At 74.4% G+C, this 114,750-nt stretch carries 92 protein-coding genes, 1 pseudogene and 2 riboswitches (1 of these 95 running past the window's edge); of the genes and pseudogenes, 55 read left to right on the forward strand and 38 right to left on the reverse strand.

Annotated elements, in window-relative coordinates; all coding sequences use genetic code 11:
• The 3 genes from D7231_RS26345 to D7231_RS26355 form a co-directional block, all read left to right on the forward strand.
• Nucleotides 1-785, forward strand: partial view of a phosphodiester glycosidase family protein gene (locus tag D7231_RS26345; RefSeq protein WP_120758037.1) — the 3' portion only. It extends 433 nt beyond the left edge of the window; the window shows 785 of its 1,218 coding nt (coding positions 434-1,218); its start codon lies beyond the left edge, outside the window; it ends in the stop codon at nt 783-785.
• 151 nt (nt 786-936) lie between these two features.
• The gene (locus D7231_RS26350) at nt 937-2,349 is read left to right on the forward strand and encodes a family 2B encapsulin nanocompartment shell protein (RefSeq protein ID WP_120758038.1); all 1,413 of its coding nucleotides are present in this window, start codon (nt 937-939) and stop codon (nt 2,347-2,349) included.
• 91 nt (nt 2,350-2,440) lie between these two features.
• Nucleotides 2,441-3,847: a family 2B encapsulin nanocompartment shell protein gene (locus D7231_RS26355; protein ID WP_120758039.1), complete on the forward strand. Its 1,407-nt coding sequence runs from the start codon at nt 2,441-2,443 to the stop codon at nt 3,845-3,847.
• A 79-nt stretch (nt 3,848-3,926) separates the two neighbouring features.
• On the opposite strand, the gene D7231_RS26360 is transcribed toward D7231_RS26355, so the two are convergent.
• Nucleotides 3,927-4,121, reverse strand: a complete 195-nt coding sequence (locus D7231_RS26360; RefSeq protein ID WP_120758040.1) for a hypothetical protein — start codon at nt 4,119-4,121, stop codon at nt 3,927-3,929.
• Between the two features lie 175 nt (nt 4,122-4,296).
• Here D7231_RS26360 and lysX point away from each other — a divergent pair, with 175 nt between their 5' ends.
• On the forward strand, nt 4,297-7,656 hold the full coding sequence (gene lysX / locus D7231_RS26365; RefSeq protein WP_120758041.1) for a bifunctional lysylphosphatidylglycerol synthetase/lysine--tRNA ligase LysX: 3,360 nt from the start codon (nt 4,297-4,299) through the stop codon (nt 7,654-7,656).
• 146 nt (nt 7,657-7,802) lie between these two features.
• Nucleotides 7,803-8,726 carry a DMT family transporter gene (locus D7231_RS26370; RefSeq protein WP_120758042.1) on the forward strand — a complete coding sequence of 308 codons (924 nt, stop codon included), beginning with the start codon at nt 7,803-7,805 and terminating at the stop codon, nt 8,724-8,726.
• A gap of 31 nt (nt 8,727-8,757) precedes the next feature.
• On the opposite strand, the gene D7231_RS26375 is transcribed toward D7231_RS26370, so the two are convergent.
• From D7231_RS26375 to D7231_RS26395, 5 genes are all read right to left on the reverse strand, one after another.
• Entirely contained in the window at nt 8,758-9,435 is a 678-nt protein-coding gene (locus D7231_RS26375; protein ID WP_120758043.1) for an ABC transporter ATP-binding protein, read from the reverse strand.
• Entirely contained in the window at nt 9,428-10,345 is a 918-nt protein-coding gene (locus tag D7231_RS26380) for an oligopeptide/dipeptide ABC transporter ATP-binding protein (protein ID WP_120758132.1), read from the reverse strand. Before D7231_RS26380 ends, D7231_RS26375 begins: the two co-directional genes overlap by 8 nt.
• A gap of 95 nt (nt 10,346-10,440) precedes the next feature.
• Complete coding sequence (locus D7231_RS26385; protein WP_120758044.1) at nt 10,441-11,310, reverse strand: ABC transporter permease; 870 nt, start codon at nt 11,308-11,310, stop codon at nt 10,441-10,443.
• A complete protein-coding gene (locus D7231_RS26390; protein ID WP_194959566.1) occupies nt 11,303-12,259 on the reverse strand; it encodes an ABC transporter permease in 957 nt (318 codons plus the stop codon). The genes D7231_RS26385 and D7231_RS26390 overlap by 8 nt, the downstream gene beginning before the upstream one ends.
• Before the next feature lie 41 nt (nt 12,260-12,300).
• On the reverse strand, nt 12,301-13,887 hold the full coding sequence (locus tag D7231_RS26395; protein ID WP_120758046.1) for an ABC transporter substrate-binding protein: 1,587 nt from the start codon (nt 13,885-13,887) through the stop codon (nt 12,301-12,303).
• Between the two features lie 140 nt (nt 13,888-14,027).
• On the opposite strand from D7231_RS26395, the gene D7231_RS26400 reads away from it, so the two are divergent.
• Nucleotides 14,028-14,279 (forward strand): hypothetical protein, encoded by a 252-nt coding sequence (locus D7231_RS26400; protein WP_120758047.1) that lies wholly within the window; start codon nt 14,028-14,030, stop codon nt 14,277-14,279.
• On the opposite strand, the gene D7231_RS26405 is transcribed toward D7231_RS26400, so the two are convergent.
• Nucleotides 14,264-15,352 (reverse strand): LacI family DNA-binding transcriptional regulator, encoded by a 1,089-nt coding sequence (locus D7231_RS26405; RefSeq protein WP_120758048.1) that lies wholly within the window; start codon nt 15,350-15,352, stop codon nt 14,264-14,266. The two genes, D7231_RS26400 and D7231_RS26405, sit on opposite strands and share 16 nt — an antisense overlap.
• Before the next feature lie 156 nt (nt 15,353-15,508).
• Between D7231_RS26405 and D7231_RS26410 the strand changes: the two genes are divergently transcribed.
• The 6 genes from D7231_RS26410 to D7231_RS26435 all read left to right on the forward strand — a co-directional run bounded on the left by D7231_RS26410 (nt 15,509) and on the right by D7231_RS26435 (nt 25,024).
• Nucleotides 15,509-16,807 (forward strand): ABC transporter substrate-binding protein, encoded by a 1,299-nt coding sequence (locus D7231_RS26410; RefSeq protein ID WP_120758049.1) that lies wholly within the window; start codon nt 15,509-15,511, stop codon nt 16,805-16,807.
• A complete protein-coding gene (locus D7231_RS26415; protein WP_120758050.1) occupies nt 16,804-17,694 on the forward strand; it encodes a carbohydrate ABC transporter permease in 891 nt (296 codons plus the stop codon). The genes D7231_RS26410 and D7231_RS26415 overlap by 4 nt, the downstream gene beginning before the upstream one ends.
• Complete coding sequence (locus D7231_RS26420; protein ID WP_120758051.1) at nt 17,691-18,521, forward strand: carbohydrate ABC transporter permease; 831 nt, start codon at nt 17,691-17,693, stop codon at nt 18,519-18,521. Before D7231_RS26415 ends, D7231_RS26420 begins: the two co-directional genes overlap by 4 nt.
• Nucleotides 18,522-18,569: 48 nt before the next feature.
• Complete coding sequence (locus D7231_RS26425; protein WP_241999929.1) at nt 18,570-19,871, forward strand: glycoside hydrolase 5 family protein; 1,302 nt, start codon at nt 18,570-18,572, stop codon at nt 19,869-19,871.
• Complete coding sequence (locus tag D7231_RS26430; RefSeq protein WP_241999930.1) at nt 19,868-21,928, forward strand: endo-beta-N-acetylglucosaminidase; 2,061 nt, start codon at nt 19,868-19,870, stop codon at nt 21,926-21,928. The genes D7231_RS26425 and D7231_RS26430 overlap by 4 nt, the downstream gene beginning before the upstream one ends.
• Before the next feature lie 69 nt (nt 21,929-21,997).
• Nucleotides 21,998-25,024, forward strand: coding sequence for an alpha-mannosidase (locus tag D7231_RS26435; protein ID WP_120758053.1), 3,027 nt, complete (start codon nt 21,998-22,000; stop codon nt 25,022-25,024).
• A 121-nt stretch (nt 25,025-25,145) separates the two neighbouring features.
• Here the strand turns inward: D7231_RS26435 and D7231_RS26440 are convergent, their stop codons facing one another.
• A complete protein-coding gene (locus D7231_RS26440) occupies nt 25,146-26,228 on the reverse strand; it encodes a YncE family protein (protein ID WP_120758054.1) in 1,083 nt (360 codons plus the stop codon).
• Nucleotides 26,229-26,354: 126 nt separating this feature from the next.
• Between D7231_RS26440 and D7231_RS26445 the strand changes: the two genes are divergently transcribed.
• From D7231_RS26445 to D7231_RS26460, 4 genes are read left to right on the forward strand one after another with little or no spacing between them, the layout of a single operon-like run.
• A complete protein-coding gene (locus tag D7231_RS26445; RefSeq protein ID WP_120758055.1) occupies nt 26,355-27,269 on the forward strand; it encodes a LysR family transcriptional regulator in 915 nt (304 codons plus the stop codon).
• A 53-nt stretch (nt 27,270-27,322) separates the two neighbouring features.
• Nucleotides 27,323-27,898 (forward strand): DUF1697 domain-containing protein, encoded by a 576-nt coding sequence (locus tag D7231_RS26450; RefSeq protein WP_120758056.1) that lies wholly within the window; start codon nt 27,323-27,325, stop codon nt 27,896-27,898.
• 60 nt (nt 27,899-27,958) lie between these two features.
• Entirely contained in the window at nt 27,959-30,685 is a 2,727-nt protein-coding gene (locus D7231_RS26455; RefSeq protein WP_120758057.1) for an alpha/beta fold hydrolase, read from the forward strand.
• Nucleotides 30,682-31,557, forward strand: a complete 876-nt coding sequence (locus D7231_RS26460) for an ABC transporter permease (protein ID WP_241999931.1) — start codon at nt 30,682-30,684, stop codon at nt 31,555-31,557. The genes D7231_RS26455 and D7231_RS26460 overlap by 4 nt, the downstream gene beginning before the upstream one ends.
• A gap of 44 nt (nt 31,558-31,601) precedes the next feature.
• Here the strand turns inward: D7231_RS26460 and D7231_RS26465 are convergent, their stop codons facing one another.
• Both D7231_RS26465 and D7231_RS26470 read right to left on the reverse strand, forming a co-directional pair.
• Complete coding sequence (locus D7231_RS26465) at nt 31,602-32,489, reverse strand: SDR family oxidoreductase (RefSeq protein ID WP_120758058.1); 888 nt, start codon at nt 32,487-32,489, stop codon at nt 31,602-31,604.
• A complete protein-coding gene (locus tag D7231_RS26470) occupies nt 32,486-33,367 on the reverse strand; it encodes an SDR family oxidoreductase (RefSeq protein WP_120758059.1) in 882 nt (293 codons plus the stop codon). The genes D7231_RS26465 and D7231_RS26470 overlap by 4 nt, the downstream gene beginning before the upstream one ends.
• A gap of 91 nt (nt 33,368-33,458) precedes the next feature.
• On the opposite strand from D7231_RS26470, the gene D7231_RS26475 reads away from it, so the two are divergent.
• Genes D7231_RS26475 through D7231_RS26490 form a run of 4 tightly spaced genes read left to right on the forward strand, consistent with a single transcriptional unit; the run spans nt 33,459 to nt 36,962 of the window.
• A complete protein-coding gene (locus D7231_RS26475; protein WP_120758060.1) occupies nt 33,459-34,262 on the forward strand; it encodes an enoyl-CoA hydratase family protein in 804 nt (267 codons plus the stop codon).
• A 35-nt stretch (nt 34,263-34,297) separates the two neighbouring features.
• Nucleotides 34,298-35,146, forward strand: coding sequence for a CoA transferase subunit A (locus D7231_RS26480; RefSeq protein ID WP_120758134.1), 849 nt, complete (start codon nt 34,298-34,300; stop codon nt 35,144-35,146).
• A complete protein-coding gene (locus tag D7231_RS26485) occupies nt 35,143-35,904 on the forward strand; it encodes a CoA-transferase subunit beta (RefSeq protein WP_120758061.1) in 762 nt (253 codons plus the stop codon). The genes D7231_RS26480 and D7231_RS26485 overlap by 4 nt, the downstream gene beginning before the upstream one ends.
• Nucleotides 35,901-36,962 (forward strand): NAD(P)H-dependent flavin oxidoreductase, encoded by a 1,062-nt coding sequence (locus D7231_RS26490; protein ID WP_120758062.1) that lies wholly within the window; start codon nt 35,901-35,903, stop codon nt 36,960-36,962. The genes D7231_RS26485 and D7231_RS26490 overlap by 4 nt, the downstream gene beginning before the upstream one ends.
• A 46-nt stretch (nt 36,963-37,008) precedes the next feature.
• Here the strand turns inward: D7231_RS26490 and D7231_RS26495 are convergent, their stop codons facing one another.
• Genes D7231_RS26495 through D7231_RS26505 form a run of 3 tightly spaced genes read right to left on the reverse strand, consistent with a single transcriptional unit; the run spans nt 37,009 to nt 39,639 of the window.
• A complete protein-coding gene (locus tag D7231_RS26495; RefSeq protein WP_120758063.1) occupies nt 37,009-38,166 on the reverse strand; it encodes an acetyl-CoA C-acetyltransferase in 1,158 nt (385 codons plus the stop codon).
• Between the two features lie 28 nt (nt 38,167-38,194).
• The gene (locus D7231_RS26500; protein WP_120758135.1) at nt 38,195-38,809 is read right to left on the reverse strand and encodes a TetR/AcrR family transcriptional regulator; all 615 of its coding nucleotides are present in this window, start codon (nt 38,807-38,809) and stop codon (nt 38,195-38,197) included.
• Between the two features lie 14 nt (nt 38,810-38,823).
• Nucleotides 38,824-39,639 carry an SDR family oxidoreductase gene (locus D7231_RS26505; protein ID WP_120758064.1) on the reverse strand — a complete coding sequence of 272 codons (816 nt, stop codon included), beginning with the start codon at nt 39,637-39,639 and terminating at the stop codon, nt 38,824-38,826.
• Nucleotides 39,640-39,684: 45 nt separating this feature from the next.
• On the opposite strand from D7231_RS26505, the gene D7231_RS26510 reads away from it, so the two are divergent.
• The 6 genes from D7231_RS26510 (at nt 39,685) to D7231_RS26535 (ending at nt 47,511) form a co-directional block, all read left to right on the forward strand.
• The gene (locus tag D7231_RS26510; protein WP_120758065.1) at nt 39,685-40,608 is read left to right on the forward strand and encodes an enoyl-CoA hydratase; all 924 of its coding nucleotides are present in this window, start codon (nt 39,685-39,687) and stop codon (nt 40,606-40,608) included.
• A complete protein-coding gene (locus D7231_RS26515) occupies nt 40,608-41,840 on the forward strand; it encodes an acyl-CoA dehydrogenase family protein (RefSeq protein WP_120758066.1) in 1,233 nt (410 codons plus the stop codon). Before D7231_RS26510 ends, D7231_RS26515 begins: the two co-directional genes overlap by 1 nt.
• 82 nt (nt 41,841-41,922) lie before the next feature.
• On the forward strand, nt 41,923-42,948 hold the full coding sequence (locus D7231_RS26520; RefSeq protein WP_120758067.1) for an acyl-CoA dehydrogenase family protein: 1,026 nt from the start codon (nt 41,923-41,925) through the stop codon (nt 42,946-42,948).
• Nucleotides 42,949-42,970: 22 nt separating this feature from the next.
• Nucleotides 42,971-44,512 carry an FUSC family protein gene (locus D7231_RS26525; protein WP_120758068.1) on the forward strand — a complete coding sequence of 514 codons (1,542 nt, stop codon included), beginning with the start codon at nt 42,971-42,973 and terminating at the stop codon, nt 44,510-44,512.
• Nucleotides 44,513-44,583: 71 nt separating this feature from the next.
• The gene (locus tag D7231_RS26530; protein ID WP_120758069.1) at nt 44,584-45,090 is read left to right on the forward strand and encodes a MarR family winged helix-turn-helix transcriptional regulator; all 507 of its coding nucleotides are present in this window, start codon (nt 44,584-44,586) and stop codon (nt 45,088-45,090) included.
• Between the two features lie 156 nt (nt 45,091-45,246).
• The gene (locus D7231_RS26535; protein ID WP_199739464.1) at nt 45,247-47,511 is read left to right on the forward strand and encodes a heavy metal translocating P-type ATPase; all 2,265 of its coding nucleotides are present in this window, start codon (nt 45,247-45,249) and stop codon (nt 47,509-47,511) included.
• Between the two features lie 106 nt (nt 47,512-47,617).
• Here D7231_RS26535 and D7231_RS26540 read toward each other — a convergent pair whose 3' ends face one another.
• From D7231_RS26540 to D7231_RS26555, 4 genes are all read right to left on the reverse strand, one after another.
• Nucleotides 47,618-48,172, reverse strand: a complete 555-nt coding sequence (locus tag D7231_RS26540) for a hypothetical protein (protein WP_120758070.1) — start codon at nt 48,170-48,172, stop codon at nt 47,618-47,620.
• A complete protein-coding gene (locus D7231_RS26545; protein WP_194959563.1) occupies nt 48,169-49,635 on the reverse strand; it encodes a sensor histidine kinase in 1,467 nt (488 codons plus the stop codon). Before D7231_RS26545 ends, D7231_RS26540 begins: the two co-directional genes overlap by 4 nt.
• 29 nt (nt 49,636-49,664) lie before the next feature.
• Complete coding sequence (locus D7231_RS26550; protein WP_120758072.1) at nt 49,665-50,363, reverse strand: response regulator transcription factor; 699 nt, start codon at nt 50,361-50,363, stop codon at nt 49,665-49,667.
• Between the two features lie 87 nt (nt 50,364-50,450).
• Nucleotides 50,451-51,200, reverse strand: a complete 750-nt coding sequence (locus tag D7231_RS26555) for a PaaX family transcriptional regulator C-terminal domain-containing protein (RefSeq protein WP_120758073.1) — start codon at nt 51,198-51,200, stop codon at nt 50,451-50,453.
• A 126-nt stretch (nt 51,201-51,326) separates the two neighbouring features.
• Here D7231_RS26555 and D7231_RS26560 point away from each other — a divergent pair, with 126 nt between their 5' ends.
• The 4 genes from D7231_RS26560 to D7231_RS26575 all read left to right on the forward strand — a co-directional run bounded on the left by D7231_RS26560 (nt 51,327) and on the right by D7231_RS26575 (nt 55,625).
• Complete coding sequence (locus tag D7231_RS26560) at nt 51,327-52,973, forward strand: acyl-CoA dehydrogenase family protein (protein WP_120758074.1); 1,647 nt, start codon at nt 51,327-51,329, stop codon at nt 52,971-52,973.
• Nucleotides 52,970-53,848: a crotonase/enoyl-CoA hydratase family protein gene (locus tag D7231_RS26565; protein WP_120758075.1), complete on the forward strand. Its 879-nt coding sequence runs from the start codon at nt 52,970-52,972 to the stop codon at nt 53,846-53,848. The genes D7231_RS26560 and D7231_RS26565 overlap by 4 nt, the downstream gene beginning before the upstream one ends.
• Nucleotides 53,849-54,217: 369 nt before the next feature.
• The gene (locus D7231_RS26570) at nt 54,218-54,775 is read left to right on the forward strand and encodes a hypothetical protein (RefSeq protein WP_120758076.1); all 558 of its coding nucleotides are present in this window, start codon (nt 54,218-54,220) and stop codon (nt 54,773-54,775) included.
• Between the two features lie 94 nt (nt 54,776-54,869).
• Nucleotides 54,870-55,625, forward strand: a complete 756-nt coding sequence (locus D7231_RS26575) for a bestrophin-like domain (RefSeq protein WP_120758077.1) — start codon at nt 54,870-54,872, stop codon at nt 55,623-55,625.
• Here the strand turns inward: D7231_RS26575 and D7231_RS26580 are convergent.
• Nucleotides 55,603-56,901, reverse strand: a complete 1,299-nt coding sequence (locus D7231_RS26580; RefSeq protein ID WP_241999932.1) for a cytochrome P450 — start codon at nt 56,899-56,901, stop codon at nt 55,603-55,605. The genes D7231_RS26575 and D7231_RS26580 overlap by 23 nt on opposite strands.
• A 96-nt stretch (nt 56,902-56,997) precedes the next feature.
• Here D7231_RS26580 and egtA point away from each other — a divergent pair, with 96 nt between their 5' ends.
• The 6 genes from egtA (at nt 56,998) to D7231_RS26610 (ending at nt 62,229) form a co-directional block, all read left to right on the forward strand.
• Nucleotides 56,998-58,296: an ergothioneine biosynthesis glutamate--cysteine ligase EgtA gene (egtA, locus tag D7231_RS26585; RefSeq protein WP_241999933.1), complete on the forward strand. Its 1,299-nt coding sequence runs from the start codon at nt 56,998-57,000 to the stop codon at nt 58,294-58,296.
• On the forward strand, nt 58,293-59,618 hold the full coding sequence (gene egtB / locus D7231_RS26590) for an ergothioneine biosynthesis protein EgtB (RefSeq protein ID WP_120758079.1): 1,326 nt from the start codon (nt 58,293-58,295) through the stop codon (nt 59,616-59,618). Before egtA ends, egtB begins: the two co-directional genes overlap by 4 nt.
• The gene (gene egtC, locus D7231_RS26595; protein ID WP_120758080.1) at nt 59,618-60,373 is read left to right on the forward strand and encodes an ergothioneine biosynthesis protein EgtC; all 756 of its coding nucleotides are present in this window, start codon (nt 59,618-59,620) and stop codon (nt 60,371-60,373) included. The genes egtB and egtC overlap by 1 nt, the downstream gene beginning before the upstream one ends.
• Nucleotides 60,370-61,362 carry an L-histidine N(alpha)-methyltransferase gene (gene egtD / locus D7231_RS26600; protein WP_120758081.1) on the forward strand — a complete coding sequence of 331 codons (993 nt, stop codon included), beginning with the start codon at nt 60,370-60,372 and terminating at the stop codon, nt 61,360-61,362. Before egtC ends, egtD begins: the two co-directional genes overlap by 4 nt.
• Before the next feature lie 9 nt (nt 61,363-61,371).
• Nucleotides 61,372-61,857: a universal stress protein gene (locus D7231_RS26605; protein ID WP_241999934.1), complete on the forward strand. Its 486-nt coding sequence runs from the start codon at nt 61,372-61,374 to the stop codon at nt 61,855-61,857.
• 156 nt (nt 61,858-62,013) lie between these two features.
• The gene (locus D7231_RS26610) at nt 62,014-62,229 is read left to right on the forward strand and encodes a dodecin (RefSeq protein WP_120758082.1); all 216 of its coding nucleotides are present in this window, start codon (nt 62,014-62,016) and stop codon (nt 62,227-62,229) included.
• A gap of 20 nt (nt 62,230-62,249) precedes the next feature.
• On the opposite strand, the gene D7231_RS26615 is transcribed toward D7231_RS26610, so the two are convergent.
• Complete coding sequence (locus D7231_RS26615) at nt 62,250-63,572, reverse strand: NAD(P)/FAD-dependent oxidoreductase (protein ID WP_241999935.1); 1,323 nt, start codon at nt 63,570-63,572, stop codon at nt 62,250-62,252.
• 268 nt (nt 63,573-63,840) lie between these two features.
• Here D7231_RS26615 and D7231_RS26620 point away from each other — a divergent pair, with 268 nt between their 5' ends.
• Nucleotides 63,841-64,542 (forward strand): PAS domain-containing protein, encoded by a 702-nt coding sequence (locus D7231_RS26620; protein WP_194959574.1) that lies wholly within the window; start codon nt 63,841-63,843, stop codon nt 64,540-64,542.
• On the opposite strand, the gene D7231_RS26625 is transcribed toward D7231_RS26620, so the two are convergent.
• Entirely contained in the window at nt 64,473-65,201 is a 729-nt protein-coding gene (locus D7231_RS26625) for a (2Fe-2S)-binding protein (protein ID WP_120758084.1), read from the reverse strand. The genes D7231_RS26620 and D7231_RS26625 overlap by 70 nt on opposite strands.
• Nucleotides 65,202-65,278: 77 nt before the next feature.
• On the opposite strand from D7231_RS26625, the gene D7231_RS26630 reads away from it, so the two are divergent.
• The 3 genes from D7231_RS26630 to D7231_RS26640 all read left to right on the forward strand — a co-directional run bounded on the left by D7231_RS26630 (nt 65,279) and on the right by D7231_RS26640 (nt 69,888).
• The gene (locus tag D7231_RS26630) at nt 65,279-67,675 is read left to right on the forward strand and encodes an excinuclease ABC subunit UvrA (protein ID WP_120758085.1); all 2,397 of its coding nucleotides are present in this window, start codon (nt 65,279-65,281) and stop codon (nt 67,673-67,675) included.
• Between the two features lie 129 nt (nt 67,676-67,804).
• Nucleotides 67,805-68,965 (forward strand): FAD-dependent monooxygenase, encoded by a 1,161-nt coding sequence (locus D7231_RS26635; RefSeq protein ID WP_120758086.1) that lies wholly within the window; start codon nt 67,805-67,807, stop codon nt 68,963-68,965.
• Between the two features lie 59 nt (nt 68,966-69,024).
• Complete coding sequence (locus tag D7231_RS26640; RefSeq protein ID WP_120758087.1) at nt 69,025-69,888, forward strand: Fpg/Nei family DNA glycosylase; 864 nt, start codon at nt 69,025-69,027, stop codon at nt 69,886-69,888.
• 30 nt (nt 69,889-69,918) lie between these two features.
• On the opposite strand, the gene D7231_RS26645 is transcribed toward D7231_RS26640, so the two are convergent.
• Together D7231_RS26645 and D7231_RS26650 are read right to left on the reverse strand one after the other, a co-directional pair.
• Nucleotides 69,919-71,361: an amino acid permease gene (locus D7231_RS26645; RefSeq protein ID WP_120758088.1), complete on the reverse strand. Its 1,443-nt coding sequence runs from the start codon at nt 71,359-71,361 to the stop codon at nt 69,919-69,921.
• A gap of 99 nt (nt 71,362-71,460) precedes the next feature.
• Nucleotides 71,461-73,788, reverse strand: coding sequence for a GH92 family glycosyl hydrolase (locus D7231_RS26650; protein ID WP_120758089.1), 2,328 nt, complete (start codon nt 73,786-73,788; stop codon nt 71,461-71,463).
• A gap of 313 nt (nt 73,789-74,101) precedes the next feature.
• Between D7231_RS26650 and D7231_RS26655 the strand changes: the two genes are divergently transcribed.
• A complete protein-coding gene (locus tag D7231_RS26655; RefSeq protein WP_120758090.1) occupies nt 74,102-75,313 on the forward strand; it encodes an MFS transporter in 1,212 nt (403 codons plus the stop codon).
• A gap of 43 nt (nt 75,314-75,356) precedes the next feature.
• Here D7231_RS26655 and nicT read toward each other — a convergent pair whose 3' ends face one another.
• Nucleotides 75,357-76,469, reverse strand: coding sequence for a Nickel transporter NicT (gene nicT, locus D7231_RS26660; protein WP_120758091.1), 1,113 nt, complete (start codon nt 76,467-76,469; stop codon nt 75,357-75,359).
• A gap of 29 nt (nt 76,470-76,498) precedes the next feature.
• Nucleotides 76,499-76,720, reverse strand: a riboswitch (cobalamin riboswitch).
• 103 nt (nt 76,721-76,823) lie between these two features.
• Entirely contained in the window at nt 76,824-78,053 is a 1,230-nt protein-coding gene (locus tag D7231_RS26665; protein WP_120758092.1) for an FAD binding domain-containing protein, read from the reverse strand.
• A 173-nt stretch (nt 78,054-78,226) separates the two neighbouring features.
• Here D7231_RS26665 and D7231_RS26670 point away from each other — a divergent pair, with 173 nt between their 5' ends.
• Nucleotides 78,227-79,849 (forward strand): APC family permease, encoded by a 1,623-nt coding sequence (locus tag D7231_RS26670; RefSeq protein WP_120758093.1) that lies wholly within the window; start codon nt 78,227-78,229, stop codon nt 79,847-79,849.
• An 11-nt stretch (nt 79,850-79,860) separates the two neighbouring features.
• Entirely contained in the window at nt 79,861-80,463 is a 603-nt protein-coding gene (locus tag D7231_RS26675; protein ID WP_120758094.1) for a hypothetical protein, read from the forward strand.
• A gap of 133 nt (nt 80,464-80,596) precedes the next feature.
• On the opposite strand, the gene D7231_RS26680 is transcribed toward D7231_RS26675, so the two are convergent.
• The 4 genes from D7231_RS26680 to D7231_RS26695 all read right to left on the reverse strand — a co-directional run bounded on the left by D7231_RS26680 (nt 80,597) and on the right by D7231_RS26695 (nt 84,422).
• Nucleotides 80,597-81,826, reverse strand: a complete 1,230-nt coding sequence (locus tag D7231_RS26680; protein ID WP_120758095.1) for a cytochrome P450 family protein — start codon at nt 81,824-81,826, stop codon at nt 80,597-80,599.
• 235 nt (nt 81,827-82,061) lie between these two features.
• Entirely contained in the window at nt 82,062-83,273 is a 1,212-nt protein-coding gene (locus D7231_RS26685) for an MAB_1171c family putative transporter (protein WP_120758096.1), read from the reverse strand.
• Complete coding sequence (locus tag D7231_RS26690) at nt 83,266-83,943, reverse strand: hypothetical protein (RefSeq protein ID WP_120758097.1); 678 nt, start codon at nt 83,941-83,943, stop codon at nt 83,266-83,268. The genes D7231_RS26685 and D7231_RS26690 overlap by 8 nt, the downstream gene beginning before the upstream one ends.
• Nucleotides 83,940-84,422, reverse strand: a complete 483-nt coding sequence (locus tag D7231_RS26695) for a helix-turn-helix domain-containing protein (protein WP_120758098.1) — start codon at nt 84,420-84,422, stop codon at nt 83,940-83,942. The genes D7231_RS26690 and D7231_RS26695 overlap by 4 nt, the downstream gene beginning before the upstream one ends.
• 432 nt (nt 84,423-84,854) lie before the next feature.
• Here D7231_RS26695 and D7231_RS26700 point away from each other — a divergent pair, with 432 nt between their 5' ends.
• Nucleotides 84,855-85,793, forward strand: coding sequence for a trypsin-like serine peptidase (locus tag D7231_RS26700; protein ID WP_120758099.1), 939 nt, complete (start codon nt 84,855-84,857; stop codon nt 85,791-85,793).
• A 40-nt stretch (nt 85,794-85,833) separates the two neighbouring features.
• On the opposite strand, the gene D7231_RS26705 is transcribed toward D7231_RS26700, so the two are convergent.
• The 3 genes from D7231_RS26705 to cobN form a co-directional block, all read right to left on the reverse strand.
• Nucleotides 85,834-86,607: a hypothetical protein gene (locus tag D7231_RS26705; protein WP_120758100.1), complete on the reverse strand. Its 774-nt coding sequence runs from the start codon at nt 86,605-86,607 to the stop codon at nt 85,834-85,836.
• On the reverse strand, nt 86,607-87,878 hold the full coding sequence (locus D7231_RS26710) for a VWA domain-containing protein (RefSeq protein ID WP_120758101.1): 1,272 nt from the start codon (nt 87,876-87,878) through the stop codon (nt 86,607-86,609). The genes D7231_RS26705 and D7231_RS26710 overlap by 1 nt, the downstream gene beginning before the upstream one ends.
• Nucleotides 87,879-88,002: 124 nt before the next feature.
• A complete protein-coding gene (gene cobN / locus D7231_RS26715) occupies nt 88,003-91,626 on the reverse strand; it encodes a cobaltochelatase subunit CobN (RefSeq protein ID WP_120758102.1) in 3,624 nt (1,207 codons plus the stop codon).
• Between the two features lie 112 nt (nt 91,627-91,738).
• Nucleotides 91,739-91,811: riboswitch (cobalamin riboswitch) on the reverse strand.
• 160 nt (nt 91,812-91,971) lie between these two features.
• Between cobN and D7231_RS26720 the strand changes: the two genes are divergently transcribed.
• From D7231_RS26720 to D7231_RS26730, 3 genes are read left to right on the forward strand one after another with little or no spacing between them, the layout of a single operon-like run.
• Entirely contained in the window at nt 91,972-93,399 is a 1,428-nt protein-coding gene (locus D7231_RS26720; protein ID WP_241999936.1) for a cobalamin biosynthesis protein CobG, read from the forward strand.
• Nucleotides 93,396-94,037 carry a precorrin-8X methylmutase gene (locus tag D7231_RS26725; protein WP_120758104.1) on the forward strand — a complete coding sequence of 214 codons (642 nt, stop codon included), beginning with the start codon at nt 93,396-93,398 and terminating at the stop codon, nt 94,035-94,037. Before D7231_RS26720 ends, D7231_RS26725 begins: the two co-directional genes overlap by 4 nt.
• Nucleotides 94,034-95,560, forward strand: a complete 1,527-nt coding sequence (locus tag D7231_RS26730) for a precorrin-2 C(20)-methyltransferase (protein ID WP_120758105.1) — start codon at nt 94,034-94,036, stop codon at nt 95,558-95,560. The genes D7231_RS26725 and D7231_RS26730 overlap by 4 nt, the downstream gene beginning before the upstream one ends.
• 37 nt (nt 95,561-95,597) lie before the next feature.
• On the opposite strand, the gene D7231_RS26735 is transcribed toward D7231_RS26730, so the two are convergent.
• The gene (locus D7231_RS26735; protein WP_120758106.1) at nt 95,598-96,356 is read right to left on the reverse strand and encodes a cobalt-precorrin-6A reductase; all 759 of its coding nucleotides are present in this window, start codon (nt 96,354-96,356) and stop codon (nt 95,598-95,600) included.
• Between the two features lie 80 nt (nt 96,357-96,436).
• Here D7231_RS26735 and D7231_RS26740 point away from each other — a divergent pair, with 80 nt between their 5' ends.
• Nucleotides 96,437-97,597, forward strand: a complete 1,161-nt coding sequence (locus D7231_RS26740) for a cobalt-precorrin-5B (C(1))-methyltransferase (RefSeq protein WP_120758107.1) — start codon at nt 96,437-96,439, stop codon at nt 97,595-97,597.
• On the opposite strand, the gene D7231_RS26745 is transcribed toward D7231_RS26740, so the two are convergent.
• The 3 genes from D7231_RS26745 to cbiE form a co-directional block, all read right to left on the reverse strand.
• A complete protein-coding gene (locus D7231_RS26745; protein WP_120758140.1) occupies nt 97,594-98,820 on the reverse strand; it encodes a serine hydrolase domain-containing protein in 1,227 nt (408 codons plus the stop codon). The genes D7231_RS26740 and D7231_RS26745 overlap by 4 nt on opposite strands.
• A gap of 41 nt (nt 98,821-98,861) precedes the next feature.
• On the reverse strand, nt 98,862-99,623 hold the full coding sequence (cobM, locus tag D7231_RS26750) for a precorrin-4 C(11)-methyltransferase (protein WP_120758108.1): 762 nt from the start codon (nt 99,621-99,623) through the stop codon (nt 98,862-98,864).
• Nucleotides 99,624-99,759: 136 nt separating this feature from the next.
• The gene (gene cbiE / locus D7231_RS26755) at nt 99,760-101,052 is read right to left on the reverse strand and encodes a precorrin-6y C5,15-methyltransferase (decarboxylating) subunit CbiE (protein ID WP_120758109.1); all 1,293 of its coding nucleotides are present in this window, start codon (nt 101,050-101,052) and stop codon (nt 99,760-99,762) included.
• A gap of 131 nt (nt 101,053-101,183) precedes the next feature.
• Between cbiE and tsaD the strand changes: the two genes are divergently transcribed.
• A complete protein-coding gene (gene tsaD / locus D7231_RS26760) occupies nt 101,184-102,248 on the forward strand; it encodes a tRNA (adenosine(37)-N6)-threonylcarbamoyltransferase complex transferase subunit TsaD (RefSeq protein ID WP_120758141.1) in 1,065 nt (354 codons plus the stop codon).
• A 251-nt stretch (nt 102,249-102,499) separates the two neighbouring features.
• Here the strand turns inward: tsaD and D7231_RS26765 are convergent, their stop codons facing one another.
• Both D7231_RS26765 and D7231_RS26770 read right to left on the reverse strand, forming a co-directional pair.
• On the reverse strand, nt 102,500-103,174 hold the full coding sequence (locus D7231_RS26765; protein ID WP_199739465.1) for a PhzF family phenazine biosynthesis protein: 675 nt from the start codon (nt 103,172-103,174) through the stop codon (nt 102,500-102,502).
• Nucleotides 103,175-103,183: 9 nt separating this feature from the next.
• Nucleotides 103,184-104,683, reverse strand: a complete 1,500-nt coding sequence (locus D7231_RS26770; protein WP_120758110.1) for an SDR family NAD(P)-dependent oxidoreductase — start codon at nt 104,681-104,683, stop codon at nt 103,184-103,186.
• A 255-nt stretch (nt 104,684-104,938) separates the two neighbouring features.
• Between D7231_RS26770 and D7231_RS26775 the strand changes: the two genes are divergently transcribed.
• Nucleotides 104,939-105,181 carry a chaplin gene (locus D7231_RS26775; protein WP_030364967.1) on the forward strand — a complete coding sequence of 81 codons (243 nt, stop codon included), beginning with the start codon at nt 104,939-104,941 and terminating at the stop codon, nt 105,179-105,181.
• 331 nt (nt 105,182-105,512) lie between these two features.
• Here D7231_RS26775 and D7231_RS26780 read toward each other — a convergent pair whose 3' ends face one another.
• A complete protein-coding gene (locus D7231_RS26780; protein ID WP_120758111.1) occupies nt 105,513-106,376 on the reverse strand; it encodes a SigB/SigF/SigG family RNA polymerase sigma factor in 864 nt (287 codons plus the stop codon).
• 358 nt (nt 106,377-106,734) lie between these two features.
• Between D7231_RS26780 and D7231_RS26785 the strand changes: the two genes are divergently transcribed.
• From D7231_RS26785 to D7231_RS26810, 5 genes and pseudogenes are all read left to right on the forward strand, one after another.
• Nucleotides 106,735-109,155: a phosphoketolase family protein gene (locus D7231_RS26785; protein ID WP_120758112.1), complete on the forward strand. Its 2,421-nt coding sequence runs from the start codon at nt 106,735-106,737 to the stop codon at nt 109,153-109,155.
• 150 nt (nt 109,156-109,305) lie between these two features.
• Entirely contained in the window at nt 109,306-110,307 is a 1,002-nt protein-coding gene (locus D7231_RS26790; RefSeq protein WP_120758113.1) for a LacI family DNA-binding transcriptional regulator, read from the forward strand.
• Between the two features lie 20 nt (nt 110,308-110,327).
• Nucleotides 110,328-111,896 (forward strand): sugar ABC transporter ATP-binding protein, encoded by a 1,569-nt coding sequence (locus D7231_RS26795; RefSeq protein WP_120758114.1) that lies wholly within the window; start codon nt 110,328-110,330, stop codon nt 111,894-111,896.
• Nucleotides 111,886-113,777: pseudogene (locus D7231_RS37815) on the forward strand (ABC transporter permease/substrate-binding protein). The gene D7231_RS26795 and the pseudogene D7231_RS37815 overlap by 11 nt, the downstream one beginning before the upstream one ends.
• Nucleotides 113,778-113,808: 31 nt before the next feature.
• Nucleotides 113,809-114,744, forward strand: coding sequence for a ribokinase (locus tag D7231_RS26810; RefSeq protein WP_120758143.1), 936 nt, complete (start codon nt 113,809-113,811; stop codon nt 114,742-114,744).
• Nucleotides 114,745-114,750 lie beyond the last annotated feature (6 nt).

A 114,750-nucleotide genomic window follows, 5' to 3' on the forward strand; every position in this document is an offset into this window, starting at 1 on the left:
TGCCCCCGGGCGCCACCACCCGGGACGTCATCGGCCTGGGCACCGACGCCCGGGGCCGGCTGGACCGGCTCACGCTGACGGGCACCGTGGCCGCCAAGGGCAGGCAACTGCCGCTGCGCGGCTTCAACCAGTACGCCCTCCCGGTCGGCGGGATCGGTGCGTACAACTCCTCCTGGGGTTCGGCGTCACGGCTCCGGGCGGCCTGCGGCACGGACGCCGACAGGGCCGCGCCGTGCACGGACGACACCTACGAACTGACGGTCCGGCACGGCAAGGTGGCGTCAGCGGCGCACAAGCCGGGCCATGGCACGATCCCCTCGGGCACGGTGGTGCTCGTCGGACGTGAGGCGGGGGCGCGCGAGCTGCGCCGGCTGAAGGCCGGTGACGCGGTGCGCGTCGAGGAGCGGCTGGAGCCCGCCGAGCGGGGGGCGCTGCGCTTCGCGGTCGGCGGGTTCCCCGTGCTGCGCGACGGCCGGCTGCTGCCCGGGCTGGACTCCTCGACCTCCGCGGTGCGGACCTCCGCCGGTGTGAGCGAGGGCGGCCGGCTGTTCTACCTGCTGGCGCTGGACGGCGGCTCCGGCTACCGCTCGGGGCTCACCGTCGCCGAGCTCGCCGACCTGATGCGGGATCTGGGCGCCGACGACGCTGTGAATCTGGACGGGGGCGGCTCCAGCACGCTGGTCACCCGCGATCCGGACAGCGGGCGGACGACCGTTCGCAATCATCCCTCGGGCGGTGCGGAACGGCCGGTGGCGAACGGCATCGGCGTTTTCGTCCGAACGTAACATCATCGATCAATCCACCCTTTTGAGTGACTGCGCCCGGCGATATCCCACTGCTAGCTTCGAAGGCGGTCAAGGGGAATTCTTCGGCACGCCCGCAGCCCGTCCGTAGGGGGCCGCGGGCGGTCCATAACGGATGGGTGGGCATTCCGATATGACGACGTCAGTGGAGACCGGAACCGACGGCAATAACAGCCCCGGCCGGCTGAGCCTGGGCACCGAGGCCGCACGGAATCTGGCGACCACGACAAAGTCCGTGCCGCAGATGCAGGGAATCACCTCGCGGTGGCTCCTGCGCATGCTGTCATGGGTGCACGTCCCGGGCGGTACGTACCGGGTCAACCGGCGCCTGACGCACACGCTGGGCGACGGCCGGGTCGAGTTCGTCTCGACGGGCGCCGACGTCCGGGTCATCCCGGCGGAGCTGGGCGAGCTCCCTCTGCTGCGCGGCTTCGGCGACCCGGCGGTGCTCGAAGCGCTCGCGGGCCGCTTCACCCAGCGGGAGTTCCGGCCGGGTGACGTCCTCGTGGAGGCCGGGCATCCGGCCGACCAAGTGGTGCTGGTCGCCCACGGCAAGCTCAACAAGATCCACCAGGGCGAGTACGAGGACCCGGCCGTCCTCGGCGTCATCGCCGACGGCGGCTACTTCGGCGACAAGGCCCTGGCCGCGGAGTCGGAGAGCAACTGGGACTTCACCGTCAAGGCCGTCACCGCCTGCACGGTCCTGACCCTGCCGCGCCAGGCGTTCCAGGAGGCCCTGGAGGGTTCGCAGGAGCTGCGCTCCCACGTGGAGGCGTTCCGCGCGGCCGCCGCCCGTCCCCGGAACGAGGACGGCGAGTCCGCCATCGACGTCTCCGCCGGCCACACCGGCGAGCCGGTGCTGCCCGGCGTCTTCGCGGACTACGAGCTCTCCCCGCGCGAGTACGAGCTGAGCGTCGCCCAGACTGTCCTGCGCGTCCACACCCGCGTCGCCGACCTCTACAACGAGCCCATGAACCAGGTCGAGCAGCAGCTGCGGCTGACCATCGAGGCCCTGCGCGAGCGCCAGGAGCACGAGATGATCAACAACCGGCAGTTCGGCCTGCTGCACAACGCGGACCTCAAGCAGCGCGTCCACACCCGCAGCGGCCCGCCCACCCCCGACGACCTCGACGAGCTGCTGGCCACGGTCTGGAAGGACCCCGGCTTCCTGCTGGCCCACCCGCGCACGATCGCGGCGATCGCCCGCGAATTCAACCGGCGCGGCGTGTATCCGGACAATGCCGCCGTGGGCGGCCACTCGGTGCCCGCCTGGCGCGGAATTCCCATCTTCCCGTGCAACAAGATCCCGATCAGCGAAAGCGGCACCAGTTCCGTTCTCCTGATGCGCACCGGAGAGGAATCCCGGGGTGTCGTCGGGCTGCACCGCACGGGAATTCCCGATGAATACCAGCCGAGCCTCTCCGTGCGTTTCATGGGCATCAGCGATCAGGCCATCATCTCCTATCTGGTGAGCGCCTACTACTCCACCGCCGTCCTGGTTCCGGACGCCCTCGGAATTCTGGAGAACGTCGAGATCGGGCACTGATCCCGGCCGTCGCACCACGTCCCGCGCACTGCGGATCCGCGAGCCCGCGGTTCCGCGCCGAGTACCGCACACAGATGGGTGACAACCAGCTATGACCACGTCAGTCGAGTCCGGAGAGGCCGCACAGTCCGGGGAGGCGCAGCTCAGCCTCGGTACGTCCGCGGCCCGCCAGCTCGCCACGACGACCAAGTCCGTACCGCAGATGCAGGGGATCTCGTCCCGCTGGCTGCTGCGCGTGCTGCCATGGGTGCAGGTGTCCGCCGGCACCTACCGGGTGAACAGGCGGCTCACGTACACCGTCGGGGACGGCCGGGTCGAGTTCATCTCGACCGGCTCGGAGGTCCGGGTCATCCCGCCGGAGCTCGGGGAGCTGCCGCTGCTGCGGGACTTCGGCGACAACGACACGCTGGAGGCGCTGGCGAGCGGCTTCGTCCAGCGCGAGTACGCCGCCGGTGACACGCTCGTCGAGGCCGGCGCCCCGGCCGACCACATCTACCTCGTCGCCCACGGCAAGCTCAACAAGACGGGCACCGGCAAGTACGGCGACGAGACCGTGCTCGGCGTGCTGGCCGACGGCGACTACTTCGGCGAGCGGGTGCCGCTGGAGCCCGACGGCACCTGGGAGTTCAGCGTCCGGGCCGTGACCCGCTGCACGGTGCTCGCGCTCCCGCTCCAGGCCTTCCAGGAGCTGGCCGAGCGCTCCGACGCGCTGCGCGAGCACGTCGAAGCGTTCGCCTCGCGCCCCGCCAAGCCGGCGAACAAGCGCGGTGAGGCCGACATCGCCGTGACGTCCGGCCACGTCGGCGAGCCGGCCATCACCGGCACCTTCGTGGACTACGAGCTCTCCCCGCGCGAGTACGAACTGAGCGTCGCCCAGACCGTCCTGCGCGTCCACACCCGCGTCGCCGACCTCTACAACGACCCGATGAGCCAGCTCGAGCAGCAGCTGCGGCTGACGGTCGAGGCGCTGCGCGAGCGCCAGGAGCACGAGATCGTCAACAACCGCGAGTTCGGCCTGCTGCACAACGCCGACATCAGCCAGCGCATCCACACCCGCAGCGGCCCGCCCACCCCCGACGACCTCGACGAGCTGCTCGCGCGCCGCCGCAAGACCCAGTTCATCCTCGCCCACCCGCGGACCATCGCGGCGTTCGGCCGGGAGTGCACCAGCCGTGGCCTCTACCCGCAGTCCATCGACGTCCTGGGCTCCTCCGTGCGCTCGTGGCGCGGGGTGCCGCTGCTGCCCTGCAACAAGATCCCGATCAGCGAGTCCGGGACGAGCTCGATCCTCGCGATGCGGACGGGCGAGGACAACCAGGGTGTCGTGGGCCTGCACCAGACGGGCATCCCGGACGAGTTCCAGCCGAGCCTCAACGTACGGTTCATGGGCATCAACGAACAGGCCCTCTCCTCGTACCTGGTGAGTGCCTACTTCTCGGCGGCGATCCTCGTGCCGGACGCCCTGGGCGTCCTGGAGGACGTCGAGATCGGGCGCTAGGCGCGCGGCACGGCAGCGCCGCCCGGGCCGGGTTCCCCGCAGCGGGGCCCGGCCCGGGCGGCGCCGGGGCCGTGCTTCGTCAGGGCCGTACGCCGCTCACGATGCGTGCCGTGGTGTTCAGGCCGTCGGAGATCGTCGGCGCGATGCTCGTGCTCGCGAGGAGGAAGCCGAGCAGGACGCAGACCAGGGCGTTCGACATGCGCAGCGAGCCGCTCCGCATGAACACGACCACCAGGACGAGCAACAACAGGACCACGGAGAGCGAAATGGCCATGGCGAACCTCCTCGGTGGAGCGGGTGTCCGTCAGTCTGGCCCACCGGGCGCCCCGGCCCGGGGCGCCGCGTGTACTCCATTCAGGTACGAGCGTCGTCTTTTTGGACACGAGCGCCGCCGGCCGGGGCGCCGCGCTCGGCAGGCAAGCCGCCCGCAGGGTGCCTAGGCTGGCGGAATGAGCCGCACAGCCGCCGACAGCAGGCCTTCCGCGGAGCGGCCCGCCCCGGCTCCCCAGGGCCGCGAGGGCGGGGAGCGCGCGTCCGCGTGGCGGCGGCTCCTGCACCGGGTCCCCAACGGTTTCGCGATCTTCTTCGGCGCCCTCGGCCTGTTCTGTGCGATCACGTCGCTGATCGTGCCGCTGCGCCGGGCGGTGGGGCCGCTGACGCGGGCGCTGGACACGCTGACCGTCCCCACGGCCCCGAACCTCGCGTACGCCGTCTTCCTGCTGCTGCTCGCGACGGCGATGGCCGCCCGCAAGCGGGTCACCCTCTGGTTCGTCCTGGCCTATCTGGCGCTGCTGCTGATCGCCGACGCCCTGCTGCTGGCGGTGGGCTACTGGGACACGATCCCCTCGCTGGTGCTGTGCGTGGCGGCGATGACGCTGCTGATCCTGGCCCGCCGGGAGTTCTACGCGGCGTCGCGCCGGGGGGCGTTCCTGCGGGCGCTGCTGGTGCTGGCGGCGGGGCTCACCGTGGCGGTCCTGGTGGGCTGGGGCCTGGTGTCGCTGTTCCCGGGTTCGCTGGAGCGCGGGGCGGGGAACCAGCTGCTGTTCGTCGCCAACAAGGTGTGCGGCGGGCTGGTGAGCGGCCGGCACTTCGAGGGCCATCCCCCGCACTGGCTGTACTTCCTGCTCGGGCTGCTGGGCGCGCTGGCGCTGCTGAACGCCGCCATGGCGCTCTTCCGCTCGCAGCGCCTGGAGGCGGCGCTGCACGACGACGAGGAGCCGCGGATCCGCGCCCTCCTGGCCCGCTACGGCGGCCAGGACTCGCTCGGCTACTTCGCGACGCGCAGGGACAAGGCCGTGATCTTCTCGCCCAGCGGCAAGGCGGCGGTGACGTACCGGGTCGAGGCGGGCGTCTGCCTGGCCTCGGGCGACCCGCTGGGCGATCCGGAGGCGTGGACCCCGGCGATCGACGCGTGGCTGGAGGTCGCGGGCCGCTACGGCTGGCAGCCGGCCGTGATGGGGGCCAGCGAGGCGGGCGCGAAGGCGTACGCCCGCTCGGGGCTGGGCGCGCTCCAACTGGGCGACGAGGCGATCCTCCAGATCGCCTCGTTCGACCTGGACGGGCGCGAGATGCGGGTGACGCGGCAGGCCGTGCACCGGGTCGAGCGCACGGGCGCCACCGTCCGGATCCGGCGGCATTCGGCGCTCACCGACGAGGAGATGGGCGAGGTCATCCACCGGGCGGACGCCTGGCGGGACACCGAGACCGAGCGGGGCTTCTCGATGGCGCTGGGCCGGCTCGGCGACCCGGCCGACGGCGACTGCCTGCTGGTGGAGGCGTTCGACAGCGAGGGGACGATGATCGCCCTGCTGTCGTTCGTGCCGTGGGGCCGGGACGGGGTCTCGCTGGACGTGATGCGGCGCGACCGGGCCGCGCCCAACGGCGTCATGGAGTTCATGGTCGCCCAGCTGTGCGCGCAGGCCGGCCGGTTCGGCGTCAAGCGCATCTCGCTCAACTTCGCCGTGTTCCGCTCCGCGTTCGAGGAGGGGGCACGGATCGGGGCGGGGCCGGTGCTGCGGCTGTGGCGCAAGCTGCTGCTGTTCTTCTCCAAGTGGTGGCAGCTGGAGGCCCTCTACCGCTCGAACGTGAAGTACAACCCGGAGTGGCACCCGCGGTTCCTGTGCTACGCCGACGCGGGCGCGCTGGCGCGGATCGGGCTGGCGGCGGGCATCGCCGAGGGCTTCGTCGCGGTGCCGAGCCTGGGCCAGCTGTGGAGCCGGGGGCGGGCCAGGGGCGTCACCAGCCCGGCGTCCACGGCGGGCCTGCCGCCGCTGTCCGAGCTGGGCCTGGAGGCCGGGGCCGGGGAGGCGGGGCAGGACGGGCTCGCGGGGCTGCCGGAGCAGGTGCGGGTGCGGCGGCGGAAGCTGGAGCTGCTGCGTGCGGCGGGCGTGGACCCGTATCCGGTCGACGCCCGCCGTACGCACACGCTCGCCGCGATCCGGGCCGCCCACGCGGGGCTCCCGCCGTCGTCCCGCACGGGCGAGCGGGCGACCGTGGCCGGCCGCGTGCTGCTGGTCCGCAACCACGGCGGGGTCGCGTTCGCCGTGCTGCGCGACTGGTCGGGCGATCTCCAGCTGACGTTCACCCGCGAGGACTGCGGGCGCGAGGGCCTGCGGCGCTTCGCCACGCACATCGACCTCGGCGACCACATCGAGGCGGAGGGCGAGATCGGCACCACCGACCGCGGCGAGCTCACCGTCTTCGTGAGCGACGCCCGGATGACCGCCAAGTGCCTGCGCCCCCTGCCCGACAAGCGGCACGGCCTGAGCGATCCCGAGGCGCGGGTGCGGATGCGCTACGTGGACCTGGCCGTCTCGCCGGAGGCGCGGCGGACGGTGCGGGCCCGCAGCGCGGCCGTGCAGGCGCTGCGCCAGGGGCTGCTCGACCGCGGGTTCCTGGAGGTCGAGACGCCGATGCTCCAGCAGATCCACGGCGGCGCGAACGCCCGGCCCTTCACCACCCACATCAACGCGTACGACCTCGATCTGTATCTGCGGATCGCGCCGGAGCTGTATCTGAAGCGGCTGTGCGTGGGCGGCATGGAGAAGGTCTTCGAAATGGGCCGCACCTTCCGCAACGAGGGGGTTTCGTACAAGCACAATCCGGAATTCACGATGCTGGAGGCGTACCAGGCGTTCGCGGACTACGACGTGATGCTCGACCTGACGCGCGAGCTGATCCAGGCCGCGGCCGCCGCCGCCCACGGGTCGGTGGTGGCCCTGCGGCCGGACGCGGGCGGGAAGCTCGCCGAGCACGACATTTCGGGACCGTGGCCGGTGAAGACCGTCTACGGCGCGGTCTCGGAGGCCCTCGGCGAGGAGGTCGGCGCGGACACGCCGGTGGGGGTACTGCGGCGGCTCTGCGACGCGGCGGGGGTGCCCCACCGGCCGGAGGACGGGCGCGGGGACATCGTCCTGGAGATGTACGAGCGGCTGGTCGAGGAGCGCACGGAGCTGCCCGTCTTCTACAAGGACTTCCCCACCGACGTCTCGCCGCTGACGCGGCCGCACCGGGCCGATCCGCGGCTCGCGGAGCGCTGGGACCTGGTGGCGTTCGGCACGGAGCTGGGCACGGCGTATTCGGAGCTGATCGATCCGATCGAGCAGCGGCGCCGGCTGACCGCGCAGTCGCTGCTGGCCGCGGGCGGCGACCCGGAGGCGATGGAGCTGGACGAGGACTTCCTGCGGGCCCTGGAGTACGCGATGCCGCCGACGGGCGGGCTGGGGATCGGGGTGGACCGGCTGGTGATGTTCCTGACGGGGCTGTCGATCCGGGAGACGCTGCCGTTCCCCTTGGTGCGGCGGCGGTAACAGCCCGGGATGCGGTAACAACGTGGGCTGGCGGTAACAGCCTGGCGCGCAGGCGGTGACAGCGGGCCACCTCTAAAAGGATCGCTTTGAGAATAGAATAGAATTCATTATTTGCCTTATAGATCCGCCGTTGTTAGCTTGCGAATATGACCTCGGCACAGCGCACCAGCATTCCGTGGATACCGATGGCGGCGACCGCGCTGCTGTGGGGTTCCGCGTTCACCGCCATTCAGGTGGCGCTGCCGGACTATTCCCCGGCCGCCATCGCGCTCCTGCGCATGGCCATCACCGTCGTCCTCCTCCTGCCGTGCCTGTTCCTGGGCCGCATCGGCCGGCTGCGGCGCGCCGACGCGCTGCGCATGGCGGCCTTCGGCCTCACCGGGATGACGGCCTATCAGGTGCTGCTGTGCGCGGGCGAGCAGAGCGTGGACGCGGGCACCGCGGCCATGCTGATCGCCGCCTCCCCGGTCTTCACCACCGTGCTCGGCATGGCCTTCCTCGGCGACCGGCCCGGCAGGCGCGGCCTCGCCGGCCTGGGCGTGGCGCTCGCCGGTGCGCTCACCGTCGCCGTCACCTCGGGCGGCGGGAGCGGCTCGCTCATGGGCGCGCTCCTGGTGCTGGGCGCCGCCGCCACGCAGGCGACGTCGTTCGCGCTGCAAAAGCCGCTGCTGAAGAGGTACTCGGGCGCGGAATGCGTCTTCTACGGCAGCCTGTTCGGCATGCTGCCGCTGCTGCCGCTGGCCCCCGGGGCGGTGGGGCAGATCGCGGCGGCCGACGGGCATCGCACGCTGGCCGTGCTGTGGCTGGGCGTGGGCTGCACCGCGATGGCCTTCTGGACCTGGTCGCGGACGCTGCGGGCCACGACGGCATCGACGGCGTCGCTGGTGCTGTACGCGGTGCCGGTCGCCGCGCTCGGCCTCGACGCGGTGTTCCTCGGGAACCTGCCGTCGCTCGACGCGGCCGTGGGCGGGCTGCTGGTGCTGACGGGGGTTGCGGTGGCCGCGGTGCGGAGGGCGCCGAAGGCGCCGGAGCCGGTGGCTGAGCGCGAGCTCGCCGGCAGCAGGCGCTAGGTTCCCGGGGCTCCGCCCCGGGCCCCGGGCCTCAAACGCCGGACGGGCTCTTCTCAAGCCTGAGTTCGTCCCACTGCACCGTCTCGTCGCACCACCGGTCCAGCAGCACCCTGTCGTGGCCCACCGCCAGCAGCCCCGCGCCGCTCTCGGCCCGGTAGTCCTCCACGACCGCCACGAGAGCGGCCGCCGTCGACGCATCCAGCATCGCCGTCATCTCGTCGCAGATCAGCCAGCGCGGGCGCAGGACGAGGGCCCTGGCCAGGCAGGCGCGCTGCAACTGGCCGTCGCTGACCTCGTGCGGCCGCCGCCCGAGGAGTTCCGCGGAGAGCCCGACGCGCCCGGCCAGTGCGGCCACCGCCCCTGCCGCCTCGTCCCGCCGGCCGGTCGCGCGCAGCGGTTCCGCGATCAGGTCGGTGAGCCGCATGCGCGGGTCCGCGGCGAGCCGGGGCTGCTGGAAGACCACGCCGAAGGCCGTGCGCTGCTCGCGCGTGGCGCGGTGGCGCGCGCCGCGGACGGGGTCGCCGTCGACGACGACCGTGCCGGAGTCCGGCCGGTGCAGCAGGGCGGCCACCCGGGCCAGGGTGGACTTGCCGCAGCCGCTGGGGCCGAGCAGGCCGACGGCGCTGCCGGCTCCGATCGTCAGGGAGACGCCGCGGACGACGGGCCGGCGCGGGTCGTAGCCCGCGGTGATACGGCTCAGCTCAAGCACGCGAGGACTCCTCCGGGTGAGGGCGGGCGACCGGATGGTGGCAGGAGACGCCGTCGGTGGTCGCCGGGAGCGTCCCGCAGAGGTCGCTCGCCCGTGCGCAGCGGGCCGCGAAGGCGCAGCCGGCCGGCAGGTCGCCGAGTTCGGGCGGCATGCCGGGGATCGGGGTGAAGGCGCGTTCGGGGAGGGCGTCGAGCAGGGCGCGGGCGTAGGGGTGGCGGGGGCCCGGCTCGCCGAAGAAGGCGGGGGCGCCGGTGATTTCCACGATGCGGCCCGCGTACATGACGGCGACGCGGTCGGCGACGCGCCGGGCCGCCGCGAGATCGTGGGTGATCATCAGCAGGGCGCGGCCGGCGTCGGCGTGCCGCCGCAGTTCGTCCACCGTGCGGTCGACGAGGTCGCGGTCGAGGCCGGTCGTCGGCTCGTCGGCGAGCAGGAGCGGGGCGTCGCCGACGAGGGCGAGGGCGGTGGCCGCGCGCTGCGCGAGGCCGCCGGAGAGCTGGTGGGAGTGGCGGTCCAGGTGGCTCACGGGGAAGGCCGCCCGCTCCGCCGCGGCTTCGGCCGCCGCCCGCAGCCCGGCCCTGGGGACGCCCGTCAGCTCCCGGACGGTCTCCTCCAGCTGGGAGCGCACGGTGCGGACGGGGGTGAGGTGGGCGGAGGGGCTCTGCGGTACGAGGCCGATGCGGCGGCCTCGTACGGTACGGGCCAGGGTGCGCTCGTCGGCCGCCAGGAGATCGAGGTCGCCCATGAGGGCCCGGCCCGTGGCCGCGGCGTTGCGCGGCAGCAGGCCGAGCAGGGCCGAGGCCAGGACGGACTTTCCGCAGCCGCTCTCACCGATGAGGGCGAGGCATTCGCCGGGGCCCAGCTCGAACGAGGCGTCGGTGACGGCGGCGACCTCGCGGCCGCCGCGCATGCGGAAACGTACGGAGAGATTCCGTACGGACAGGACGGGGTCCACCGCCGGTACGGGATTCGCGGTCGGTACGGGGTTCGCGGCCGGTACGAGGCTCACAGCGTCAGCTCCGATCGGCGCCGCGGGTTGAGCCGTTCGCGCCACGCGCCCGCCAGCCCGGCCACGGCCAGGGTGGGGACGATGATGAACAGCCCGGGGAAGAGCGTCGGCCACCAGTCGCCCGCCAGGAGGGAGCCGCGCGCGCTCTGGACCATGTTGCCGAGGCTCGCCTGGTGCGTGGGCAGGCCCAGGCCCAGGAACGACAGGGCGGACTCGTGCCAGATGGCGTGCGGGACCATCAGCACCGCCGCGAGGCCGGCCTGCGGCAGGACGGCGGGGAGCAGGTGGCGGACGGTCACCCGCCGGCGTGACGCGCCGCCGGACACCGCCGCGTCGATGTACGGGCGCGAGCGCAGGGACAGCACCTCCGCTCGTACGATGCGCGCCGTCGACAGCCAGTGCGTGACGACGACGGAGGCGACGACGGGCCAGACGCCCGGGCGGAACATCGTGACGACGAAGATGCCGAGCAGCAGGTGCGGCACGGACGAGAAGAGGTCGACGAGCCGCATCAGGACGCGGTCCGCCCAGCCGCCGAGCGCGCCCGCCGCCGCGCCGACGGCCGTGCCGATCACGGTGGCGGCGAGGGCCGCGGCGACGCCGACGAAGAGGGAGACGCGGAGCCCGTACACGCTGCGCAGCAGCAGGTCGCGGCCCACTTCGTCGGTGCCGAAGGGGTGCGCCCAGGTGGGCGCCTGGAGCTTTGCGGCCAGGTCGACGGCCTGTTCGTCGAGGGGGACGGCGAACGGCACGGCCAGCGCGGCGAGGACGACGGCCGCCGTGACGGCGGCGGAGACGCCGGTGCGCATCCGGACACCCCGCACCCGGATACCCCTCCTCCGGTTAACCCGCATCCGGTCACCCATCGAAGCCCACCCTCGGGTCCGCCAGGCCGTACAGCAGGTCGGCGAGCAGGTTGCCCGCGAGGACGGCGGCGGTGGCGAGCACGGTCAGGGCGGCGAGCAGCGGGAAGTCGACCTTGGTCGCGGCTTCCACGGTCGCGGAGGCGATGCCCGGCCAGCTGAAGACGGTCTCCACCAGCAGGGCGCCCGTGATGAGTTCGGGGATGCGGGAGCCGGTGAGGGTGAGGACGGGCAGCAGGCCGGAGCGCAGGGCGTGGCCGAGCAGGACGGTGCGTTCGCGCAGGCCGCGGGCGCGGGCGCCGCGCACGGGGTCCTCGGCGAGGGCGTCGCCGACGCCCTGGCGCACGTACAGCACGAACCAGGGCAGCTGGGAGAGGGCGAGCACGGCCGCGGGCAGGACGACGTGGGAGGCGATCTGGCCGGGCGTGGCGGCGTCGCTGCCGGTGTCGGTGAGGCCGCCGGCGGGCAGGGCGTCGAGCTTGAGGGCGAAGAGCCAGATGGCGAGGAGGCCGAGCCAGAACGGCGGGGCGGCTTCCAGCGCGTACGCGAGCGAGGTCACGGCCCGGTCGAACAGACCGCCGCGGCGGCGTGCCGCGAGGACGCCGAGCGCGGTGCCGGCGGTGACGGCCAGGGCGAAGGCGATGCCGCACAGCAGGACGGACCAGCCGACGCGTTCGCCGATGACCTGGGCGACGGGCTGGCGGAGCGAGGCGGAGACGCCGAGGTCGCCGGTGAGGGCCGAGGTCAGCCAGTCCCACCAGCGGGCGGTGAAGGGCCGGTCGGCGCCGAGATTGTCGCGCAGCTGGTCGAGGACGTCCTGGCGGGCGCCCAGTGCGGCGCTGCCCGCGTACGCCTTCGCCGGGTCGAAGGGCGAGGCGGCGGCGAGGGCGAAGACGCCGAAGGTGACGGCCGCCAGGACGGGGACGGCGGCGAGGAGCCGCCGTCCGGCCATGCGTGCCATGGGCCCCCACGGAAGCCCGGCCGTACCGCGGGTCACTGCTCGGGCTGCCAGTCCTCGACGTTCCACCAGGGGCCGGCGCCGAGGCCGTGGTCGTGCGGCTCGACCTGGGTGGAGAGGTTCTTCCACTTGTCGTTGACGACGTAGAGGTGGTCGATGTGAGTGAGGAAGGTGTAGCCGGGGTTGTCGGCGAGGCCCTGCTGGACCTTGTCGTAGGCGGCCTTGCGGGCCGCCTTGTCGCCGCTGCGCCGGCCTTCTTCGAGGGCCTTGTCGACGTCGGGGTTGCTGTAGGCGGCCATGTTGTTGAAGCCGTTGAGGGCGAGGGAGGAGTGCAGGAGGTTGTAGAGGTCGAAGTCGGGGTCGGCGGGGTTGCCGTCGCCGGCGAGGACCGCGTCGTTCTTCATGCGCGGCTCGATGACCTCCCAGGTGCCGCTCTGCACCTTGACCTCGATGCCGGCCTTCTTGGCGTCGGAGGCGAAGGCGAGGGCGTGCTCCTCGCGGAGCTTGTCACCCGCGGGGAACCAGAGGGTGAAGGCGGCGCGCTGTCCGTCCTTCTCCCGGATGCCGTCGCCGCCGGTCCGCCAGCCCGCGTCGTCGAGGAGCTTCTTCGCCTTGTCCGGGTCGTACGGGCGCTCGGTGCCCTTGGCGAACCAGTCGCTGCCGGTGGGGACGGGCCCGTATCCGGCGCGGCCGGCGCCTTCGAGGAGCTTGTCGACCATGGCCTTGCGGTCGACGGCGAGGTCGAGGGCGCGGCGCACGGCGAGGTCGCCGGTGACCTTGTTCGCGGTGGGGAGGGTCACGCCGCGGAAGTCGGTGGTGCGGGCGGTGACGGTCGTCTTGGACTTGTCGTCCTTGAAGCCCTTGGCGAGGTTGGGCGGCAGGATGGCGCCGTCGAGGTCGCCGGAGCGCAGCCGGGTGGCGCGCACGTCGTCGTCCTTGATGATCGCCATCGTGAGCTTCTTGACCTTCGGCTCGCCGCCCCAGTAGCCGGGGTTGGCCTTGAAGGTGAGCTTCTCGCCCTTGCTCCAGCCGGTCAGGACGTACGGGCCCGTGCCGATCGGGGCGGTGTTGAAGGAGCCGGAGTTGACGTCCTGGCCCTTGGCCGCGTGCTCGGGGACGATCGGCAGCACGGTGCGCTCGGCGAAGGGCGCGTAGGGGTACTTGAGCACGAAGACGACGGTGTCGTCCCCGGCGGCGGTGACCTTGTCGATGGCGTCGAGCTCGCCCTTGGCGGCGTTGTTGGTCTTCTCGTCCAGGATGGTGCGGTACGTGAAGACCACGTCCTGGGCGGTGAACGGCTTGCCGTCGCTGAACTTCACGCCTTTGCGGAGCGCGAAGGTGTACGTACGGCCGTCGTCGGCGACCTTCGGCAGCCCGGCGGCGAGGGCCGGCTGGAGCTTCATCGAGGCGTCGCGGCGCAGCAGCCCGTCGAAAATCTTGGAGTTGCCGTCCTTGCCGTAGCCGAGGAGGGGGCTGAGCGTCTCGGGCTCATTGGCCAGGCCGACGACGAGGGAGTCCTTGGCGCCGCCGCCCCCGCCCGGTGTCGAACAGGCCGCCGCACCTGCCGCGAGAACGCCTGCCATGGCCGTGGCGGCCACTCCCCGTACGGACCGGGCCGTCATGCCCCACACCTCTGCTCGTTTACTAGCTTCTACTTGCTTTTGCGAACCACTCGCAATTAAACAATACGCAAAGGAATGACCAGGGGGCGGGGCCGGTCGAGCCCGGGTCAGGCGAGATCTCATGCAAGGACACCAGACCCATGCCACACAGCACGCCGACGCCCCATGCCGATGCCTTCGGGGCGCACATCGGGCTCGTCGTGACCGCTCTTGTCGTGACGGCCGCCGTGGTCTTCGGCGAGCCGCGGTGGTACGTGATCATCGCCGGGGTCTGCGCGGGGTGGTTCGCCGTCGCCCTGGCGGTGGTGTTCCTCCGCGGGGGCCGCGGGTGGGACGCGCTGCGGCGGGCGTACATCGCGACCTTCGGGTGGGGCGACTACGTCTCGCCGTGAGGGGCGCCTGATCCGGCGGGGTCCTCGCCGCGCGGGGGTGGGGCCGTCGACGCTCGGGGGAGCAGGGTCGGGGTCGCGTCCTGGATTCGGTGGGGTGGGGCGCCGTTCAGGAGGGACAGGAGGTGTTCCGCCGCTCGGCGGCCGAAGGCCGGGGTGTCGCGCGTGAGGGACGTCAGCGCGGGGTGGGTGTTGCGGCAGAGGGCCGAGTCGTCCCACGCCACCACGGACACGTCCGCCGGGACCGAGAGGCCGCGTTCCGCGGCCACCGCCAGGCCCGCCACGGCCATCACGTCGTTGTCGTAGACGATCGCCGTGGGCGGGCGGGGGCCGGTCAGGGCGCGGCGGGTGGCCTCGGCGCCCTGGGCGTCGGAGTAGTCGGTGGTCACCGACCGCACGTCGGGCAGTTCCCGGCGGGCGGCCTCGGCGCGGAGGCAGGCCATGCGGCGGCGGGTGTGGGCGAGTTCGGGCAGGCCCGCGATGTGGGTGATGCGCCGGTGGCCCAGGGTGTGCAGGTGGTCGATGATCGAGGTCATCGCGGCGGTGTCGTCGGCCCAGAGGGTGGAGATCGCGGCGTACGGGGGGCCGGGCGGGCCGTCGGGGGCACCGACGACGACGGCGGGCAGGCCGAGCTCGTCCAGCAGGCCGGGGCGCGGGTCCTCGGCGCGCGGGTCGACGACCAGCAGGCCGTCCACGCGGCGCTCGGCCCACCAGCGGCGGTAGACCGCGCACTCGGCGCCGAGGTCCTCGACGACCTGGAACAGCAGCCCGAAGCGGCGGGCGGCGAGGGCTTCCTGGATGCCGGAGACCAGTTGCAGGAAGAACGACTCGACGCCCAGGGTGCGGGCGGGGCGGGCCAGGACGAGCCCCACCGTCGCCGCGCCTTCGCCGGACAGGGCGCGGGCCGCGGTGCTCGGCTGCCAGCCGAGCTGCTCGGCGACGCGGCGCACGCGCTCGCGCGTGGCGTCGGAGACGCCGGGGCGGCCGTTGAGCGCGAACGACACCGCGCTCTCCGAGACGCCGGCGCGGCGCGCGATGTCCTTGATCGTCGGCCGGCGGGGCGGTGTGCGGCGCATCCCATCCCCCCTCCACCGGATCCCGCGGGTGCCGCGGCTCCTGGACGTCAACACACTAAAGCGCATTAGTGGTTGACGGAAGTATTGACTAACTCCCTTTCCCGGGGCACCTTTTGGACCGCACCTCCCGGCCCCGACCGAAGGAGACCGCCGGCCATGCCGATACCCCGCAGAGCCGCCGCCGCAACCGTTCCGCTGCTCGTGTCCGCCCTCACGCTGACCGCCTGCGGCTCGGGCGGCACGGACTCCGGAGGCGGTGACGCGGGCGGGAAGCCGGAGGGTGACATCACCTTCCAGACGTGGAATCTGCGCAGCAACTTCAAGGACTATTTCACCGGTCTGGTCGCGGAATTCGAGAAGGCCAACCCGGGCGTCCGCGTCAAATGGCTGGACCAGCCCGCCGACAACTACGCGGACAAGCTGAGCGCCGACGCCGCCGCGGGCACCCTCCCCGACGTCGTCAACGTCTCTCCGGACCTGTCCTACCCCCTGGCCAAGGCCGGGCTGCTGATGAACCTCGACAAGGAGCCGGCCGCGGCGGAGTTCAAGGGCGAATACACCCCGGAGGCGTGGCAGGGCAATGCGCTGCCGGGCCTGGGCGGCTCGTACTCCTTCCCCTGGTACCTCAACACCGGCCCGCTCTTCTACAACAAGGCCCTGTTCCGGCAGGCCGGCCTCGACCCGGAGAAGCCGCCGAAGAACTACGGCGAGCTGTTCGCGGCGGCCCGGACGATCGCGGAGCGCTCGGGCGGCAGGACCGCGACGCTCGGCGGGACGCCCGCCGTGGAGGACTTCGGCCGCTACGGCGTGCGACTGATGAACGGCGACGCCACCCGGTTCACGTACAACGAGCCGAAAGGCGTGGAACTGCTCACCGAGTACAAGAAGCTCTACGACCTCGGCGGCCTCGACCCGCAGTCCCTGACCAACACCCCGGACAAGACGGGCCAGAAGTTCCTGGAACAGAAAGTCGCCATGAACCCCGGCAGCGCCCACGACCTGGAGAACTTCAAGAAGAACGCCCCCGGCCTCTATCGCGAGCTCGGCATCACCGACGCCCCCAACAACACGGGCAAACCCAATATGTACGTCATGGGCCTCGGCGTCAGCAGCCGCAGCAAGCACAAGGCCGCGGCGGTCGCCTTCGCCCGCTTCGTGACGGACCGGAAGAACCAGGAAGCGTTCGCCCATAAGGTCGCGGTCTTCCCCAGCACCAAAGGCTCCCTCGACGATCCCTACTGGACGAAGGACGACGGCACCGACGAGGGCCGCGTACGGGTGGCCTCGGCGAAGATGCTGAAAGGGGCGGTCAATTACACGCCGGTCGTGCTCAGCGAAGAGATGAAGACCGTCCTCAAGAACGAGGTCGCCAAGGCCCTCCAGGGAAAGAAGACACCCCAGCGGGCCCTGGACGACGCGGTCGCGCAGAGCGACAAGCTGCTCAAGCAGGGCTGACGGGCGTGAAGCACGTACGTACGCACCGGGCCGCGAGCCCCTGGCTCTTCCTGCTCCCCGGCCTCGCCACCGTCACCGCCTTCAGCCTCTACCCCTTCCTCACCACGCTCCACAAGGCCTTCACCGACGCCCTCACCCTCACGCCCGGCGCGTGGGTGGGCCTGCGCAACTTCCGGGACATGGCGCACGACGAGCAGTTCTGGGTCGCGCTGCGCAACAGCGGCCTGTACGTGGTCCTCGTCGTGCCCTTCACCGTGCTGCTGCCGCTGCTGCTCGCGCTCCTGGTGCAGAAGCGGATCCCGGGCGTCACGTTCTTCCGGTCCGCGTTCTACACGCCCGTCGTGGCCTCCAGCGTCGTGGTGGCCCTGATCTGGGGGTGGATGCTCGACGACCGGGGCCTGGTGAACGGCATCCTGCGGGTGCTCGGGGCCGGGCCGTTCGCCTTCCTCGGCGACGAGTGGCTGCTGCTGTTCAGCGCGATGGCCCTGACGGTCTGGAAGGGCCTCGGCTACTACATGGTCATCTACCTGGCGGCGCTGGCACACGTGCCGCGCGAGCTGTACGAGGCGGCGGCCGTCGACGGCGCGGGCGCGCTGCGGCGCTTCACCGCCGTGACCGTGCCCGCCGTGCGCTCGACGATGGCCCTGGTCGGCGCCCTGTCGTCGGTGGCCGCCTTCAAGGTCTTCTCCGAGGTCTTCCTGCTGGCGGGCCCCACCGGCGGCCCGGCCGGGCAGGACACCACGCTCGTCATGCTCGTCCAGCGCACCGGTACGGGCCTCAACGGCCGGGTCGGCTACTCCTCCGCGCTCTCGCTGGTGGTCTTCGCCGTCGCCCTGCTGCTGATGCTGCTGGTGCTGCGCGCCGACCGGACGAGGCGGCCGGAATGAGCCGTACCACCCCTTGGGAGAAGGCCGTACGGTACGCCCTCCTCCTCGCCGTGCTGGCGCTGACGGTCGGCCCGTTCCTCTGGCAGCTGTCGACGTCCCTCAAGAGCACCACCGAGGACGTCTACACCTCCCCGCCCCGCTTCCTGCCGTCCCACCCGACCGCGCACAACTACGCCGCGGTCGCGGACATCATCCCCGTGTGGGACTACGCCCTGAACTCCCTCAAGGTCGCCGCCGCGAGCGTCCTCACCAACCTCGCCGGCGCCTCGGCGGCCGGTTTCGCGCTCGCCCGGCTGCGGTTCCGCGGGCGCAGGGCGGCAGGGCTGGCGTTCGTGGCGGCGGTGCTGGTGCCGCTGGAGTCCATCGTCGTGGCCCAGTTCACGATGATGCGCGACCTGGAGCTCAACAACACGCTCGTGGCCGTCGTCCTGCCCGGCGCGGTCGGCGCGCTCAACGTCCTGCTGATGCGCAACGCCTTCTCGAACCTGCCCTACGAGATCGAGGAGGCGGCCGTCATCGACGGCGCGAACGTGTGGCAGCGGTTCGTGCGGATCGCGCTGCCGTCCGTACGGGGCACCCTCGCCGTCGTCGCGGTCTTCTCCTTCATGGGGGCGTGGGACGACTTCCTGTGGCCGCTGATCGTCCTGTCCGACCCGGACCGCTTCACGCTCACCGTCGGCCTGAACTACCTGCACGGCACCTTCCAGCAGGATCCGCGGCTGGTCGCCGCCGGCACGGTCATCGCCGTCGCTCCGCTGGTCGTGATGTTCGCGTGCCTCCAGCGGTACTTCTTCCGCGGCGTCGGGGAGGGCGCCGTCAAGGGCTGACACCCGCCACCCCCACGACACCCGCAGCAGAAGGGACACCCCCGCCCCATGCGCTTCGGCGTCAACTACACCCCCGCCCGCGGCTGGTTCCACCACTGGCTGGACTTCGACCTGGACGACGTCCGCGCCGACCTGGACTCCATAGCGGCGCTCGGCCTCGACCACATCCGCGTCTTCCCCCTCTGGCCGCTCTTCCAGCCCAACCGCACCATGATCCGGCCGCGCGCCGTCGAGCAGCTCGTGAGCCTGGTGGACGCGGCCGGCGAACGCGGGCTCGACGTCAACGTGGACGGGCTCCAGGGGCACCTGTCCAGCTTCGACTTCGTCCCGTCCTGGACCACCACCTGGCACCGCCGCAGCCTCTTCGCCGACCCGGACGTCGTCGACGCGCAGGCCCGCCTCCTCACCGAGCTCTCCGGCGCGCTCGCCGACCGGCCCAACTTCCTCGGCATGACCGTCGGCAACGAGTTCAACCAGTTCTCCGGACCGCCCCACCCCGACCCCGACCGCATCCGCCCCGCCCAGGCCGGCCGCTGGCTGCGCCGCATGCTCGCGGCCTGCGAGGAGGGCGCGCCCGGCAGGACCCACCTGCACGCCTCGTACGACGCCGCCTTCCACGACGGCGAGCACCCCTTCACACCCGCCCACTCGGCACGGCTCGGGGCCATGACCGCCGTGCACTCCTGGGTCTTCAACGGCACGGCGCAGCGCCACGGCCCCGGCGGCGCGGCCGAACACCTCGCCGCCTACCTCATCGAGCTGTCCAAGGCCTGGGCCGACGACCCGGCCCGCCCCGTATGGCTCCAGGAGACCGGTGCGCCCGCCCCGCACGTCCCGCCCGGCCGCGCCGCGGCGTTCACGGAGGCGACCGTCCGCCACGCGCTGGACTGCCCCGGCCTCTGGGGCATCACCTGGTGGTGCTCCCACGACGTCGACCGCGCCCTCGCGGACTTCCCGGAGCTGGAGTACGGGCTGGGCCTGCTGACCAACGACCGCGAGGTCAAGCCGGCCGGGGAGGTGTTCGCACGCCTCGCCCGGGAGCACCGGGAGCACCGGGAGCACCGGGAGCACCGGGAGCACCAGGCGCACCGGGACGATCACGGCGGCCCCGCGCCGCGGCGGACGGCCCTGGTCCTGGACGCGGGCGATCCCGAGGACGCGCCGGGGCGGGCCGTGTGCGCGCCGGGCGGGGCGTTCTTCGAGGCGTGGATGCGGGTCGCCTCATGCGGGGGGCGGCCGGCGGTCGTGCTGGCCCAGCGGGCCGGGGAGGCAGCGCATTTGGCGGCGCGGGGCATCGCCGAAGTCGTCGAGATCTCCGAGGTCGTCGATGTCGCCGAGGAGCCGTCATGAACGTCACACGCCGACAGGCTTTGGCCACCGGCGCCGCAGGGCTCGCCTCCGTCGCCCTGCCCGCCGGGCGGGTCGCGGCCGCCGCCGGCCCCTCCCCCGCCTCCCTCCAGCCGTACGCCTCCTACTGGTTCCCCGACAGCCTGCCGGCCGGGTCGCCCGCGCCCGGGGTCGTCTGGCGCAGCCTGGCCGCCTGGGATCCCGCGAAGGATCCCGACCTGCCGTTCAACCGGGCGACCGTGCCGCTCGCCGCGCGCTTCGCTCCCCCGCCGCCCAACGCCACCGCCCGCGCCGGCCGGGCCCGCGTCAGCGCGCTCGCCGCGTTCGCCCACACCTCCGGGAACCCTTCGCAGGGCGCGCCGACCGCCGACTTCTACGCGCTGACGCACTGGGCCTACCTCGACGAGCTGGTCTTCTGGGGCGGCTCCTCGGGCGAAGGGCTCGTTCTGGCGCCCAACGCGCCCGTCGTGGACGCGGCCCACCGCAACGGCGTGCCCGTGCTCGGCACGGTGTTCCTGCCGCCCGCGGCGTACGGCGGGCAGTTGCAGTGGACGCGGGACCTGGTGCGGCGCGGCCCGGACGGCGGCTTCCCGCTGGCCGACCAGCTGGTCCGGGTGGCGCGGGCGTACGGCTTCGACGGCTGGTTCGTCAACGCCGAGACCGGCGGCGGCGACGCGCGGCTCGGCGCCGACATGCGCGACTTCATCGCGTACCTCCGGGCGCAGGGCACGGCACGCGGCAAGGCGTGGGAGGCGGGACTGCGCGTCACCTGGTACGACGCCATGGTCGTCTCCGGCGGCATCGCCTGGCAGAACCGGCTGAACGACCAGAACGCGCCGTTCTTCCGCGCCGCGAGCTCGATGTTCCTGAACTTCAACTGGGACCGGGCGGGCCTCGTCTCCTCCGGCGACCTCGCGCGGGGCATGGGGCGCGGCCCGTACGAGCTGTGGGCCGGGATCGACGTCGAGGCGCGCGGCTGGGACACGTCCGTGGACTGGGACGCCGTCGTCCCGGCGGCCGGCCCGCACGTCGCCTCGTACGGCTTCTACCGCCCGGAGTGGACGTGGACGAGCCTGCCCGCCGGGGCCCGCGGCCCGGCCGCCTTCCACGCGCGCGACGACCGCTTCTGGTCCGGTCAGCGGCTGGATCCCGCGGCGCCGGAGGCGGGGCCGTGGCGGCCGCCGGCCGCGTCCGTCGCGGACCGTTCCACGCTCACCGCCCTGCCGTTCGCCACGACCTTCAACACCGGTCACGGCCTCGGCTGGTACGAGAAGGGCCGGCGCACGGGCGAATCCGCGTGGAACCACATGGGGCTCCAGGACCGGCTGCCGGGCCGGCGCTGGGTGATCCGTACGGCGGGTCCGCGGCCGGCCGTCGGCTTCGACTTCGACGACGCGTGGCGGGGCGGCAGCAGCCTCCTGGTCTCCGGCGCCCTCGCCGGGCCGGCGGAGGTCGGGCTGTACGAGGCCCGGCTGCCGTTCTCGGAGGCCACGGTCGTGGAGCTGACCCACCGTACGGACCCCGGTTCCGCGGCGGTGCGCGTCGAGCTGGCGGTCGCCGTGGACGGCGGCGTCGCGTACCTCCCGGCCGGTGTCCTGCGCGCGGGCGGCCGCGGCTGGGCCACCGCGACGGTGCGGGCCGGAGCGAAGCTGCGCGGCCGCACGGGGCGGACGCTCCGGGCGCTCGGCGTCCGGCTCACCGCACCGGACGGCGGTGCGGTGCGCTGGCGGCTGGGCCGCCTGGCGGTGCGCGACGCGGCCCCCGCCGCGCCCGCCCCGCCCGTGGCCCCGGCGGTCACCGCGTCGCGCTCAGGGACCGGCGGCACGGCCGAGCTGCGCCTGGCCTGGGGCGCCCCGGCGAGCGCGGCGGTACGCCAGTACGAGCTGCGCCAGGCGCTGCCCGGCGGGCGCTTCCGCTTCCTCGGCGGCACCTGCGGGCATGCCTACTACGTCCCGGCGCTGCGTCGTACGGACGGCGAGGCGGCCACCCGGATCGAGGTGCGCGCCGTGGACGAGCTGTACACCGCGTCCGCCCCCGCTTCCGTCACCTTCCGCTGGTGATCCGGTAGCGACTGGTGACCCGTAACGAGACGACCTCCAGTAGGGAATCGACCTAAGGAAACCGACCTGATGCACAACGACCGCACCATCACCGAAGCCCGGCTGAAGCGCGTGCTGGACGAGCGCATCCGGCCGGCCGTGTACCCCGAGTCGGTGCCGCTGTCCGTCACCGTCTGGAACGCGCCCGGCGAGCCCGTCCCGGTGGCCGAGGGGATCGCCGCCGGGGGCGTGCCGATCGAGGCGGGCGCGGCCTGGGGGCCGCCGTGGGGCACGAGCTGGTTCACCGTGGCGGGCAGGGTGCCGCGGGAGTGGGCGGGCCGGACGGTCGAGGCCCTGCTGGACCTGGGGTTCGACGAGAACATGCCGGGCTTCCAGTGCGAGGGGCTGGTCTACCGGCCGGACAGCTCGCCGGTGAAGGGCCTCAACCCGCGCAACCAGTGGGTCCGGATCGCCGAGCGGGCAGCCGGCGGCGAGGACGTGCTGCTGCACGTGGAGGCGTCGTCCAACCCGGTGATCCTCGACTACCACCCGTTCGTGCCGACCGAGCTGGGCGACCGGGAGACGGCGGACGGCGCGCCGCGCTACCGGCTGGCGCGCATGGACCTGGCCGTCTTCGACCGGACGGTGTGGGAGCTGGTCCAGGACCTGGAGGTGCTGGAGGGGCTGATGGCCGAGCTGTCCGCGGACGCGCCCCGCCGCTGGGAGATCCTGCGGGCCGTCGAGCGCGCGCTGGACGCGGTCGACCTCCAGGACATCGGCGGTACGGCGGCGGGGGCGCGCGAGCGGCTCGCCGCGGTGCTGTCCGCGCCCGCGCACGCCTCCGCGCACCGGATCAGCGCGGTCGGGCACGCGCACATCGACTCGGCGTGGCTGTGGCCGCTGCGCGAGACGGTGCGCAAGGTCGCCCGCACGACCGCGAACATGACCGCGCTGCTGGAGGACGAGCCGGAGTTCGTCTACGCCATGTCGCAGGCGCAGCAGTTCGCGTGGATCAAGGAGCACCGGCCGGAGGTGTACGCGCGGGTGAAGAAGGCGGTCGCGGACGGCCGCTTCGTGCCGGTGGGCGGCATGTGGGTGGAGTCGGACACGAACATGCCGGGGTCGGAGGCGCTGGCCCGGCAGTTCGTGCACGGCAAGCGCTTCTTCCTGGAGGAGTTCGGGATCGAGACGGAGGAGGTGTGGCTGCCGGACTCCTTCGGCTACTCCGCCGCGCTGCCGCAGCTGGTGCGGCTGGCGGGGGCCAAGTGGTTCCTGACGCAGAAGATCTCGTGGAACCGGACGAACAAGTTCCCGCACCACACGTTCTGGTGGGAGGGCCTGGACGGCACCCGGGTCTTCACGCACTTCCCGCCGATCGACACGTACAACGCGCAGCTCTCGGGCGGGGAGGTCGCGCACGCGGTCCGCAACTTCCGGGAGAAGGGCGGGGCCACCCGCTCGCTGGCGCCGACGGGCTGGGGCGACGGGGGCGGCGGCACGACGCGCGAGATGCTGGCGCGGGCGAAGCGGCTGGCGGATCTGGAGGGCTCGGCGCGGGTGGCCTTCGAGAAGCCGTCGGCGTTCTTCGAGAAGGCGCACGCCGAGTACGGCGAGGCGCCGGTGTGGGTGGGCGAGCTGTACCTGGAGCTGCACCGGGCGACGCTGACCAGCCAGGCCCGCACCAAGCAGGGCAACCGGCGCGCGGAGCACCTGCTGCACGAGGCGGAGCTGTGGGCGGCGACGGCGGCCGTGCGGGCGGGCTTCCCGTACCCGTACGAGGCGCTGGACCGGATCTGGAAGACGGTGCTGCTGCACCAGTTCCACGACATCCTGCCGGGCACGTCGATCGCGTGGGTGCACCGGGAGGCGGCGGTGGCGTACGCGGCGGTGGCCGCGGAGCTGGAGGAGATCGTCGCGGGGGCGCTGGCGGCGCTGGCGGGCGACGGCCCGGGAGGCGGGACGATGGTGTTCAACGCGGCGCCGCACGGGCGCGGGGAGGCGCCGGCCTTCGGCGCGGCGGCCGCCACCGGGCCGGTGCGGTCCGCAGCGCCCGAGCCGCGCGAGGGTGGCGGGTTCGTCCTCGCCAACGGCGCGCTGCGCGTCGAGATCGACGGCAGGGGCCTGGTCGTGTCGGTGTACGACGTGGCCGCGGACCGGGAGACGCTCGCTCCGGGCGCGGCCGCCAACCTGCTCCAGCTGCACCAGGACTTCCCGAACATGTGGGACGCGTGGGACGTGGACCACTTCTACCGGAACACGGTGACCGACCTGACGGACGCCGAGACGGTGGAAGTGGTGGAGACGGCGGACGCAGCGGCGGTGCGGGTGGTGCGCGCCTTCGGGTCGTCGCGCGTCGAGCAGCGGATCTCCCTGCCGGCGGGCGAGCGGCGGCTGGACATCGCCACGGAGGTCGACTGGCACGAGACGGAGAAGTTCCTCAAGGCCGCGTTCCCGCTGGACGTGCACGCGGACCGGACGGCGGCGGAGACCCAGTTCGGCCACCTGTACCGGCCGACGCACACCAACACGAGCTGGGACGCCGCCAAGTTCGAGGCGTGCGCGCACCGGTTCGTCCACCTGGAGGAGCCCGGCTGGGGCGTGGCGGTCGTCAACGACTCGACGTACGGCTACGACGTGACGCGCACGGTCCGCCCGGACGGCACGGGCACGACCACGACGGTGCGGCTGTCCCTGCTGCGGGCCCCCCGCTTCCCCGACCCGCGCACCGATCAGGGAACGCACCGCTTCCGGTACGCGCTGGTGCCGGGCGCGTCCGTCGGCGACGCCGTGCGCGAGGGCTACCGCATCAACCTGCCCGAGCGGCGGGTGCCGGGCGGCACCGCGGTCCGGCCGCTGGTCCGCGTCGGGAACGAGGCGGTCGTCGTCTCCGCGGTGAAGCTCGCGGACGACGGCAGCGGCGATGTGGTCGTGCGGCTGTACGAGTCGCGGGGCGGGCGGGCACGGGCCCGCCTGGAGGCCGGCTTCCCGCTCGCTTCGGCCTCGGTGTGCGACCTCCTGGAGCGGCCGCTGGCCGCGGCGGGGGCGGACGGTGACGCCGTCCCGCTGTCGCTGCGGCCGTTCCAGATCCTCACGCTGCGGCTGGGGCGGCGCGACTAGGCCGGCTCCGTCCGGGCCACCGCTCCGCGCCGGCGGGTGACGTGACGCCGGCGCGGAGCCGGAGGGTGCCCGGACATGCCGGCCGTGCCCCGGGCCGTCACGCCGGTCGTCAGGCCGGGCGTCAGGCTGGGCGCGGGATGTAGGCCAGGCCGTGGGCGCCGGACAGGCCGAACGCGCCGAGGTCCAGCCGGGACAGGCGCTGCATCGTCTCCAGGTCGACGATGTCGACGGTGGAGGAGACGACGCAGGACACGTAGGCGAGCCGGCCGTCGGGCGACGCGTTGATGGTCAGCGGGACGACCCCCGTCCCGACCTCGCCCAGTTCCTCGCGCGAGCCGGCGGAGAACACCCGCAGGCGGCCCGCCGCGTGGTTCCGGATCCCGGACACCAGGTCGAAGTCCCCGCCCAGTTCGCCCGCGAGCAGCTTGCCCGTCGACGTCACGTGCACGGGCATCACCACGTCCTTGGTGGGCAGCGTGTCCACGACGGTCGCCGTCCGGGTGTCGATGACCCGGATTCCGGCGGACGACCCCTCCTCGCCGGTGGCGCCGAAGGGGCGGGCGTAGGGCGCGGCGACGAAGAGGTGCGCGCCGTCGGCGGAGAGGGCGAGCCCCTCGCTGCCCGGCATCTCGATCCTCGCGGTGAGGGTGCGCTGTTCGAGGTCGACGACGGACACGAACGGCGTCTCCTTGTTGGTGGAGTACCCCGTCCGGCCTTCCGGGCCGACGGCGAACCAGTGCGGGACGGGCGCGTCGAGGCCGATCCTGCCGAGGGGGCGGCGGGTGTCCGTGTCGATCACCACGACGCCGCCGGGCCGGTCCGCCGAGGCCTCCACGGTGACGTAGAGGCGGTGGTGCGCCGTGTCCAGCGCGAGGCCGTGCGGCCCGTGTTCGGGGGCGAGGTCGATGACCTCGACGATGCGGCGCGCGTCGGGGTCGATGACGGTCAGCTCGGTGCGGCGGCCGGTGTTCTCGGCGTAGTGGCCCGAGTGGTACGTCGTGACGCACCACAGGAGCCGCTGCGTCGGGTCGTAGACCAACTCGTGCGGCTCGGGGATGACTTCGACGGCGCCGAGGTGCCGGTCGGAGGCGGCGTCGAAGAACGAGACGGTCGCACCGACCTGGCTGACCACGGCCAGGACGTCGCCTTCCCGGCCGGCGCGCGGGGACTGCCGGGTGACCGGTGCGGAGGACGCGGAGGACATCAAGGGCTCCTTGAGCGAGACGATTTCGCGGATGTCTCCACCCTCGGCGCAGGAAAGGCCCGGAACAATGCAAAGATAGGCACCTAATCATTGACTCAAGCGCAAAAATGCAGCTCAGGAGCCTTAATGGATCTCAACTTGCTGCGCGTCCTGGATGCCTTGCTCCAGGAGAACAGCGTGACCCGCGCCGCCGAGCACCTCGGCACGTCGCCCGCGGCGGTCAGCCGCACCCTGGCCCGGCTCCGCCGTGCCGTCGGCGATCCCCTGCTGGTCCGCGCGGGCCAGGGCATGGTCCCGACCCCGCGCGCGCTGGAACTCCGGGAGGAGGTGAGCGCGTTGCTGCGCGACTGCGACAACGTCCTGCGGCCCGGGGCCGGCTTCGACCCCGCGCACCTCCGGCGCACCTTCACCGTGCAGACCAGCGACCTGCTCCTGGCGGGGCTGACCGGCACCCTGACCGAACGGATCCACGCGGAGGCCCCGCACGTGGACGTGGTCTTCCTCTCCGAAGCGCTGGAGGGCGGCCCCGGGCTGCGGCAGGGCTCGGTCGACGTCGAACTGGGCGTCCTCGGGCACCTGGACCCCGAGATCCGCACCCGGCACCTCGCCCGGATGCCCCTGGTCGGCATCGCCCGCAGCGGTCACCCCCTCTTCGAGGGGCGGATCGACGCCCGCCGCTTCGCCGCGGCCGGCCACATCGGCATCTCCCGCCTCGGCAAGCGCCTCGGCCCCATCGACAGCGCGCTCGCGGAGCTCGGGCTGCGGCGCCGGGTCGCGGTCGTCGTCCCCAGCCACACGGGCGCGATGGTCCTCGCCCGCGACACCGACCTCGTCTCCCTCACCCTGGCCGACTGGCTCCCGGGCACGGTCGCGGCACTGGGGCTGCGCACCTTCCCCATCCCCCTCGACCTGGAGCCGCTCGATCTCGGCATGGCCTGGCACCCCCGCAACGCGGCCGACCCGGGGCACCGCTGGTTCCGCGAGCACCTGGCGGCCTCGGTCCTCGACCCGTCCTCCGGCCCGGGGAGCGACGGCCCGTAGGGATGCGCGGAGGGCCCGGAGCCGGGTGATGCGCGCCGGACTACGGTGGCGGTGTGACGACGTATGTGGCGCTGCTGCGCGGTATCAATGTGGGCGGCAAGAAGCGCGTTCCGATGCAGACCTTGCGGGAGCTGCTCTCCGGCATGGGGTGCGGCTCCGTCCGCACGCACCTCAACAGCGGCAACGCCGTGTTCACGCACCCCGGGCCGGATCCGGACGAGCTGGCCCGCGAGCTGGAGCGGGCGATCGAGCGCGAGCTGGGCTTCGCGGTGACGTGCATGGTGCGCGACGCGGGCGACATGCGCCGTGTCGTCGACGCCGACCCGTTCGCCGGCCGGGCGGTCGATCCTGCCCGGTACCTGGTGACGTTCCTGGCCGGGCCCGCCGATCCCGCCACTGTGGCGGACGTCGACGCGGCGGCGTACGCGCCGGAGGAGTTCGTCCTGGCCGGGCGCGAGCTCTACGTGTACTACGCGGCGGGCATCCGCGACGCGAAGCTCGCCAAGGTGCTCACGGAGCGCCGCCTGGGCACGGCGGGCACCGGGCGCAACTGGAACACGGTCACCAAGCTGGCCGCCATGGCGCAGGAGACGCAGCAGTCGGAGGAGCCGGGCGCGGCCGGGGGGTGACCGCGGCGCAACCCCCCGCCCGCGGCTCAGCCGGATGAGGTCTCCGCTTAGCATGCGGGCATGAAGCTGCGTTTTCCCCGCCTGCGCGGGCGACGGCTCGCCGCCACCGCCGCCGCGGCCGTCGTGCTCGCCGGCGGCGGCACCTGGGCCGTGGCCTCCGGTGCGGGCGGCGATCCGCCCGTGCACCGCGAGGACCGCTTCATGCCGATGCCGGAGGCGCCCGGCGGCAGCGGTTCCGTGCGCATCGACACGTCGTTCTTCACGGCGGGCGGCACGGGCCGCAGGCCCGCCGTCCTGCTCGCGCACGGCTTCGGCGGCAGCAAGGACGACCTGCGCGGGCAGGCCGAGGAGCTGGCGCGCTCCGGCTACGCGGTGCTCACGTGGTCCGCGCGCGGCTTCGGGCGCTCCACGGGGCGGATCGGGCTCAACGACCCCGACCACGAGGTCGCGGACGTGAGCCGGCTGCTCGACTGGCTGGCCACGCGCCCCGAGGTGGAGCTGGACGGGGACAAGGACCCCAAGGTGGGCATCGCGGGCGGCTCGTACGGCGGCGCGATCGCGCTGCTCGCGGCCGGTCACGACAAGCGCGTCGACGCGATCGCGCCGCAGGTGACGTACTGGAACCTCGCCGACGCGCTTTTCCCCAGCGGGGTGTTCAAGAAACTCTGGACGGGGATCTTCTTCACGTCCGGCTCGGCCGCTCCGGGGCCCGTCACGGGCGGCAAGGCCGGCGCGGCCCAGGGCGGCGGCGCGCAGGCGTCCCCTTCCGCGGCGCTCGGCTGCGGGCGGTTCGAGAAGCAGCTGTGCGAGATGTACGAGCGGGTGGCGGTGGCCGGCAAGCCGGACGCGCAGGCCCGCGAGCTGCTGGAGCGCCGCAGCCCCTCCGCGGTCGCCGGCCGCATCAAGGTGCCGACGCTGTTCTTCCAGGGCCGGACCGACTCGCTCTTCCCCCTGGACCACGCCGACGCCGCGGCCGGGGCGATCGGCCGCAACGGCGCGCCGGTCGCCGTCGACTGGATCGCCGGGGGCCACGACTCCGGCATCGGCGAGACCGACCGGACCCTGTCGCGCACGCGCGCGTGGTTCGACCGCTACCTCAAGGGCGACGAGAGCGCGGACACGGGGCCCGCCTTCCGGGTCAGCAGGACGGGCGGCATCGACACCACCGACGGCAAGGCACAGTTGCGCGGCGCGAGCGGCGAGCGCTATCCGGGCCTGCGGAACGACCCGCGGACGGTCGCGCTGTCCGGGCGCCGGCAGACCTTCGCCAACCCGCCGGGGGCGGCGCCGCCCGCGATCTCGGCCGTGCCCGGGGTCGGGGCCGCGGCGTCGCAGCTGTCCGGGCTCGGCCTGGGGCTGTCGCTCGACTTCCCCGGCCAGTACGCCCGCTTCGACTCGGCGCGCCTGGACGAGGGCGTGCGGGTGACGGGGTCGCCCGCGGTGAAGGTGAACGTGGCCTCCGACACGGGCGAGGCGGTGCTGTTCGCCAAGGTCTACGACGTCGGCCCCAACGGGCAGCAGGTGCTGCCCGCGCAGCTCGTCGCGCCCGTGCGCGTGACGGACGCGAAGGGCGGCCGGACGGTGGAGCTGCGGCTGCCCGCGATCGACCACACCTTCGAGTCCGGGCACCGGATGCGGCTCGTCCTGGCCGCCACCGACCTGGGCTACGCCTCCCCGGCGGCGCCCGCCACGTACGGCGTCTCCCTGGAGGGCGGGCTGAGCGTGCCGACCGCGCCGGACGTGCGGACGGCCTCGGCCGCGCTGCCGTGGTGGACGTGGGGGCTGCCGCTGGGCGGTGCGGTCGTCGCGGCCGTCCTGCTGCTGACCGGGCGCCGCCGGGTGACCGCCCCGGCGCCGGACCCGGCCCTCGCCGGGGTGCCGCTCCAGATCACCGGGCTGAGCAAGCGGTACGCCAAGTCCGCCGACCGGTACGCCGTGCGGGACCTGTCGTTCCGGGTCGAGCGCGGCCAGGTCCTGGGTCTGCTGGGGCCGAACGGCGCCGGCAAGACCACGACGCTGCGCATGCTCATGGGGCTCATCCGCCCGGACGGCGGCGAGGTCCGCGTGTTCGGGCAGGCGGTGCGGCCGGGCGCGCAGGTGCTGTCGCGGGTGGGGGCGTTCGTGGAGGGCGCCGGCTTCCTGCCGCACCTGTCCGGGCGCGCCAACCTCGACCTGTACTGGCAGGCCACGGGCCGGCCGGCCGAGGACGCGCACCTGGACGAGGCGCTGGACATCGCGGGGCTCGGCCCGGCCCTGGAGCGCGCCGTGCGGACGTACTCGCAGGGCATGCGGCAGCGGCTCGCGATCGCCCAGGCCATGCTGGGCCTGCCGGACCTGCTGATCCTGGACGAGCCGACGAACGGGCTGGACCCGCCGCAGATCCGGGAGATGCGCGAGGTGATGATCCGTTACGCGGCGGCCGGCCGGACCGTCATCGTCTCCAGCCACCTCCTCTCCGAGGTCGAGCAGACCTGCTCCCACCTGGTCGTCATGGACCGCGGCCGCCTGGTGACCGCCGGTCCCGTCGCGGACATCGTCGGCTCGGGCGACACGCTGCTCGTGGGCGTGGAGGGCGAGGTGTCCGAGGTGACGGCGGAGAAGGTGGCCGCGCTGCCGGGGGTGGCCTCGGCGGTACGGGCCGAGGACGGCCTGCTGGTGCGGCTCGACGGCACGAGCGCGCCGCAGCTGCTGGCGGAGCTGGTCCGGCTGGAGGTCCCGGTGGCGCGCGTGGGTCCGCACCGCCGCCTGGAGGACGCGTTCCTGACCCTGATCGGAGGCCCGGCGTGAGCGCTGCGGTGAACGAGGCGCAAGTGGCCGGCGAGTCCGCTCCCGGCTACCGGGCGCGGCACACGCTGCCCCTGCGCGTGGAGGCGATGCGGCAGCTGCGGCGGCGCCGGACGATGGTGGTCGGGGCGGTGCTCGCCGCGCTGCCGTTCGTGCTCATCGCGGCGTTCGCGATCGGCGGGCAGCCGAGCGGGCGCGACGGGCGGGTCACGCTCATCGACACCGCCACGGCGTCCGGAGTGAACTTCACGGCGACGTGCCTGTTCGTCTCGGCGGGCTTCCTGCTGGTGGTGCCGGTCGCGCTGTTCTGCGGCGACACGGTGGCGTCCGAGGCCGGCTGGTCGTCGCTGCGCTACCTGCTGGCGGCGCCGGTGCCGCGGACGCGGCTCCTCGTCAGCAAGCTGACGGTCGCGCTGGCGTTCAGCGCGGCGGCGATGGTGCTGCTGCCGGCGGTGGCGCTGGCCGCGGGCACGGCCGCGTACGGCTGGGGCCCGTTGCAGATCCCCACGGGCGGTTCGCTGCCGGGCACCACCGCCGTGGGCAGGCTCGCGATCGTCGTCGCCTTCGTCTTCGTGGGGCAGCTGGTGACGGCCGGGCTGGCGTTCTGGCTGTCGACGGTCACGGACGCGCCGCTGGGGGCGGTGGGCGGCGCGGTCGGCCTGACGATCGTGGGGAACGTCCTGGACGCGGTGACGGCGCTGGGGCACTGGCGGGACTTCCTGCTGGCGCACTGGCAGTTCGCGTGGGCGGACGCGTTGCAGCCGCGGCTGGAGTGGGGCGGGATGGTGAAGGGGACGGCGGTGTCGGTGGCGTACGCGCTGGTGCTGTTCGCTCTGGCGTTCCGGCACTTCCGGGGGAAGGACGTCGTGTCGTAAGGGCGCGCGTGTCGTAAGGGCGGGCCCCCGGGTCCTCCTGGTGGTCACCCCGCCCCGTACACCTCCCCCGGCTTCCGTGCCCCCGCCAGCAGGCCCCGTACCGCCTCCCCCGCCTCCGCCGGGGTCCAGCGGTCGCCCTTGTCGGCGACCGGGCCCGGGTGCCAGCCCTCCATGACGGTGATGCGGCCGCCCTCCGCGGCGAAGACCTGGCCGGTGACCCCGGCCGCGCCGGCCGAGCCGAGCCAGACGACGAGCGGGGAGACGTTGCCGGGGGCCATGGCGTCGAAGCCGGCGGCGGGCGCGGCCATGGCCTGCGCGAACACCCGCTCGGTCATCCGGGTGCGGGCGGCGGGGGCGACGGCGTTGACCCGGACGCCGTAGCGGCCCAGTTCGGCGGCGGCGACGAGGGTCAGGGCGACGATGCCCGCCTTAGCTGCTGCGTAGTTGGCCTGGCCGACGCTGCCGAGCAGCCCGGCCCCGGACGTGGTGTTGACGACGCTCGCCCGCGGCGTCCGCCCGGCCTTGTGCTCCGCGCGCCAGTGCGCGGCGGCGTGCCGCAGCGGCAGGAAGTGGCCTTTGAGGTGGACGGCGACGACGGCGTCCCAGTCGTCCTCGCCGAGGCTGACGAGCATCCGGTCGCGCAGGATGCCGGCGTTGTTGACGAGCGTGTCGAGCCGCTCGTAGGCGCCGAGGGCCGCCGCGACGAGGGAGGCGGCGCCCTCGTCCGTGGAGACGTCGCCGCTGTGCAGGACGGCTTCGCCGCCACGACGGCGGATCTCCGCCACGACGGCGCGCGCCTCGCCGGACGAGGACCACACGTCGTTCACGACGACCCGCGCACCCTCCGCTGCGAAGGCGAGGGCGTGCGCCCGGCCCAGGCCGCGGCCGGCTCCGGTGACGGCGGCGACGCGCCCGGTGCAGATTCCGCTCATGCCGGCGGCTCCTCGTGGTGGAGGTCGTGGCCGACGTGGTGGTCGGCTTCGTGATCGGCTTCCTGGTCGACTTCGTGGTTGACGGTGGCGGCGGCGAGGAAAGCCGGGCGTTCCCCGCCGCCGTGGACGAGCAGTTCGGCCCCGGTGATGTGGGCGGCGTCGGCGGAGGCGAGGAAGACGGCGGCGGCGCCGATCTCGTCAGGCTCGGCGAGCCGTCCGGCGGGGACGGTGCGGGCGACGGCGGCGAGCCCGGCCGCGTCCCCGTAGTGGCGGCGGGCTGCTTCGGTGCGCACCATGCCGGGGACAAGGGTGTTGACGCGGACGGCCGGCGCCCATTCGACGGCCATGGTGCGCGCGAGGCTGTGCAGCCCGGCCTTGGCCGCTCCGTAGGCGGCGGTGCCGGGCGAGGGCCGGGTGCCGCTCACGCTGCCGACCATCAGGATGCAGCCGCCGCCGGGCTGTCCGCGCATCAGCGGGTACGCGGCGAGCGACGCGGTCAGCGGTGCGACGAGGTTGAGGGCGAGGACGCGGGCGTGCCGGTCCGCACCGGCCGCGGCGAGCAGCCGGAAGGGCGTGCCGCCCGCGTTGTTCACGAGGACGTCGAGCCGCCCGTACTCCGCGGCCACACGGTCGAAGAGGGCGGTGACGGCGGCCGGGTCGCGCAGGTCCGCGGGCAGGTGGCGGGCCGTGCGCCCAGCGGCGGTGACGGGACGGTCCGGTGGCCGGCGGGCGCAGACGACGACGCGGGCTCCGGCGCGCAGGAAGGCCCGCGCGATGCCCGCGCCCACGCCGCGCGTGCCGCCGGTGACGACGACGGTGCGTGCCCCCGTACCTGCCGTACTTCCCGTGCCCCTCGTGTACCCCGTACCGGCCGGCATGGTGCCACCTCCCGCGGCGGGTCGTCCGCTGCTACCGTCGAACCACGGCACTACCTAACAAACGTTTGGTGGAAAGGTAGCGGATCCTCCGATGAGTGTCTCCACCTCACGCCCCGAACCGGCCGTCGCCGTCGTCACCATGGACTTCCCGCCCGTCAACGCCCTGCCGGTGCAGGGCTGGTACGACCTGGCGGCCGCGGTCGGCGCGGCCGGGGCCGATCCCGCGGTCCGCTGTGTCGTGCTGGCCGCCGCGGGGCGCGGCTTCAACGCCGGCGTGGACCTCAAGGAGATCCGGCGCTCCCCCGGCCACGAGGCCCTGCTCGGCGCCAACCACGGCTGTGCGGCCGCCTTTTCGGCGGTCTACGACTGCCCGGTGCCGGTGATCGCCGCCGTGCACGGCTTCTGCCTGGGCGGCGGGGTCGGCCTGGCGGGCAACGCGGACGCCGTCGTCGCCTCGGAGGACGCCGTGTTCGGCCTGCCGGAGCTGGACCGCGGCGCGCTCGGCGCCGCGACGCACCTGGCCCGGCTCGTCCCCCAGCACCTCATGCGCACCCTCTACTTCACCTCCCGCACCGTCACCGCGCACGAGCTGCACCGGCACGGCTCCGTCTGGCGCGTCGTGCCGCGCTCCGCTCTGCGGGCGGCGGCCCTGGAGCTGGCGCGGGAGATCGCCGCGAAGGACGGTGCGCTGCTGCGCCTGGCGAAGGCCGCGATCAACGGCATCGACCCGGTCGACGTGCGCCGCAGCTACCGCTACGAGCAGGGCTTCACCTTCGAGGCGGGCCTGTGCGGCGTGGGCGACCGCCTGCGCGAGGCGTTCGGGCAGCAGGAAGAGCAGCAACACGAAGAGGAACAGCAGGAGAGGGAGCAACAACAGGAAAAGGAGCAGCCGTGACCGGTGAACAGGCCGTGGCGGGCCGCGACAAGACCATGACCGCCGACGAGGCCGTCGCCCGCCTCGCGAGCGGCATGACCATAGGCATCGGCGGCTGGGGCTCCCGGCGCAAGCCCATGGCCCTCGTCCGGGCCCTGCTGCGCTCGGACGTCCGCGACCTCACCGTGGTCTCCTACGGCGGCCCGGACGTCGGCCTGCTGGTGGCCGCCGGCCGGGTCCGCAAGCTGGTCGCGGCCTTCGCGACGCTCGACTCGATCCCGCTCGAACCGCACTTCCGGGCCGCCCGCCAGCGCGGGGAGGTCGAGCTGGTCGAACTCGACGAGGCGATGTTCATGTGGGGCCTGACGGCCGCCGCGCACCGGCTGCCGTTCCTGCCCGTCCGCGCGGGCCTCGGCTCGGACGTCATGACCGTCAACCCGTTCCTGCGCACCGTGACGTCCCCTTACGGGGACGGTGAGGAGCTCGTCGCCGTCCCGGCGCTCGCCCTGGACGCGGCCCTGGTGCACCTCAACCGGGCGGACGTGCGCGGCAACGCCCAGTACCTGGGCCCGGACCCGTACTTCGACGACCTTTTCTGCGAGGCGGCGCGCGAGGCGTACGTCTCCTGCGAACGTATCGTCGACAGCGCCGAGTTCATCAAGGAGGGCGGCCCGCAGACGCTCCTGGTGCAGCGGCACTGCGTCAACGGCGTCGTCGAGGCGCCGGGCGGGGCGCACTTCACCTCCTGCGTCCCGGACTACGACCGGGACGAGGCGTTCCAGGCGGCGTACGCGGCGGCCGCGGCGGACCCGGCGGCCTGGCGGGAGTTCACCTCCCGCTTCCTGTCGGGCGACGAGGACGCCTACCTCGCCGCGGTCGCCGGCTTCACCGGGGGCGCGGCGTGAGCGCCGGGCGGGCGGAGCGCGCCGAGGTGTGCGTCGTGGCGTGCGCGGAGGCGTGGCGCGGGGACGGGGAGGTGCTGGCCGCCCCCATGGGCGTGGTCCCGTCGATCGGGGCGCGGCTCGCCCGGCTCACCTTCGCCCCGGACCTGCTGCTCACGGACGGGGAGGCGCTGCTGGTCGCGGACGTGCCCGCGCTGGGCGCACGGGCCCGGACCGTAGAGGGGTGGCTGCCGTACCGCCGGCATCTGGCGCTGGTCGCGGGCGGGCGGCGGCACGTGATGATGGGGGCGGCCCAGCTCGACCGGCACGGCAACCAGAACATCTCCTGCATCGGCGACTGGCGGCGGCCCTCCCGGCAGCTCCTGGGCGTCCGCGGGGCCCCGGCCAACACCCTCAACAACCCGACCAGTTACTGGATCCCCCGGCACTCACCGCGCGTGCTCGTCGAGAAGGTCGACATGGTCAGCGGCGTGGGCTACGACCGGGCGGCGGCCGCGGGGCCGTCGGCGACGCGCTTCCACCGCATCCCGCGGGTGGTCACCGACCTGGCGGTGCTGGACTTCGAGACGCCGGACCGGACGATGCGGGTCCGCTCGCTGCACCCGGGCGTGACGGCCGCCGAGGTGCGGGCGGCCACGGGCTTCCCCCTGGAGCTCCCCGGCGACGTGCCCCGCACCCGCCTGCCCACGCCCGAGGAGCTGCGGCTGATCCGGGAGGTCATCGACCCGGACGGGCTGCGCGCGCGGGAGGTGCGGGGATGAGGACGGCCCTGACCGAGCTGGCGGGCGTGCGGCATCCGCTCGTGCAGACCGGCATGGGCTGGGTCGCGGGCCCGCGGCTGGTGGCGGCCGTGGCGAACGCGGGCGCGCTCGGCATCCTCGGCTCGGCGACCATGACGCCCGACGCGCTCAGGGCCGCGATCAGGAAGGTGCGGGCCCGTACGGCGGGGCAGCCCTTCGGGGTCAACCTGCGGGCGGACGCGGGCGACGCCCGGGAGCGCGTGGACATCCTGATCGAGGAGGGGGTGCGGGTCGCGTCGTTCGCGCTGGCCCCGTCCCGGGAGCTGATCGCCCGCCTCAAGGGCGCCGGGGTGCTCGTCGTCCCGTCCGTGGGCGCGCGGCGCCACGCCGAGAAGGTCGCGGCGTGGGGCGCGGACGCGGTCGTGGTGCAGGGCGGCGAGGGCGGCGGCCACACGGGCGAGGTCGCGACGACCGTCCTGCTGCCGCAGGTGGTGGACGCGGTGGGCATCCCGGTCGTCGCGGCGGGCGGCTTCCGCGACGGGCGCGGCCTGGTGGCGGCCCTGGCGCTGGGCGCGGCGGGGGTCGCCATGGGCACGCGGTTCCTGCTGACCGCCGACAGCACGGTGCCGGACGCGGTCAAGGCGGCGTACCTCGCGGCGACGGTGCGGGACGTCGTCGTCACGGCGAAGGTCGACGGCCTCCCCCACCGGATGCTGCGCACGCCCTTCGTCGCGGGCCTGGAGCGCTCGGGCCGGGTCGGCGGGCTCGTACGGGCCGTGCGGCACGCGGCGTCGTTCCGGGCGCTGTCGGGGGCGAGCTGGCCGGCGCTGCTGCGGGACGGCCGGGCGATGCGGCACGGCCGGGAGCTGACCTGGAGTCAGGTCCTGCTGGCCGCGAACACGCCGATGCTGCTGAGGGCCGCGATGGTGGAGGGGCGTACGGATCTGGGGGTGATGGCCGCGGGGCAGGTCGCCGGGGTCATCGACGACCTGCCGACGTGCGCCGAGCTGGTGGAGCGCGTGATGGCGGAGGCGGAGGAGGTGCTGGCGGCGCTCGGGGGTTGCGGCGCCGCCGGATAGGCCCGGGCGCGCCGGGCCTACGGTTCAGTGCGGCCGACCGTACGGCTCACAGCCGCTCGATGATGATCACGTTCGCCTGTCCGCCGCCTTCGCACATGGTCTGGAGGCCGTAGCGGCCGCCTGTGCGCTCCAGTTCGTGCAGGAGCGTCGTCAGCAGCTTGGCACCCGTCGCGCCCAGGGGGTGGCCCAGCGCGATGGCGCCGCCGTTGACGTTGACCTTGTCCGGGTCGGCGCCGGTCTCGCGGAGCCAGGCCAGGACGACGGAGGCGAACGCCTCGTTGATCTCGGTGAGGTCGATGTCCGCGATCGTCAGCCCGGCCCTCTTCAGGGCGTGGGCGGTGGCCGGGATGGGCGCGGTCAGCATGCGGATCGGGTCCTCGCCGCGCACGGACAGGTGGTGGATGCGGGCGCGCGGGGTCAGCCGGTGGCGGCGCACGGCGCGCTCGCTCGCGAGCAGCAGGGCGGCCGCGCCGTCGGAGATCTGCGAGGAGAGGGCGGCCGTCAGCCGGCCGCCTTCCACGACCGGCTTGAGCGCGGCCATCTTCTCCAGGGAGGTGTCCCTGCGGGGACCTTCGTCGGCTGTCAGCCCGCCGTACGGGGCGAGTTCGCGGTCGAAGCGGCCCTCGTCGGCGGCGCGCACGGCCCGCAGGTGCGAAAGCAGCGCGTACTCCTCCATGGCCGGGCGGCCGATGTCCCACTGCCGGGCGATGAGCTCGGCGCCGTGGAACTGGCTGACGGGCCGGTCGCCGTAGCGCGCCCGCCAGCCCTCGGAGCCGGTGAACGGGCCCTGGGTGAGGCCGAGCGGGACTGCCGCTTGGTGGACGGCGTAGGCGATGGGGATCTGCGACATGTTCTGGACGCCGCCCGCGACGACGAGGTCCTGGGTGCCGGAGAGGACGGCCTGGGCGGCGAAGTGGACGGCCTGCTGGCCGGAGCCGCACTGCCGGTCGACGGTGACGCCGGGGACCTCCTCGGGCAGCCCGGCGGCCAGCCAGCTCGTCCGGGCGATGTCACCGGCCTGGGGGCCGACCGCGTCCAGGCAGCCGAGGATCACGTCCTCGACGGCGGCCGGGTCCGCGCCCGTGCGCTCCATGAGGGCGCGCAGGACGTGCGCGCCGAGGTCGGCGGGGTGGGCGGCGGAGAGGCCGCCGCCGCGCCGGCCGACGGGGGTGCGGACCGCTCCGACGATGTATGCCTCGGCCATGGCTGATCGCTCCTCGGTGTCCCTGGGGTCATTCGCGTACGGCGATGCCCTCCAGCACCATCGACAAGTACTGACGGGCGATCTCCTCGGGGCTGTGCGCGCCGCCCGGCCGGTACCAGGACGCGGCGACCCACACGGTGTCGCGCACGAAGCGGTAGGCGAGCCGGACGTCGAGGTCGGCGCGGAAGACGCCGGCCGCCGCGCCGCGGCGCAGGGTGCCGAGCCAGGCCCGCTCGAACCGGCGCTGGGAGTCGGCGAGGTAGGCGAAGCGCGGCTGCCGGGCGAGGTGCCGGGACTCGCGCTGGTAGATGGCGACGGCGGGGCGGTGCCGGTCGATCTCCCGGAAGGACTCGGTGACCAGGGCCTCCAGGGTCTCCCGGGGGCCGAAGCCGGCGGCGAGGACGGCGTCGTAGCCGTCCCACAGCTCGTCGAGGAAGGCGGACAGGATCTCGTCCAGCATCGACTCCTTGGAGTCGAAGTGGTAGTAGAGGCTCCCGGCGAGGAGCCCGGCCTCGTCGGCGATGCGCCGCACGGTGGTGGCGTTGTAGCCGTGCGCGGCGAACACCTCGGCGGCGGTCGCGAGGAGTTCGCCGCGCCGCTCGGGCGCGGGCCGCTCGGCGGCGGTCTTCTTGCTGTTCGGCACGCTGCCATTGTCGGTCACGCGCGCTGGCTGCTGACGGAGACCGTCTCGCCGGTCATGTACGAGGAGTAGCCGCTGGCCAGGAAGACGATGACATTGGCGACCTCCCAGGGCTCGGCGGCCCGCCCGAACGCCTCGCGCCGCACCAGCTCCTCCAGCAGCTCCGGGGTGGTGACCTTGGACAAGTGGGGGTGGAGGGCGAGGCTCGGGGCGACGGCGTTGACGCGCACGCCGTAGGCCGCGGCCTCCACCGCCGCGCAGCGCGTGAGCGCCATGACGCCGGCCTTGGCCGCGGCGTAGTGGGCCTGCCCGTGCTGGGCGCGCCAGCCGGCGACGGAGGCGTTGTTGACGACGACGCCGCCGGAGCCGCGGGCGCGCATCCGGCGCAGGGCGGCGCGGGTGCAGCGGAAGGTGCCGCCGAGGGTGGTGCCGACGACGGCGTCCCACTGCTCGTCGGTCATGGCGGTGAGCTCCGCGGTGCCACCGAGGCCCGCGTTGTTGACGACGACGTCGAGGGCGCCGTGCCGCTCCTCGGCCAGCTCGAACAGGGCCGCGACCTGCTCCTCGTCGGTGACGTCGCACGGCAGGCCGGCGACCTGCCGGCCGCCGAACTCCTCACTCAGGGCGGCCACGGCGACGCGCAGCCTGCGGGCGTGCCGGTCGCCGAGCACGACGCGGGCGCCCTCCTCCAGGAACCGGCGGGCGGTCGCGGCGCCGATCCCGGCGCCGGCCGCGGCGGTGATGACGGCCGTGCGGCCGGACAGCAGGTCATGAGCGGGAGGGCGGGGCGGCGGGCCGGGCCGGACAGCGGTGGACTCCTCGACGCTGCTCATGACCGTACGTTAACCTACCAAACACTTGTTAGGGAAGGATGGTTGATGACCACTGACCCTGTGACACCTGCTGACTCTGCGCCGCCCCCTGCGACGCCTGCTGACCCTGTGCCGCCCGCCGAGCCCGTGGTGCGCTACGAGCGCACCGGTCCCGTCGCGACGGTCACCATGAACCGGCCCGAGTTCCGCAACGCCCAGAATTCCGCGATGACTTACGCCCTGGACCGGGCCTTCTACGAGGCGGCGGCCGACGACGCCGTCAAGGTGATCGTCCTGGCGGGCGCGGGCGCGCACTTCTCATCCGGCCACGACATCGGCACGCCCGGGCGCGACGCCCATCTGCCGTTCGACCGCCGGGCGGGCCTGTGGTGGGACCACTGCGGGAAGCCGGGCGCGGAGGGCCGGTTCGCCCGCGAGTCGGAGGTCTACCTGGGCATGTGCCGCCGCTGGCGCGAGCTGCCCAAGCCGGTGATCGCCGCGGTGCAGGGCGCGTGCGTGGCGGGCGGCCTGATGCTGGCCTGGGTCTGCGACCTGATCGTCGCGAGCGAGGACGCCTTCTTCGCCGACCCGGTGGTGCGGATGGGCATCCCCGGCGTGGAGTACTTCGCGCACCCGTGGGTGCTGCCGCCGCGCGTCGCGAAGGAACTCCTCTACACGGGCGACCGGATGAGCGCACGGCGCGCCCACGAGCTCGGCATGGTCAACCGCGTCGTGCCGCGCGAGCAGCTCGCCGGGCACGCCCGCGAACTGGCCGGGCGCGTCGCCGCGATGCCGCGCATGGGCCTCGCCCTCGCCAAGCGCGCCGTCAACCAGGCCGAGGACCTCCAGGGCCTGCACGGCGGCCTCGACGCGGCGTTCGCCCTGCACCACCTCGCGCACGCGCACAACGCCGAGACGGCCGCCGACCCCCTCGGCGGCATGGACATCCGCGCGATGAAGGCGGAGGCGGGGACGGAGGCGGGGGCCTGATGGACCTGGACTTCTCCCCCGAGGAGGAGGCGTTCCGCGCGCAGGCCCGCGCCTGGCTCGCCGCGCACGTGCCGCGCGCGCCGCTGCCCTCGCTGGAGACCCGGGAGGGCTTCGCCGAACACCGCGCATGGGAGCGGACGTTGCACGCGGGCGGCTGGTCGGTCGTCTCGTGGCCGCCCGCGTACGGGGGCCGTGGGCGTTCGTTCCTGGAGTGGCTCGTCTTCGAGGAGGAGTACTGGGCGGCCGGTGCGCCCGCGCGGGTCTCGCAGAACGGCATCGGCCTGCTCGCACCGACGCTGTTCGAGCACGGCACGGAGGAGCAGCGCGCCCGGGTCCTGCCCGCGATGGCGAGCGGGGAGACGGTGTGGGCGCAGGCGTGGTCCGAGCCCGGGGCCGGGTCGGACCTCGCGTCCCTGCGGTCGGTGGCCGTGCCGGCGCCCGGCGGGTGGCTGCTGAGCGGGCAGAAGGCGTGGTCCTCGCGGGCCGCGTTCGCCGACCGGGCCTTCGGGCTGTTCCGCAGCCGGCCGGTGGGCGACGGCCGGCCGCACGAGGGGCTGACGTACGCGATGTTCGGGCTGGACGCGCCGGGGGTGACGGTGCGTCCGGTGGCCAGGCTCGACGGCCGGCCGGCGTTCGCGGAGATCTTCCTGGACGAGGTGTTCGTGCCCGGGCGGGACGTCGTGGGCGCGCCGGGCGACGGCTGGCGCGTCGCCATGAGCACCGCCGGCAGCGAGCGCGGGCTCACGCTGCGCAGCCCCGGCCGCTACGTGGCCGCGGCGCGCCGGCTGGTCGCGCTGTGGCGGGCGGCGGGCGAGCCCGGGGACACGGCGCTGCGCGACCGGGTGGCGGACGCGGTGGTGCGGGCGCGGGCCTACCAGCTCTACGGGTACGGGTGCGCGAGCGCGGCGGGCGGCCCGCGGGGCGCGGAGCCGAGCCTGACGAAGCTGTTCTGGTCGGAACTCGACCTGGCCCTGCACGAGACGGCGCTCGACCTGCTCGGCGCGGGCGGCGAGCTGGCCGGGGCCGCGGCCGACGCCCCGGCGCACGGCGCGTGGGCGGAGGGCTGGGTCTTCGCCCTGGCGGGCCCGGTCTACGCGGGCACGAACGAGATCCAGCGGGACGTCGTGGCGGAACGGCTGCTGGGCCTGCCGAGGGGGCGGCGGGCGCCGGGCGGGGCGGCGGCCTCGCGGGAGCGGGCGGGCGACGGCCGGGAGCGGGAGCGGCCGGCGTGACCGCCCGGCCCGGGACCGGGCAGCGGCAGCCCGGCCGGACGAACGGCCCCCCTTCCCCGATCTCCTCACGGGAGCAGACCGCATGAAGTTCACCCTCGACACCGAGCAGCAGGACTTCGCCCGCGTTCTCGGCCGGATGCTGGGCGCGGCGGACACCCCGGCGGCCGTGCGGGCCTGGGCGCGGGGTGAGCACGGGCCCGGTCTCGCCGTGTGGGAGCGCCTGGCGCGGGCGGGGGTGTTCGGGCTGGCGGTGCCGGAGGCCTTCGGGGGCGCGGGTCCGCTGCCGGCCGAGGTCGCGGTGGCGTTCACCGAGCTGGGCCGGTACGCGGTGCCGGGCCCGGCCGTGGAAACGGTCGCCGTGGCGGCGCTGCTCGCCCGGCTGGCCGGGGCGGGGCGGACCGTGCTCGCGGAGGCGTGGCTGCCGCGGGTGTGCGAGGGCGGGGCCCTGGTGACGGCGGCGCTGCCGGGCGCGCCGGGCGGGAGTCCGTACGCGCTGGACGCGGACGTGTGCGACGCGGTGTTCGTCGTGCCGGCCGGGACGGACGATCTCTTCCTCGCCGCCGGGCACGGCCCCGTGCAGCCCTCGCTGGACCCGGCGCGGCGGCTCGCCGTGCCGCGCTGCGGGGCGGAGCCGGCGGCCTCCGGCCGGGCGGTGCGCGAGGCGGTGCGGCACGCCGCGGACTGGGCGGCGTTCGCGGCGGCCGCGCAGCTGCTCGGCGTGGGAGAGGCGCTGCTGGAACGGACGGTGGCGTACGTGCGGCAGCGCAGGCAGTTCGGGACTCCGGTCGGCGCGTTCCAGGCGGTCAAGCACCGGCTGGCGGACACGCGCGTCGGGCTGGAGTTCGCCGGGCCGCTCGTGCACGGGGCCGCCGTGGCCCTGTCGGCGGGGGTGCCGGGCGGCGCCGCGGCGGAGGTCGCCGCGGCGAAGGCGGCCGCGTCGGACGCGGCCTACGCCGCGGCGCGGGCGGCGCTGCAACTGCACGGCGCGATCGGCTACACCGCGGAGTACGACCTGTCGCTGTGGCTGGGCAAGGCGCGGGCGCTGCGGTCCGCGTGGGGGTCGCCGGCGGAGTGCCGGGCCCGCACCCTCGATATATTTCGCAAGTAAAACACTTGCTAACCTCTTGGGCATGGTGAGACGACCCGCCCTGCCCGGGGCCCTGCACGCCGCCTTCCGGCTCGGCCGCCCGGCGGACATCCGGCACAAGTCGGCCCTCAGCGCCGTCGTGGCCATGGCCGTGCCGGACGCCGCCCTGCTCGCGGCCGGCCGGCTGGACCTCGCGCTGTACACCTCCGCCGGGGCCCTGTGCGCGCTGTACGGCCACGACCGCCCGTACGCCGCCCGCGCCCGGGCCCTCGCCCTCGTGGTGCTCGGCATGACGGCGGGCGTCGGCGCGGCCCTGGGCGCCGCGGCCCTGACGCGCTCCCCCGCCGTGCTCGTGCTGGTCGCGGCGGCCCTCGCGGCCGTGCAGAAGACGGTGTGCGACGCCTTCCGCACGGGCCCGCCCGGCAACGTCGTGCTCACCTTCGTGTCGGCGTCGGCGTGCTTCGTGCCGCAGCGGGCCGCCGACCTGCCGCTCCACCTCGGGCTGACCCTGGCCTGCGGGACCTGGGCGTGGCTGGTCTGCATGGCGCCCGGCCTCGTCCGGCCGCACGGGCCCGACCGGATCGCCGCCGCCCGCGCCCTGGAGGCCGCGGCGCGCGCGGTCCGCGCGGACGCGGCGGCCGCTCCCCGCGCCCGGCACGCCGCCTGGCAGGCCCTGCTGCGGGCGCCGGCGCAGGTGCGCGCCCACGTGCACGGCGCGCTCGCCCGTACGGAGCCGGACACCGCACCGGACGCCGGGCGCTGGGAGGCCTGGGCGCGGGACCTGCGCAAGGGCCGCGCCCTGCCCGGGGACGCCCCCGCCGCGCCCGGCCCGGGCGCCCTGCCCCCGCCGCCTCCCCGGCTGCGCCCGCACCTCCCCGCCGCCGCCCGCGTGCTCACCGGCGCGGCCCTCGCCGGCTGGGCGTCGCTCGCCTGCGGCGTCGGGCACCCCTACTGGGCGGTGGTCACGGCCGCCTCGGTCATTCAGGCCAACTCCGCGCTGTCCTGGCACCGCGCGCTCCAGCGGGTGCTGGGCAACCTCCTCGGCGTCCTGCTCTTCGCCGCGCTCGTGCCGCTCGTCCGCACCGGGGCCGTGGCCATGGTGCTGGTCGCGCTCGCCCTCCAGGCGGGCGCCGAGGCGCTCATCTCCCGCAACTACTGGCTCGGCACGGTCTGCGTCACCCCGATGGCCCTGCTGCTGACCGAATTCGGCGGCAGCCACCCCGCCCGGGAGCTCGTCGGCGACCGCTGGACCGATACGCTCGTCGGCGCGGCGACGGGCCTGCTCGCCTGCGCGCTGGTCGGCAACCGGCGGGCGGCGGACCGGGTCGAAGCCGCCGTGGCCCGGGTGGACGGGGCGCGCGCCGCGGCCCTCGCCGTGCCGGCCGGAGCGGACCGTGCCCGCGAGGCCGCCCGCGACCGGCTCGCGGCCGCCCTCGTCGAACTGCGGGAGGCGGCCGACACCGCGGCCGGCGAGTGGCGGCGGACCCCGCCCGGGGAACGGGTGGCGCACGCCGAGCGCGACGGTCACCGGGCGCTGGCCTCGCTCGTACGGGGGCACGCCCCGGGCGGCGCGGCGGCGTTCTGAGCCTCCTTCCGGGCGGGCACCGGCGGGGCGGCAGAATCTACCCGGAGCACCGACTGGAAAGGATCACCACCGTGACCGAGGACATCGTCGCGCGCGTGCTGCGGCAGTGGCAGCAGGTCCACCCGGGACTCGACACCGCGCCGATGGCCGTGATCGGCAGGCTCAACCGCTGCGCGGCGCTGCTCCAGCAGGCCACGGACGCCCCGCTGGTACGGGAGGGGCTGACGCGTGCGGAGTTCGACATCCTCGGCACCCTGCGGCGCACGGGCCGGGAGCTGACGCCGGGCCAGATCGCGCGGGAGACCTTCGCGTCGGGGGCCGCGGTGACCAAGCGGCTACGCGTGCTCGAAGCGCGCGAGCTGGTCGCGCGCCGGGCGGACGAGCGGGACCGGCGCGTGGCGCACCTGTCCCTGACGGAGGAGGGCCGGGAGCTCATCGACCGCCTGATCCCCCATCAGTTGAGCTACGAGAACGCACTGCTGGAGGGGCTCGGCGGGGAGCGCCGGGACGAGCTGGCGGAGACGCTCGCCGAACTGCTCGTCCTCCTGGAAGGAAGGCTGGGCGGCCTCCAGCCCTGAGCCCTTCCGGCAGCCCCCGCACCTCCTCCGGCCCGTACCCCCCAGGGGTACGGGCCGGATTCGTTCCCGCGCCTTGCGCGAAATACACCCCAGGGGTATACATGAAGTCAAGAGATACCCCCTAGGGGTATGAGGGGAACGCGGCGAGGAGTGCGGATGAGCATCACGAGCAGTACCACCGGGACGGGCACGGCCGAGGTGGAACTCGCGATCGGCGGCATGACCTGCGCCTCCTGCGCCGCCCGCATCGAGAAGAAGCTCAACCGGATGGAGGGCGTCGAGGCCACGGTCAACTACGCCACCGAGAAGGCCAAGGTCGTCTACGGCGGGGACGTCGCCGTGGACGACCTGATCGCCACGGTGGTCGCCACGGGCTACACCGCCGAGCCGCCCGCGCCACCGGCGGCGGCCGCACCGGCCGAGCAGCCGGCGGCCCCGGAGGGCGGCGAGCTGCGGACGCTGCGGCAGCGCCTGGTCACCGCCGTGGCGCTGGCCGTCCCCGTCATCCTCCTGGCGATGGTGCCGGCGTTGCAGTTCACGTACTGGCAGTGGCTCTCGCTGACCCTGACGGCGCCGGTCGTCACGTACGCGGCCTGGCCCTTCCACCGCGCCGCCGTCACCAACGCCCGGCACGGCGCGGCCACGATGGACACCCTGATCTCGGTCGGCGTCTCGGCGGCCTTCCTGTGGTCGGTGTGGGCGCTGTTCCTCGGCGACGCCGGCATGCCCGGCATGACGCACGCCTTCGAGCTGACCGTCGCGCGCGGCGACGGCGCGGAGAACATCTATCTGGAGGCGGCCGCGGGCGTCACCGCGTTCATCCTGGCCGGCCGGTACTTCGAGGCGCGCTCCAAGCGCAAGGCGGGGGCTGCGCTGCGGGCGCTGATGGAGCTGGGCGCGAAGGAGGTCACGGTGCTGCGGGGCGGGCGCGAGGAGCGCATTCCCGTGTCCGGGCTGGCCGTCGGGGACCGCTTCGTCGTCCGGCCCGGCGAGAAGATCGCCACCGACGGCACGGTCGTCGAGGGCAGCTCCGCCGTGGACGCCTCGATGCTCACCGGCGAGTCGGTCCCGGTCGAGGTCGGCGCGGGCGACCAGGTCACCGGCGCGACCCTCAACGCGGGCGGCCGCCTCGTCGTGGAGGCCGGCCGGGTCGGCGCGGACACGCAGCTGGCCCGGATGGCGAAGCTCGTCGAGGACGCCCAGAACGGCAAGGCGGCGGCCCAGCGCCTCGCCGACCGCATCTCCGCCGTCTTCGTCCCGGTCGTCATCGCCCTCGCGCTCGGCACGCTCGCAGTCTGGCTCGCGACCGGCGCCGGGGCGACGGCCGCGTTCACCGCCGCCGTGGCGGTGCTGATCATCGCGTGCCCGTGCGCGCTGGGGCTCGCCACACCCACCGCCCTGATGGTCGGCACCGGGCGCGGCGCCCAGCTCGGCATCCTCATCAAGGGCCCCGAGGTCCTGGAGACCACCCGCAAGGCCGACACGATCGTCCTCGACAAGACGGGCACCGTCACGACCGGCCGGATGACCCTGCTCGCCGTCCGCACCGCCGGCGGTGTGAGCGAGGCCGAGGCCCTGCGGCTGGCCGGCGCGCTGGAGCACGCCTCCGAGCACCCCATCGCCCGGGCGATCGCCGCCGGTGCCGCCGAGCGGACCGGGCGGCTGCCCGTGCCGGAGGACTTCGCCAACCTGCCGGGGCTCGGCGTGCAGGGCGTGGTCGAGGGGCACGCGGTGCTCGTGGGCCGGGAGAAGCTGCTGCTGGAGTGGGCGATGACGCTGCCGGGCGAGCTGCGCGAGGCGCAGGTCGCCGCGGAGGCCGCGGGCCGCACCGCCGTCCTGGTCGCCTGGGACGGCGAGGCCCGCGCGGTGCTGGAGGTGGCCGACGCGGTCAAGGACACCAGCGCCGAGGCCGTCCGGCGGCTGCGCGCGCTCGGCCTCACGCCGATCCTGCTCACGGGCGACAACAAGGCCGTCGCCGAGGCCGTCGCCGCCGAGGTGGGCATCGACGAGGTGATCGCGGAGGTCATGCCGCAGGACAAGGTGGACGTCGTCAAGCGGCTCCAGGCCGAGGGCCGTTCGGTGGCCATGGTCGGCGACGGCGTCAACGACGCGGCCGCCCTCGCCCAGGCCGACCTGGGCCTGGCGATGGGCACCGGCACCGACGCCGCCATCGAGGCCGGCGACCTCACGCTCGTCCGCGGCGACCTGCGCACCGCCGCCGACGCGATCCGCCTCGCCCGCCGCACGCTCGGCACCATCAAGGCGAACCTCTTCTGGGCCTTCGCCTACAACGTGGCGGCCCTGCCGCTGGCGGCCCTGGGGCTGCTGAACCCGATGATCGCCGGGGCGGCGATGGCCTTCTCCTCGGTCTTCGTCGTGGGTAACAGCCTGCGGCTGCGCGGCTTCCGGTCCGCGGACTGAGGCCTCCTGCGCTGCCCGCCCGCCCGTGCGCGGCCGGCCGGACCCGACCCGGGGTCCGGCCGGCCGCGTCGCCGTCCCACCGGGCCGCTGACGAAGCCGGCCGTCCTCAGCGCGACACTGCCGGGGTCGGCAGCTTGGCCGCGGGGAAGGCGTTGTTGCTGTCGCAGACCAGATCGGAGATCACGACGCCGCCCCCGCTGAGCTCGACCTTGACGTCACGGATCTGCCGCCCGCGCGGCACCTCGTTCGCGGCAGCGGTACACACGAACTGGCTCCGTGCGACGGCCGAGAGCCGCGTGACGTTGAACGGCATCTGGATGCTCACGCGCAGGGTGCCGGTGGTGACGTGCACCTCGCCGTTCATCTTGGGCACGTCGGTGTACAGGCCCCGGATCCGCTGGTCCTCGTCCGGCCCTTGCAGCAGGAGCACGATGGCGTCCTCCGCGCCGAGCTTGGCCTTGGCCGGACGCGTCACCTGGGTCACTCCGGTGGGCGACATGAAGTAGAGCTTGGCCTCGGCGGCGTTGACCTCTCCCTGCCGCTTGGCGCCCGTCGCGGGCTGCCCCACGTCGATGACGCCGGTGGTCGTCACGCCGCAGCCCGCGAGGGCGGTCAGCAGCGCGGCCGCCAGGGCGGCGTGCCGCAGTCGCCGTGCCGTCATGCCGTCTCGCCCCCGCCCTGCCGCAGCGGCAGCTCCACCGTGAACACCGCGCCTCCTCCCGGCCGGTTGGCGGCCCGTACGGTTCCGTCGTGCAGGCGCACGTTCTCCAGGGTGATCGCGAGGCCGAGGCCGCTGCCCTCGGAGCGGGCGCGGGCGGAGTCGGCCTTGAAGAACCGCTCGAAGACGTGCGGCAGCACGTCGGGGTCGATGCCCTCGCCGCGGTCGGCGATCTCGATCAGCAGCCGCCGGCCCTCCTCTCCGTGCGCCACCCGCACCGCGACGTCCACCGGCGCGCCGCCGTGCTTGAGGGCGTTGCCCACGAGGTTGGCGACGACGACGTCGATGCGGCGCGGGTCCAGCCGGGCGCGGACGCCCTCGGGCAGGTCGGCGGCGACCTTGTCCTGCCAGCCGCGGGCCTGGACGGTCTTGCGGACCGTCTCGGAGACGTCGACCTCGTCCAGGTGGAGGGCGGCGGCGCCCGCGTCGAAGCGGGAGATCTCCATCAGGTCCTCGACCATCCGCGCGAGCTTCCCGGTCTCCTCGCTGATGAGGCGGACCGCGTAGGCCGTGTCGGGGTCGAGGGTCTCGGCGTCCTCGTCGAGGACGTCGACGACGGCGGTCATGGCGGCCAGCGGGGTGCGCAGCTCGTGCGAGACGTCGGCGGCGAAGCGCCGCGAGTTCGCCTCCATGCGGCGCAGTTCGGCGACGTTCTCCTCCAGGGCCTCGGCCATGTCGTTGAAGGTGCGGGAGAGGTCGGCGAGTTCGTCGCGGCCGGTGACCTTGAGCCGGGTGTCGAGCTCGCCGGCGGCGATCTTGCGGGAGGCGCGGCGCAGTTCGCGCACGGGCCGCAGCACGCCGCTCGCGGCGATGAGGGCGGGCACGGCGGCCAGGGCGACGGCGGGCAGGGCGCCTCGCTGGGCGGCCTTGACCAGGGCCTGGACGTTCGCCTCGTCCTCGCGGAGCGGCATCTGCGCGTACACCTCCAGGCCGGAGGCCTCGCTGGTGCCGCGGTAGGTGACGGGCAGTCCGATGGCGAGCCACGGCTCACCGCCGCTGTCGAGGCGCTGGAAGGCGGGGATGCCCGCGCGGACCTTCGCCTGGACGCCCTGCGGGATCCGGCCGGGGCCGCCGCCGGGCACGAGCCCGCTGCCGTGGTAGCGCAGGTGGACGGTCCAGCGCTGGGCGCCGCCCGCCGCGTTCAGCCGGTGCTGGAGGTCCTGGAGGGCCTGCTGGGACAGCGGGAAGGTGTAGTCGGGAACCTGTGAGTTGACCTGGGAGCGCAGCGCCTCGATGGCGGTGTCCTGGGTGCGCTTGAGGATGGCCGTCCGGGCCTCGCGGAAGGTCAGGGCCGCCGTGGTGAGCGCGCTGAGCGCGGCGACCAGGAGGAACGCGAGCACGAGGCGGGCGCGGAGGCCGGCGGCGACGTCGCGCAGGGACGGGCGGCGGAAGGCGGGGCGGCTCAGGAAGGCGGGCCGCGGCAGGGCGGGCCGTCTCACAGGGGCCCGAAGCGGTAGCCGAAGCCGCGGACGGTCTGGATGTACTTCGGCGAGCGGGTCGACTCCTCGACCTTGGTGCGCAGCCGCATCACGCACGCGTCCACGAGGCGGGCGTCCCCGTGGTAGCTGTGCTCCCACACGTGCTCCAGGAGCTGCTGGCGGCTGAAAACGCGGCCCGGGGTGGCGGACAGGTACAGCAGCAGCTTCATCTCGGAGGGGGCGAGCGGCAGGTCCTGGCCGTGCTTGGCGACGAGGAGGCCCTTGCGGTCGATGGTCAGGTCGCCGTGGGTCTCCACGGGCTGGAGGGAGGCCGGGTCCGGTCCGCCGTCGCCGGGGGCGGCCCGGCGCAGCACGGCGCGGATGCGGGCCTCCAGGACCTCGCCGCGGGCGGGCTTGACGATGTAGTCGTCGGCGCCGGCCTCCAGGCCGAGGACGACGTCTATGTCGTCGCCGCGCGCGGTCAGCATGATGATCGGGATCTGCTGGGTGGCCCGGATGCGGCGGCACACCTCGAAGCCGCTCTTGTCGGGCAGCATGAGGTCGAGCAGGACGAGGTCGGGCCGGAAGGTCTCCATGGCGGCGAGCCCGGCCTCGCCGGTGGCCGCGCCCTCCACCTCGTGGCCGCGGCGGCGCAGGGTGAGGGAGACGCCTTCCCGTACCGCGCGGTCGTCCTCGATCAGCAGCACCCGTGACATGCGGACAGTATCGTTCCCTTCAGTACGTGCGTGCGCCGCACGGCCCTCCGAACGGCAGAACTGTCACAGACTGCTCATATTCATGCGTCATATGCCGATGTGCCGTCGCAGCAGGGCCCGGAAGTCCCGGTCGAACGCCTCGTAGCGGCGCCGCAACCCCTCCCCCGGCCAGTCCGCCGGCAGCAGGGCCGCCGGCAGGACCGGGTCCGCCAGGAGGTGGCGGAGGACGGCGGCCGAGACCGTGAAGCGCCCGGCCAGGTCCGCCGTGCGGTCCTCGCGCAGGGCGGACTCCAGGGCCCGGGCGCGGGCCGCCCAGCCGTCCAGGTCCCACAGGGCCGCGGCGAGGGCCGCCGGGTCGCCCTCCGGGGCGCCGGTGAACAGCGCGCACTGGGCCGTGACGACCGGCGGCCGGTCCCGCGGCTCCCGCAGAAGGTTGGCGGGGCGCATCCAGCAGCCCTCGCGGAGCTCGCCGAGGCGGAGCGCGGCCATGGCCTGCCGGAAGGCGGCGCGGTCGGGCGCGGAACGGCGGTCGGCGGTGACGACGGCGATCTCCCAGTCGCCGTCCCAGCTCCGGGTGCGCGGCGCCCGGCTGTCGTCCTGGCGGGCCTGGCGGGCGACGAGCCGGCCGGAGAGCCGGTACGTGCCGTCGCGCTGCTCCAGGTCCCCCGCCGCGACCATCCGGGTCAGCGCCGTCCGCACCGTGCCCTCCGCGGTCCCGAACAGCTCCCCCACGCGGACGAGGGCGCGGGCGGGCAGGGCGGGCGGGTGGTGCCCCAGGAGCGTGGAGAGCACGACCGAGCGCGCGGTCAGGGGGCGCAGCGAAAGGGATTCGTCCATGGCCGGCCCCAACCTACCCACCGCCCGCTCCGGGCCTTCCCTCAAGGTCCTTCGCTCGCGGCCTATCCATTACGGTCTCGGATCACGCATCATAAAAGTGTAATGCCGCCCCCGCAGGAGGTCGCCGTGAGCGCCACGCACGAAGTCTTCAACCAGGCCCCGCCCCTGACCGGCTTCACCACTGCCGACGACCCCGCCCTGCTGGAGGCGCTGCGCCGCGACGGCGGGGCGTGGGGCGAGGCCGAGGTCCGCGAGCTGGGCGCACGAGCCGGCTCGGAGGAGGTGCAGGACTGGGCGCGCATGGCCGAGGCGCACCCGCCGGTGCTGCGCACGCACGACCGGTACGGCCACCGCGTCGACGAGGTCGAGTTCCACCCGGCCTGGCATCAGCTGATGGCCGCCGCCGTGGAGAGCGGCCAGCACGCCGCGCCCTGGGCCGAGCCCCGCTCCGGCGCGCACCTGGTGCGGGCCGCGAAGTTCTACGCGTGGGCCCAGGCCGAGCCCGGCCACGGCTGCCCCGTCTCGATGACCTACGCCGCCGTCCCCGCGCTCCGTGCCGAGCCCGCGCTGGCCGCCGCCTACGAGCCGCTGCTGGCCTCCCGCACGTACGACTACGGGCTGCGGCCCCCGCTCGGCAAGCAGGGCCTGATCGCGGGCATGTCGATGACGGAGAAGCAGGGCGGCTCGGACGTCCGCGCCAACACCACCGCGGCCGTGCCCGCGGGCGACGGCTCGTACGTCGTCACCGGCCACAAGTGGTTCACGTCCGCGCCGATGAGCGACGTCTTCCTCGTCCTCGCGCAGGCCGAGGAGGGGCTGACCTGCTTCCTCATGCCGCGCGTCCTGCCCGACGGCACCCGCAACGCCATGCGCTTGCAGCGGCTCAAGGACAAGCTCGGCAACCGCTCCAACGCCTCGGCCGAGATCGAGTACGAGCGGGCCGTGGCCTGGCCGGTCGGCGAGCCGGGCCGCGGGGTGCGCACGATCGTCGAGATGGTGAACATGACCCGGCTCGACTGCGTCATCGGCTCCGCGGCCGGCATGCGCGCGGGCCTGCGGCAGGCCCTGCATCACGCGGCGCACCGCAAGGCGTTCGGGGCGGAGCTGATCGACCAGCCGCTGATGCGCAACGTCCTGGCCGACCTGGCGGTGGAGTCGGAGGCCGCGACGGTGCTCGCGATGCGGCTAGCGGCGGCGCTCGACCGGTCCTCCGCGGGCGACGCCGCCGAGGCCGCGCTGCGCCGGCTCGCGCTCGCCGCCGGCAAGTACTGGGTCTGCAAGCGCGGCAGCACGCACGCGGCCGAGGCGCTGGAGTGCCTGGGCGGCAACGGCTACGTCGAGGAGTCCGGCATGCCGCGGCTCTACCGCGAGGCCCCGCTGCTGTCCATCTGGGAGGGCTCGGGCAACGTCGCCGCCCTCGACGTGCTGCGCGCGCTCGGCAGGGAACCGGCCGCCCTGGACGCCTACTTCGCCGAGGTCGGCGCGGCGGCGGGCGCGGACGCCCGGCTCGACGCCGCGGCCGCGCGCGTGCGGGACCTGCTCGGGTCGCTCGGCGACCCGAACCGCGCCCAGCTCCTGGCCAGGCGCGTGGCCGAACAGCTCACTCTCGTCCTCCAGGGCAGCCTGCTCGTCCGGTACAGCACCCCGGCCGTCGCCGACGCCTTCTGCGCCTCCCGCCTCGGCGGAGAGTGGGGCAACGCGTTCGGCACGCTGCCGCCGGGGGCGGACCTGGGGCAGATCCTCGACCGCGCCGCGCCGAAGGCCGGGCAGTGACGGCGGACGGCGACGGGGGCGCGGGGCCGGACGGCCCTACGCAGCAAGGCAGTCGCTCCGCCGGCGGGCCCGCCCCCGCGGTCCGCACCGAACGCCGCGGCCCCGTCACCACCGTCGTCCTGTCCCGGCCGGACGCCCGCAACGCCGTGGACGGGCCGACCGCGCTCCTGCTCGCCGACGCCTTCCGCTCCTTCGAGGCCGACGACGACGCTCTCGTCGCGGTGCTGTGGGGCGAGGGCGGCACGTTCTGCGCCGGGGCCGACCTGAAGGCGTTCGGCGGCGAGCGCGGCAACCGCGCGGAGCCCGGCGGCGACGGCCCGATGGGGCCCACGCGGATGCGGCTGTCGAAGCCCGTCATCGCGGCGGTCAGCGGTTACGCCGTCGCGGGCGGCCTGGAGCTCGCGCTCTGGTGCGACCTGCGGGTGGCCGAGGAGGACGCCGTCTTCGGCGTCTTCTGCCGCCGCTGGGGCGTGCCGCTGATCGACGGCGGCACGGTCCGCCTGCCCCGCCTGGTCGGGACGGGCCGCGCCCTGGACATGGTCCTGACGGGCCGTCCGGTCCCCGCGCCCGAGGCGCACGCGATGGGGCTCGCCGACCGCGTCGTCCCCACGGGCACGGCCCGCGCCGCCGCGGAGCGGCTGGCGGCGGAGATCGCCGGCTTCCCCCAGGACTGCCTGCGCGGCGACCGGGCGTCCGTCCTCGGCCAGGAGGGCCTCACCGAGGAGGCGGCGATGGCGGCCGAATTCACCTACGGAAAAGCGTCATTGACCGGTGCCGCCGAGGGCGCGGCGCGCTTCTCCGCCGGGGCGGGCCGGCACGGGGACTTCACGCGGACGCCTCCTTCGCCCTCGTCGCCGGGTGAATCCCGCACATAAACCACACAGTTCTTCATCCCTTCGGTGGGATTGCCCCCGTCAGGGGGCAGTTGAGGGCTGGACAACCGGCAGGATCGCCCCGTGAGCGGATGGGTGCGCGCGGGGCGTGCGGGGATCGTGGCCTTCGCGGCCGTACTGGCGACGACGGGACCGGCGGCGGGCGCGGGGCCCGCCCCGGGAGAGGACCCTGGTCCCGGCCCGGTCCCGGACCGGAGCGTCCGGGCGGGCGGACTGCACGGTGCCCGTGAGCAGGAGCGCCGGGCAGCTGGGCAGCACCCGACCGGTGAGCTCCGCCCGACTGACAGGCATCGCCCCGGAAAACCGCCGCACCCGGCCGCCGGAGAGCGCCCGCCCGGCGGTCCGTCGCCCGTGCCCCGTCGTCACCTCCCCGGCTCCTCCCTCGTCGAGTTCGGCCCCGGCCGGCTCCGCGTGGTGGCCGGTGATCCCGGTGGGCCCGGAGACGACACCGCCGCCGCGGTGATCGTGAACAGGCCCGGCTGTCTCGCCCTCGCCGCCGGTGACGGGGCGGACTCCGCGACGCTCGTCATCGGCTGTCACCAGGCCCCGCCCCTGGCCGCGCCGCTTCCCCCGCAACCACCCGCGCCCCGCCCCGTACCACCACCGCGGCCCCGCCCCGCACTCCCGCCACCCGCGCCCCAGGTGCACCGCGCGCCCGCGCCGCCCCCGCCGGCCCCCGCCGCGCAGCCGGTCGTGGCGGCGCCGCTCAGCGAGCCGCCCCCGGCGCCCGAGCCCGCACCCCCCACGCCCCCGCACGTCATTCCGCGCGCCTACCACGCGGCCGCCGCGCACCCGCCCGAGGGCGGCGCGTCCCTGGTCACCCTCACCCTGCTGCTGACCACACCGGCCGTGCTCGCCGCGGCGATCCTGCGGCCCCGGGGCGGCGGCAGCGGCGGCCGCCGCTCCTGACACCCGTACACCCGGTCCGTACGCACAGCGCATAGCGCACCCGCGCACCCGCACCCCTGCCCGTACCCGATCTCTCGTCTTCCGGAGGTTTCCCTTGTCCGAGTGGCTGGTCCTGGTCCTCGCCATGGCCGCGGCATGCGCGGTCGTGCTGACCATCACCGTGCTCCGGGAGCGCAGGCGCGGCGAGGACGACGACCCGAGCGAGACGCCCGACGTCATCGAGTACATGACGATGATGATCGGCGTTGTCTACGCCATCGTGCTGGGCCTGGCCATCGCCGGCGTCTGGGAGGCCCGCAACGGCGCCCAGGACCAGGTCCTCACCGAGGCCCAGGCGCTGCACGAGGTCAGCGAGCGGGTGCAGGCGTACGCGCCGGCGGCCCGCGACCGCACGCGCGAGGACGTCAACACCTACGTGAGCTACGTGGTGCACAAGGAGTGGCCGGTGATGCTCAAGCGCGGCGAGCTGACCGACCGCGGGGCGATGCTGCTGGACAAGGTGCGCGAGGACGTCACCTCGTACGAGCCGCGCAACGACCACGAGGGCCAGTCCTACCAGCCGCTGCTGGACCAGGTCGGCGCCGCGGACGCCGCGCGCAACGCCCGGGCGCAGAGCGCGGGCGACACCATGCCGGGCGTGGTGTGGTTCGGCCTGGTCGCGGGTGCGCTGATCGCCGTGGGGCTGATCTTCACGCTCCAGATCCGGCGCTCGCCGCGCGAGCTGCTGCTGGCCGGCCTCTACAGCGCCCTGATCGCCTTCCTGCTGTTCCTGATCTGGGACTTCAACTCGCCCTTCGGGCACACCGTCGCGGACTCCACCGCGCCGTTCACCGATCTGTTCGCCATCTGACGGGCAGGTGCTTGAGGCCGTTCTGGAAGTTCGACGTGAGCCGCACCGCCTCGCCCGCCCGCTCCAGGCCGGGCAGGCGGTCGAGGACCGCCCGCAGCACGGCCCGCATCTGCGCGCGGGCGAGGTGGGCGCCAAGGCAGAAGTGCGGGCCGAAGCCGAAGCTGACGTGGTCGTTGGGGCTGCGGGTGATGTCGAAGCGGTCCGGGTCGGCGAAGACGCGCTCGTCGCGGTTGGCGGACGGGTGGAAGACGGCGACCTTCTCGCCGCGCCGGATGAGCTGCCCGCCGAGCTCGGTGTCGTGGGCGGCGGTGCGCCGGAAGTGCACGACCGGCGGCCAGTAGCGCAGCATCTCCTCCACGGCGGAGGGGACCAGGTCCGGCCGGGTGCGCAGGAGGGCGTGCTGGCCGGGGTGGTCGAGGAGCGTCAGCAGGCCTCCGGGGAGGGCGTTGCGTACGGTTTCGCTCCCCGCGACGGCGAAGAGGAAGAACATCATCTCGAACTCGTCCCGGGTGAGTCCCCCTTCGCGCATGGCCGCCATCACGCTGCCGGGGGCCGGCCGCTCGGCGAGCGCGTGGGCGTAGTGGAACATGTCGGCCAGCGCCTCGCGTGAGCGCGGGTTGACCGGGCGGCCGTCGGGCCGGGTGCGCGGGGCGGGCCGGTGCGCGAGGGCGGCGCGCCCCATGGGCGTCAGCCCGTCCGGGGCGGTCCGAGACAGCGCGTAGTCGGTGTCCTGGTAGCCGATGATCCGGTTCGCCCAGTCGTGGATCAGTGCTCCGTCCTCCTGCGGGACGCCCAGGACGTGGGCGAGGGTCCGCACGGGCAGGTCCGCGGAGAGCGCCACGAAGTCCGCCTCGCCGCGGTCCGCGACGCCGTCGACCAGCGCCCGGGCCCGCGCGTCGATCACGTGCTCCAGCTCGCGCGCGGCGCGCGGCGTGAGGGACGCGGCGACGATCCGGCGCAGCCTGCTGTGCCCGGGCGGGTCCTGGTTGAGCATCATGGCCCGTACGAACTCCAGGTCGGCTTCGGTGTCCGGGTCGCGCAGCTGGGTGGCGCCCAGGTGCGAGGAGAAGGTCTGCGGGCTGCGCAGGACGTGCTTGACGTCGGCGTGCCGGAAGACCGCCCAGAAGCCGGGGCCCGGCGGCCAGGGGCCGACGGCCGGCTCCCCGATCCGGCGCACGGGGCTGTGCTCCCTCAGCTCCCGGAAGCGCGAGTAGGGCACGCCGCGGGCATAAGTACCGGGCAGGAAGACGTCGTCGGTCACCTGTTCTACGGTCACGCGTGGACCGTAAACCCTCCTCTGGCGGGCGGGTCAAGGGCTCGCCACAATGTGTGGGGTGACCATCGGCCGGCACGACGGACGGAGGTACGGACAGTGACCGACATCAGGTGCGGCGAAGCGGGCCCGCCCCGCGTCGTCGACGACGCCGAAGCGGAGGCCCTGGTCCGCGGGATCTGTTTCAAGACGGGCCCGCCGCGGTTCCTCGGCGTCGAACTGGAATGGCTCGTCCACGACGCACAGGATCCCTCCCGGCCCGTCTCCCCCCGCCGCCTGGCAGCCGCCGCCGACCGGCTGCAGGCCCTCCCGCTGCGCTCCCTGATCACCATCGAGCCCGGCGGCCAGCTGGAGTTCAGCTCCCGCCCCGCGGAGTCCCTCACCGCCTGCGTGGAGGAAGTCTCCGCCGATCTGGCCGCGGCCCGAACCGCGCTCCGCTCCCTCGGCCTCCTCCTCGCCGGCTACGGCAAGGACCCCTGGCATCCCCCGCGCCGCGTCCTGACCACGCCCCGCTACCGGGCGATGGAGGACTTCCACGACCACTGGGGCGGCGCCGGGCGCACCGTGATGACGAAGACCGCCTCGGTGCAGGTGTGCGTCGACGCCGGGCACGAGGAGCCCGGGCCGCTCGGCTTCGGGCGGCGCTGGCGGCTGGCCCACCTGCTGGGCGCGGTCCTCGTGGCCGCGTTCGCCAACTCCCCGCTGGACGGCGGCCGCCCCACCGGCTGGCGCTCCACCCGGCAGGCCTGCTACGAGCGGATGGACCCGAGCCGCACGCTGGCCCCCGCCGAGGACGCCGACCCGCGGGAGGCCTGGACCGCGTACGCCCTGGACGCGCGGATCATGTGCGTACGGTCCGGGCAGGGCCCGTGGGAGCCGCCCTGGGGGCTGGACCTGCGCGGCTGGGCCCGCACGGCGCGGCCCCGGCCGGCCACCGCGGACGACGTGGCCTACCACCTGACCACGCTCTTCCCCCCGGTGCGGCCCCGCGGCCACCTGGAGCTGCGCATGATCGACGCCCAGCCGGGCGAGGACGGCTGGGTGGTGCCGCTGGCCGTCACGGCCGCCCTCTTCGACGACCCCGTGGCCGCCGAGACCTCCTACCGGGCCGTCAAGGCCCTGGCCGACACGGCGGGCCAGGAGCCCGCGCCCCGCAACGCGCTCTGGCGCAACGCCTCGCGGCTCGGGCTCGCCGACCCCGAGCTGCGCTCCGCCGCCGCCGTCTGCTTCGCCGCCGCCCGCGAGGCCCTGCCCCGGCTCGGTGCCACGCCCCGCGTGCTGGCGGCCGTCGACGCCTTCACCGGGCAGTACGTCGACCGCGGCCGCTGTCCCGCCGACGACCTCCTGGACGGGCTCACCGGCGAGCCCGTCCGGGAGAGCAAGGAGAGCACCGCATGACCGCCCCCGCCACGGATCCCGGCGCCCTCCGCCGGCGCGCCGCGGACGCCCTGGTCCGCGCCCGTGCGCGCACCCGGCTCCTCACCGGCTGCGTCGACGACCACGACCTGACCGCGCAGCACTCCCCCCTGATGTCGCCACTCGTGTGGGACCTGGCGCACATCGGCAACCAGGAGGAGCAGTGGCTGCTGCGCGCCGTGGGCGGGCACGAGGCGCTGCGCCCCGAGCTCGACCCGCTGTACGACGCGTTCCAGCACCCGAGAGCGGCGCGGCCCGCGCTGCCGCTGCTGCGGCCCGCCGAGGCCCGCAGCTACGTCGCGGACGTCCGCGGCCGGGTGCTGGACGTCCTGGACGCCGTCCCGTTCGAGGGCCGTCCGCTGGTCGAGTCCGGCTTCGCGTTCGGCATGATCGCCCAGCACGAGCAGCAGCACGACGAGACGATGCTGATCACCCATCAGCTGAGGCGGGGGGCGGCGGCGTTCGGCGCTCCCGAGCCGCCGGCGGCGCCGCCGGACGCCGCGCTCCTGCCGTCCGAGGTGCTGGTCGAGGGCGGCCCGTTCACGATGGGCACGTCGGCGGAGCCGTGGGCGCTGGACAACGAGCGGCCCGCCCACCACCGCTTCGTGCCGTCGTTCTTCATCGACACGCTGCCGGTGAGCAACGGCGCGTACCTGCGCTTCATCGAGGACGGCGGCTACGGCGACGCCCGCTGGTGGCACCCGGAGGGGTGGCGGCAGGTCCGCGCGCACAAGCTGGCGGCCCCGCTGTTCTGGCGGCGCTCGGGCTCGCGCTGGGTGCGGCGGCGCTTCGGCACCGTCGAGCCCGTGCCGCCCGGCGAGCCGGTCCTGCACGTCAGCTGGTACGAGGCCGCGGCCTACGCCGCGTGGGCGGGCCGACGGCTGCCCACCGAGGCCGAGTGGGAGAAGGCCGCCCGCCACGACCCCGCCTCGGGCCGGTCCCTGCGCTATCCGTGGGGCGACGCCGACCCCGGGCCCGGGCACGCCAACCTCGGCCAGCGGCACCTGCGGCCGGCGCCGGTGGGGGCCTACCCCGCGGGCGCCTCGCCGCTGGGCGTCCGGCAGCTGATCGGCGACGTGTGGGAGTGGACGTCCAGCGACTTCCTGCCCTATCCGGGGTTCCGCGCCTTCCCCTACCGGGAGTACTCGGAGGTCTTCTTCGGCAGCGACCACAAGGTGCTGCGCGGAGGGTCCTTCGCCGTCGACCCGGTCGCCTGCCGGGGCACGTTCCGCAACTGGGACCTCCCGGTCCGCCGGCAGATCTTCGCCGGGTTCCGGACCGCGCGCGACGCCGAGCCCGCCTGATGTGCCGCCACATCGCGGTCCTGGGGCCGCCCGAGCCGATCGGCGCGAGCGTCGCGGACCCGCCGCACTCCCTCGTGCGCCAGTCCTGGGCGCCGCGCCGGCAGCGCCACGGCACGGTCAACGCGGACGGCTTCGGCGTCGGCTGGTACGCGGACGGCGACCCGGTGCCCGCGCGCTACCGGCGCGCCGGGCCGATCTGGGCCGACGTGTCCTTCGCCGACCTCGCCCGCGTCGTGCGCACCCGCGCCCTCCTCGCGGCCGTACGGGACGCCACCGGCGCGGGCGCCGACGGCGAGGCCGCCGCCGCTCCGTTCGCCGCCGGGCCCTGGCTGTTCAGCCACAACGGCGCGGTCGCCGGCTGGCCGGGCAGCGCCGCGCCGCTCGCCGCCCTGCTGCCCGCCGAGGCGCTGCTGCGGCTCGCGGCCCGCTGCGACGCGGCCTTCGTGTGGGCGCTCGCCGAGCACCGGCTGCGCGGCGGCGACGCGCCCGGCGGCGCCCTGGCCGACACGGTCGCCGAGCTCGCCGAGGCAGCGCCCGGCTCGCGGCTGAACCTGCTGCTCACCGACGGCGCGTCCATCGCCGCCACCGCCTGGGGCGACACGCTCTGGTACCTGGCGGACCCGGCCGGCCGCACCGCGGTCGCCTCCGAGCCCTACGACGACGACCCCCGCTGGACCGAGGTCCCCGACCGCACCCTGCTCACCGCGACCCGCACCGCCGTCACCCTGACACCGCTCAAGGAGCCCTGCCCGTGAGCCCGTTCGCCCTGACCCGCACCCTCCCCGCCGACGCGACCGCCGCGGCCCTGCGCGCCGACGTCGCCACGGGCCTGACCCGCACCCCCAAAGAGCTCCCGCCGAAGTGGTTCTACGACGCGCGCGGCAGCGAGCTGTTCGACGAGATCACCCGGCTGCCCGAGTACTACCCCACGCGCGCCGAACGCGAGATCATCATCGCCCGCGCGGACGAGATCGCCACGGCCACCGGCGCCCGTACGCTCGTGGAGCTCGGCTCCGGCTCCTCCGACAAGACCCGGCACCTCCTGCGCGCCCTGACCGCCCGGAACGCGCTGCGCCACTACGTGCCCGTCGACGTCAGCGAGAGCGCCCTGACCGGCGCGGCCGAAGGCCTGCTGGCCGACCACCCGGGGCTCACGGTGCACGCCCTCGTCGCCGACTTCCAGTACGGCCTGCACCTGCCGCCGGCGCCCGCGCCGCGCCTGCTCGCCTTCCTCGGCGGCACCATCGGCAACCTCCGTCCGAAGGAACGATCCGCCTTCTTCGCCGCCGTCCGCGCCGAGCTGGCCCCCGGCGACGCCCTGCTCCTGGGCACGGACCTGGTCAAGGACGAGCGGACGCTGGTGCGGGCCTACGACGACGCGGCGGGCGTGACCGCCGCCTTCAACAAGAACGTCCTCACCGTCATCAACCGCGAACTGGAGGCCGACTTCGACCCGGACGCCTTCGACCACGTCGCCCTCTGGGACGCGCGGGAGGAGTGGATCGAGATGCGGCTGCGGGCCCGCGGCGCCCTCGTCGCGAAGATCCCCGCGCTCGACCTGGCCGTCCACTTCGCCGCGGGCGAGGAACTGCGCACGGAGATCTCCGCCAAGTTCCGCGAGCCGGGGGTACGGGCCGAGCTGGCGGCGGCCGGGCTGGAGACCACCCACTGGTGGACGGACGAGGAGGGGAGGTTCGCGCTGTCGCTGTCGGTGCCCGTACCGGTGCCGGCGCGCGCCGGTTAGCCTCGCCGTGTGAAGGACGAGCTGAACGAACCGCAGAACCGGGGCCTGCCGGCCGGCTTCGAGCGCGGCACGGACGGGCCGAAGGTGATCGTCGCCGGCGTCGACGGCTCCGGCACGTCCTGGCGTGCCGCCGCCTACGCCGCGGGCCTGGCCCGCCGTCAGCACGCGCTGCTCGCCGTCGTCTACGTGCAGCCGCTGCTGACGGGCGGCGCGGCGCTGGGCGCGCCCGTGTCGGAGACGACGGAGGAGGTCGCCGAGGAGCTCCTCGCCGAGATCCGCGAGGCGACGGACCGGCTGCGCGGCGAGCCCGGGGTGCGCTGGGAGTTCCACACCTTCCGCGGCGACCCCTACCAGGGCCTCGTCCAGGCCGCCGACGACCTCAAGGCGGACGCGGTGGTCGTCGGCGCCTCGGAGCGCGCCGGCCACCGCATCGTCGGCTCGGTCGCGGTGCGCCTGGTGAAGGCGGGACGCTGGCCGGTGACGGTGGTGCCGTAGCGGGCGACGGGCTCACGGCGGTCGGCGTCCGGCGGCCGCGGTGAGCCGGGCGTACGCGCTCGCCTCGCGCGTGGGCGCGGGGTGCGCCACGGTGGTGGTGACCGCACCGCTTCGGTGGTGACCGCACCGCTTCCACCAGCACCTGGAGCAGCGCCCATGACGCACCACACCTACCGCGTGACGGAGATCGTCGGGTCCTCCCCGGACGGCGTCGACCAGGCCGTCCGCAACGGCCTCGCCCGCGCCTCCCAGACGCTGCGCAACCTCGACTGGTTCGAGGTCACGCAGATCAGAGGCCATCTGGTGGACGGCGCGATCGGGCACTACCAGGTGGGCCTCAAGGTCGGCTTCCGGCTGGACGGCGGCGACTGAGACCCCGGAGACGGCCCGCCTTACTCCTCCCATCCGGGCGTACGGGCCGTCTCCGGGGTCTCGGTGTCCAGGGGGACGGAGCCGGCGCGGACGAGGCCCAGCTGGACGCCCTGGCGGGGCAGGGCCGCGTCCAGGAGCCGGTCGGCGGCCACGCGGATGCGGTTGCCGGGCATGGCCGCCAGGTGGTAGCCGCGGGTGACGGCGGCGGCCAGGGGCCCGGACAGCGGGACGTGCAGCGGGTCGGCCGCCGCCTGGACGCCGCCGAGGTCGACGGTGAAGCCCAGATCGCGGTGGCGGTACGGGCGGCGCTCGCCGCGCCCGTAGGAGGCGGCGATGTTGCGGGCGGCGGCCCGGCCCTGCCGCTGGGCGTGCTGGGCGGTCATGGGGGTGTACTCGCCGGGCCGCGTGAGGTCGGGCACGGCAGCGGCGTCGCCGCAGGCGAGGACCTCCGGCCGGCCGGGCACGGCCAGGTACTCGTCCACGCACAGCCGCCCTTGTTCCGTGGGCAGGCCGAGGCCGGCGACCAGCGGGTCCGGCCGGACGCCGACGCACCAGACGAGGGAGCGGGTGGGGACGAACTCGCCGTCGTCCAGGTGCACGCCTTCGCGCGTGGCCTCCTTGACGGTCGTGCGCGTGCGGATCTCCACGCCGCGGCGGCGCAGCACGCGCTCCGCGGTGCGTGAGAGGCGCTCGTCCAGCCCGGGGAGGAGGCGCGGGGCCGGGTCGAGCAGCAGCCAGCGGGGGCGGGCGCCCGCCGCGCGCAGGGCGCTGTTGCGGCGTACGAGGGCGTCCGTGAACAGGACGCCGTGCGCGGCCACTTCGGTGCCGGTGTAGCCGGCACCGGCGACCACGAAGGTCAGGCGGGCGGCGCATTCCTCCGCGGAGGCCGCGGAGGCGGCCAGCTCGGTCTGGCGCACGACGTGGTCGCGCAGGTAGAGGGCCTCGGGCAGGCCGCGGAAGCCGTGGGCGCGCTCGGCCACGCCGGGCACGGGCAGCAGCTTGTTGACGCTGCCCACGGTGAGCAGGAGCCGGTCGTAGCGCAGGGATCCGTGGTCGCCCTCGGGGCCGGTGTACGTAAGGCTCCGCCCGTCGAGGTCGACCGCGTCCACGTGGCCGAGGACCAGCCGTACGTGCGGCAGCGTCCCCGTCAGGGACACCGTCACCCGGCGCGGTTCGAGGACGCCGGCCGCGACCTCGGGCAGGAGGGGCAGGCAGAGGAAGTGGTCATGCGGGTTGACCAGCACGATCTCGGCCGCGCCGCGCGCCTTTCGGGACAGCTCGCGGGCGGCCTGGTAGCCGGCGAATCCGGCTCCGGCGATGACGATCCTGGCTCGGCTGCTCACTCCCGCCTCCCGGGTTCCGGTTGCGTGGGTTCTCCGGTGGTCCGCGTTCTCCGGTTGTCCGCAGGGCAGCGGTCCAAACGGGGCCGAACGGATGCCGGGGCCCGGGGAGGCCCGGACCGGCAGGTCTGCAAGTCGCTTATTCCGGTCGTATACAGAACTGCACGATTGTGCAGTGGTTCGTGGCCCGACGCTCCCGGGCGCGGCCCGCCGGGCAAGCACTGGACAGGCCCTTGGACGGGCACGGGACGAGCGAGGGGCCGGGCATACCGTGGTGAGCGACGAATACATCAGTTGGCGCAATCATTTCCTGCTGCTCCTCGACCGCATCCCGACGCCGATCGCGGTCTGCCGGCCGGACGGCGAGGTCACGGTCGCGAACCCGGCCATGGCCGCCGAGTGGGGCACGTCCCCGGGCCGGCTGCGCGGCCGGAACCTGCACGAGCTGTTCCGGCCACGGCTGCCGGGCCGGCTCGACCGGCACATCGAGGCGCTGAGGCTCGGCCGCCGGCCGCGTCACCCGATCGAGGTGCGCTGGCTGGCGGGCGCGGGCGGCGTCGAGCGGGAGGGCGAGCTGCTCGTGGACCCGGTCGGCGACGGCTTCCCGCCGAGCCCGATGCTGCTCGCGGTGCTGCGGGTGCGGGCCGCCGCCGAGACGGTCCCCCGCCCGGCGGAACCGGTGGCCGAGGTCAGCGTGGTGGAGGGGCACATCCTGGCCCTGGCCGCCGCGGGGGCGACGACGGCCGCCATCGGCAAGGCGGTCGGCCTGACCGTGGACGGGGTCAATTACCACCTGACGCGGCTCACGCGGCGCTGGCGCGTGCCCAACCGCACGGCGCTGGTGGCGAAGGCGTACGTCCTCGGGGTGCTCTCGACCCGCGAGTGGCCGCCCGCCCCGTTCCCTCAGCGCACGCGGGGCGGCGCGTGCCGGAGCACGCAGTCGCCGCACGTGCCGCCGGGCGGCACGCGGTAGTAGAGGCAGCACGTGCTGCGGACGAAGGACGGCGCCGCGTGCGGCGGGCCGCCCGCCGTGAGGGTGCCGGTGCCGCGCAGCAGCGGGTCGTCGAGGACGACGCGGGCGAGGGCGGTCGCGCGGGCCGCGTCCTGCGGCCGGCCCTGGTCGCAGCACCAGGTGTGCAGCACGCGCAGGGAGCCCGCGAGGGAGGACGCGGCGTTGCCCCACAGGAGGCGGCCGGAGACCGCGACGACCGCGCGCGTGGTGCGGTGCAGGTCCGCCAGCGGGCCGCGGAGGACGTGCTCGCGGATCAGGGCGGCGGGACCGCCGTGCGCGGGGTGCGGCAGGGCCGCCGGGTCCGGCAGCCACAGGTCGTCGGGCGCGGTGTTGGCCGGGTGCCAGCGCAACCGCCCGCCCGTGAGGTCGGGGACCTCGCCGGTGAGGACCGCCGAGCCCAGGGCGATCGACAGCAGCCGCCCCGCGATGCCCTGGTAGGCGACGGACGCGGCCACGCGCCGGTCCTCCGTGCCGAGGCGCCGCGCGACGGTCTCCACCCGCGCCCGCACCGTCGGCTCGTCGAGCGGTCCGTACTCCGCGGCCCCGGCGGGCGCCCCTCCGGTCCGCAGCGCGAAGAAAGGTCCCACGGACGCGAGTTCGGACAGGCGGGTCAGGCGCATGGAGGTGATGATCCCATTCCGCGGGGCGGGGACATAAACTCGGTACCGATCCCCACCACGCGCCCCCGGAGTCCCCCATGCACGACCCTTACGTCCGGGTCCGCGGTGCCCGCGAGCACAACCTCAAGGCCGTCGACGTCGACATCCCCCGCGACGCGCTCGTCGTCTTCGCCGGAGTCTCCGGCTCCGGCAAGAGCAGCCTCGCGTTCGGCACGGTCTACGCCGAGGCCCAGCGCCGCTACTTCGAGTCCGTCGCCCCGTACGCGCGCCGGCTGATCCACCAGGTGGGCGCGCCCAAGGTCGAGGAGATCACCGGGCTGCCGCCGGCCGTGGCCCTGGAGCAGCGCCGCTCCGCGCCGACCTCGCGCTCCTCCGTCGGCACGGTCACCACGCTGTCGAACTCGCTGCGCATGCTGTTCTCCCGCGCGGGCGACTATCCCGAGGGCGCCGCGCGCCTCGACTCCGACGCGTTCTCGCCGAACACCGCCGCCGGCGCCTGCCCGGAGTGCCACGGCCTCGGCCTGGTGCACCGGGTCACCGAGGACTCGCTCGTCCCCGACCCCTCGCTCTCCATCCGCGACGGCGCGATCGCCGCCTGGCCCGGCGCCTGGCAGGGGAAGAACCTGCGGGACATCCTCGACGCCCTCGGCCACGACGTCGGCCGGCCCTGGCGCGAGCTCCCGCAGGAGGACCGCGACTGGATCCTCTTCACCGACGAGCAGCCGGTCGTCACCGTCCACCCCGTACGCGACGCGGAGCGCATCCAGCGCCCCTACCAGGGCACGTACATGAGCGCCCGCCGCTACGTCCTGCACACCGTCGCCGACTCCAAGAGCGCCTCGCTGCGCGCCCGCGCCGAACGGCACCTGGTCAGCGCCGCCTGCCCGGCCTGCCGCGGCAGGCGGCTGCGCCCGGAGGCGCTCGCCGTCACCTTCGCGGGGCAGGACGTCGCCGCGCTCGCCGCCCTGCCGCTGTCCGCCCTCGCGGAGACGCTGCGGCCCGCCGCCGCCGGCGGTGACGGCGCCGCGGCGACCCTCGCCCGGGACCTCGTCGCCCGCATTGAGGTGCTCACGGAGCTCGGCCTGGGCTACCTCGCCATGGACCGGCCCACCCCGACCCTGTCCGCGGGCGAGCTCCAGCGGCTGCGGCTCGCGACCCAGCTGCGCTCGGGCCTCTTCGGCGTGGTGTACGTCCTGGACGAGCCCTCCGCGGGCCTGCACCCGGCGGACAGCGCCGCGCTCCTGACCGTCCTGGACCGGCTCAAGGCCGCGGGCAACTCCCTGTTCCTCGTCGAGCACCACATGGACGTCGTGCGCCGGGCCGACTGGATCGTCGAGGTCGGCCCGGGGGCCGGGGAGCACGGCGGGCAGGTCCTCTACAGCGGCCCGGTCGAGGGCCTGGCCTGCGTCGCGGAGTCCGCGACCCGCCGCTTCGTCTTCGCCGGGCAGGCTCCGGCGCCGCGCACGCCCCGCAAGCCGTCCGGCGCGGTGCGCCTGCGCGGCGTCACCCGGCACAATCTGCGCGGCCTCGACGCGGAGTTCCCGCTGGGCGTGTTCACCGCCGTCACGGGCGTGTCCGGCTCCGGCAAGTCCACGCTCGTCGGACAGGTCCTCGCCGGGGCGGTCGCGGACCACCTGGAGGGCGGCGAGCCGGAGTTCGCGGCCGAGGGGCTGGCCGCCGTCGACCGCCTCGTACGCGTCGACCAGAAGCCGATCGGCCGCACGCCGCGCTCCAACCTCGCCACGTACACCGGGCTCTTCGACGCCGTCCGCAAGGTGTTCGCCGCGACGGACGGCGCCCGCGAGCGCGGCTACACCGCGGGCCGGTTCTCCTTCAACGTCGCCGCCGGGCGCTGCGAGGCCTGCCAGGGCGAGGGCTTCGTCGCCGTCGAGCTCCTCTTCCTGCCCGGCTCGTACGCCCCGTGCGACGCGTGCGGCGGGGCGCGCTACAACCCGGAGACGCTGGAGATCACCTACCGGGGCGCGAACATCGCCGAGGTCCTCGGCATGACCGTCGACGCCGCGGCCGGATTCCTCGGCGACGTGCCGGCCGCGCGCCGCGGCCTGCGCACCCTCCAGGACGTCGGCCTCGGCTACCTGCGGCTGGGCCAGCCGGCCACGGAGCTCTCCGGCGGCGAGGCGCAGCGCATCAAACTCGCCACGGAGCTCCAGCGCACGCACCGCGGCCACACCCTCTACGTCCTGGACGAGCCCACCACCGGCCTGCACCCGGCCGACACCGAGCTGCTCATGCGGCAGCTGCACGGCCTGGTCGACGCGGGCAACACGGTCGTGGTGGTGGAACACGACATGACGGTCGCCGCGGCCGCGGACCACGTCCTGGACCTCGGCCCGGGCGGCGGCGCGGCGGGCGGCCGCGTGGTGGCGTCGGGCACGCCGAGGGAGGTGGCGCAGGCCGCGGGAAGCGTGACGGCGCGCTACCTGGCGGAGGCGCTGGACGGGGGCGGAAGCTGACTGCCGCGACTCCCGCGCCGCGCGGAGGGCCCGGCCGGGGGCGAGGCTGATCCGCGCGAGCCCGGAGCCGCAGCGGATGCGCCCCCGCGCTCTGGACGGGCCGCCCCCCTCCCCCGATACGCTCGGAGCATGACCCACGCCCTGGTCATCGGCGGCGGCATCGCCGGCCCCGTCACCGCGATGGCGCTGCGGCGCGCCGGCATCGAAGCGACCGTCCACGAGGCGCATCCGACCGGTGCGGACCGCCTCGGGGCGTTCCTCGTCCTCTTCGCCAACGGCCTGGCCGCGCTCCGCACCATCGGCGCCGACGGGCCCGTCCTCGCGTGCTCCTTCCCCGCGGACACCGTGGAGTTCCTCGGCCCGACCGGCGCGCGGCTCGGCGCCCGGCCCCTCACCGGCGCGGGCGGCAACGGCCTGAGCCCGCGCACCCTTCAGCGCGCCGCCCTCTACCGGGCGCTGCGCGACGAGGCCGTCCGCCGGGGCGTCCGCGTCGCGTACGGCAAGCGGCTCGTGGACGCCACGACCGGCCCGGACGGCGTCGTCGCGTACTTCGCGGACGGCACGCGCACCGAGGGCGACGTCCTCATCGGCGCCGACGGCATACATTCCCGCACCCGCACCCTCCTCGACCCCGCGGCGCCCCCGCCCCGCCACACCGGCCAGCTCACGGTCTGCGGCCGCGCGCACGACGCCGGGCACGCCGTCCCGGACCGCACGTACCGGATGGTCTTCGGGCAGCGCGCCTTCTTCGGCTGCACGAGCGCGCCCGACGGCTCCACGTACTGGTTCGCCAACATCCCCGCGCCCGAGCAGCCCCGCCCTGCGCTCGCCGCGATCAGCCCCGCGGGGTGGCGGGAGCGCGTCCTTGCGGCCTTCGCCGGCGACCACACGCCTGTGACCGGGCTCGTCGCCGCCACGGGCGACGCCGTCGTCGGCGTGAACGCCTACGACATCCCCACGCTGCCGGTCTGGCACAGCGACCGCGCCGTGCTCGTGGGCGACGCCGTGCACGCCACCGCGCCGAACGCCGCGCAGGGCGCCTCGATGGCCATCGAGGACAGCGTCGTCCTCGCGCGCTGCCTGCGCGACCTGCCCGGCCCGGAGCGGGCCTTCGCCGCGTACGAGCGGCTGCGGCGCGAGCGCGTGGAGCGGGTGGTGGCGCTGAGCGCCACGATGGCGGGGCGCATCGCCGCGCCACCGCCCGGTGAGCGGCGAACGCCCGCGAGCTCCGACGGGGCGGACGACTGGCTGACGTCGTACCGCCTCGACTGGGACGAGCCCGTGGCCTGACCACGGCAGCCGGGGCGCGCCCCGCTTGCCGGGTGCCCCCGCTGCGGGAGACTGGAGCCATGCCCGAGTTGCCGGAGGTCGAGGCGCTCGCCGGGTTCCTCACCGGGCGTCTCGTCGGCCGTACGGTCGAGCGCGTGCTGCCCGTGGCCGTGAGCGTCCTCAAGACCTACGATCCGCCGCTTGCGGCCCTGGAGGGCCGGGAGGTGACCTCCGTGCGCCGGTACGGCAAGTTCCTCGGCCTCGCCACCGGCGGCGGACCGCACCTCGTCGTGCACCTGGCCCGCGCGGGCTGGCTGCGCTGGCAGGACAGCCTGCCCGAGGCGCCGCCCCGCCCCGGCAAGGGGCCCCTCGCGCTGCGGGTGCGGCTCGCCGGGGGCGGCGGCTTCGACCTCACGGAGGCAGGGACCCGGAAGCGGCTGGCCGCCTACTGCGTACGCGACGTCGCAGACGTGCCCGGCGTCGCCCGGCTCGGCCCCGACCCGCTCTCCCCGGACTTCACCCCGGACGCCTTCGCCGCGCTGCTGCGCGACGAGCGGCGGCAGCTCAAGGGCGTCCTGCGCGACCAGAGCGTGATCGCGGGCATCGGCAACGCGTACTCGGACGAGATCCTGCACGCGGCCCGCATGTCGCCCTTCAAGCTCGCCGCGAGCCTGACGGAGGACGAGACCGCCGCCCTGTACGGGGCGTTGCGCACCGTGCTGCACGAGGCCGTGGAGCGGGCGCGCGGCCACGCCGCGGCCGAGCTGAAGGCGGAGAAGAAGAGCGGCCTGCGGGTGCACGGCCGCACCGGGCAGCCGTGCCCCGTGTGCGGCGACACCGTCCGCGAGGTGTCCTTCAGCGACTCCTCGCTCCAGTACTGCCCCACCTGCCAGACGGGCGGCAAGCCCCTCGCCGACCGGCGGCTGTCCCGCCTGCTGAAGTAGCCTCCGCCGGGCGGCCGGGACGCCGGCCGGCTAGTCCTGCGGAATGCCCCTCGCGTCCGCGTGCCTGAGCTCCGAGTGCTTGTACGAGTAGGCGAAGTACACCACCAGGCCCACCACGAACCACACCGCGAACCGCACCCACGTCTGCCACGCGAGATACGTGATCAGCCAGATCGACGCGGCGACCCCGACCCCGGGCACCACCGGCACCCACGGGCAGCGGAACGACCGCGGCAGCTCGGGCCGCCGGTAGCGCAGCACGATCACCGCCGTGCACACGACCGCGAACGCCAGCAGGATGCCGATGTTGGTCAGCTCGGCGGCCTCCCCGATGGGGACGAGGCCCGCGATGGCCGCCGACGCCACCCCCACGATCCAGGTCACGCGCGTCGGCACGTGCCGCGTCGGGTGCGTCTTGGCGAACCACTTCGGCAGCAGGCCGTCGCGGCTCATCGCGAACCAGACCCGGGTCACGCCCAGCATGAAGGTGAACATGACGGTGAGGATGCCGATGATCGCGCCGACCGCGATGACGTCCGCGATCCCGCTGAGCCCGACCGACTTGAAGGCGGTGGAGAAGCCGCTGGCCTTGTCGATGTCCTTGTAGTTCTGCATGCCGGTGAGCACGAGGCAGGCCAGCACGTACAGGACCATCGAGATCGCGAGCGAGTACATGATCGCCCGGGGCATGTGGCGCTGCGCGTCCTTGGACTCCTCCGCGGCCGTGGACATCGCGTCGTAGCCGAAGACGGCGAAGAAGACCGTGGCCGCTCCGGTGAACGCGCCGCTGACGCCGAAGGGGAAGAAGGGGGTGTAGTTGCCGGAGTTGATGTGGAAGAAGCCGACGCCGATCACCAGCAGCACCACGATGACCTTGAGGACCACGACCACGGTCTCGAAGCGGGCCGCGCTCTTGATGCCCATGGTGAGCAGCCAGGCGATCAGCAGGCACAGCAGCGCCGCGAACAGGTCCACGCGGTGCCCCGAGCCGGTGCCCGGCGCGCCGAGCATCCACGCCGGCAGGTGGGCGTTCGTCTCCCCGAGCAGGAAGTTGATGTAGCCGGAGATGCCGATGGCCACGACCGAGACGATCGCCGTGTACTCCAGCAGCAGGTCCCAGCCGATGAACCAGCCGCCGATCTCGCCGAGGACGGCGTAGCCGTAGGTGTAGGCGGACCCGGCCCGCGGGATCAGGCCGGCGAACTCCGCGTACGAGAACGCCGCCGCCGCGCTCGCGATGCCCGCGATGAGGAAGGAGACGAGCACGGCCGGCCCGGCGACGCCGTTGGCGATGGTGCCGGCGAGGCTGAAGATGCCCGCGCCGATGATGCCTCCGACGCCGATCGCCGTGAGCTGCACCAGGCCCAGGGACCGGGACAGGTGCTCGCCGTGCGCCTCGGCCTCCTCCGCCTCCTCGATCGTCTCGATCGGTTTGCGGCGCAGAATGCCCTGTCCCGCTCGGAGCCCGGCCATGTCATGTCCTCTCGTCGGCGCTGACGGCGGATCATCGCGGTCATCATGGACCGCAAGGGGCGGCGACGGAAGGCGCCGCCCCGCGCCGGCGGGCAGGGTTCAGCCGATGGCGGGTGCCACGGCGGCGTCCCCGGTGCCCCACTCCGAGGGGGTGTCGCCGACCGTGAAGTCGAGCCGGCCGCCGTCGGTGATCTGCCGTGAGGTCAGGTACGTCCGCCCGTAGCGCTCACCGTCGAGCCGCACCGACTGCACATAGCGCTCGCGGTCGGAGGTCCCGCGGGCGGTCACGGTGAAGCGGCTGCCGCCGAGGTCCACGTCCACCCGGTCGAACACCGGTGTGCTGAGCCCCCACACGTCCGCACCGGGCTGGACGGGGAACACGCCGATGGCGGAGAGCACCATCCACGCCGACATCGTGCCCAGGTCGTCGTTTCCGGTCATCCCGGTGGGCGCGTCGGTGAAGAGGGTGAGCGCGGCGTGCACGACGTCCGTCGTCTTCCAGGGCTGCCCGGTCGACAGGTACGTGTACGGGGCGATCAGGTCAGGCTCGTTCTGCGGGTTGTACTTGTCGGCGTTGTAGTAGTCGTACGGGCCGTGGACCCACACCTCGCGGGCCGTGCGCGCGGGGTCGCGCAGCAGCCGGTCGTAGGCGAAGAAGGAGTCGAGCCGGCTGTTCGCCCGTTCCTTGCCGCCGATCAGCTCGACCATCCCCGGCAGGTCCTGCGGCACGAGCCACTGGTACTGCCACGCGGTGCCCTCGTGGAAGCAGGTGCTCTTCGCCGGGTCGGCCGGGCCCGTGAACGCGCCGTCGGCGCCGCGTGCGCGGAAGAAGCCCGTCGACGGGTCGTAGACGTTGCGGTAGTTGCGGGAGCGCTCGGCGTAGCGCTCGGCGTCCGCGCGGTGGCCCAGGGAGCGGGCCATCTTCGCGAGCATGCCGTCGGCCAGGGCGTACTCCAGCGTCGCCGAGCCGCCCTGGTGCAGGTCGGAGTCGCCCGGCTTGTCCTTGGGCCGGGAGGGCGTGCAGGGCACGTAACCGTCCTTGATGTACCGGTCGTTGCCGTCGCGGCCCACGTACGGGGAGTCCTTGGGCGGCACGCCGTCGGCGTTGCGCTTCAGCGCGCGGTACGCCTCCTCCTCGTGGCCCTTCAGCAGCCCGTGCTGGTAGGCGTTGGTGAGGAAGGGGGTCACCGGGTCGCCGGTCATGATGTTCGTCTCGACCGTGCCGTAGCCCCACTTGGGCAGCCAGCCGCCGTCCGCCTCCACCCGCAGCACCGACAGGGCCATGTCCCGCGACTCCTGCGGCGCGAGCAGCGCGAGCAGCTGCGCCTGGGTGCGGTAGGTGTCCCACAGGGACCAGTTCTGGTAGTAGGTGAAGTCGCGGGCGCGGTGGACGCGCTGGTCCCAGCCGGTGTAGCGGCCGTCGGCGTCGCTGCCGATGCTGGGCGCCAGGAACGCGCGGTACAGCGAGGAGTAGAAGGTGCGGCGCAGCGTTTCGGGGCCGCCCTGGACGCGTACGTCGTCCAGGCGTCGCTCCCAGGCGTCGCGCGCGGCGCGGGCCGTGCGGTCGAAGCCGTCGTCCTCCGCGCGCAGGTTGCCGGCGGCGCCGTCCGCGTCGACGTAGCTGATGGCCGTGGTGGCCTCCACCGTGCGGTCGCGGGTGGTGTCGAAGCGCACCCAGGCGCCGTTGCGGCCGGTCGAGACGGACTTCCGGGTGCCCTGGGAGACCTGGTCGCCGTTCCAGGTGCCGAAGGCGGTGAAGGGCCGGTCGAAGCGCGTGATCGTGTAGACCGTGTACGGGCGGGTGTCCTGGCAGAAGCCGCGGCCGGTGATGGCGGAGCGGACGGTCCGGGAGTCGAGGACCTCGGCGGTCGTGGAGACGGTCCGGTGCAGCGACTGCCCGGTGTTGAGCAGGACGTTGGCCTTGTCGGTGGCGGGGAAGGTGTAGCGCTGGTGGCCGGTGCGGCGGCCCGCGGTGAGCTCGGCGGTGATCCCGCCGTAGGAGGAGAGGCCGACCCGGTAGTAGCCCGGGCGGGCGGTCTCGTCGCGGTGGCTGAACTCCGCGGCGTAGCGGGCGTTGTCGGTCTGCTTCACGTCACCCGTGGTGGGCAGCACGGGCAGGTCGCCGCCGATGCGGCAGCCGACGCCGGAGAGGTGCACGGTGCTGAAGCCGCGGATGTGGTTCTGCTTGTAGTCGTAGCCCGTGCTGTGGCCGGTGTCGGGAGAGAGCTGCACCATGCCGAACGGCACGGCCGCGCCGGGGAAGGTGTTCCCCTCGTTCTGGGTGCCGATGAAGGGGTTCACCAGGCCGGTGAGCCCGCCGGCCGCGGTGGCCGGCTCCGGGGCGGTGAGCGAGATCCCGCCCAGTACCGCCGCGAGTGCGAGTGCGGCCGCGCAGGTGCGCGAGCGCAGGTGTCCGGTCCATCTCATCGTCCACGCCCCTCGGGTGACGCCACGTAGGATGCCGACATCGTTGTCAGCGCCGAGGGTAGCGAGTGGTTGACGTGCTGTCATGATGCCCCGCGCGGCAGACGTGGCGACAGCGGTCACTGACGGCTCACTCCGGGCGGAGCGAGCCCCTCCGGGTCACGCACCCCCGCACCAGGTCCGCACGAGCCCGCCGAAAACTTCTTGACGCCTCAGGTGTTACGTATAACGATCATCGCGTGATCTCACCCACGAGCACGTCATCACCGGACAGGGCCCCGCGGCCGGAGGACTCGGCGGACGGGGAGGTCTCCCCGTGAGCTATGCGGACCTGCTGCGCGGCCCCCACGTGATGAGGCTGCTCCTGGGCACGCTCGTCGGGCGGCTGCCGAGCGCGATGGCCGCCGTCGCCGTCCCGCTGGCCCTGCGTCAGGCGGGCGCGTCGTACGGCTTCGTGGGCCTGGCCGTCGGGGCGTTCGCGGTCGCCTCCGCCGTGGGCGGGCCGCTGCTGGGCCGGATCGTGGACCGGGTGGGGCAGCCGCGGGTCCTGCTGCCGACGGCCCTCGTCGCGGCCGTGGGGTTCGCCGTGGTCGCTGTCGCGCCCGGCAGCACCGCGGCCGTCCTGGGCGGGGTCGTGCTCGCCGGTGCGGCGACTCCCCCTCTGGAGCCGTGCCTGCGGGCCCTGTGGCCGGACATCGTCGCGCCCGGGAAGCTGGAGTCGGCGTACGCGCTGGACTCCGCCTCCCAGGAGCTGGTCTTCGTGGGCGGCCCGCTCGTGGTGGCCGGCGGCGTGGCGGTCGCCTCGCCCGCGGCGGCGCTGTGGGCCGGTGCGCTCCTGGGCGTCGCCGGGGTGCTCGTCGTCGTCACCGCCCCGCCCGCCCGGGCCTGGAAGGCGCCCGCCCGGCCCGCCGACTGGCTGGGGCCGCTGCGCAGCCGCGGCCTGGTCGTCCTGATCACGGGCCTGACGGGTGTGGGCATCGCCATCGGCACGCTCAACGTCCTGGTCGTCTCGTACGCGGAGGGGCACCGGATGCCCGGCGGCGCCCCGGCGCTGCTCGCCCTCAACGCGCTCGGCGCCCTCACCGGCGGGCTGGCCTACGGGGCCGTGCGGCGCTGGCGGGTGGCGCCGCCGCGGCGGACGCTGCTGATGATGCTGGGCCTGACGGCCGGGTACGGGCTGCTGTGCCTGCTGCCCGCCCCGCCGTACATGGCCTGCCTGATGCTGCTCACCGGGCTGTTCCTCGCGCCCGTGCTCACCGTCGTGTTCGTGCTGGTGGGCGAGCTCGCCCCGGCGGGCACCGTCACCGAGGCGTTCGCCTGGCTGGTGACGCTGATGACGGCGGGCGTGGCGCTGGGGTCGGCCGTCACCGGCACGGTCCTGGAGGGCGCCGGGGCCACGTGGGCCGCGGCGTGCGGCGTGCTGGGGGTCGCCGTGGGCACGCTGGTGATCCTCGCCGGGCAGGCGCAGCTGGTGCCGGCGGCGGCGCGGGAGGAGGCCGGGGAGGCGCCCGCCCGCGCCGCTGCCTGACCGCGGGCGGGCTCGCGGGTCATCCCTCGCTCCGGCTGACGGGTCAGGTCTCGGCCGGGGCCGCCGTGCGGGCCGCCCAGCGCTCCTCGACCTTGCCGAAGCGCCAGTAGCCGAGGGCGATCGCCCACACCACCACGAACAGGCCGACGATGACGAAGCCGACGTTGTCGAGGTTCAGGCCGGCGATCCAGCCGGTCACCGCGTCGTCCAGCGCCAGCTTCTCGTGCAGGACGCCGACCAGTTCGATGGTGCCGATGAGGAAGGCGACGGCGATGGACAGCCCGGTGATCGTGAGGTTGTAGTAGACCTTGCGGACCGGGTTGGAGAACGCCCACTGATAGGCGAAGTTCATGAACGTGCCGTCGAGGGTGTCGAAGAGGCTCATGCCCGCGGCGAACAGCAGCGGCAGGCACACGATCGCGTACCAGGGCAGGCCCGCGGCGGCGCCGCTGCCCGCCATCACCATCAGCGTCACCTCGGTGGCCGTGTCGAAGCCGAGGCCGAAGAGGAAGCCCAGCGGGTACATCTGGCCCGGTCGCGTGATGGAGCGGGTGAAGCGGCCGAGGATGCGGTTCATGAAGCCGCGCGAGTCCAGGTGCTGCTCCAGCTCGGCCTCGTCGTAGCGGCCCTCGCGCATCGCGCGGAAGATCTTCAGGATGCCGGCGAGGGCGATGAGGTTGAGCGCGGCGATGAGGTAGAGGAAGCCGCCGGAGACCGTGGTGCCGACCACGCCGAGCGTCTGGTGGGTCGTGGACTCCTCGTCCATCAGCTTTCCGGCGATCTGCGTGCCGCCCGCCACCAGGGCGGCCATGGCGACGACGACGCTGGAGTGGCCGAGGGCGAACCAGAAGCCGACGGAGACCGGGCGCTTGCCGTCGGCCATCAGCTTGCGGGTGGTGTTGTCGATGGCGGCGATGTGGTCGGCGTCGAAGGCGTGCCGCATGCCGAGGGTGTAGGCGGTGATGCCGAGGCCGACGCCGTAGACCTTGGAGCCGACGGTGTAGTGGTTGGGGACGACCAGCAGGTAGAGCACGCCGAACGCGACGACGTGCAGGGCGGCGATGACGGCCAGCAGGCCGGCGGTGCGCACGGTGTCCTGGCGGCGCCAGCGGAAGGCGGGCGCGGGGCCGCCGGTCGGATCGGTGGATCGGGACATGGGGTTGAACGCTCCAGCACCTCGTGGACCATTTGCGAGATGCCGTGGCCGGTCTCCTGGCTTACGGGTCCGTTCGCGCCCGCCCCCGCCTTCCCGGCAGCCGGCTGCGGCCAGTGGCTCCGCGCGCCCGGGGGGGGGGCGGAGCGGAATGGGACGGTCACTCCCCGATCACAGTGGCGAGGGCCGCTCCGGACTGGGACCTCGACGGTCCTTCACCGGTCTTCCCGAACACCACGGCCGGGTCACTTTAACGCCCGGCGGACGCCAGCACGAAGGCTGTGCATCTGCAAGGGCTTTGCAAGTGTGTCGCGGGGGCGCGGGCCGGGGCCCCGGCCCGCGCCCGCGCCGGCCCGCTCAGTCCCTCCGCCCGCCGTCCAGCGCCTGCCCGCCGAAGGTGCCGCCGCCCTCGGACGCCCGCCGCCACCAGGCTTCCAGGGCGGGCTGGTCCATGGCCGCCCACGCGGGCGCGGCCTGCACCTGGGCGCGGCCGAGGCGGCGGCCGAGGCCGACGACGGCGCGGCCGGCGGGCGTCCGCGCGGCGTCGTACGCGGCCACGGCCTCGGCCCAGCTCCCGGCGCCGGCCAGGCAGCGCTCCAGCACGGTCGCGTCCTGGAGGGCCTTCACGGCGCCGCTGCCGCAGTGCGGCCGGGCGACGGCGGCCGCGTCGCCGACCAGGACGAGCCGGCCCTCCCCGTAGCGCGGCACGCACAGGTCGTAGACGGGCTGGACGTAGGTGGCGTCCTTGGGCGTGCGCCGGACGACCTCCTGCCAGTACGGCGGGAAGTGCGCGTCCACGACGGTGCGGTGATGTGCCGTCAGCGTCTCGGGCACCCGGCTCGGCGGGAGGCCCGCAGCGTCGTCGACGGACAGGGCGTGGGCCGGATCGGCGGGCGCGGTGTAGAAGACCCAGTTGGCGCTGGTGCCGGTGCCGCCCGGGCCGGGGATGCGGTAGACGATCATGTGACCGCCGGGGAAGGCCACCGTGGCGGCCTCCTCGCGGGCCCACGCGCCGGCCGGCCCGGGCAGCTCCTCCTCCGGGAGGGCGCCGCGCCACGCCAGGTATCCGGCGTAACCGGGCACGGCCGCGTCCCGGGTTGCGGCCCGGACGGCCGAGCGGTATCCGTCGGCGCCGATCACGAGGTCGAAGCGCTCCTCCCGGCCGCCGGCCAGGCGCAGCACGGCCCCGTCCGGCCCGGGCAGCACCCGCTCGACCGCCGTACCGCGCTCGTAGCCGACGGAGGAGGGTATGCGGGCGCGCAGTGCGCTCCACAACGACCCCCAGTTGTACGAACGGAACCCGAACGGAAGCGCCCCCACCCGCCGTCCGGCCCGGCTCCCGGCGGCGCGCACGATCCAGGAGCGCGAGGTCAGCCGCACCCACGGCACGGCCGGGCCCAGGTGCCCGGCCGCCTCCAGCTCGGCGTAGCGCTGCTCGTGGACGGCGAGGCCGATGCCCCGGTCCGCGAGCCCTCCGGCCGCCCGCTCGAAGACCACCACCTCGCCGGCGCCCGCGCGCGCCGCGGCGAGAGCGGCCGCGCACCCCGCGATCGAGCCGCCCACGACCGCCACCCGTCCCGTCAGCATCCCCCACCCCTTTCGTCAGCCCCGCCGCAGACGGAACCTACCCGGCCGTTTGCAGCCGCAGCCGCCGGGGGTGTCCGAACGGTGGACGGGGCCGACACGCCGGTGCTACCAGTGCATTGAACGCATAATCAGGTCAGCCGGACCCCATCCGGCACGAGAAGGGGCTGACCGCCATGGCAGGCACGGCAGGCACGTCGGGCAGGGGCAGACCGCCGGCGGACTCGGACGAGGTCGGCTTCGTACGCCGGATCGGCCTGTTCCAGGCCACCGCCATCAACATGAGCCAGATGTGCGGCATAGGCCCCTTCGTCACCATCCCCCTGATGGTCGCGGCCTTCGGCGGCCCGCACGCCGTCATCGGGTTCGTCGCGGGCGCCGTGCTGGCGCTGGCCGACGGGCTGATCTGGGCCGAGCTCGGCGCCTCGCTGCCGGGCGCGGGCGGCAGCTACGTCTATCTGCGGCAGGCCTTCCAGTACCGCACCGGAAAGCTGATGCCGTTCCTGTTCGTCTGGACGATGATGCTCTACTTCCCGCTGGTCCTCTCGACGGGCGTCATCGGCTTCGTGCAGTACCTGACGTACCTGTGGCCCGGCATGACCGCGACGCAGGGCGACCTGACCGGCCTGGTGCTCATCGCCCTGGTCGTGGCGCTGCTGTGGGGCCGGGTGGAGAACCTGGCGCGGATCACCGCCGTGCTGTGGTGCGTGATGATCGCGTCCGTCGTGCTGGTGATCGTCGCCTCCTACACCCACTTCAGCCCGGACCTGGCCTTCACCTACCCCTCGGGCGCCTTCGAGCTGACGTCGAGTCACTTCTGGATCGGCTTCGCGGCGGGCCTGACCATCGGCATCTACGACTACGGCGGCTACAACACGACCGCGTACATGGGCGCCGAGATCAAGAACCCCGGGCGCACCATCCCGCGCTCCATCATCTACTCCATCCTCGGCATCATGGCCATCTATCTGCTGTTGCAGATCGGCACCCTGGGCGTGGTCGACTGGAAGGAGATGCTCGACCCGGACAGCCCCGCGTCCTCGTCCGTCGCCTCGGCGGTGCTGGAGGCGACGTGGGGCAAGGGCGCGGCGGACGCCGTCACCGTGCTGATCCTCGTCACGGCCGTGGCCTCGATCTTCACGGGAATGCTCGGGGCCTCCCGGATCCCGTACCACGCGGCCCGGGAGAAGGTCTTCTTCCGCGCCTTCGGCATCCTGCACCAGCGCCACCGCTTCCCCGTGCTGGGCCTGCTGTCCATGGGCGGGATCGGCTGCGTGGCCTTCCTGATAGGGCGTCACACGGATCTGGCGACGCTCATCCAGCTGCTGCTGACGGTCGTGGTGCTCGTCCAGGCGCTCGGTCAGATCGCGGCCGTCACGGTGCTGCGGCGGCGCCAGCCCGCGCTGCGGCGCCCGTACCGGATGTGGCTCTACCCGCTGCCGAGCCTGGTCGCGCTCGTCGGCTGGCTCGTCATCTACGGCTACGCGGACCGGAATTCCCCCGGCCGGCACCCCATCGAATGGTCCCTGGCCTGGGTCGGGGCCGGCTGCGTGGCCTTCCTGCTCTGGGCGCGCTACGAGAAGGTGTGGCCGTTCGGGCCGCGGGAGATCAGCGAGGAGTACCTGCACGGCGCCGACCCCGGCACGGAACCGGAGGCCGAGGCGGGGACGGAGGCCGGGGCAGGGACGCGCACCGTGCCCGACCCCCGGCCGGACGCCGAAGGCGGCAGCGGACCGGACACAGGGCCCGGCCCGGACCCCGACGCCGACCCCGGCACCGGAGTTCCCGCCGAGCGGTGATACTTGCATTCATGCCTGTTTCTGCCTCCCCGCACTCCCCTCCCGCCTCGCGCACACCTGCCGCACGCCGCCGCAGGCTGTACTGGCACCGCCTCTTCTTCGGGCTGTGGTACCGCCCGGTCGAGATCCTGGACGAGGCGCGGGACCGGAGCGTGTGGGGGGCGGCGGCGTTCCTCTGCGTGCTCTGCGGGGTGCTGGGCACGATGGGCCGCGACGGGTTCTGGGAAGGGTGGCGGGTGGGCCCCGCGTTCGCCCTGGAGGCCATGGCGATAGCCGACGCGGTCCTCGTCCTCGCGAGCCTGCTGCTGGGCATCGCGACGCAGGCCATCGCGCGCCGGCTCGGCGGCAACGGCAAGTTCGGCCCGACGGTGACGCTGTTCGTCGTGGTGTTCTGGGCGACGGACCTGCCGCGGCTCGCCCTGGACGCGTGCCTGCCCGGGGGTTCCTTCCCCGTGCGGGCGGCCGCCTGGGTCACCTCGGCCTTCGGCTACGCCTTCGCCACGCTGCTGATCCGCGGTCAGCACCACCTGCCCACGCACAAGGCCGTGGCGGCGGTGAGCATACAGATGCTGGCGGCGGTGGCCCTGCTGAAGTTCCCTGCCACCACGGGCTGACGCGCCCGGAGATCCCCTTGAGGGAGTCGAGGGCCCGCCCGGTGCGACGGGGGATGCACACCGGGCGGGCTCGAGGACAGTTCTACCTCATCAAGGATGGGTCATGCACCAAAAACCTGTTCGGCTTTGCCCACTACCAGCGAACAGGGAGCGAAATCAGGCCACGTGCCCGCATCGAGGGCCGCCACGCCAGCTCCTCCCGCGCCACGTCGAGCGCGAGCCCCGGAAGCCGCTCCAGCAGCGCTGCCAGCGCGATTTCCGTCTCCATCCTGGCCAGTGGGGCTCCGAGGCAGTAGTGGATCCCGTGCCCCAGCGCCAGATGACCGGAACGATCACGGTTCAAATCCAGCCGATCCGGCTCGGAAAAGTGATGAGGGTCACGATTGGCGGCGGCGAGGGACAGCAGGACGGTCTCCCCGGCGGGCACGGTCACCCCGCCGATCTCCACGTTCTCCAGCGGAAACCTCCGGATCGCGAGCGGCCCGGGCCCGTCCCACCGCATGAACTCCTCGACGGCCGCCCCGAGTCCGGCCGGATTCGCTCGCAAAGACTCCATCAAGACCGGGTGGTCCAGCAGGGCCAGAACGGCGTTGGCGATCAGGTGGACGGTGTTCTCGTAGCCCGCGAAGAGGATCAGGAACGCGAGCGAGCTCAATTCGTCCTCGGAGAGCCGGTCGGCCCCCTCGCTCCCGTCACCGTCACCGTCGCCGTCGCTGTCGCGGGCCGCGATGAGGTCGGAGAGCAGGTCGTCGCCGGGGGTGGCGCGCTTGCTCGCGATGAGGCCGGTGAAGAAGCGCATCATGTTGCCGATGGCCTCCTTCATCAGCTCCGGCCGGGCCGGGTCCGGGGTGATGAGCGCGTCCGTCCAGGCCCGGAAGTCCGGCCGCCGGTCCTGCGGTACGCCCAGCAGGTCGCATATGACGGTGATGGGCAGCGGGCCGGCGTAGGACGCGAGCAGATCCGTACGCCCCTCGGCCTCGATCGCGTCGAGGAGTTCGTCGGCGACGCGGCGCACCGGCTCGCGGAGCTTGTCCACGCGGCCGGGGGTGAAGGCCTTGACGACGAGGCGGCGGATGCGGGTGTGGTCCGGGGGGTCCATGTTGAGCAGGTTGGCGTCGAGGGCCGGAGGCAGCGCGAATCCGGCGTAGTTGCCCGGGGTGGCGTTGCGCTTGTCCAGGGACAGCCGCGGGTCGGCGAGCGCCCGGCGGACGTCCTCGTAGCGGGTCACCAGCCAGGCGGGCCGCCCGTCGGGGCCGGTGATGCGGTGGACCGGTCCGGCCTCGCGCAGCCGGGCGTAGGTGCCGTACGGGTCGTTGATGAGCGCGCTGACGTCGAAGGGCGCGGAAGGAGCGGGGTTCGGCATGGGAACCGACTCTAGAAGATCGGCCGCCCGGTGGCGGACGGACGGGTGTGAGGTCGAGGGCCGTGGTGTCGGGGTGCGTGCCGCGCGGCTCACCGCGCCCCTTCGGCCGGCCCCGCCGGAGGCGGACGCGCACGGGCGGCGCCGGATCCGTCGTGGTGACGGACCCGGCGCCGGCCTGTGGCGCAGGCGGCCTTGACCCCCGTCCAGGGCCACCTCGTCCATGGGCCGCACGCCGTCAGGGACGGCGTGCCGCGCTGATCTCCCGTAGTTCGTCGAGGACGGCGTCGACCACCGGGTCGTGGTAGACGTCCGCGACGAGGGCCAGGTGTTCGTGCTCCTCGGCCGGATCGGCGCTGACGGTGATGACGACGCTGTCGGCGTGCGGTGCGGGTACGTGCCCGGTGACCTGGTTCTGCAAGCCGCGCCGGAGGGCGGCGGCCTCCACGACCGCGGCGAGGCGGCGCTCGTCGAGCGCGGCGCCGGTCGCCTTGCGGCGGGCGATGTCCAGGGCGGCGGGCTCGACGTGGCGGCGGATGCCGCGCTGGATGTCGCGGATCTCGGCCATCTGGCGGTTCGCCCGCCACTCCAGGTCGGCGAAGGGCCAGCGGCCCGTCATGCCGTGCCCGGTGAGGGTGACCTCGGGGGCGTGCGCGGTGACGGCCTGCCAGAGCGGCTGCAGCCGGCGGAGCCTGCGCCAGGCGGCGACGCGGGGCCCGGCGGCGGGCAGCGAGAACCCGAGCAGGACCAGCAGCGCGGCGACCGAAGCGCTCATCGGGGCGACGCCGTTGGACAGCCAGTAGGCGTCGTGACCGGCCCAGGTCAGCACGAACCCGGCGAGCTTGCACAGGCAGTAGAGCAGGCCGAGCCAGCAGCCCGCGGCCAGGGTGCGCAGGCCCTTGGCGAGCCAGCACGGGCCGAGCTGGGCGGCGTAGCGCGGGCAGAGCGCGCCGAGGCCGGCGAGGCTCGTGCCGAAGATGGCCAGGTACAGCACCAGGAAGGCGACGACTCCGGGCGCGTCGGCGTAGGCGGTGCTGAAGTCGCGGGGGTGCTCCACGGCGTCGGGGCGGCCGACGGCGAAGCACACGATGGCCGTGATCCAGGCGACGGCCACGACGGCGACGGCGACCCGGGAGCGCACGGCGGCCCGTGCGCGGGCGGCGGCGTCGCCGTGGCTGGTCCAGCGCAGCAGGAGGATCGTGGCGCCGGAGGCGAACAGGACCACGGCCGAGTAGAGGAAGACCATGGCCAGGTTGGCGACGCCGGTCAGCCGGTCGAAGGCGCGGTAGACGCTCGGCGCGGAGAACAGGAAGACGATGGGCACGCCGGAGGTCATCAGGGCGGTCAGGCCCAGGTCGACGTTGCCGCGGTCGCGGAACCAGGCGCGGGCCTTGTAGGCGACGATGGCCCAGGTGATCGCGCTGAAGGTCAGGTAGAGGGCGTCAAACACCGTCGCCCCCTCCGCCGTTCGCGCCGGCTGCGCCGTGCCCGGCCGCGCCGTGCTCGCGGATCTGCCGCCGGACGTGCTGAAGGGCGGGGCCGAGGGAGGCCGCCAGCTCGGCGGCCTCGCCCTCCAGGCGCGCGTCCTGGCCGGGCGGCGGGGGCACGACCTTCTCCATGAGGAGGGTGCCGAGGATCTCGGTCTCGCGCTCGGTGAGGTTGTCGTAGCAGTGGTGGCGGGCGAGGCCCATGGTCAGGCCCATGCGGCGCATGGCGGTCGCCACGTCGACCGAGGGGGTCCACACCTTGAGGGCGTCCTCGGTGACGGCCGGGTCCTGGTCGTGGCCGAGCAGCAGGTGGCCGATCTCGTGCAGCACGATGTGGACCTGGTGCCAGGGGGACGTCTTCTGCTCGTAGATGACCCAGTACGCGTCGTCGGTGGTGGCGGTCATGCCGGAGACGACGCCGTCGAGGCTCATGGGGACCAGGCGGATCGGGCGTCCGACGCGGCGCGCGACGACGTCGCACAGGCCCTGGAGGTCGGTGGACGCGGGCAGCGCGAGCTCCTGGATGAGCTGCTTGCACCGGCGCCGTATGCGCCCCACTCGCATGCCTGCACCGTCCTCGTCCTCGGTACGCCGCCAGTAAGTGAAGAGCCGGTCATCCGCCGTGACGGTCACGGGCGCTCCTCACCACCCGCGTCGGGCGGGTCGGACGGTAGGTTCATCTGCTGCCGGAACTGGGAGATGATGGTGGTCAGGCTGTCCTGCACCTCGGGCGGCAGGCCGACCGAGCGCAGGGCGATGGCCCGCACCCGCTGGTCCCGCATGGCGACCAGGAAGCGGACCTCCTCCTCCACGCGGGCGGCCTGCGAGTCCGAGAGGTCGCCCATCAGATAACCGACGGGCACCGCGAAGAACTTGGCCAGGGCGCGCAGCACGTCCGGGCTGGGGTTGGCGCGGCGGCCGTTGCGCAGCATCGACAGATACTGCTCGGTGAGGCCGGTCCCGCCGTACTCCGCGCCGTTGGTGATCTCGTCGGCGACGTGTCCGTTGGTGTAGGGCGCGCCGGGCGGGTGCATGTTCGCGAACAGGTAGTTGAGCCGCGCCGCGAGCGTGCTGCGCGCGTCGCCTGCCGCCCCATCGCCCCCGACTGCCATCTGCTCCCGTCCTCACCGGCCGACGTTCCCCCACGGCACCTCACGGCCAGTTAAGCCGGAGGTGACTGCGAGAGGCATCCTGTCACGGCCTAGGCCCGTAGCACTAGTCCGTCCAGGGTTTCAGCTCGGTGACGGACTTAACCACGAGTTGATAGCCCGGTGAACGACCGGGGACTTCCGGGGCGCGGGCGCTCCGGTCCCGGCCGCGGGCGTGCCGCTCCCGAGCCGCGGGCGTTCCGCTCCCGGGTACAGGAAAGCGCCGGAGCCGCCGGATGCATTCCGCCGGATCCCGGGAGCGGACCGGGCGATGCGGGGCGGCGGGCACCGCTCCGGCGTGTCCCACGTCCTCGTGAATCCTGTCGCGTCCTGGCCTGTTCACCCCGGTCCCGCCCGTAGGACGATGACACGCTCGCCACGAGGAGGTATCCGACCATGCTCAGACCTCACAGACCCCGCACCCTGCACGGCCTGGCCGCCGCTCTGCTGTCGGGGGTGCTGGTCGTCGCCGCGGCCGGCACCGGTGCGGCCGCCGGCGGGGGGCCTCCGCGGCGCGCCGCGGCCGACGCCGACGCCTACTGGACACCGGAGCGCATGGCGGCCGCCCTGCCGGCCGGGCAGCGCGCGGGAGGGGCGGGGGGCCCGGCGGGCGCCGGAGCCGTGCCGCCCAGCCATCCGTTCGACGGGCTGCCGCAGGTGGGCACGTTCTTCTGGACGGACGGGAACAACACCGGCCGCTTCTGCGGCGGTACGGTCGTGCGCAGCCCGCGCCGGAACCTGGCCGTGAGCGCGGCCCACTGCCTGCGCTCGCCGGATCCCAAGAAGCGGCTGACGTTCGTGCCCCAGTACCACGACGGCCTCAAGCCCCACGGCGTCTTCCCCGTGGAGGACATCTTCATCGACCAGCGCTACTACGACCTGGGGACGGACCGCGGGGCGCGCTGGGACTACACGGTGCTGCGGCTCGGCGAGCGCGAGGACGGCGAGGACGTGCAGGACGCCGTCGGCGGCTTCGGCCTCGGGATCCGCCCGGGGTACGCGCACCGGGACGTCCGGCTCATCGGCTATCCGGGCAGCAGCGACGCCAAGTACCCCAAGCCGCTGGACTGTTCCTCCTCCACGCGCCGCTACACCAGCACCGATCCGAACGCCCCGGGCGACTTCCTGGAGATCGCCTGCGCGGGCTACGTCGGCGGCACGTCGGGCGGGCCGTTCCTCGTGCGCGACGAGGACGGGTACGAGGTCATCGGCGTGATCGGCGGCTACCACACCGGGGGCGACACCCCGGACATCTCGTACAGCTCGTACTTCACGCACGACCTGCTGGAGCTGTATCTGGACGCCGTGGACGGCGACCGTCCCGCGGGCCGGTGAGCGGGGCGCAGGAGCCCCCGCCCACCGGCCGCGCGGGGCGCTACTGCCCCGCGGGGCGGCGGCGCGGGTGGCGGGTCAGCACGTAGCCGCCGATGGCCGCGAGCGCGCCGAGCACGGCGCCGCCGACGGTCCACGCCCAGCGGTCCGACCACCAGCTGCCGTTCCAGCCGTCCTCCGGCTCCGCCACGGCCGCGGCGTGCAGCGGGGCGACCTCGCCGCCCTCGGCGCGGGCGCCGCCCGCGTCCTTCGCCGTCGCCTCGACCTCCGCCTTCACGGGCAGGCCGTGGTCCCGGTCGGGGCCCTCGGTCAGCGTGAGGCGGACGTAGTACGCGCCGGGCAGCGGGTCGTTCGCCCACTGCTCGGCCCACGGGCGGACGGTCCGCAGCGTGCAGGTCAGGGTCACCGAGGCGTCCTGCTCGGAGGCCCGCTTCGTGGGCTCGCCGGAGGCGCAGGCCTGGCGGCGGCGCAGCCCGTCGTAGACGTCGAGCTGCCAGACGGCGGCGCCGTGCCGCGCGGACGCCTCCGGCAGGTTGACGGTGGCCTTCACCTGCGGCTGCTGCCCGGCGCCAGCCGGGAACTGCCAGTACAGGTAGTCGCCCGTGGAGGCGTCGGCCGTGGCCTTCTGCCCCTGCTTGAGGACGGTGGCCGTGCGGAAGCCCGTACCGGCCTCCGTGGGCGCGCCGTCCTCACCGGCCCGGGCGCTCGGGCTCGGCGAGGCGGCAGCGGCGGCGCCGGCCGAGGTGAACAGTGCGGCGGCGGCGAGCAGTCCGGCCGCGGCCGCGCGGGCCTTGGGGGCCGTAAGGGACAGTCTCATCAGTTCGCCCTCCACACCGAGACGCGCCAGCGGGAGACCCAGCCCCACACCAGCCCTGCGATCAGCCCGGTCAGGGCCAGGACGCCCAGCAGCACCCAGCCCCGGCCGAGGCCGAACGCGGCCAGGTCGGAGGGGTTGTCGGGGGCGTCGGCGAGGTCCACGGCCAGCTCGACGGGCAGGCCCGGGTCGCGCTTGACGTTCGCGGGGGCCGAGAAGGAGCTGGAGACCTCCAGGCAGACGGTCCGCGGCTCCTTGCCCTTCTCGTCCTCGTCCCCGGACCGGCCGTTGGGGTAGCGGAGGCCGGACGAGATGACGTCCGTGCGCCCGCTGCCGGCCTCGGCGCCGCGGACGAGCTCCTGGCCGCCTTCGCTCACGGCGCGCACCAGCACGCCGTAGTCACGGTCGACGGCGCGGTCCGCGCCGATGCTCACGGACGTCCGCAGCTCCTGGCCCGGCTTCACCTTGACGCGGTACCAGCGGTGCTCGGAGAACGTCTCGCGGTCGGTCCACAGGCCGGCGCCGATCTCGGGTGCCTTGGAGCAGGAGTCCGTGCCCTGGACGGGCTTCGGGGTCTCGACGGGCGTCTCGGAGCGGCGCACGAGCTGCTTGATGCGGCCGGACAGCTCCTTGGTGTGGCGCACGGTGCTGTACGTGCCGCCGGTGGCTTCGGCGATGCAGCTGAGCTGCTCGCGCGTCTTGTCGTCCTGGGCCAGGCCCAGGGTGTCGATCGTCAGGTGCGTGCCCTTGGCCGCGAGTTCGCGGGCCACGTCGCACGGGTCGGGCTGGCCGCAGGAGTCCTCGCCGTCGGTGATGAGGACGATGCGGCGGGTGCCGCCGTCCGTGCCGAGGTCCTGGTCGGCGCCGCGCAGGGCGTAGCCGATGGGGGTCCAGCCGGTGGGCCGCAGCGTCGCGACGGCGGCCTTGGCCTCGGTGCGGTCGACGCGGCCGACGGGGTAGAGCTGCTTGCTGTCGCGGCAGCCGAGCTCCTTGTTGTCACCGCCGTAGTCGGCGCCGAGGGTGCGGATGCCGAGCCGCACGCCCTCCGGGACCGCGTCGATGACCTCGTTGAACGCCTGCTGCGCGGCGGCCATGCGGGTGCGGGTGCCGCCGTCCACGTCCTGGGCGCGCATCGAGCCGCTGACGTCCAGCACCAGCTCGACCTTCGGGGAGTCCTTCGGGGGGCCGTCGGCGGCGTTCGCCGGCGCGATCCCCCCGGCCAGGGCGGCGAGGAGGGCGCACGCGCCCGCTGCCAGCCGTTTTCTGATGATCATCCAAAAGATCCTACTGACCGCCGGAGGCCGAAACGCCCGGGGGGACGGCCGCGGGCAAGCGCGTGTGCATGCCCGGGCCGTTCCTCCGCCGCGTACGACCGTCCGCCCCTCATGGGGCAGGACTTCAGCCCTCCGCGTCCTCCGTGCCTTCTTCCAGGGAGCCTTCGGTCTCCAGGAAGACCTGCCGCAGCGCTTCGAGCGTCTCCGCGTCGGGCTTGGCCCACATGCCGCGGCTCTCCGCCTCCAGGAGCCGCTCGGAGATGCCGTGCAGGGCCCAGGGGTTGGCCTCCTGCAAGAAGGCGCGGTTCTCCGCGTCCAGGACGTAGGTCTGGGCGAGCTTGTCGTACATCCAGTCGGCGACGACGCCGGTCGTGGCGTCGTAGCCGAACAAGTAGTCCACGGTGGCGGCGAGTTCGAACGCGCCCTTGTAGCCGTGGCGGCGCATGGCCTCGATCCAGCGCGGGTTGACCACGCGGGCCCGGAAGACGCGGGACGTCTCCTCGACGAGGGTGCGGGTGCGGATCGTCTCCGGGCGGGTGGAGTCGCCGATGTACGCCTCGGGGGCCTTGCCCCGCAGCGCCTTGACCGTGGCGACCATGCCGCCGTGGTACTGGAAGTAGTCGTCGGAGTCGGCGATGTCGTGCTCGCGGGTGTCCGTGTTCTTGGCCGCGACCGCGATGCGCTTGTACGCCGTCTCCATCTCCTCCCGGGCCGGACGGCCTTCGAGGCCGCGGCCGTAGGCGTAGCCGCCCCACACCGTGTAGACCTCGGCGAGGTCGGCGTCGGTGCGCCAGTCGCGGCTGTCGATCAGCTGGAGCAGGCCGGCGCCGTACGTGCCCGGGCGGGATCCGAAGATGCGGGTGGTGGCGCGGCGTTCGTCGCCGTGCGCGGCGAGGTCCGCCCGGGCGTGGGCGCGGACGTAGTTCTGCTCGGCCGGCTCGTCGAGCGAGGCCACCAGCCGTACGGCGTCGTCGAGGAGGCCGATCACGTGCGGGAACGCGTCGCGGAAGAAGCCGCTGATGCGGAGGGTGACGTCGATGCGGGGGCGGCCGAGCTCTTCGAGGGCGACGGGTTCGAGGCCCGTCACGCGCCTCGACGCCTCGTCCCAGACCGGGCGGACGCCCATCAGGGCCAGGGCCTCGGCGACGTCGTCGCCCGCCGTGCGCATCGCGCTCGTGCCCCACAGGGACAGGCCGACCGACTGCGGCCATGCGCCGTTGTCGGTGCGGTAGCGCTCCAGGAGGGAGTCCGCGAGGGCCTGGCCGGTCTCCCACGCGAGGCGGCTCGGGACGGCCTTGGGGTCTACGGAGTAGAAGTTGCGGCCGGTCGGAAGGACGTTGACGAGACCGCGCAGGGGCGAGCCGGAGGGGCCTGCCGGTACGAAGCGGCCTTCCAGTGCCTTGACGGCGTTGTCGAGTTCCGCGGTCGTGCCTGCCAGGCGGGGGACCACCTCGCGGGCCGCGAAGTCCAGGACGGCCGCGACCTGTTCGCCGCGGGCGGCGGCCACGGCGGGAACGGCGGAACGGTCCCAGTCCGCCGCCTCCATCGCCTCTACCAGCGCCCGCGCCTCGGCCTCCGCCTCGTCCGCCGTCGTGCGGGTCGCCGCCGACTCGTCCAGGCCCAGCGCCTCGCGCAGGCCCGGCAGGGCGGACTTGCCGCCCCAGATCTGGCGGGCGCGGAGGATCGACAGCACGAGGTTCACCCGCGCCTCACCGGTGGGCGCGCCGCCCAGGACGTGCAGGCCGTCGCGGATCTGCGCGTCCTTGACCTCGCACAGCCAGCCGTCGACGTGCAGCAGGAAGTCGTCGAAGCCGTCGTCGTCCGGGCGCTCCTCCAGACCGAGGTCGTGGTCGAGCTTGGCGGCCTGGATGAGGGTCCAGATCTGGGCGCGGATCGCCGGGAGCTTGGCCGGGTCCATCGCGGAGATCTGCGCGTACTCGTCGAGGTGCTGCTCCAGGCGCGTGATGTCGCCGTACGACTCGGCGCGGGCCATCGGCGGCACGAGGTGGTCGACGAGCGTGGCGTGGGCGCGGCGCTTGGCCTGCGTGCCCTCGCCGGGGTCGTTGACGAGGAAGGGGTAGACGAGCGGGAGGTCGCCGAGCGCGGCGTCGGGGCCGCAGGCGGCGGACAGGCCGGCGTTCTTGCCGGGCAGCCACTCCAGGTTGCCGTGCTTGCCGAGGTGCACCATGGCGTCGGCGCCGAAGCCGCCGTCCTCGCGGGCGGCCGCGATCCAGCGGTACGCGGCGAGGTAGTGGTGCGAGGGCGGCAGGTCGGGGTCGTGGTAGATGGCGATGGGGTTCTCGCCGAAGCCGCGCGGCGGCTGGATGAGGATCAGCAGGTTGCCGCGGCGCAGGGCCGCCAGGACGATGTCGCCCTCGGGGTTGCGGCTGCGGTCGAGGAACATCTCGCCCGGCGGCGGGCCCCAGTGCTGCTCGACGGACTCGCGCAGCTCCTGCGGCAGCTTCGCGTACCAGCGCTTGTAGTCGGCGGCCGGGATGCGGACGGGGTTGCGGGCGAGCTGCTCCTCGGTGAGCCAGTCCTGGTCGTGGCCGCCGGCGTCGATGAGGGCGTAGATGAGCTCGTCGCCGTCGCCGGACGCCAGGCCGGGGACCTCTTCCGTGCCGAAGTCGTAACCCTCCTCGCGCAGCCGGCGCAGGAGCGCGACGGCGCTGGCGGGGGTGTCGAGGCCGACGGCGTTGCCGATGCGGGAGTGCTTGGTGGGGTACGCGGAGAGGACGAGCGCGATCCGCTTCTCGGCGGCGGGGATGTGCCGCAGCCGGGCGTGGCGGACGGCGATGCCGGCGACGCGGGCCGCCCGCTCGGGGTCGGCGACGTAGGCGGGCAGGCCGTCCTCGTCGACCTCCTTGAAGGAGAACGGGACGGTGATGATGCGGCCGTCGAACTCGGGCACGGCGACCTGAGTGGCGGCGTCGAGCGGCGAGAGGCCCTCGTCGTTCTCCTCCCAGGCGCTGCGCGGGCCGGTCAGGCACAGGGCCTGGAGGATCGGCACGTCGAGGGCGGCGAGGGCACCGGCGTCCCACGACTCGTCGTCGCCGCCGGCGGAGGCCTCGGCGGGCTTGGTGCCGCCCGCGGCGAGCACGGTGGTGACGACGGCGTCGGCGCCGCGCAGGGCGTCGATCAGCTCGGGCTCGGGGGCGCGCAGGGAGGCCACGTACAGCGGCAGGGCGCGGCCCCCGGCGTCCTCGACGGCGCCGCACAGGGCCTCGACGAAGGCGGTGTTGCCGCTCATGTGGTGGGCGCGGTAGTAGAGCACCGCGATGAGCGGGCCGCTCGCGCCGGCCCGGGGGGTGCGCTCCAGCTCGCCCCAGGCGGGGGCGGGCGCGGGGGGCTCGAAGCCGTGGCCGGTGAGGAGCACGGTGTCGGAGAGGAAGCGGGCGAGCTGTTCGAGGTTGGCCGGGCCGCCGTGGGCGAGGTAGGCGTGGGCCTCGGCGGCGATGCCGACGGGGACGGTGGAGGCCTCCATCAGCTGGGCGTCGGGCGCCTGTTCGCCGGTCAGGACGACGACGGGGCGGTCGCCGGCGAGCAGCAGGTCCAGGCCCTCCTGCCAGGCGCGGATGCCGCCGAGGAGGCGGACGACGACGAGGTCGGTGCCTTCCAGGAGCTCCGGGAGGTCGTCGAGGGCGAGCCGGGCGGGGTTGGCGAGCCGGTACGGGACCGGGGCCTCATGAGCAGCAGCCGCGCGGGCGCTGAGCAGGTCGGTGTCGGACGTCGACAGGAGAAGGATCACGCGGCGCTCCCCAGGGCATCGTGGGTCGCCCGGGGTGCCCGGCACCGGAATGTGCGCATGCGGCGGCAAGCCTTCCTCGGGGTCCGCGCCCCGGGCGGTTGGAGGACGGCGGGAGTTCCTGACTCACCCGGCGGACTGCCGGGCTCACAGTGGCGGGACCGTGCCGGAATCTCACCGGCTTCCTCCCCTGTCGCCGTCGCTGGCGTTTGGCGGAGCGGCGCTCGCGGAGCGGGCACTGTTCCACCGTTGAGCATAGTAAAGCCCAGGCAGACGGCGGTACGGGAGTGTTCGGGGCGTGCGGTACGGGGCCGTGCGCCGGGCAGGGGCGTCGGTATGCTCGCCGCCATGTCCACCACCCCCGCACCTCCCCCGGACCGGGCCGTCCCCGGTGCCGGCGCACCCTCCGCGGGGCCCGTCCGCGAGCGGGGCGACGCCTGCCCCGGCGCGCTGCGCCTGCACGCCGCGGACGACGGTGCGCTGGCCCGGATCCGGCTGCCCGGCGGGTTGTTGACGACCCATCAGGCGATGGGGCTGGCCCGGATCTCGGAGGATCTCGGGGACGGGCACCTCGACCTCACCTCGCGCGGCAACGTCCAGCTGCGGGGCCTCGCCGAGGACTGCGGGGGCACGGTCGCCGGGCGGCTGCGGGAGCACGGATTGCTGCCGTCGGACCGGCACGACCGGATCCGTAACGTGGCGGCCTCGCCGCTGTGCGGCCTGGACGGGTGGCGGGCGGATTCCGGCCCGGACTCCAGCCCTGATTCCGCTTCCGGCTCGGAAGGGGCGCCGGCCGACGTCCATGCTTGGGCCCGTGAGCTGGATGAACTGCTCTGTGCCGACGACGCCGGCGCCGATCTGACCGCTCTCTCCGGCCGGTTCCTCTTCGGGCTGGACGACGGGCGCGGCGACATCGTGGCCCTCCGGCCCGATGTGACATTGATCGCAAGCGGCCCCGGGCGGGCCGGACTGTACTTCGGCACCTCCGGGCCCGGCCTGTGCGTCGCCGCCGCGGACGCCCCGCGCGCGGCCGTGCTGGCGGCGGCCGAGTTCCTGGCGGCGCGGGAGGCCTGCGGCAGTACGGCGTGGCGCGTACGGGAGCTGCCCGCCGGGCAGCGGCCGGCCGCCGGCGGTCTCGCGGAGCGGCTCACGGCGGCGGGCATCGCCTGCACGCCGCTCCCCTCCCCTCTCCGGCTTCCCCTCGGCGAGCCGCCCGCACCGGGGGTGGTGACGGGCCCGGGCGGGCTCCGCGCCCTGTCGGTGACGGCGCCGCTGGGGCGGCTGACCAGCACTCAAGTGCGGGTCGTCAGCCGCATGGCCCTTGACTCCGGGAGCGGGGAGGTGCGTGTGACCCCCTGGCGCGGCCTCGTCGTCCCCGGCTTCCCGGCGGCGAAGGCACCGGGGCTGCTGGCTGTGCTCGCGCACGCCGGGTTCGTCACCTCCGCGGACTCCGCCTGGCACCGCGCGGGCGCGTGCGCCGGGCGCCCCGGATGCGCCAAGTCCCTCGCCGACGTGCGGGCGGACGCGGCGGACTGCCTCGCGGGCGGGCAGCCTGCCGGTGCGGCGGCGCTCCCGGTGTACTGGTCCGGGTGCGAGCGGCGCTGCGGGCACCCCGGGGGCGGCCCGTGGGTCGACGTCCTGGCCACGGGCGACGGCTACCGGGTGACGGTGCGGGACCGGAACGACGAGAACGGCGGCCGGCAGGACGCCGCGCCCCGGACGGTGACGACAGCAGGGCTCGCCGGCGCGGTGGCGGCGGCACGTACCACGACATGAACGAGGACACAGTGTTCGACTACGACAAGGACGGCGCGTCCATCTACCGCCAGTCCTTCGCCACCATCCGCTCCGAGGCGGACCTCGGCGGGCTGCCGCCCGACGTCGGCCGGGTCGCGGTGCGCATGATCCACGCCTGCGGGATGACGGACCTCGTCAAGGACCTCGCCTACTCCCCCGGCGTGGTCGCTAAGGCACGCGCGGCGCTGCTCTCCGGGGCGCCCATCCTGTGCGACGCGAACATGGTCGCCAGCGGCGTCACCCGCAAGCGCCTGCCGGCGGACAACGAGGTGCTGTGCACGCTCGCCGACCCGGCGGTGCCCGAGCTGGCGCAGCGCATGGGCACGACCCGCAGCGCCGCGGCCCTGGAGCTGTGGCGCGACAAGCTGGACGGCGCCGTCGTGGCCGTCGGCAACGCGCCCACCGCGCTCTTCCGGCTGCTGGAGATGGTGGCCGGGGGCGCCCCCCGGCCGGCCGCGGTGCTCGGCATCCCGGTCGGCTTCATCGGCGCCGCCGAGTCCAAGGACGCCTTGGCCGGCAGCCCGCTGGGGCTGGAGTACCTGGTGGTGCGGGGGCGGCGCGGCGGCAGTGCCATGGCCGCCGCCGCGATCAACGCGATAGCGAGCGAGGAAGAGTGAGCGAGCAGCAACCGCAGACCACGGACCGGAACACGGGACGGCTGTACGGAGTGGGGCTCGGCCCCGGCGACCCGTCGCTGATGACCGTACGGGCCGTCGAGGTCATCGCGGCGGCCGACGTCGTCGCGTACCACAGCGCCCGGCACGGCCGCTCCATCGCGCGCTCCATCGCCGAACGCCACCTGCGCCCCGAGCACATCGAGGAACGCCTGGTCTACCCCGTCACGACCGAGACCACGGACCACCCCGGCGGCTACCGGGGCGCGATGGAGGAGTTCTACGAGGAGGCCGCGGAGCGCCTCGCCGCGCACCTGGACGCCGGGCGCACGGTGGCCGTCCTCGCGGAGGGCGACCCGCTCTTCTACAGCTCCTACATGCACATGCACAAGCGCCTCGCGGACCGCTACCCCACCGAGGTGATCCCCGGCGTCACGTCCGTGAGCGCGGCGGCCGCCCGGCTCGGCGAGCCGCTCGTCGAGGGCGAGGAGGTCCTGACGATCCTGCCGGGCACGCTGCCCGAGGAGGAGCTCACGGCACGGCTCGCCGCCACCGACTCGGCCGTCGTCATGAAGCTCGGCCGGACCTTCCCGGCGGTGCGGGGCGCGCTGGAGCGCTCCGGGCGGCTCGCCGACGCGCGGTACGTCGAGCGCGCGACGATGAACGGCGAGCGGACGGGGCGGCTGGCGGACATCGACCCCTCGTCCGTGCCGTACTTCTCGGTGGCCGTGCTGCCGAGCCGTGTCGACGCCGCGCCCCGCGCGGAGCGGGGCGAGGTTGTGGTCGTCGGGCTCGGCCCGGCCGGCCCGCTGTGGCTCACCCCCGAGGCGCGCGGCGAGCTCGCGGCCGCGCAGGACCTCGTCGGCTACAGCACCTACGTGGACCGGGTGCCGGCCCGGCCCGGCCAGCGCCGCCACGCCTCCGACAACAAGGTGGAGTCGGAGCGGGCCGAATTCGCGCTGGACCTCGCGCGGCAGGGGCGGCGCGTCGCCGTCGTCTCGTCGGGCGACCCCGGCGTCTTCGCCATGGCCACGGCGGTCCTGGAGGTCGCCTCGGAAGGCCCGTACCTCGACATCCCGGTACGGGTGGTGCCCGGCATGACCGCCGCCCACGCGGCCGCCTCCCGCGCGGGCGCCCCGCTGGGCCACGACTACGCGGTCGTGTCGCTGTCGGACCGGCTCAAGCCGTGGGAGGTCATCGCGGAGCGGCTGCGGTCCGCGGCCTCCGCGGACCTGGTGCTCGCCCTGTACAACCCCGGCTCCCGCAGCCGCGTCTGGCAGGTCGGCAAGGCCCGCGACCTGCTGCTGGAGTTCCGCGCCCCGAGCACGCCCGTGGTCCTGGGCCGCGACGTGGGCGGCCCCGAGGAGAGCGTCCGCATCGTCCCCCTCGGCGAACTCGACCCGGCCGAGGTCGACATGCGCACGATCCTCCTGGTCGGCTCGACACAGACCCGCGTGGCCCGCCGCACGGCGGACGGCTCCCCGGAACGGATCGTCTGGACACCGCGGAGGTATCCGGAGGGGTGAGGTAGGGCCGGCGGCGGGGGGCAGTGCCGAAGGCCGCTCAGGCGTCGGGGAAGCAGCGGCGCAGCCACTCCGCGGCCTCTGCCGGGTCCGCCGCCGTCGGTACGCCCTCCGGGGCCGGAGGGCGGCGGACCACCACGACCGGGATGCCCGCCTCGCGGGCCGCGGCCAGTTTCGCCGACGTGGCCGCCGCCCCGCTGTCCTTCGTCACGAGGACGTCCACGCGGTGGCGGCGCAGCAGCTCCCGCTCGCCGTCCAGCGTGAACGGACCGCGGTCCAGGAGAACTTCCATGCGGGGCGGAGCCGGCGGCTCGGGGGCGTCCACGGAGCGGACGAGGAACCACATATCCTCGAGGTGCGCGAAGGCCGCCAAGCCCATCCGGCCCGTGGTCAGGAACGCCCGCTCCCCCAGCGCGGGCAGCAGTCCGGCGGCCTCCGCCAGGGAGGCGACCGGGTACCAGCGGTCGCCCGGGCCCGGCTCCCAGCCGGGGCGGCGCACGGCCAGCAGGGGAACGCGGGCGGCCGCGGCGGCCTCCGCCGCGTTGAAACTGATCGTGCCGGCGAAAGGATGGGTGGCGTCGATGAGCGCGTCCACCTGCTGCTCGCGCAGCCACCGGGCGAGGCCGCTCGGGCCCCCGAACCCCCCGATGCGGACCTCTCCGGCGGGCAGCCGGGGCTGCGCCACGCGCCCCGCGAGGGACGTCGTCACCCGGAGCCCGGAGTCCTCGGCCAGCTCGCCGGCGAGCCTGCGCGCCTCCGTCGTGCCGCCCAGGATCAGGATGTGGCGCCGGTCGCTCACGTCGTGCCTTTCTGTTCGGACCCGGCTCGGCCGGCGGCCGCGGTCGGCGGCCGGGTGCAACCCTACGGTCGGAGGCAGCCTTGACTGACACCGCCACCGGCTCGGCCGGCAACGCCGCCGGCGGCCGCGCCGCCCAGTTGCAGCACACCGGTCTCCGCCACGGCTGGACGACCGGCGCGTGCGCGACCGCCGCCACGACCGCCGCCTACACCGCGCTCCTCACGGGCGAGTTCCCCGACCCCGTGACGATCACCCTGCCCAAGGGGCAGACGCCCGCCTTCGCCCTCGCCGCCGAGCGGGCCGGGGACGGGAGCGCCATGGCCGGCATCGTCAAGGACGCCGGTGACGATCCGGACGTCACCCACGGTGCGCTGGTCCGTGCGACCGTACGGATCCTCCCGCCCGGTTCCGGCGTCGTGTTCCGGGCCGGGCCGGGCGTGGGCACCGTCACCCGGCCCGGGCTGCCCCTGGACGTGGGCGAGCCCGCCATCAACCCCGTGCCCCGGCAGATGATGCGCGACCACGTCGCCGCGGTCGCCGCCCGGCACGGCGGCTCGGGCGACGTCGAGATCGAGGTCTCCGTCGACCACGGCGCGGAGATCGCCCGCTCGACCTGGAACCCCCGGCTCGGAATCCTCGGCGGCATCTCCATCCTCGGCACCACGGGCATCGTCGTGCCGTACTCGTGCTCCGCCTGGATCGACAGCATCCGGCGCGGCGTGGACGTGGCCCGCGCGGCCGGCCGCCGCCACGTCGCCGGCTGTACGGGGTCGACGTCGGAGAAGGTCGCCGTCGCCGTGCACGGCCTGCCGGAGGACGCCCTCCTGGACATGGGCGACTTCGCGGGCGCGGTCCTGAAGTACATCCGCCGGCACCCCGTGGACCGGCTCACCGTCGCCGGCGGCTTCGCCAAGCTGTCCAAGCTGGCCGCCGGCCACCTCGACCTGCACTCGGGGCGGTCCCAGGTCGACAAGGGGTTCCTCGCGGAGCTGGCCCGGCACGGGGGTGCGGGCGAGGAGCTCGCCACGGCCGTCGCCTCCGCCAACACCGGCCTGGAGGCCCTGCGGCTGTGCGAGGCCGCCGGCGTTCCGCTCGGCGACCTGGTCGCCGCCACCGCCCGCGACGAGGCGCTCGCCGTGCTGCGCGGCGCGCCCGTCGCGGTCGACGTCATCTGCATCGACCGCGCGGGCGTCATCGTGGGGCGGGCGGAGGCGGTGGGGCCCGCGTCCAGCGGTATTTAGCGGAGGGTGTTGACCTGCGTGGCCCCTGCCGGCTTGTCCTTTGCCGGCTTCGGCAGCGTCCCGCAGAACTCGCCCTCGAACATGTTCTCAAAGGGCGGGCTCTCGTTGAGCCAGTCACCGTTGATGTTGAAGGTCAGCATGTGCTTGCCGTCGCGCGTGCCCGCGGCACCCGTGAGGGAGCCCCAGACCACGCCGTCGTGCCCGTACACCTGCGCGCCGCACGTCAGCTTGCGGGAGATGATGCCCAGGCCGTACGTGTAGTGCTCGCCCGTCTCGACGGTGGTGAGCATCTTGTCCAGCTGCTTCTTCGGCAGCAGCTTGCCCTGGAGGAGGCCGCTGAAGAACCGGTTGAGGTCACCGCTCGTGCTCACCACCTCGCCCGTGGCGCCCGACCAGGACGGCCGGTACTCGGTGGCGTCGTAGATCTCCGGGCCCGGGTCCGGCACGTACAGCTTCGAGTAGCCGACCGGGTGCGGGGCCGGGAGCTTCGGGTCCGTGCCGGGGAAGGTCGTCTCCTTCAGGCCCATCGGCTTGACGATGCGGCGCTCCACCTCGCGGGCGTACGGCTTCCCCGTCACCTTCTCGATGATCATGCCGCCGAGGACGAAGTTCGTGTTCGAGTAACGCCAGCCCTTGCCGGGCTCGAAGTCCGGGCCGTACTTGATGCCCATCGCCACGATCTGCTCGGGCGTCTTGATGTCGTAGCGGTGCTCGAAGAAGCCCTGCCCGTTCATCTGCTCGTTCCACTCGGGCGTGTACACCATGTCGTGCACGCCGCTGGTGTGGTTGAGGAGCTGACGGATCGTGATCTTGTTGGCGTCGTAGCCGTTGCCCTTGACCACGCCGGGAAGCCACTTCTCGACGGAGTCGTCGATGCTCAGCTTCCCCTCCGCCTCCAGCTGGAGCAGGACCGTGGCGACGAAGGTCTTCGTGATGCTGCCCGCGCGGAAGTGGTCGGCGGCGGTGCGCTTGCGCTTCGTGGCCGTGTCCGCGTAGCCGGCGGAGCCGGACCAGGTGCCGTTGGGCGTGAGGGTGCCTGCTGCTACGCCGGGCATGCCGGCGGCGACGAGGCCGTTGAGGGCTTCCTGGGTGGCGGCGTGGCTCTCGGCGCCCGCCGGGGCGCCGGTCGCTGCGCTTGCCGGGGCTGCTGCGGTGGCTGCGATTGCGGTTGCCGCGAGGGCTACGAGTGCGGCTCTTGCGGTTTTTGACGTGCGCTTCGGCATGCGGGTCCCCCCTGGGAAGATCATTTCTCGGTAAGCATAGGCTAACCTTCCTTCCCGCAGGGGTTGCGGTGGCGGTCCGTCGAGTACAGGTAGCTGTCCGGGAACTGCTCCGCCGCGAGCGTGCGGCCCACGATGATGACCGCCGTGCGGATCACCCCGGCCTCCCGCACCTTGTGCGCGATGTCCGCGAGCGTGCCGCGCAGGACCAGTTCGTCCGGGCGGCTCGCCATCGCGACGACCGCCGCGGGGCAGTCGGCGCCGTAGTGCGGCAGGAGTTCGGCGACGACCTCGTCGGTGTAGCGGGCGGCCAGGTGCAGGACCAGCAGGGCGCCGCTGCGGCCCAGGGTCGCGAGGTCCTCGCCGGGAGGCATGGAGGTGGCCTGGCGGGCGATCCGGGTGAGGATCACCGTCTGGCCGACCGTCGGCACGGTCAGCTCGCGGCCGAGGGCGGCGGCGGCCGCGGCGAAGGCGGGGACGCCGGGCACGATCTCGTACGGGACGCCGGCGGCGTCCAGGCGGCGCATCTGCTCGGCCACGGCGCTGAAGACGGAGGGGTCGCCGGAGTGGAGGCGGGCCACGTCGTGGCCGGCCTCGTGGGCCCGGGTCAGCTCGTCGGTGATCTGGTCGAGGTTCAGGCCGGAGGTGTCGACCAGGCGGGCCTCTTGCGGGCACTCCGCGAGGAGTTCGCGCGGGACGAGGCTGCCGGCGTAGAGGCAGACGCCGGCGCGGGCGAGGATGCGGGCGCCGCGGAGGGTGATGAGGTCGGCGGCGCCGGGGCCGGCGCCGATGAAGTACACGGTCACGGGTGCAGTTCTCCTGTGGGTGCGGGTGGGTGGTGGGTCGGGGGCGGGGCGGGGCCGGCCCTTCCGGGGCTGCATGATTTACGGCAACGGCAAGCGTCGACGGCAACCCGGACCGCGCCGCAAATCACTCCCCCAGCTACCGCTGGGGGTGCCCCCAACGCCCCTCCCAGGGCCGGCCCCGCCCCGGCCCCTCCTCCTCGTCCTGCACCTGCGGCCCGGTTTTCACCGCGGACCACTGCGTCACCGGCATCGCCTGGCGCCAGCCCGTGAAGCCTCCTACGGGCGTCGCGTGCGACACGGCCAGGCGGGTCAGTTCGCCTCCGAGGCGCTTGTACCAGTCCGCGAGCAGCGCCTCGGACTCTAGGGTGACCGTGTTGGCTACCAAGCGGCCGCCCGGGGGCAGGGCCTCCCAACAGGTGTCCAGGAGGCCGGGAGTCGTGAGGCCGCCGCCTATGAAGATGGCGTCGGGGGTGGGGAGTTCGGTGAGGGCGGCGGGGGCCCGGCCGGTGACGGTCCGGAGGCCGGGGACGCCCAGTTTCTCGGCGTTGCGGGTGATGCGGGCTGCTCTCGCGGGGTCACGTTCGACGCTGATGGCGCGACAGGTCTTGTGAGTCCGCATCCATTCGATGGCTATCGAGCCGGAGCCGCCGCCGATGTCCCAGAGGAGTTCGCCGGGGGCAGGGGCGAGGGTGGCGAGGGTGACCGCTCGGACGTGGCGCTTCGTCAGTTGGCCGTCGTGTTCGTAGGCGTCGTCCGGCAGGCCTGGAGTGAGGGGCAGGCGGGGCGCGTCGGGGGTGCGGTGGCAGGTGACCGCGATGACGTTGAGGGCGTCGCCGGGGGCGTGGTGCCAGTCGTCGGCCGTGCTGTCGATGCGGCGTTCGGCCTCGGCTCCGAGCTGTTCCAGGACCGTCATGCGGCTCGGGCCGTAGCCGTGCGCGCGGAGGTGGGCGGCGACCTCGGCGGGGGTTTCCGGGCCTGAGCTGAGGATGAGCAGGCGGTGGTTGTCGTGGAGGGCTGCTGTGAGCGTCGCGAGGGGGCGGCCTACGAGGCTGACCACCTCCGCTTGTTCGAGTGGTATGCCCAGGCGGGCGCACGCGTACGAGACGGACGAGGGGTGCGGGAGCACGTGCAGCCGGTCGGGGCCGACGGTTTCGGCGAGGGTGCGGCCGATGCCGAAGAACATGGGGTCACCGCTGGCCAGCACGCAGACGCGGCGGCCCGCGTGCGCCGCGAGCAGGCCCGGGACGGCCGGGCGGAGGGGGGAGGGCCAGGGGACGCGTTCGGCGGGGCAGGCGGTGGGCAGCAGGTCCAGCTGGCGGGGGCCGCCGATGATCACTTCGGCGGTGTTGAGCGCCTCTTGGGAGGCGGGGGCCAGGCCGGGCCAGCCGTCGGCGCCGATGCCGACGACGGTGACGGGGGCGGTGCTCACGGGGCTGTCACCTCGGCGTTCGCTGCGGTCTGGGGCACGGGAACTCTACTGACCGCGGGCTGCGGCGCGGCATGCGGGCCCTTATTGCATATGCTGTGCAATTGCTATTGGAATGCAGGAGGTGCGGCGTGGTGCGTTCGCCGGTGGTGCTGGGTATCGAGTCGTCCTGCGACGAGACCGGTGCCGGTCTGGTGCGGGACGGGAAGCTGCTGGGCCACGCGGTGGCTTCCAGCATGGACGAGCACGCCCGGTTCGGCGGTGTCGTCCCCGAGATCGCGGCGCGTGCGCACGTGCACGCCGCGACGCCCGTGGTGCGTGCCGCGCTCGCCGACGCCGGGCTGACGATGCGGGACATCGGCGCCGTCGCCGTGACCACCGGGCCCGGCCTCTCCGGCGCGCTCCAGGTGGGGCTGGCCGCGGCGAAGGGGCTCGCCTACGCGCTGGACGTGCCGCTGTACGGGGTGCACCACCTTGCGGGGCACGTGGCCGCGGACACGCTGGAGCACGGGCCGCTGCCCGATCCCTGCATGGTGCTCATCGTCTCCGGCGGGCACACGTCGCTGCTCCTCGTACGGGATCTGGCGCGCGATCCGATCGTGCACCTCGGTGACACGCTGGACGACGCCGCGGGCGAGTGCTTCGACAAGGTCGCCCGGGTCTTCGGCCTGCCGTACCCGGGCGGGCCCGCCGTCGACCGGGTGGCGCGGGAGGGTGATCCGCGGGCCGTGCCGTTCCCGCGGCCGCTCACGGGGCCGCGGGACGACCGCTACGCGTTCTCGTTCTCCGGGCTGAAGACGGCCGCCGCGCGGTGGGCGGAACAGCACCGGGCCGCGGGGCGGGCTTTGCCCGTCGCGGACGGGGCGGCGTCCTTGCAGGAGGCGGTGGCCGACGTCCTCACGCGCAAGGCGGTGGGGGCGTGCGTGGAGCACGGGGTGGGGACGCTGGTCGTCGTCGGCGGCGTCGCCGCCAACTCCCGGGTGCGGGCCCTCGCCCAGGAACGGTGCGCCGCCGCGGGCATCGAACTGCGGGTACCGCCGCTGCGGCTGTGCACGGACAACGGCGCGATGATCGCCGCCGTAGGCGACCTCCTGGCCCGCGCAGACGCCCCACCGGCCCCCCTGGACATCTCCATCGACCCGTCGGCCCCGCTGGAGTACGCGACGCTCCACCCGGTCGCGCGACGGCCGGCGGCGTAACGGATCGCCGGTCCCCCGCGTAGGGGGCCGGCCACCGCCACCGGACCGGTCGCCACAGGTGCGTTCGGCACCGCCGGTCCCCCGTACGGGGGCTGATCGCCGCTGCGGCGGAATGAGCAGACCGGGCCCCGGCCGCATCCGTTCCGCCGCGACGGCGAGCAACCACAACGGCGGCACCCGGCGGTGCCGAGACCACAGGTCACCCCCGAGGCGGGCCCCACGGCCGTGCCCGGCGGTGCCGGGCCGGCCCGTCACTCCCCGATCGTTCGGACCCCGACGAAGTCGACCCCGCCGCCGAGCGTGACGCAGTCGCCCTCGTACCGCGTGCGGATGAGAGAGGACGCGCCCTGGGCGATCGTGAGGTCGCGCCGCAAGGCGGCGGTGAGGCTGAGCGCCGCCGCGCCCGTCGCCTCGTCCTCCACGATGCCGTCGCCTCGGCGCGGGAAGCCGCGGGCACGGACGGCGCCCGTCGGCTCGTGGTGCCAGGACCAGGCGTAGAGCCAGCCGTCGCCGGGCGGCGGGGACGGCAGGGCGTCGACGTCGGCGGGCAGCGCGTACTGCTGGAGGCGGCGGCCCGCCGCCCACGACGCGCGGGCGCGGATCCACGTCGCGCCGGACGCCGTCCACGCCGGCACGTCGCCCGCAGGCGGCCGCAGCACGTCCGCCGCGTACCCGCACTGCCGCAGGTGCCACGCCGCGCCCACCAGCGGGTGCCCCGCGAAGGGCAGGCTCCCGCCGGGGGTCCTGATGTCGACCTCGCCGCGCAGCGGGTCGTCGACGAACACCGTCTCGCTGAAGCCCAGCTCCGCGGCGAGCCGCTGCCGGGCGGCGTCGCCGGGGACGGCCGGGCCGTCGTGGACGACGCCCAGGAGGTTGCCGCCGGAGCCGTCCGGGCCGGTGAAGACCCGCAGGACGCGGACGTCCACGGCCGGGCCCTACCAGCCCGCCGGGCGGTAGTCCTTGAGGAAGCAGCCGTACAGGTCCTCGCCCTGCTCGCCGCGCACGATCGGGTCGTAGACGCGGGCCGCGCCGTCGACGAGGTCGAGGGGGGCGTGGAAGCCGGCCTCGGCGAGGCGGACCTTGTCCGGGTGGGGGCGCTCGTCGGTGATCCAGCCGGTGTCGACGCTGGTCATGAGGATGTTGTCGGTCTCGAACATCTCCTGCGCGCTGGTGCGCGTGAGCATGTTGAGCGCGGCCTTGGCCATGTTGGTGTGCGGGTGGCCCGCACCCTTGTAGCCGCGGCTGAAGACGCCCTCCATGGCGGAGACGTTCACCACGTACTTGCGGCGCGCGGGCGACGCGGCCATCGCCGGCCGCAGCCGGTTGACCAGCACGAACGGCGCCGTGACGTTGCACAGCTGGACTTCGAGCAGCTCGACGGGGTCGACGTCGCCGACCGCCTGGATCCAGGTGTTGGTGGCGTCCAGGTCGGGGACGAGCCCGCCGGCGTCGATGGCGGTGCCGGCCTCGACGCGGGCCAGGGACGCGGAGCCGCTGGTGAGGGCGAGCTCGGTGAGGGCCTGCGGGGTGAGGGAGTCGTGCCCGCTGCCGGCGGGGGCGGGCAGCTCGGGCTGGGCGCCGCTGCCGAAGGCGCCGAAGACCTCGGAGGCCGGCAGCTCGCCGGCGGGCAGCGGGGCGGCCTCGGCGGTGATCAGCTCGCGGTAGGCGGCCGGGGAGCGGCGTACGGTCTGGGCCGCGTTGTTGATCAGGATGTCGAGGGGGCCGTCGGCGCTGACGGAGTCGGCGAGGGCGACGACCTGCGCGGGGTCGCGCAGGTCGATGCCGACGATCTTGAGGCGGTGGAGCCAGTCCGCGCTGTCCTCCATCGCCTTGAAACGGCGGATGGCGTCATTGGGGAAACGCGTGGTGACGGTGGTGTGCGCGCCGTCGCGCAGCAGCCGCAGCGCGATGTACATGCCGATCTTCGCGCGGCCGCCGGTGAGCAGGGCCCGCTTGCCGGTGAGGTCGGTGCGGGCGTCGCGGCGGGCGCGGTTCTCCGTCGCGCAGGGCTGGCAGAGCTGGTGGTAGAACGCGTCGACCTCGGTGTAGCGGCCCTTGCAGGTGTAGCAGGACCGGGGGCGTTCGAGGATGCCGACGATCTGCGTGGCGGCGGTGGCCGCGAGCGGTATGCCGCGGGTCTCGTCGTCGATGCGGTCGGCGGCGCCGGTGGCCGTGGCCTCGGTGACGGCCTTGTCGTGCGCGGTCTTGGCGGCGCGGCGCTCCTGGCGGCGGCGCTGCTTGACCGTGCGGTAGATGCCGGACGTGGCCCGGCGGACCGCGATCGCGTCGGGGTGGTCGACCGGGAGCTCGTCGAGCTCCTGGAGCACGCTCAGGCAGACCGCCATGCGCTCCGGGTCGATGCCCGGCCCGTACTCGTCCTCGCCCGCTGCGCCTGCGCCCTCGCGGCTGTCCTCAGTGACCTCGGTGACCGTCATCGCCGCTGTTGTTTCCCGGTTCTCTGTTCGAATGAAGCTGCCAGGAAACTGTACGTAGGCGGGGCTGGTGGCACCAAACCCGCAGGCGCGAGGCCTGTGCCGCACGCTTCACACCCGGCACCTCGCGCCTCAAACATCACATACCACTTATTGGGTCTTCCGGGTTAATTGCGACTTTCAGCGTCTATATCCGACCTGTCTCCACAGTTACACCGGACACAATTGCCGCTCACCACCCATGAGAAAGGTTTAGCCATGTCGCGTATCGCCAAGGCCGCCGTCCTGACCGCTGCCGCCGGCGTCGCCGTCACGGGCGCTGCCGGAGTCGCCTCCGCCAGTGCCGGAGCGAACGGCGCGGCCGTCGGCTCGCCCGGCGTCATCTCCGGCAACACCATTCAGGTCCCGATTCAGGTTCCGATCAACCTGTGCGGCAACACGATCGACATCATTGCCCTCCTGAACCCGACCTTCGGCAACACCTGCGTCATCGCCGGCTAGTGAGCCCCGCGCCCGGGCGGGACCACCGGACCTGCCCGCGCGGCAGGCGCGGGAAGGGTCACAGTCAGCCGCCGGAATCCTGACCTGCGCTTTCGTGGCGCCCATCACGCTCTGCGCGGTGGGCGCCACGGTCATGTCCGGCCGCCTCCCGCCCGCCCTCGCCGCCCTCCGCGCCGGAGCGGCCGGGCCGCTGGGCGCCGGGGAGGTCCGGTATCTCCACGACCGGCGGAAGATCGGGGGTCAGGTGCGAGTGGGCTGCGGTCATCGTCTTTGCCTGCCTTGATCGAAGGGGCGGGGGGATCGAAGGGCGCGGGGGAAGAGAGCCGGGGCATCAGCTCGGGGCCGGGGTGCGCTGCGGGGCCGCCGCGGGAGCCAGGAGCTCCTCGCGCAGCCGCGCGCAGGTCCGGCTGAGGATGCGCGATATCTGCATCTGGGAGACGCCCAGCCGCGCGCCGATCTGCTTCTGGGTGAGGTTGCCGAAGAACCGCCAGTACAGGACGTACCGCTCCCGCTCGGAGAGCGCTCTGAGCAGCGGTGTGAGGGACTGCCGGTCGACGACCAGGTCCAGCGCCGGGTCCGTCCCGCCGAGGGTGTCGGAGAGCGGGAGGTCGTCGGCGCCCAGCACCGGGTGGTCCAGCGACAGCGTGTTGTGCACGCCCTCGGCGGCCAGGCCGCGCAGGACCTCGTCCTCCGACAGGCCGCACTCGGCGGCCAGCTCGGCGGGGCTGGGCCGGGTGCGGGCGTCGCGCTGGCCGAGGGCCGTCTGCGCGGCGCGCACGGCCGTGCGGAGCTCCTGGTCGCGGCGGGGAATGTGCAGCGACCAGGCGTGGTCGCGGATGTGCCGCTTGAGCTCGCCGACGATCGTGGGCACGGCGAAGGTCTCGAAGGCGTGGCCGAGCCGCGGGTCGTACCGGTCCACGGCGTTGACCAGGCCCAGCGCCGCGACCTGCCGCAGGTCGGCGGGGGTCTCACCGCTGCTGCGGAAGCGCAGGCTGATCCGCTCCGCCATGGGCAGCCAGGCGGCGATGAGGTCCTGCCGCAGCCCGTCGCGCTCGGCGCCGGCCGGCAGGTCCGCCAGGCGGGCGAAGGAAGCGGCGGTGTCGGGGGCGTCGCGGTTGCGGCGGCGCGCCGTCCGCTCCGCGACCGTCGTCCGCGCCGTGCCGGTCCCCCGGTCCATGGTCGTCGTCCGGTCCATGGTCACAGTCCTCCTCGCTCCTGAGCAAAAGGAGTGCCTGCCGGCCGGAAGCACCTTCCGGTAGGTGCGGCTGCCCCCGCGGGGCACCCGCAAACAGGTCGGCGGATCGCCTCCGCGGGGCCGCGGGGGCGGCGTCCGGGGAGGCCGGCCGCATGCCTCAGGATCACCCGGGCGTGCCGCTTCCGCGACTCGGAGCGGCCAAGACACCACGGAGGGTGACGACCGCGCGGGGCGGAAGTCGGCCGGACCGGCCCTACGCACGGGCCGCCGGCGGATGGCAGCGTGTCCGGTGCCCGACCCCCGCGGCGTTTGGCGCGCCCGGCGGCGGGTACCCGGCACCGCGTCCCGAGGAGGCCGTATGCCCGAGCACGCCGACCGCACCGCCGGAGAGGGAACGGGCAAGCCCCCGGGCCCGCAGCCGGACGGGCCCTCAGACGCCGAACTGGCCGCGCTCGACGCCCACTGGCGCGCCGCCAACTACCTGGCCGCCGGCCAGATCTACCTCCTGAGCAACCCGCTGCTGACCGTCCCCCTGGAGCCCGAGCACATCAAGCCCCGGCTGCTCGGCCACTGGGGCACCTCCCCCGGCCTCAACCTGATCCACACCCACCTCGGCCGCGTCATCAAGGCGCGCGGCCTGGACGCCGTCTGCGTCTGGGGCCCGGGGCACGGCGGCCCCGCCGTGCTCGCCAACTCCTGGCTGGACGGCAGCTACAGCGAGGTCTACCCGGACGTGAGCCGGGACGCCGACGGCATGGAACGGCTGTTCCGGCAGTTCTCCTTCCCCGGCGGCGTGCCCAGCCACGTCGCCCCGGAGACCCCCGGCTCCCTCCACGAGGGCGGCGAGCTGGGCTACTCCCTCGCCCACGCCTACGGGGCCGCCCTCGACAACCCGGGCCTGCTCGTGGCCTGCGTCGTCGGCGACGGCGAGGCCGAGACCGGCCCGCTGGCCGCCTCCTGGCACGCGAACAAGTTCCTCGACCCCGTCCACGACGGCGCCGTCCTGCCGGTCCTGCACCTCAACGGCTACAAGATCGCCAACCCGGCCGTGCTCGCCCGGCTGCCCGAGGGCGAGCTGGACAAGCTCCTGCGCGGCTACGGCCACGAGCCGATCCACGTCACCGGCGACGAACCCATGGAGGTGCACCGCGCCCTCGCCCGGGCGATGGACCGGGCCCTGGACCACATCGCGCTCGCCCAGCACCTCGCCCGCGAGGAGGGCGTGACCGACCGGCCGCACTGGCCGGTGATCGTGCTCCGTACGCCCAAGGGCTGGACGGGCCCGCGCGAGGTCGACGGCGTGCCCGTGGAGGGCACTTGGCGCTCCCACCAGGTGCCGCTCGCGGGCGTCCGCGACAACTCCGAGCACCTGCGGCAGCTGGAGGCCTGGCTGCGCTCGTACCGGCCGGAAGAGCTCTTCGACCGGGACGGGCGGCCGCGCCCCGAAGTCCTCGCTCACGTACCGGAGGGCGCCCGGCGGCTCGGCGCCAGTCCGCACGCCAACGGCGGCCTGCTCACGCGCTCCCTGCCCGTTCCGCCGCTGGAGCACTACGCGGTGCCCGTCGACAAGCACGGCGCCGCCCTGCACGAGCCGACCCGCGTCCTCGGCGGGCTCCTCGCGCAGATCATGGCCGACACGGCGGGCAGCCGGAACTTCCGCGTCGTCGGGCCCGACGAGACCGCCTCCAACCGGCTCGACGCCCTCTACTCCGTCACCGGCAACGCCTGGCAGGCCGCGCAACTGCCCACGGACGAACACCTCGCCCGCGACGGCCGGGTGATGGAGGTGCTGTCCGAACACCTCTGCCAGGGCTGGCTGGAGGGCTACACCCTCACCGGCCGGCACGGCCTGTTCTCCTGCTACGAGGCGTTCGTCCACATCGTCGACTCGATGGTCAACCAGCACATCAAGTGGCTGCGGACCGCGCGCACCCTGCCCTGGCGGCGCCCCGTGCCCTCCCTCAACTACCTGCTGACCTCGCACGTCTGGCGCCAGGACCACAACGGCTTCTCCCACCAGGACCCCGGCTTCGTCGACCACGTCCTCAACAAGTCCCCCGAGGTCGTCCGCGTCTACCTGCCCCCGGACGCCAACACCCTGCTGTGCGTGGCCGATCACGTGCTGCGCAGCCGCGACTACGTCAACGTCGTCGTCGCCGGCAAGCAGCCCTGCTTCGACTGGCTCGGCCTGGACGCGGCCCGCGCGCACTGCGCACGCGGCGCGGGCGTGTGGGAGTGGGCGGGCACCGAGACCGGCGACCGGCCCCCGGACGCCGTCCTGGCCTGCGCCGGCGACGTCCCCACCCAGGAGGTGCTGGCCGCCGCCGACCTGCTCCGCCACGAGCTGCCCCAGCTCGCCCTGCGGGTCGTCAACGTCGTCGACATGACGCGGCTGCTGCCGAAGGAGGAGCACCCGCACGGCATGCCCGACACGGAGTACGACGCGCTGTTCACGACCGACAAGCCCGTCATCTTCGCCTACCACGGCTATCCGTGGCTGATCCACCGCCTCGCCTACCGCCGCGCGGGCCACGCCCACCTGCACGTCCGCGGCTACAAGGAGGCCGGGACGACGACCACCCCCTTCGACATGGTCGTCCGCAACGACCTCGACCGCTACCGCCTCGTCATGGACGTCATCGACCGGGTGCCGGGGCTGGGCGTGCGGGCCGCGTCCGTACGGCAGGCGATGGCGGACGCACGGACCCGGCACCACGCGTGGATCCGGGAGCACGGCGTGGACATGCCGGAGGTCGCGGAGTGGAGCTGGCGGGGCTGACACACCGCCCGCATGCGCTGACACACCGCCACGTGTGATGCGCGGCACTCCGGCGAGGCCTTGACGGCCGACGCGTGTAATCGATTACCTGACCCGCACGGCAAGCCGTACGAAATCGATTACACGACCCGGGGCGGGAGGCGCGGCACCATGGCGAACATCAAGGACGTCGCCGAGCGGGCCGGCGTCTCCGTCGCCACCGTCTCCCGCGTCCTCAACGGCCGTTCCCCCGTCGCCGAGACCCGCGAGCGCGTGCTGGCCGCCGTCGCCGAGCTCGGCTACCGGCCCGACGCCGTCGCCCGTGCCCTGCGCACCGCCCGGACCCGCACGCTCGGGCTCGTCATCAGCGACCTGCGCAACCCCTTCTTCACCGAGCTGGCCGACGCCGTCGAGCAGGAGGCCCGGCGGCTGGGCTACAGCCTGATCATCGGCAACGCCGGCGAGAGCACGCGGCAGCAGGACGACCACATCCGCACGCTCCTCGACCGGCGCATCGACGGCCTGCTGGTCAGCTCCGCGGGCACCGGGTCGGCGATGCTCCGCGAGGCCGCCGACGCCGGCACGCCGCTCGTGCTCCTCGACCGCACGGTGCCGGGCGTCGCCGCCCCGTGCGTCCGCGCCGAGGGCCGGGCCGCGCTGACGGAGCTCGCGGCGCACCTGGCGGCGCTGGGGCGGCGCCGGCCGGCCGTCATCGTCGCTCCGGCCGGGACACCCGTCGGGGACGAGCGCCTGGAGCTGTTCCGGGCCGCCCTCGCCGCCCACGGCATCGCCCTGCCTCCGGAGCGCGTCGGCGCCTCGCCGGACCTGCGCCCGGAAGGCGGCCGGCAGGTGATGCGGCGGCTGCTGGACCTCGCGGAGCCGCCGGACGCCGTGCTGGCCACCGACAACCTGATGGCGCTCGGCGCCCTGGACGAAGTGCGGGCGCGGGGGCTGCGCATCCCCTCCGACGTCGCGCTCGTCGCCTTCGACGACGTGGCGTGGTTCGCCCACCTCGACCCGCCGCTCACCGCCGTCGCCCAGCCGACGCGCGCGCTGGGCGAGGCCGCCGTGCACACGCTGCTGGAGCGCATCGAGGGGCGCGAGGCCCCGTCCGTGCTGCTCCCCGCCCGGCTCGTACCGCGCCGCTCCTGCGGCGAGGCGGCAACCGACTGACGTAAGGAGAGGGGCAGCGCATGACCGGCGTCAACGACGACGTACCGGAAGGCCGCGAGCTACTGCGGGTCGAAGGCGTCACCAAGTCCTTCCCGGGCGTCCGCGCCCTGGACGGCGTCTCCTTGCGCCTGCGCGCGGGCGAGGTGCACGTGCTCCTCGGCGAGAACGGCGCCGGCAAGAGCACCCTCATCAAGATGCTCGCCGGCGTCCACCGGCCCGACGCGGGCCGCATCCTCGTGGCCGGCCGCGAGGTCGCCGTCCGCTCCGCGCAGGACGCGCAGCGGCTCGGCATCGCCACCATCCACCAGGAGTTCAACCTCGTGCCCGGCCTGACGGTCGCCGAGAACATCTTCCTGGGCCGCCTGCCGCGCACCGCCCTCGGGCTGGTCGACAAGCGCACGATGCGGGCGCGGGCCGCGGAGCTCCTGCGCCGCGTGGGCCTGAACGTCTCCCCCGCCACGCCCGTCGCGGAGCTCGGCATCGCCCGCCTCCAGATGGTCGAGATCGCCAAGGCCCTCAGCCTCGGCGCCCGCGTCCTGATCATGGACGAGCCGACGGCGGTGCTCACCTCCGAGGAGGTGAGCACGCTCTTCGGCATCGTCCGCGAGCTGCGCGACAGCGGCGTCGGCATCGTCTTCATCACCCACCACCTGGAGGAGATCGCGGCGCTCGGGGACCGGGTGACGGTCCTGCGCGACGGCCGGTCGGTCGCCGAGGTGCCGGCCGGCACGGACGAGGACGAGCTGATCCGGCTGATGGTCGGCCGCGACATCGCCGAGCAGTACCCGCGCGAGCGGTCGGCCGCGCCCGGCGCGCCGCTGCTGCGGGTGCGCGGGCTGACCCGCGAACCCGCCTTCCGCGACGTCGCCTTCGACGTCCGGGCCGGGGAGGTCGTGGGGCTCGCCGGCCTGGTCGGCGCGGGCCGCACGGAGGTGGCACGCGCGCTGTTCGGCGTGGACCGCTACGACGCCGGGACCGTCGAGGCCGGTGGCCAGCCGCTCGCGCGCGGCGACGTGCGGGCGGCGATGCGGGCCGGGCTCGGGCTCGTCCCCGAGGACCGCAAGGGCCAGGGCCTGCTCCTGGACGCCTCGCTGGGCGACAACCTCACCCTGGCCCGGCTGGAGCGGGACACCCGGGGCGGCTTCGTGGACCGGCGCGGCCAGCGGCGGGAGGCGGCCGCGGTCGCCGAGCGGCTGAAGGTGCGCATGAGCGGCCTGGAGCAGTCCGCGCGCACCCTCTCCGGCGGCAACCAGCAGAAGATCGTCATCGGCAAGTGGCTGCTGGCCGGGGCCCGGCTGCTGATCCTCGACGAGCCGACGCGCGGCATCGACGTCGGCGCGAAGGTCGAGATCTACCGGCTCGTCAACGAGCTGACGGCGGCGGGCCACGCCGTGCTGATGATCTCCAGCGACCTGCCCGAGGTGCTCGGCATGAGCGACCGGGTCCTGGTCATGGCCCAGGGCCGGATCGCCGGGGAACTGGCGGGCGAGCGGGCCACGCAGGACGCGGTGATGGAGCTGGCCCTGCGGCCGGTGAACGACGGCAACACGTACGAAGTGAGCGCGATGGAGGGCTCCGATGTCGGCTGAGGTGCTGCGGGCGCCCGGGGGTGGCGCCCTCGGGCAGTGGTTCGCGAGGGCGGTGCTCCGCAACGGCCCGCTGGGCGGGCTGATCGCCCTGGTCGTAGTGATGGCGGTGCTGTCCCGGGACTTCCTGAACGGGCAGAACCTCCTCAACGTGGGCGTGCAGGCGTCGGTGACGGCGATCCTGGCGTTCGGCGTGACATTCGTGATCGTGTCGGCGGGCATCGACCTGTCCGTCGGCTCGGTCGCCGCCCTGTCGGCGACCGTCGTGGCGTGGTGCGCGACGAAGGAGGGCCTGCCCGTCTGGCTGTCGGTGCTGCTCGGCCTGGCCGTGGGCGCGGCGGCGGGGCTGGTCTCCGGCGCCCTCGTCGCGTACGGGAGGCTGCCCGCGTTCATCGCCACCCTGGCGATGCTCTCGGTCGGGCGCGGCCTGGCCCTCGTGATCTCCGGGGGCTCCCCCATCGCCTTCCCCTCCTCCCTCGGCGGGCTCGGCGGCACCCTCGGCGGCTGGCTGCCGGTGCCCGTCCTCGTGCTGGCCGCCATGGGAGCGGTCGCGGCGCTGATCCTGGCCCGTACGTACACCGGCCGTGCGATGTTCGCGATCGGCGGCAACGAGGAGGCGGCCCGGCTGTCGGGGATCGACGTCCGCCGCCGCAAGCTCGTCATCTACGCGCTGTCGGGGCTGTTCGCCGCCGTGGCCGGCATCGTGCTGGCCGCCCGGCTGACGTCGGCGCAGCCGCAGGCCGCGGTCGGCTACGAGCTGGACGCCATCGCGGCCGTCGTGATCGGCGGGGCGAGCCTGTCGGGCGGCTCCGGCAAGGCGTCCGGCACGCTGATCGGTGCGCTGATCCTCGCGGTGCTGCGCAACGGCCTCAACCTGCTGAGCGTGTCGGCGTTCTGGCAGCAGGTGGCGACGGGCCTGGTCATCGCGCTGGCCGTGCTGATGGACACGCTGCGCCGCCGGAGCGCGCGATGAGGGGGCGGGTGCTCGCCGTGGTGGCCGTGCTGACCGCGTCCCTGGCCCTGTCCGGCTGCGACCGCGGCGGGAACACCGACCTCGGGCTCGCCCTGTCGACGCTGAACAACCCGTTCTTCGTCGGCATCAAGGAGGGCGCGCGGGCGGAGGCGGAGGCCCGCGGCCTGAAGATCAACATCACGGACGCGCAGAACGACCCCACCCAGCAGATCAACCAGATCGAGACGTTCACGAGCCAGAACGTCAAGGCCGCCGTCATCAATCCCGTCGACTCCGACGCCGCGGTCCCGGCCGTGGGCGTGGCCAACCGGGCGGACGTGCCGGTGATCTCCATCGACCGGGGCGTCAACGGCGGCCGGGTCGGCTCGACGATCGCCTCCGACAACACCGAGGGCGGCCGGCTGGCGGCCAGGACGCTCGCCGCGTCCCTCGGCGGCAAGGGGAAGGTGGCGTTCCTGGAGGGTCAGCCGGGGACGTCGGCGGCGCGCGAGCGCGGCAAGGGCTTCGAGGAGGGCATCAAGGCGTACCCGGGCATCGAGGTCGTGGCCCGCCAGCCCGCCGACTTCGACCGCACCAAGGGCATGGACGTGATGGCCAACATGCTCCAGGCGCACCGGGACCTCGGCGGCGTCTTCGCCGCGAACGACGAGATGGCGCTCGGCGCGGCCAAAGCCCTGGGCTCCGCATCGGGCAAGAGGGTGAAGGTCGTGGCCTTCGACGGCACGCCGGACGGGATCGCCGCCGTCCGGGCCGGGACGCTGACCGCGACCGTCGCCCAGCAGCCGCGGCTGCTGGGCCGGCAGGCGGTGGACTGGGCGGTGAAGGCGGCGCGGGGCGAGCGGCTGCCGGCCCTGGTGAAGGTGCCGGTCGTGCTGGTGACCAAGGAGAACGCGGACGGATTCGATGGGTGACGACAAGATGCGGGACAAGGTGCAGGACGAGATGCGGGAAGAGAAGACGTACGACGTACTGGTCGTGGGCTCCGCCAACGCGGACCTGACGGTCCGGGTGGAGCGCCGGCCCGGCGCGGGCGAGACCGTGCCGGGCACGGATCTGGTCGAGTCTGCGGGCGGCAAGGGTGCCAATCAGGCCGCGGCCGCGGCCCGCCTCGGCGCCCGGACGGCGCTGCTGGCCAGGGTCGGTGACGACGCGTTCGGCGAGCTGCTGCTGGCCGGGCAGCGCGAGGCCGGCACGGAGCTGCGGCACGTGCTGGTCGAGGCGGGCGCCCGGACGGGCACGGCGATGATCGTCGTGGGCCCGGACGGGGACAACAGCATCGTGGTCTCGCCGGGCGCGAACGCCCGGCTCCTGCCGGAGGACGTCGAGGCGGCGCGGGACGTCATCGCCGCCTCGGCCGTGGTCTCCCTCCAGCTGGAGATCCCGCCCGCGACCGTGCGGGCGGCCGCCGAGACCGCCCGGGACGCGGGCGCGCGCGTGGTGGTCAACCCCTCGCCGGCGCCGGACCGGCTGGACACCGAGGTCCTCACGGCGGCCGACCCGCTGGTCGTCAACGAGCACGAGGCGCGTCACCTGACGGAGCTCACCGACGGCACGCCGGAAGCGTGGGCCCGCGCCCTGCGCGGCCAGGGCGCCCGCTCGGTCGTGGTCACCCTCGGGGCCGAGGGGGCGCTGACCCTGGACGCGGGGGCCGCGGAGGCGGTGGCGGTGCCCGGCATCAAGGCCGAGGCCGTGGACACCACGGGCGCCGGGGACGCCTTCACGGGCGCGCTCGCGGCCCGGCTGGCGGCGGGCGCCTCGCTGGCCGAGGCGGCCCGCTTCGCCGTACGGGTCGGCGCCGCGTCCGTGACCCGGCCGGGCGCCCAGCCCTCGTACCCGACGCTCGCGGAACTTCCGCCGGAACCCGGACAGTTGTCCTGATCCGGG

The organism is Streptomyces klenkii, from assembly GCF_003626645.1.
Taxonomy (GTDB): Bacteria; Actinomycetota; Actinomycetes; order Streptomycetales; family Streptomycetaceae; genus Streptomyces; species Streptomyces klenkii.

What these genes read in the sequence shown, in the direction of transcription:
- D7231_RS26670 (WP_120758093.1), top strand. Translation starts at nt 78,227, where the DNA reads ATGGCAGGCACGGCAGGCACGTCGGGCAGGGGCAGACCGCCGGCGGAC.
- D7231_RS26475 (WP_120758060.1), top strand. Translation starts at nt 33,459, where the DNA reads ATGAGTGTCTCCACCTCACGCCCCGAACCGGCCGTCGCCGTCGTCACC.
- D7231_RS26440 (WP_120758054.1), bottom strand. Translation starts at nt 26,228, where the DNA reads ATGTCCTCCGCGTCCTCCGCACCGGTCACCCGGCAGTCCCCGCGCGCC.
- D7231_RS26390 (WP_194959566.1), bottom strand. Translation starts at nt 12,259, where the DNA reads ATGGCCGGACGGCGGCTCCTCGCCGCCGTCCCCGTCCTGGCGGCCGTC.
- D7231_RS26635 (WP_120758086.1), top strand. Translation starts at nt 67,805, where the DNA reads ATGACCCACGCCCTGGTCATCGGCGGCGGCATCGCCGGCCCCGTCACC.
- D7231_RS26630 (WP_120758085.1), top strand. Translation starts at nt 65,279, where the DNA reads ATGCACGACCCTTACGTCCGGGTCCGCGGTGCCCGCGAGCACAACCTC.
- D7231_RS26470 (WP_120758059.1), bottom strand. Translation starts at nt 33,367, where the DNA reads ATGCCGGCCGGTACGGGGTACACGAGGGGCACGGGAAGTACGGCAGGT.
- D7231_RS26395 (WP_120758046.1), bottom strand. Translation starts at nt 13,887, where the DNA reads ATGACGGCCCGGTCCGTACGGGGAGTGGCCGCCACGGCCATGGCAGGC.
- D7231_RS26650 (WP_120758089.1), bottom strand. Translation starts at nt 73,788, where the DNA reads ATGAGATGGACCGGACACCTGCGCTCGCGCACCTGCGCGGCCGCACTC.
- D7231_RS26490 (WP_120758062.1), top strand. Translation starts at nt 35,901, where the DNA reads ATGAGGACGGCCCTGACCGAGCTGGCGGGCGTGCGGCATCCGCTCGTG.
- D7231_RS26370 (WP_120758042.1), top strand. Translation starts at nt 7,803, where the DNA reads ATGACCTCGGCACAGCGCACCAGCATTCCGTGGATACCGATGGCGGCG.
- D7231_RS26810 (WP_120758143.1), top strand. Translation starts at nt 113,809, where the DNA reads ATGCGGGAAGAGAAGACGTACGACGTACTGGTCGTGGGCTCCGCCAAC.
- D7231_RS26380 (WP_120758132.1), bottom strand. Translation starts at nt 10,345, where the DNA reads ATGCGCGGCGGCCGCGAGGTCGCCGCCGTCACCGACGCCTCGTTCGAG.
- D7231_RS26720 (WP_241999936.1), top strand. Translation starts at nt 91,972, where the DNA reads ATGTCCACCACCCCCGCACCTCCCCCGGACCGGGCCGTCCCCGGTGCC.
- D7231_RS26360 (WP_120758040.1), bottom strand. Translation starts at nt 4,121, where the DNA reads ATGGCCATTTCGCTCTCCGTGGTCCTGTTGTTGCTCGTCCTGGTGGTC.
- D7231_RS26495 (WP_120758063.1), bottom strand. Translation starts at nt 38,166, where the DNA reads ATGGCCGAGGCATACATCGTCGGAGCGGTCCGCACCCCCGTCGGCCGG.
- egtB (WP_120758079.1), top strand. Translation starts at nt 58,293, where the DNA reads ATGACCGCCCCCGCCACGGATCCCGGCGCCCTCCGCCGGCGCGCCGCG.
- D7231_RS26480 (WP_120758134.1), top strand. Translation starts at nt 34,298, where the DNA reads ATGACCGCCGACGAGGCCGTCGCCCGCCTCGCGAGCGGCATGACCATA.
- D7231_RS26645 (WP_120758088.1), bottom strand. Translation starts at nt 71,361, where the DNA reads ATGGCCGGGCTCCGAGCGGGACAGGGCATTCTGCGCCGCAAACCGATC.
- D7231_RS26625 (WP_120758084.1), bottom strand. Translation starts at nt 65,201, where the DNA reads ATGCGCCTGACCCGCCTGTCCGAACTCGCGTCCGTGGGACCTTTCTTC.
- D7231_RS26700 (WP_120758099.1), top strand. Translation starts at nt 84,855, where the DNA reads ATGCTCAGACCTCACAGACCCCGCACCCTGCACGGCCTGGCCGCCGCT.
- D7231_RS26680 (WP_120758095.1), bottom strand. Translation starts at nt 81,826, where the DNA reads ATGCCGAACCCCGCTCCTTCCGCGCCCTTCGACGTCAGCGCGCTCATC.
- D7231_RS26420 (WP_120758051.1), top strand. Translation starts at nt 17,691, where the DNA reads ATGAGCCGTACCACCCCTTGGGAGAAGGCCGTACGGTACGCCCTCCTC.
- D7231_RS26780 (WP_120758111.1), bottom strand. Translation starts at nt 106,376, where the DNA reads ATGGACCGGACGACGACCATGGACCGGGGGACCGGCACGGCGCGGACG.
- D7231_RS26785 (WP_120758112.1), top strand. Translation starts at nt 106,735, where the DNA reads ATGCCCGAGCACGCCGACCGCACCGCCGGAGAGGGAACGGGCAAGCCC.
- D7231_RS26465 (WP_120758058.1), bottom strand. Translation starts at nt 32,489, where the DNA reads ATGAGCGGAATCTGCACCGGGCGCGTCGCCGCCGTCACCGGAGCCGGC.
- D7231_RS26555 (WP_120758073.1), bottom strand. Translation starts at nt 51,200, where the DNA reads ATGGACGAATCCCTTTCGCTGCGCCCCCTGACCGCGCGCTCGGTCGTG.
- D7231_RS26400 (WP_120758047.1), top strand. Translation starts at nt 14,028, where the DNA reads ATGCCACACAGCACGCCGACGCCCCATGCCGATGCCTTCGGGGCGCAC.
- D7231_RS26525 (WP_120758068.1), top strand. Translation starts at nt 42,971, where the DNA reads ATGGTGAGACGACCCGCCCTGCCCGGGGCCCTGCACGCCGCCTTCCGG.
- D7231_RS26540 (WP_120758070.1), bottom strand. Translation starts at nt 48,172, where the DNA reads ATGACGGCACGGCGACTGCGGCACGCCGCCCTGGCGGCCGCGCTGCTG.
- D7231_RS26505 (WP_120758064.1), bottom strand. Translation starts at nt 39,639, where the DNA reads ATGAGCAGCGTCGAGGAGTCCACCGCTGTCCGGCCCGGCCCGCCGCCC.
- D7231_RS26665 (WP_120758092.1), bottom strand. Translation starts at nt 78,053, where the DNA reads ATGCTGACGGGACGGGTGGCGGTCGTGGGCGGCTCGATCGCGGGGTGC.
- D7231_RS26705 (WP_120758100.1), bottom strand. Translation starts at nt 86,607, where the DNA reads ATGAGACTGTCCCTTACGGCCCCCAAGGCCCGCGCGGCCGCGGCCGGA.
- D7231_RS26770 (WP_120758110.1), bottom strand. Translation starts at nt 104,683, where the DNA reads ATGACGGTCACCGAGGTCACTGAGGACAGCCGCGAGGGCGCAGGCGCA.
- D7231_RS26675 (WP_120758094.1), top strand. Translation starts at nt 79,861, where the DNA reads ATGCCTGTTTCTGCCTCCCCGCACTCCCCTCCCGCCTCGCGCACACCT.
- D7231_RS26455 (WP_120758057.1), top strand. Translation starts at nt 27,959, where the DNA reads ATGAAGCTGCGTTTTCCCCGCCTGCGCGGGCGACGGCTCGCCGCCACC.
- D7231_RS26695 (WP_120758098.1), bottom strand. Translation starts at nt 84,422, where the DNA reads ATGGCAGTCGGGGGCGATGGGGCGGCAGGCGACGCGCGCAGCACGCTC.
- D7231_RS26640 (WP_120758087.1), top strand. Translation starts at nt 69,025, where the DNA reads ATGCCCGAGTTGCCGGAGGTCGAGGCGCTCGCCGGGTTCCTCACCGGG.
- D7231_RS26535 (WP_199739464.1), top strand. Translation starts at nt 45,247, where the DNA reads ATGAGCATCACGAGCAGTACCACCGGGACGGGCACGGCCGAGGTGGAA.
- D7231_RS26385 (WP_120758044.1), bottom strand. Translation starts at nt 11,310, where the DNA reads ATGGGTGACCGGATGCGGGTTAACCGGAGGAGGGGTATCCGGGTGCGG.
- D7231_RS26550 (WP_120758072.1), bottom strand. Translation starts at nt 50,363, where the DNA reads ATGTCACGGGTGCTGCTGATCGAGGACGACCGCGCGGTACGGGAAGGC.
- D7231_RS26510 (WP_120758065.1), top strand. Translation starts at nt 39,685, where the DNA reads ATGACCACTGACCCTGTGACACCTGCTGACTCTGCGCCGCCCCCTGCG.
- D7231_RS26350 (WP_120758038.1), top strand. Translation starts at nt 937, where the DNA reads ATGACGACGTCAGTGGAGACCGGAACCGACGGCAATAACAGCCCCGGC.
- D7231_RS26445 (WP_120758055.1), top strand. Translation starts at nt 26,355, where the DNA reads ATGGATCTCAACTTGCTGCGCGTCCTGGATGCCTTGCTCCAGGAGAAC.
- D7231_RS26610 (WP_120758082.1), top strand. Translation starts at nt 62,014, where the DNA reads ATGACGCACCACACCTACCGCGTGACGGAGATCGTCGGGTCCTCCCCG.
- nicT (WP_120758091.1), bottom strand. Translation starts at nt 76,469, where the DNA reads ATGTCCCGATCCACCGATCCGACCGGCGGCCCCGCGCCCGCCTTCCGC.
- D7231_RS26775 (WP_030364967.1), top strand. Translation starts at nt 104,939, where the DNA reads ATGTCGCGTATCGCCAAGGCCGCCGTCCTGACCGCTGCCGCCGGCGTC.
- D7231_RS26435 (WP_120758053.1), top strand. Translation starts at nt 21,998, where the DNA reads ATGCACAACGACCGCACCATCACCGAAGCCCGGCTGAAGCGCGTGCTG.
- D7231_RS26745 (WP_120758140.1), bottom strand. Translation starts at nt 98,820, where the DNA reads ATGCCGAAGCGCACGTCAAAAACCGCAAGAGCCGCACTCGTAGCCCTC.
- D7231_RS26405 (WP_120758048.1), bottom strand. Translation starts at nt 15,352, where the DNA reads ATGCGCCGCACACCGCCCCGCCGGCCGACGATCAAGGACATCGCGCGC.
- D7231_RS26430 (WP_241999930.1), top strand. Translation starts at nt 19,868, where the DNA reads ATGAACGTCACACGCCGACAGGCTTTGGCCACCGGCGCCGCAGGGCTC.
- D7231_RS26795 (WP_120758114.1), top strand. Translation starts at nt 110,328, where the DNA reads ATGACCGGCGTCAACGACGACGTACCGGAAGGCCGCGAGCTACTGCGG.
- D7231_RS26520 (WP_120758067.1), top strand. Translation starts at nt 41,923, where the DNA reads ATGAAGTTCACCCTCGACACCGAGCAGCAGGACTTCGCCCGCGTTCTC.
- lysX (WP_120758041.1), top strand. Translation starts at nt 4,297, where the DNA reads ATGAGCCGCACAGCCGCCGACAGCAGGCCTTCCGCGGAGCGGCCCGCC.
- D7231_RS26515 (WP_120758066.1), top strand. Translation starts at nt 40,608, where the DNA reads ATGGACCTGGACTTCTCCCCCGAGGAGGAGGCGTTCCGCGCGCAGGCC.
- egtC (WP_120758080.1), top strand. Translation starts at nt 59,618, where the DNA reads ATGTGCCGCCACATCGCGGTCCTGGGGCCGCCCGAGCCGATCGGCGCG.
- D7231_RS26790 (WP_120758113.1), top strand. Translation starts at nt 109,306, where the DNA reads ATGGCGAACATCAAGGACGTCGCCGAGCGGGCCGGCGTCTCCGTCGCC.
- D7231_RS26425 (WP_241999929.1), top strand. Translation starts at nt 18,570, where the DNA reads ATGCGCTTCGGCGTCAACTACACCCCCGCCCGCGGCTGGTTCCACCAC.
- D7231_RS26710 (WP_120758101.1), bottom strand. Translation starts at nt 87,878, where the DNA reads ATGATCATCAGAAAACGGCTGGCAGCGGGCGCGTGCGCCCTCCTCGCC.
- D7231_RS26410 (WP_120758049.1), top strand. Translation starts at nt 15,509, where the DNA reads ATGCCGATACCCCGCAGAGCCGCCGCCGCAACCGTTCCGCTGCTCGTG.
- D7231_RS26355 (WP_120758039.1), top strand. Translation starts at nt 2,441, where the DNA reads ATGACCACGTCAGTCGAGTCCGGAGAGGCCGCACAGTCCGGGGAGGCG.
- D7231_RS26725 (WP_120758104.1), top strand. Translation starts at nt 93,396, where the DNA reads ATGAACGAGGACACAGTGTTCGACTACGACAAGGACGGCGCGTCCATC.